The sequence below is a fragment of the Bacteroidota bacterium genome (genome assembly GCA_018266835.1).
Taxonomy (GTDB): domain Bacteria; phylum Bacteroidota; class Ignavibacteria; order Tepidaquicellales; family Tepidaquicellaceae; genus JAFDZO01.
The window spans coordinates 1464861-1580203 of the sequence record JAFDZP010000002.1; the positions used below are offsets into that span (position 1 = coordinate 1464861).

Below are 115343 nucleotides of genomic sequence, written 5' to 3' on the forward strand. Positions count from 1 at the left end.
ACGACCCGTCTTTGTTTACAAAAGCAGGAACACTTAAAGGTTTAAAAAATATTAAGGGCGGAAAAAACCTTGAAGTACTTCCATATGTTTTAGGCTCTCAGTCAAGAGAGATTTCAGATTTTTCCAATGCAAACTCTCCATATAATAACGGCGACCCGAATATTGATTTAGGCTTAAATGTGAAGTATGGTATAACATCTAACCTTACAACTGACCTTGCAATAAATCCTGATTTCAGTCAGGTAGAATCCGACGCAGGAGTTATAAATATAAATTCCAACTTTGCTTTATTCCTTCCTGAAAAAAGACCATTCTTCCTGGAAGGAAATAATATTTTCAGTACACCTTATGACGTAGTTTACACGCGCTCTATAAATTCTCCGTCGCTTGCAGGAAAGATTACAGGTAAAATAGGAAAGGTAGATGTCGGATATATTGCAGCTTATGACCACAAGACTCCGTTTCTTGTTCCGCTTGATGAAAGCAGTTCGGTATTTTCAACAAGAATTCATTCGCTTTCAAATATACTGCGACTTAAACATGACCTCGCTGATGATTCTTACATAGGTATGATTTTCACAGACAGAGAATATAAGGATACCACAGGAAATTTTTTAAAGTATAATGGTTTTAACCGGGTGCTTGGTGTTGACGGCAAACTAAGATTTCTTGATAAGTATGCGTTCGTCTTCCAGCTTCTTCATTTCAATACGCACGAGCTTAATGACAGTAACTTATATTACGATCCCAACCAAAGATTTGATGAAGGAAAATACACGGCTGGATTTGACGGCGAAAGTTTTTCAGGAACCGGCGGGTATCTGTCATTCAGGAGAAGCGCGCGCCACTGGAATTTCGATTTGAATTACGACTTCATTCCTTCCGCCGCAAGAATGGATAATGGATTTTTATCAAACAATAATTACAAAACGCTTTCAAGCTGGCAGGGATATACAATTTATCCTGAAAGCAAATGGCTTGTAAGATTAGAGCCCTCTCTTTTCGGATATGTAAAACATAACTTTGAGGGAAAGCTCCGCGAAGAGTTTGCGCAGGCTCAGCTTTATATTCAGTTTGCGCAACAAATAAATGCAAACCTTAGTATGTTCCTTGTGAACAATGAGCTCGTAAGCGGAGTTTATAACACTGATGCGTTAAGACCTTCTATAAATATGAACATCAACACGATGCCTAAGTTTACATTCGGATTTTATTATACCAGGGGGAAAGCAATTGTCAGATTCCTTGAGCCTTCCTATGTAGGATATACTCAGCAGCTTCAATTGTGGAATACCTTTAAACCGCTTGAACAGTTAAGCTTTATTACGGATTACTCCTATGCAGAACTTGCAAATAATTCCAATCTCAGCGATAAATTATACGCAGGCTATATTTTAAGGAACAGAATGTCGTACCAGTTTTCCAAGCAATTATTTTTAAGACTTATTACTGAATACAATTCGTTCGGCAACAGCTTCAGAGTTGACCCGCTGCTAAGCTACAAGATAAATCCGTTTACAATATTTTATCTCGGCTCAAGTCATAGCATTGAGGATTTACCGGTTGAAAATAATCCATCACGATTTGTTGAAACAGAAAGACAGATTTTTGTTAAGTTCCAGTATTTGTGGCGAATGTAATTTACAAAGCTCAATTATATTGAAACTTTAATTCAGTATTTTTAATTTTAATTTATAAGCGCTACCATTTCAAGAATTAAATCACTTTGGTGAAATAATTTAATCTCACATTCAATTCTTATTCCCTTTCACAGGGAAACTCTATACACTTTTTAAAAAATTTAATTTTTGAAAATTGTTTTCTTTTTGCTTTTTATAAAAGAGAAAACCGTTTTCTATTCTACCATATGCATATTAAATTAAATAATATTTCGTATTCCTATGCGAATAACGAACCCTTGTTTACATATATAAGTTTTGCAGTCTCTTATAATAAAACAGCTTTGATTGGAGACAACGGAACGGGAAAATCCACTCTGCTAAAAATTATCTCTGGAGAAATAATTCCCAATGAAGGCAGCGTTATAAGCGAAGGCAGTATTGTAATGTTACCGCAGGATTTTTCTATTTATAATAACCAAACTGTTGCGGAAGTTCTTTCTATTAAAGAAAAATTATCTTCACTTGAAAATATCTTAGTGGGAAACTCAACCCAATTTGATTATGAAATATTAAACGAGGAATGGGATTTGCCCGAAAGAATAAAAGATATTTTCTGTGAAGCAAAACTTGAAGAAATAAATCTTGAAAGAAGATTTGATACTTTAAGCGGCGGCGAAAAGTCGCGCCTGCTTTTCGCTTCACTTCTGTTAAACAAGCCTGACTTTGCTTTGCTTGATGAACCGACAAATCATTTAGATACTGATTCAAGAAATATATTATACTCACTTATAAAAAATTATAGACGGGGACTGCTTATAGTCAGCCACGACAGAGAGCTTTTAAATCTTATGGATGAAATTAATGAGCTTTCACCGAAGGGAATGAAAACTTACGGAGGAAATTATGATTTCTATAAAGAACAGAAGCAAATTGAGAGAGAAGCAGCGCTGAACACTTTTGAGGCTTTAAATCAGCAGCATAAAAAATCAATAAAGGAAAAAAATGCAGCGCTCGAAAAGCAGGCAAAGAGAGCTGCAGCGGGAAAGAAAAAAATGAAAACCGGCGGCATTCCAAAAATTGCGAAAAATTATCTGCAGGATAATTCAATGAAAACTCTTACGAGGTTAAAAGATTCTCACTCTGAAAAAATTGAAACAATAAACTCCAAGCTCATCGCTGCAAAAGAAAAACTTGAAAACTCAAACTCATTAATGATTGATTTGAATTCATCTGAAATCCCTTCGCAAAAAATGATACTGGAAGTTAAAGATTTGAATTTTAAATTCGGCGATTCTGAAAATTTTCTCTGGAAGGAAAATATAAACTTCTCTATATCGGGCTCTGAAAGATGGAGCATTGCAGGGATAAACGGCTGCGGTAAATCAGTTCTTTTGCAATTAATATTGGGGAAGTTTCATACTTCAGAAGGAGAAATAAAACTCCACTCCAAAAACACAGTATTTCTTGACCAGAATGTAGAAATACTTGATAGCGAACTCTCCGTTTATGAAAATTTAAAAAATTATTCAGATAAATTTTCTGAGGAAAAAATTCCCGAGCACGAACTAAGAATCCGTCTCGCAAGATTTTTGTTCAGAGGTGAAGATGCTTTTAAAAAGGTAAAAGTGTTAAGCGGAGGGGAGAAAATAAGGGCAGGACTTGCATGTATAATGGCGAGCGGAACCATGCCGGAGCTGCTTATTCTTGATGAGCCATCCAATAATCTGGATTTAAAAAGTCTGGAAGAATTAACCGGAACTTTAAATAGTTATAAGGGAGCTTTATTGGTAGTTTCGCATGATAAACGGTTCTTAAACGAGATACAAATTGAGAAACAACTGGTCATTTCGCGAACTGAAAAACACAAACAGATATTTTATTAAAAGTTAGATTTTTAGGGAACTTTATGCGATTTATGCCTTATAAACACTATCTGTAAACAATTGATATTTGTTGTTAAGATTTATAATTTACCTTTAACTTTAAACACAACACATGAAATCTAAATACTTTCTTCGTATTTTCAATTCTCTGATTTGTCTCGCATTACTATCGTTATCTTTCATGGCAGCTAACTGTAATGACATCCTTAATGCATTGGGCTCGGATGATGTTACGGGCTCCTGGCTATTAACTGACCAATCCGGCTCTCAATATGATATCTGCAATAATGAAACTGTGGTTTTTTCTTCGACTACAGCAACGTTGACTTGTCCCAGCTCAACACCTGTAACAAGGTCATATACTACAGCTAATGGAGTTTTAACATACACGGATACAGGTATAAGTTATAACTATAGTGTTTCAAGCTCAACAGGTTCTACTTTGCTGACAATGACTAACAGCAATCTGCACAGGACCCTGCAATACACTAAGCAGGCTGCTGACAATAAAAGCGCAGGTATGCAGCAAAAAAATGACAAACAAAATTTTACAAATTCATCTGAATTAAAATAATATGAAAAAAATTTTACGGGTTCTCCCTATAATAATTCTTTTAGTATCTGTGGGGGTTTTTACAGGGCTGACGGAATTCAGCAAAGAAAGTAAGACTATAGATACTTTTAGCAATCCTGCAAGAACGGGTACTTTAATTGCTAATAACCAAAACCACATAAACTTTAAAACAGTCAGTTTATTCGGGAGCACGGCAAACAGAAACAGTTCAAATGACTTTGCAAAAAAATCGATATCTTTAATGCTCGATAAAAATGTATTACATAGTCTTCTTGCATCAAATGAAAAATCAATTTCATTCATAATTCCTACAGGCGATGCGCTTCCGTTAGAGCTGCAGCTTGTTGAACAGAAAATCTTTTCAGATGGTATTTCATTCTATGAAAAAAACGGTACAGGTGAAAGAAAAGTTGAAGTTTCGACAGGAAAATCTTATTCAGGGATTATAAAAGGAAAAGAACACTCAATTGCCTCGATAAGTATTTTTAATGATTTCGTAATGGGAGTAATCTGCGATGAGACCGGAAATTATGTGCTTGGCTCAGTAAAAGAAAACAACAGCTATACTGATAACTATATCCTTTATAACGATAATGATTTAAAAGTATTAAATAAATTTAAATGCGGAGTAGAAGGTAACGAAGAAAAATATACACGTCATACTTCAAACAATACAACGGGAGAAACTCCATCCAATTTTGACGGAACACGCGCTCCCGCAAGAATTTATTTTGAAGCGGATTACAGAATGTTTTTAGATAACGGTTCAAACTCAACCACTCTTATTAATTTCATACAGGGAATGTTCGCATCTGTACAGACTATTTATAATAATGAACTTATTCCGCTTCAGATTTCCCAGGTAAAATGGTGGATACAATCAGACCCCTATGCTAATATGACTGATATGCAGACCATTCTGACAACATTCGGTTCTAACTCTCGGGATAATTTTTCCGGAAGCCTTGCACAGCTTTTAACAACAAGAGATGTCGGCGGCGGTATTGCATGGATAAATGTTTTATGCCAGCAATATGTCCAGTCAGAGCAGTTCGGCAGGTTTTCTTTTTGCGCAATTGAAAATGATTATAATAATTACCCAACATACTCATGGACAGTAAATGTTGTAGCTCACGAGCTCGGACATAATTTTGGTTCAATGCATACACAGGCATGCGTATGGCCTATTAATTCTTTTGCTTTAGGTGCAATTGATTCATGTTATCAGTCAGAGGGTGGTTGTTATTCAGGTACTCGACCGAATTATAACGGAACTATAATGAGTTATTGCCATCTTAACGGTGCTATAAGGCTGGCATTAGGTTTTGGTCCTTTGCCGGGAGATACCATAAGGTTAGGGTATGCTCTTGCAAGCTGTCTCAACGGCATTGTGAACTCATCTGAACGCCCGGTAACATTCGGATTAAAACAAAATTTTCCTAATCCGTTTAACCCGACTACAACAATAACTTTTTTAGTTCCTGAAGATGCCATTGTATCTTTGAAGGTTTATGATATTTCCGGAAAAGAAGTGGCAGTGCTTGTTAATAATAGCAGCTATGCAACAGGTTTCCACAATGTAAATTTCAATACATCAATTTATAATCTGCCTTCGGGTCCGTATTTCTACAAAATGACAGCATCACCATTAAGCGGCGGGAATACTTTTACTCAGGTAAAGAAAATGGTTTTAATAAAATAATCTCTCTAAAATTATGAAATTTTCAAAATTTTTCTTTGTGTTTTTTATTGCTCTGGCATTTTTAAGCGGCTGCACTTCATCAGGAAGCTCAGATAATCAGATAGAACTGGGTGATTATGCCTTTACAATGTTCGGAACAGGCGGAACAAAGGTTGCGGAAGGTACAATGACAGTAAAAAACATCACAGTGAAAGATGTAAATTTGCCTTCTATAAGCGGCACATATACTGTAGATAAATGGTACGTCGAAGAATTTCCGGGCAAGTCAACAATGGGCGGAGACTTCTCGGGAAATATGGATTATACAAAAGGTAAAATTTTTGTAAATACAAATCCAAGAATTGCAGATGCAAATGTATTTTTTAATGCAAGCATTTACAGTTCATTTTATCAAGGCGAGTGGAACTACTCAACATTCAGAGGTCCCACAGCAAGAGGTGAACTGATAATTAAAAAGAAATAAATACAATTTCTCCCCCTCCTTTATAAGGAGGGGGCAGGGGGAGGTAAAAGTGGATTTGAAATTTTTGTGACTCCTTTGCTTTAACCCCTTCCTATCCCTCCCCTTAATAAGGGGAGGGGAAACGTGTTGTTTTTAGACAGATTCTGACCAACAACACTGCAACTTGAATTCAATTTTATTATTTTTAAATCACTAAATACAAACAAAGAAGTTTATCACTATTATTTATTAATCTAAAAACAAAAATGGAGAACGAGAAAAAAACATGTGACACCTCCAGGAGGGATTTTTTAAAAAAATCTTTTACGGGAGTTATTCTCGGCACTATGGCTGCAAGCTGCATCAATGTAGATAAGCTTCTGGCTGCTGCCGATACTTACGAAGTTGCCTCAGGCGGAGCGCCAAAGACGTTCAGCTTATCCGATTACCCTGATCTCGGAAGCAAAGGCGGCTATGCAATGGTAACAAGTAAAGTCATAGTTATAAACAAAGGCAATAATAAATTTACTGCGCTGGATATGACATGCACTCACAAAAAACAGCAGGTAGAGTTCGATGGTACTAAATTCACTTGTCCCGGACATGGTTCCGAGTTTGACAAGAGCGGAAAAGTTACCGAAGGACCTGCTACAAAAAATCTTAAAAGCTATAAGGTTGATTACAGTGCCGATAACAATTCCATAACGGTAAATATGTAAACTGATTTCGCACCCGAAACGAAGTCACACCTTTGAAAATATCGAATATATTCCTCGTCCCCGTCCTTTTATTTTAATAAATAACTATTACTATATATGAAAAAACCCTTACTTTTTTTCTTCACATCTGTATTACTATGTTCAGTTTTATTTTCACCTCTTAAAAGTTTTTCTTACCCGCGCTTTGCCGCTTACACAGGCGATAAGTGCGGTGACTGCCACGTCAATCCATCGGGGGCTTCGATGAGAACGGAATGGGGCACTAAGTATGGTCAGCAGAATCTTGAAATGGATATGTTCAAGAAGCTCTCCGCTAAAATGGAATTTTCTCCAAAACTGAGCAAAAGCATCTCAGTGGGCGGCGATGTGAGAATTGCTCACAGCGATAATCAGGTAAAGACTTCAACTGCTGCAAATAAATTTCTTGCAATGGAAGGAAACATTTACATCAATGCAAAGCTTAATGAAAAGCTGAGCGTGTTTGTTTCGTCAGGATTGCAAAGCTCTGAAGCTCCTGTTAAGAATGAATTCTACGGTTTGCTTTCAAACATCAGTCCTGCAAAAATTTATTTTCAGGCAGGGAAATTTTCTCCGTCGTTCGGAATAAGAATTCCTGACCACAGAGCATATCAGAGATTATATTTACTCAATACTCCCTACGATGCAGATGCAGGATTGCTGCTTGGTATTTCTCCGGGAGATTTTAATATGAACGTTGCAGTCTTTAACGGACTCAGCATAGATTTCTTCGATACAGATTTAAATAAAATGTTTGTCGCTTCGGCTGATTATACTTTTCACTTTGCCGAAGATCTGGTTCACGTAAATCTTGGAACATCTTTTTATAATAATCCTTTCAGAAAAGCTGACCAGTTTGGCGATATGATGGATGCAAACCAGAAATCGTTTAACGGATTTACAAAGATCGGTTTGTTCGATAGAGTTGCGATACTTGGTGAAGTTGACTTCATTGAAAATCAGGAGACGAATGTTTTCAAGCGTGGTATGTATAATTTCGGAGAGTTAAGCGTTCGCTTAGTAAGAGGCGTAGAGCTCCGCGGTCAGTACGAAATGCGCGACCCGAACAGAGATGTTGTTGATGATGAGATTAGCAGAATAAGCGCCGGCTTTGCATTGTTCCCAATGCCGGGAATGGAAATGGAAGGCATGTACCGCTTCGTAACCGAAACACCATCAGTTGATAACAACGAGTATCAGATGATGTTTCATTTTTATTTTTGATTTTGCCATAATGTTCCTCCCCTTACCAAGGGGAGGTTAGGTGGGGTTTAACGTATAATTTGTTTTCACATTCAACATTAAACCACCCCTAGCCCCTTCTTGGTAAGGAGGGGAACATGATTACTTTAATCTCTCGTTCCGATGCTCCAGCTTCGGAACGCAAATTTCTATGAAACAATTTTGACCTGATCCCGCTATAGCGGGACCAGGTCTTTTTGTTATACATTGAAATGTTTACGTGATTCTTCCCCCTCCTTTATAAGGAGGAGGATAGGGGGAGGTAAAAAGGAAACCAATCATTGAAAACAACAAAACGGGATCCAATCATAAATAATTTGACCTGTCAGGATTAAAAACCTGACAGGTCTTTTTGTTCACTCCAACTCTACAACATAACTCTTATCCGGCAGGACATCGGGATTATTCTCTTCGTGATTCAGCACATGTGTATTCTGCACAACGTTATCCACCTGCCTTACTTCCTTCACCGTGTACTTCCAGTCGGAGGTTCGTGTTAAATAAAAATCTTTTGTAAGCCGCGCGCCTTCGCGTGCAAGCTCGTTGCTGATTTTTGAAATTATTTTTTTTCCGTTTTTCCAAAACTCTATACGGTATTTTTGTTTTTCCATTTTATAAAATATTATTTATCTTTTCACGGAACATAACCAAGAATTAAAGGTATATCCTATATATGAAACTTAAAACTCTCTTCCTTCTCTTAGCAACATTTTTTATCTCAATAAACTTACACGCTCAGGATAATCCCCCTAAGCCTCTTGATATTTCTTTTCTGAATTTGATCGAAGGCACATGGACGGGCCAATCCGACATGATGGGCGCTAAAATGAATGAAGAAGTTGTTTTCCGTATGGATATGAACAAACAATTTCTCATCATAAACCTATCGGCAGTCTCCGATGATAAAGCGCATACTTATACAGGGCTCGGTGTTTACGGATGTGATGCACAGAACAATGTAACTTCATGGTGGTTTGATGACTGGGGAGTCGCAAGTGTATCCACAGGCACAGGAAAAATTGATGCGATGACTTTAACCCTGCAATCTAAAAATGCTACAGGCACAAGCAGCAGAAGTATGGAGCTGACCGGAGGGAAACTTGTAATGAAATGGACGGCTAACTGGAAGGATGCAAACGGAAAAGACCAGACTATGAGCAGTGAAACGACTTATACGAAGAAGCAATAGTTGCCGGATGTCAGTTGCCGGTTCTCAGTAACAGCTTAGATACCGATAACCGACAACTAGCAACTAGCAACTGACAACTGAGAACTACTTATCATAACTTCTGAAATACTCCAGCAATGCGCGGGCTTCATCCTGTGATAAGTTCTGCAAAGGCATCTGCATTCCGTATTTCTGCATCAGGTCTTCGGCAGTTGCATTACTCTTAGTCATTTCTACAGGATTCAAAATCATATTCATTATATATTCAGGTTTTCTTCTCTTCGTTACTCCCTGCATCAGCGGACCCACTTTGCATTGATTCATCATATGGCACATGCTGCACTTTGCATCAAATATTTCTTTGCCATGAGTCACAAGTCTTTCATCAATTGTACTGCTTAGTTTTAATTCTTTCACGGGACCTACGCCGAGCTCCTGCAGTTTGGAATTTCTTACCGTTAAAAATCCTGCAAGTGATATTATCGATACCGCTGCTATTATTATTAATGTTTTTCTGTTCTTCATTTTAATATATATAGTAAAAATTAATTTCTGATTCCGCTTTCTATTTCAATTGCCTTTGGGAAGAGGATGTTGTTTTCAAGGTGAATATGGATTTTCAAATCCTTGTAAAACTCATCCAGCTCGTTGAACGTTACTCTGAATGTAGTGCATGCATTTTCAGGCGGAGTGAAGTTGTTGGTAATCTGTTTCAGTATCTCAATATCTCCGCCTGCTTCTTCGTGCTCTCTTATCAATACGCTTATGGGTGTTTCTACATTTCCGAAAGGAGGAAACGAAACGCTATTGTATGTTTTATCCATGCTTGAAATATATGGAAACAAAACTCTCTCTTCTTTTTCCATGTGAGATAAAAGCTCTTCCCGGATTTTTCCAAACACTTCTTTTAGCTGAGGCAGATAATCAAACCTGTCTCCGTGAGCGTTAACAACTTTATCTATATGCTGTGATATTACAGGGAAAACTCTTCTTAAATAATCGTGATGATTTACTTTTATGTACTCGCATAAAAATGACATCGGCCAGAAATTGAATTTATCGCTTACGTATTCGTTTTCAACCTTGGCAAGTTCATTAGTGATTTCCTCTGCATTCAGTCCTTTTTCAGTGCAGATGTTTGAAAACAATTTCTTTCCTCCGCAGCAGTAATCAAGATTATATTTTTCAAGGACTCTTATTGCCCTGAAGTTGTTCTTTACAATTTCTCCGAGTGATGTTTCAGGTGTGATGTTCATTTTATTTTATTGTTTGGTTTTCTTTAGTTACAATAAAATTAAATGAATCGGATTTGAGAGGCATTGACTTAAGTCAAAGGGAAAACTATAAGCAGGAATAGTTATGAATCTGTCATATCCTGCTAAGCACATTAGATACAATTCTATCACAGCGGGAGCCGAGAAAACTGAACACTTCATTTTCTTTGTAAACATTGATAAGGTTTTTTCTCAGAATTTCTTTTGCCCTGTTCAGCCGTACTTTCACGTTTCCTTCGGTCAGTTTCAGGCATTCACTTGTTTCAGCAATACTCATTTTTTCAATCTCTCTCATTACAAAAACAGTTCTGTATTTCAGAGGAAGATTATCTATAACTTTCTCAAGCGCTTCCTTAAGCTCGTTGTTGGAGGCTTTCTCTTCGGGATTCATATCCTTAGATATCAGCGAGAGCATTCTGCTCTCATCCTCTCCGGCTGAGCTGTATAAATTTGATTTTTTATTTTTAATATTTCTTGCCATGGATTCGTTAATTACTATTCTTGTAAGCCACGTCGGGAATGCCGAGCGATGTTCAAACTTTTGCAGATTTTCGTATGCCTTTATATATGATGCCTGCAATACATCCTGCACTTCGTCATCATCATTAATAAACGACCTGCCTATTCTGAAGAGCCTCTGATTATACCTGCGCATTATAATTTCATAGGCATTCTTATTGCCGCTTAAAATTTCTTTTATCACTTCCTCATCAGTTATATCTGACGCAGCATTTTTTTGTTTAATGTTTTCCACTTTGTTTTTTGGTCCTCGGCTTTCCATTTTAGATAAGCCAGCGCTTAAAAGGTTACAAAAAAAATTCTGTATCCTTTTTGTGACTTCTTTATCTAACGGAGTAATAAGTAAATAAAGAAAATTAAAGAAAATAAAAATGAACAACACAGAGCAAAAACTCAAACCTGTTTACTCACTGCTTAAAGCAGTTTTTATTATTGTTCCTATAGTCGCAGGGCTGGATAAATTCACAAATATTTTAACTAACTGGGAGATGTATCTAAATCCCATGCTTGCCGGCATTCTGCCCTTCAGCGCAAAAATTTTTATGATGATAGTCGGATTAATTGAAATCACTGCGGGATTTATCGTAATGGCAAAGCCAAAAATCGGTTCAGTTATTGTTTCCGCGTGGCTGGTATGCATTGCGCTCTCACTGCTTGCAGGCGGGCATTTCCTTGATGTTGCAGTAAGGGATTTAGTAATGGCAGTAAGTGCGTTTACTTTGTTTAAGCTTACTTCAATATTGGAAAGCAGCGGGAAATAAAAAGAAGATAGTAAGTAGTGAAATCACTCCGCCATCTTCTTCAGCTTCTCTATATTCTTTATAGTAAAAGATTTTCCGGAGACTTCAACAAGATTTTCATCCTGAAGCTTCTTTAATGTGCGGGATAGTGTTTCGGGAATTGTGCCGAGCAGTGATGCCATATCGTAACGGCTGATATCGACTTCAAAACTTTCTTTGCCGGTCTTTTTGTGTTCGGCTAATAGAAATCCTGCAACACGCTTAACAACATCCTTTAAGGTAAGATTTTCAATCTGAAAATTCAGCTGTCTGTTCTTCTTCGCAAGACTGGCAAGCATCTTCAGACATATACTTATATCGTTTTTAAAAAACTGATAGAGGCGTTCGGCGGGTATATAAAGTATTTCGGTGAAATCTTCCATTACCATTGCATTTGCAGGGTATGTGTATTCCCGGGTATCATCAGTAAATTTTTCAAACATCGGAACTTCTGCGAATGAATTAAAAGGATAAATGAGGTGAAGAATTTGCTCGCGTCCCTCTTTTGAGACCTTATAAATTTTCACTGCGCCTTCCAGAACAACATAGGGTCCGCCATACATTTCAGATTCAAAAAAAATTATATCTCCCTTGCCGAATTTTTTTTTGCTGACGAACGATTTTATTTTTTCGAGGTCGTCATCGTTCATTTCTGTGAAAAGAAATATTTTTTTCAGAACAGAGTTATCAACTGATTTACCCATAGCGGAGCTTCATTATTAGGTTGATGGTTGCGAAGATTGTTCCGATACCGTTAGCAAAGACAAGCGGCATATCGGCGATGATGATTCCGTAAACAAGCCAGAGAATGATTCCTACTTCCATCATTACAATCATTGGCAGCGAAAGGTCTTTTGTGTGCTTGGTTTTTATAGCGCGAAGCCCCTGCGGAAGCAGGGCGAACGTTGTAAAAAATGCGGCTACAAAGCCGAGTATGGTTATGAAGGTATGGTCCAAAAGATTATGAAAAATTTATCTGCTGAAAAAATATTTCCCTATTAGTACTAATAAGCAGCAGAGCATTTACTTTTTAATACAGTATTACTAAGTTTGTGAGCTTTTATCTTTTGATAAAGTTGTAGGAATTGCTGCGTTCATTAAAGTAAAAACGCAAAGTTTGATTAAGAAATTCCAATCTTGATAAAACAATATTATAGGGCGAAACTTACGAGGGGGCGTAAGTTTCGCTATAAGTTAAATCAATACTTTATTGATTAAATAATTTCTTATCTGGTCAATTGGAATTCTGATTTGCTCCATAGAATCCCGTTCACGAATCGTAACAGTGTTGTTCTCCAATGATTCAGTATCAACAGTGATACAGAATGGAGTTCCGTTCTCATCCTGCCTTCTGTAGCGTCTTCCGACTGCACCGGATTCATCATAGAACACATTGAAATTCTTTCGTAACTCAGCTGTTATTTTATGAGCAAGCTCAGGCATTCCGTCGCGATTTACCAATGGAAAAATCGCAGCTTTAATCGGAGCCAGTGCCGGATGCAGATGAAGAACAACTCTTGTTTCCGAGCTCGTCGTTCCGTCAGAGTTTTCTTTCTTCAGTTCCTGCTCTTCGTAGGCATCAACAAGAAAAGCCATAAAGCTTCTTGATGCGCCTGCTGAAGTTTCGATTACATATGGAATAAATCTCTCTTTAGTCTGGTCATCGTAGTACTCCATTTTTTTACCGGAGAATTCTGTATGACGCTTGAGGTCGAAGTCAGTTCTGTTGTGAATGCCTTCAATCTCTCCCCAGCCGAACGGGAATTCATATTCAATATCGGCAGCAGCTTTTGCATAGTGAGCAAGTTTATCGGGAGATAAAAATTTCATCTTCTCTTTTTTCAATCCGTACTTTATGAACCAGTTATAACGAAGTTCTTTCCAGTAATCGAACCATTTTTCATCTTCGCCCGGCTTAACAAAGAACTGCATTTCCATTTGTTCAAACTCGCGTGTGCGGAATAAAAAATTCTTTGTATTAATTTCGTTTCTGAAAGCTTTACCGACCTGGGCAATTCCGAAAGGAAGCTTCTGCCTTGCAGATTCTCTAACGTTAAGGAAGTTAAGGTAAATTCCCTGTGCAGTTTCAGGTCTTATATAAATTGCGTTTGAAGATTCTTCCAGAGGACCGATGAAGGTCTTGAACATCATATTAAAATTTCTTGCTTCGGTAAACTTTCCTTCTGCATGGCACTTGCTGGCTTTTCTTCCTTTATATCCTTTGTTGCCGCATTCAACGTCATCAAGCTGGTCAGCGCGGAAGCGTGCTTTGCATTCTTTGCAGTCAACAAGCGGGTCAGTGAAATTTTCAACGTGACCGGAAGCTTCCCATGTTTTTGGGTGCATAAGGATAGAAGCATCGAGACCTTCGACATCTTCGCGAAGAGTCATTTCTTTCCACCATGCTTCTTTAATATTGCGAAGCAGTTCAACGCCAAGCGGACCGTAATCGTAGCAGCCGTTCAGTCCCCCATAAATTTCCGAAGACTGGAAGACAAATCCTTTTCGTTTAGCCAACGAAACAATTTTCTCCATAACATCGTTTTTGGAATTATTAGCCATATGTATTATAAAATTGAGTTAATTTTAAATTTACCAAAAACGTTGTATATTAAATATGTAAAATTTTAATCTAAATTCTAATTTGATACTAATCTGTTAAACCGTTTAAAATTATATTATACAGAAACTAAGCCGCCGGGTGCACTGGTAAATTTCTTTTCGGAGATGGCTAAATTTGAGGTGAAGGAAAAAAAGAAACTGAATTTCCAGCTGCTGCTGGATTCCACATCTTCGCTGCTTATTATTTATAACGGGAAGACAAAAAAGCTCTCGGCAAAAATTGCCGGGTACAGAGATAAGAAGGTGAACCTGAATCTGCCCGAGAACTCTTATATCTTTCTGTTAAAATTTAAACCGGAGGTTTTCTATCTTTTAACTGAAGGAAAAATTGAAAAATACAAAAATAAACTAACCGGGTTTACGGACATAAAATTTTCAGATCCAGAAATTTATGATAATGAAATTATAAAAATTATTACTGATTACTTTGAACAAAGGTCGTTTAATTTTTCTTTAGTAAAAAATTATGTAATAGAAGCCATTGAGTTAATTAATGAAAGTAATGGTTCAGTAAAGACTGAAGAATTAGCAGTGAAGGCAGCGATAAGCGTAAGGCAGTTTCAAAGAGAGTTTAAAAAAGTCACGGGTTTTTCTCCCAAAGAGTTTTCATCCATAGTAAGAATAAACTCGTTAACGAGTGAGCTAATAAAAGAGAATGTTTCGCTAAGAGATATATTTTTTAATTTTGGATTTTATGACCAGGCGCATTTTAATAAGGAGTTTAAAAAAATTACCGGAGCAAATCCTTCCGTGTTCGAATCCCGCCAGAAGCTTATAAAGTATCTGAATTTATTGAAGTGAGGTTGTGAGATTTATGAAATTCAATTGAAGCTTCCGTTATTCACCTAATAATATAATTTCTTATACCTCCCCCTATCCCCCTCCTTATAAAGGAGGGGAAAGAAATGATATCTTGTCGCATTTTTACAATCAATCTTTCCATGCAGTTTATATCTTTGAATAAAAAAAAAGTTAACACAATGAAAGCTCTATTTATTTTTTTAATGTTAAATTTACCATTGATGGCACAAAACAGCGCATTCGATAAGCTGTATGATTTATACAGCAGCAAGAAATTTTTTAAATTCATCTCTCAGTTTAAAGAAACGGAAAACTCTCTCAATAAAAATGAAAAAGATATTTGTAATGTGTTTTATTATGCTCTGAAAAATAAACCGACAGAGTCCGAAAAATATTTTTTACCTGAGCTTATTGCAAATAAAGAAATTCATGATTCAGTTAAAAAAGATTTGTATTCCACAAGTGTTATAAATAATGTATGGCTGGGGAATTATAAAAAATCTGCCGAGTATTCAGAAATTCTTTTGAAAAACTACGCTGCGTATATAAAGCAAAAGGATAGGGAAGATTACGAAAACTCGCTTATAATCTGGAAAGCTTTGGGAAATCTGGGAAAACAGGAGGCCGTGAAAAAATCTGAGACTAATATTAAAATGAAAAAGGATATAGCGGGATTATATAATCTTCCTGTAGTTTATAATAATGATTCAATCGATTTTGTATTCGATACCGGAGCAAATTTTTCCACAATTACAGAAAGCTATGCTTCTAAACTAGATCTGGTAATAACTGAAGCTAAGATAAAAGTCGGTACGATAACTGAGAAAAAAGTTGATGCATCAATTGCATATTCAAAATCATTTTTTATGGGTAACATGGAAATAAAGAATACCGTATTTCTTGTTGTGCCTGATTCAATTTTATCGTTTGCAGGCGGCGCATACAAAATAAACGGAATACTGGGCTTCCCTGTAATGGAAGCCATGGGAGAGATGATACTTACAAGAGACGGTAACTTTAATGTGCCTCTTGATGTACCTGAATCTGATTTAAACAATCTTGTACTGGATTCATTTAATCCCGTTATTGAAGTTGATTACAAAAATAATCCGATGGCATTTACTTTTGATACAGGTGCAAAGAGTACCCTCTTATACTCTCCTTTTTTAAATGATTATGAAAAGGAAGTAACATCACAATATAAACTCGAGGACATAAAATTTTCGGGGGCTGGAGGTGAGACTAAAGTTTCAGGCTACATAATAAAAGATACAGAGCTCTCAGTAGGGAAAAGCAAAACGAGCATACCTAAACTTGATTTACTCTCAGTTCCTGTAAGAGATAAAGAAGAATTTTTTTATGGAAATCTTGGACAGGATTTTATTTCGAAGTTTGACAAAATGGTTCTGAATTTCAAATATATGTCAATTGATTTTCAGTCTCCCAATCCATAACAATTATCTTACTGAAAATGCATTATTCTGAAAGTTGGGTAGTGCATTAAAAATTGGATTTATTATATCAGTAATTTATCTTACAATTCGTTAAGAACTCATCATAAACCCTTACAGGAGGAAACGCTATGAGAAAGCAATTACTTCTCTCCTTTCTAACGATTCTTTGCTTTACTGCTTCGCAGGTATTTGCAAACGGAGTCGGCGTTGTAAACGCTTCAACCGGAATTTATTTAAAACTTACGGGCACAAAAATAAATACTTCCGTTGAAAGCCAGATCTCTACAACTGTAACTACTCAGACTTTTCAAAATTCATTAGGAGCAGATAAAATCGTCTCCTTTGCTTTTCCTTTGCCCGAAGGCGCAAGCGCGACAGGGTTAAGATGGAAAGTAAACGGCACCTGGTATCAGGCGCCCATTGCTCCCCGACCGCAGGATACGACATTGCCCGGCGGAACAATGAATGTAAATCTGAAAGCCTACCTGGGAAATACACCGATGTTTTTTGGAATTCCGCAGCAGGTAAAAAAAGATTCAACTCTACTTGTAGAACTTACTTATGTTCAGATGCTCGCTTATGATTTCGGAAGTGTTTATTACGATTATCCAAATGATTACCATTTAATACAAACCGCAACAATTGAATCACAGGAACTGACATTTAATCTTACATCACCAAGGACGATTGACAGTATAAGACTTGTAAGCACAAATCCTTTAACTCAGCTTTCAAATAATGGCAATAATGCAGTTGTTATCAGCAATCAGTATAACGCTGCTGCAACTGTAAATTATAAAATAAAATATTCGCTGAACTCAAGTCAGCTCGGGCTTTTTAGCTATTCTACGTTAATTCCAAACAGCCAGCTGCCTGATTCACTCGGAGGATTTTTTACTTTCATAGCAGAACCTAATCCGGGAAGTACATCGAGCATAATTAAAAAAGTATTCACACTGATTGTGGATAGGTCCGGTAGCATGAGCGGCACAAAAATTACTCAGGCAGTAAATGCAGCAAAGTTTATTGTTAATAATCTTAATCCCGGAGATAAGTTTAACATAGTAGATTTTGAAACAAATGTTTACAGCTTCAGAAGCCAGCATGTATTATATACTACTCAAACCCGTGACTCTGCTCTCACCTACGTAAATAATATTACTGCAGGTGGAAGCACAAATATATCGGGAGCATTTTCAACGGCAGTTCCGCAATTTGCCGCAGCAAATGACAGCACTGCTAATATTATAATATTTTTTACAGACGGACAGCCTACAGTGGGAATTACAGAAACAACGGCTTTGCTTAACCATGTTCACACCTTAATTACTTCAACCGAAACAAAAATATTCCTTTATTCTTTTGGAATAGGTACCGATGTAAATCAGCAGCTGCTTACATTGATGTCGTCACAAAACAATGGTTACTCTGAATTTTTATTAGACGGTGAACTGGAATCAAGAATCACGAATTTTTATTTAAGAATAAAAAATCCGGTATTATTAAGCCCGACGATAAGCTTTAACTCAGGCGGAATTACAAATGTTTGCCCGAATCCGTTACCGAATTTATACATCGGACAGCAGATGATAGTATCCGGAAGATATACAACAACAGGACCTGTAACGGTAACTCTTTCCGGCAGAGCATTTAATCAGCCGGTATCATATCAGTATACTTTTAACAGAGTTGATACGGCAGCTACAAGATATCAGTTTTTAACGAAGATATGGGCGAAGCAGAAAATTGATTATCTATTGATTCAATATTATGCTTTAACTCCGGGAACGCCGCAGGCACTTGCCATAAAGCAGCAGATAATAAATATAAGTATTGGTTACGGAGTAATAAGTCCGTTTACAAGTTTTGGTAATCCGACACATGTAAACAATGAGAATGAAAATGTAAATATTGCCGGAACTTATAAGCTGCTAGGAAATTATCCGAATCCGTTCAATCCGACGACTACAATTAAATTTATTGTAAACAAAAATATTACGGGAGTTTATTTCGTAAAAATTTATAATCAGATAGGTCAGCTTGTAGACATTATTCAATTTAATGTTAACGGCAAAGGAATTTACGAAACGAAATGGAATGCTGCAAAATTTTCATCAGGAATTTATTACTACAGAGTTGAACTCGAAGGTGAGGCATTAATAGGTAAGATGGTATTAATGAAGTAAGAAGTAAGAAGTAAGATGTAAGAAATAAATTAGTAGTTACCGGAAATGAAAAATGAAAAGCCGTGGGTTTTCCTCTCACGGCTTTTTTGTTTTATTTTTTTATATAAAAATTATTTAATGCAGTACATATAATTTGTAACGCGAACCATAATGCCGGCATTGCCTCCTGCCATATCGCTCCACTGGTCTCCTGCATTTCCAACGAAGTTATAACCCGCGCTCGCAAGTCTCTGGCGGATTGTGCTTTTGTATTCCTGTGCAGTTGAATTTTTAAATTCCTGCGGTCTTAGTATAAGTGAATCAATTTGCGTGTAACCTGATTTTTTCAGATTTCCGTAAGTATGTGTATAATTGAAATCGTTATTATCCCTTCCGGTAATAAAAAATATCTTGTAACCCCTTTCTACGAGAACATTATAAAGCTCCTGAACAGGTTTAACTGCCGGCGAGCTTTCCGTTGTTAATTGCTTATTATAGAGCTCGGAATTCCATATATAACCTGAAGCTCTGAATACATCAAAATTACTTAATGCAGTTTCATCCACATCTATAACAAATACATCATTTGGTTTTGCAGCTGTGTTTTTAAAATGTTCAATAACGGGAGCAATGATTCCCCTAAGTTCGGCATCGTATGCGCCTGAAGTGTAGTAAGATGATACAGCTGCTGAGTCATTCACAAAGAAAAAATTCTGCGAAAATGAGCGGTTTGCGACTAAAAACAGCGCTGCTGCAATAAGTATAATTCTGAATTTCATATGGTGATTTTTAATATAAATGAGATGTTAACAATATTATAAATCCTGCATAATAATGCAGTATTTTAATATATATAGATTTTTAACTTAAAAATCCCCCTAATAATCGGTAAATTACAGAATGTCAAAATCTGTTTCATTACATACGCTTGGATGCAAACTGAACTATAGCGAGACCTCAACAATTGCCAAACAATTTGAGGATAAAGGCTACAAAGTTACCGATTACGGAAATCCTTCCGATATTTTTGTGCTGAATACATGCTCAGTAACAGATAACGCCGATAAAGAATGCAGACAGATAATAAGAAGCGTGATAAGAAATAATCCTGATACTTATGTAATTGTAACAGGATGCTATGCGCAGCTTCAGCCCGGAGAAATTGCAAAGATGGAAGGCGTTGATTTAGTGCTCGGCGCAAATGAGAAGTTCAAGCTGTTTGATTACATGGATAATTTTGAAAAAGAGAATGTATCGTGCATAGACGGAATTGAAAATCACTCTAATGCAAAAGTTATAAGAAAAGAAGTTTATGAATTAGATGAGTTTGTTGAAGCGTTTTCTGCCGATACGGATTCAAGAACGAGAGCGTTCTTAAAAATTCAGGACGGATGTAATTATAAGTGTTCGTTTTGTACTATTCCGATGGCAAGAGGAAAATCACGCAGCCAAGATATTACAAAAGTAATTGAGAATGCTAAAAAGATAATAGATAGCGGATATAAAGAAATAATTCTTACCGGAGTAAATACAGGCGATTACGATTTCCAGTTAAAAGTATCTGAGGAAGAAGTTCTTAAATATAAATTGATAGATGTTTTATATGAACTGGATAAACTTGATATAAGCAGGATAAGAATAAGTTCTATTGAGCCGAATCTGCTGACAGATGAGATATTAGATTTGTATGCATCATCAAATAAATTTTGCAATCATTTTCATATTCCTTTGCAAAGCGGTGACTCAGAAATTCTTAAAGCAATGCGAAGAAGGTATAATGCAGACTTCTATGAAAATTTAATTTATAAGATTAACGATAAAATTAAAGACGTAGGTATAGGTGTGGATGTAATTGTCGGTTTCCCGGGTGAAACAGATGCACATTTTGATAACACTTATAAATTTTTAAATTCACTTCCGATAAGTTACCTGCACGTATTCAGTTATTCAGAGAGAAAAGATACGGTCGCAATTGAACTGCCTGATTCAGTCGATGTCAGAAAAAGAAAGTTCAGAAGCCAGGTATTGAGAAATTTATCCAATAAAAAGAAATTTGATTTTTATTCTAAGTACATAGGGACAGAGCAGGAAGTTTTATTTGAAACAGTTAAAGATGCGGGATGGATAGAAGGATATACAAGAAATTATATACGGGTTAAGACTCCGTTTACAGCAGGAGCAGAAAACTCCATAAGCAAAATAAAATTATTAACACCGGACTCTGTAAAACCGGTTGTATGTGAACTGATATAAAATACACTATGAAAATTTATTTAATAAGACACGGGGAAGCAATAGACCACGAAACGAACTCCGTAAAATCCGATGAATACCGTTTCCTTACGATAAAAGGAAGAATGACAACCCGTAAAGTTGCCAAAAACTTAAAAGAAGAACTCGAAGCTGCAGATAAAATTTTTACAAGTCCGCTTACAAGAGCAGTGCAGACTTCGGAAGTAATTGCTACATCCATTAAATATAAACACGATGTTGAGATTGCGAATGAACTCAAAATAGGCTCTTCGATTTCACAGGTAATCGAACTGATAAGGTTAAACGCAGATCTGAATTCTATTGTACTTGTCGGACATGAGCCAATGATGGGAATGTTGGTTGGCGCTCTTTCAAACAAAAAAGATTTTTATAACTTCAAAAAATCGGGAGTATGCCTCATAGATTTTGATGTTAAGAAGGAGCATGGAGTTTACAAATGGTTTTTGAATCCGAAAACTCTTGAGCATTTAAGCTAAGTTGAACGAAACTCTTCTTGAAATAAAAGGAGTTGAATTCTCCTATGAAAAAGACACAAAATTTTTTGAGAAGATTTCTTTTTCAGTAAGCGAAGGTGATGTACTTGCAATAATAGGAAGGAACGGTTCAGGTAAATCGACATTAGTGAAAATCATTTCGAGAATAATAAATAATTATTCAGGAAGTGTAAGCTACGCAGGCAAAGATATAAAGAACTACGAGCATAAAGAGTTTTCAAGAAATATAAGTTATCTGCCGCAGGTTTTCCCTGCTTATGTTAATGAACTGAAAGTGTATGATTTGTTGCTCTTAGGCAGATATGCTTATATAAAATCTTCGCAGCTCTCTTACAGCAATGAAGACGTAATTGTTGTAAATGAAGCTATGGAAGTGTGTGGAGTAACTCAGTATAAAGAGAAGACACTGAAAACACTTTCCGGCGGGGAGAGGCAGAAGATTCTGTTAACGCTATCACTTGTTCAGCTGGATATAGCGCATGATTTAAAAGGGAAAATTTTAATTGTCGATGAGCCGCTGACGCATCTTGATATAAATTATCAGTATGAGACTTTATCGCTGCTGAGAGATTTGAATATAAAAAAAGGTTTGACAGTAATATTTGTAATCCACGATCTGAATCTTGCGTTAAAATATTCTTCAAAGACGCTGCTGATGAATAAAGGAAAGATGGTTGATTTCGGAGATACGCAAAAAATAATTTCACAGGAGAATATCAATAAAAATTTCTTAGTAAGCTCAGAGCTTGTAAACCATAACAACAACACATTTATACATTATAATGACATATAAAAAAATAATAGTAGAAGATTTAGGATTAACGAAGAAAGTTATTCTTAACCGTCCGGAAAAAAGAAATTCTCTGGACGAAGAAATGATTTCTGAGATAACAAATGTTTTCAATGAACTTTCCGATGACAAAAATACTAAGACAATAATTCTTATGGGAGCGGGCGGTAATTTTTGTTCAGGTCTATTCTTAGATTATCTTCAGAAAATTTCCGAGTTTGATATTCTTCAGAACAAGCAGGACTCACAAAAATTCAAAAACATGCTTCTTGCAATCTACTATTGCAAAAAAACAGTTATTGCAATGGTCGAAGGATATGCTCTTGCCGGTGGATGCGGAATAGCAAGCGTCTGCGATTTTATAGTCGCTTCAGATAAAGCAACATTCGGATATACTGAGGTAAAAATCGGATTTATACCTGCAATCGTAATGATTTTTCTTATGAAGAGAGTAACTGAGACTGTTGCAAAAGATTTACTCTTAACGTCACGCTTCATCAATGGAACCGAAGCAAAAGAATTGGGTTTCAGTAATTATGTAGTGCCTTCTGAAGAGTTAGAGAGCTTTACAATGAAACATTGCGTAGCTTTGAATAAATTACCCATGAGCTCACTTGCTTTGACAAAAGAACTGTTTAAGAACGTTCCTTCAATGAGCTTTGAATCTTCACTTGACTATGCAGTCGACCTGAATGCAATAACACGCATGACGGAAGAATGTAAAAATGGTGTTAGTTCTTTTTTAAATAAAAAATAAAAGTTATAAAATATTATGGCTGAAAAAAAATACAACGAACTGCAATATCTTGATAGAAACGAATCACAATATGGTCCGTCACCAAAATGTTATGAGTATCTGAAACATGCGACAATAGATGACTTGTCATGGTACTCACGTGATTTTGCAAAAGGTGTGAAATCAAGCTTATCAAAAAGGATTGCAAACGATTTTAACATTGATGAAAGACAGGTAATTCTTTCCTATGGAAGTGAAGACCTTCTCAAACAAATCATTCACTACTACCTCGATAGAAAGGAAAAAATATTAATTCCTAAAGAAGCATGGTGGTATTATAAAAAAGTTGCTTATGAAGTCGGCGGATTTAATGTTGAGTACCCTATGTTCATAGGGGAAAAGGATGGACTGAAAACATATATGTACGATGTCGACAGAATGATTGAGATATACACTAGAGAACAGCCAAGAATTGTTTTGATTGCATCTCCAAATAATCCTACAGGTAATAGAATTCCAAAAGAGGAACTAAGAAGATTTCTTGATTCGGCACGCGGCGCAATTGTGATGATTGATGAAGCGTACTGGGGATTCGGCTCCACTGAAAATGATTACGTAAAAGAATTTATTGACGATTTTCCGAATCTTGTAATCTGCAGAACGTTCTCAAAATACTATGCGCTTGCAGGAGCAAGAATAGGATTTGCGTTTGCCGGCAAAAATCTTGAAGAGCTTATAAATTTTTCAGTAAGGTATCTGGGTTATAATAAAATGTCAGAAAAACTTGGAGAAATTGCATTAGATGATATGGAATATTATGAAAGAGTTACGAAAATGATGCAGGAAGATAAAGAGTACTTCTACAAAGAGTTCAACAGCATGGAAGGGTTTACTGCATATAAATCATATGCAAATTTTATGCTGGTAGATATGCCGCATCACATAAGAAAAGACCTGGATAAATATCTGAAGGAAAGAAATATGCTGATAAAGTTTTTAAATGAGGAAGCTTTTAAAACTGAAACCAGAATAACTCTGGGCACTCGCGAGCAGAACTATCATCTGATGGAATGCATAAAAGATTTTTTAAAGGAAAATAATTACAAATGAGATATAAGAATTTTTTAACTTTATTTCTTTTTTTAAGTTTTAGTTTTTATTCTTTACAGGGCTGCAATAAGAAAGATGAAAGCACTGAGTGGAAAGTCAAAGATCCCCGTGAAGAAGTAAACAAACATCCGGAACCGCCGTTTAAAAAAGAAGGCGACCTTACTTTTTTGAAGAAGGACGGAAAAGAATTAAAAAAAATTGATATTGAAGTTGCAGACGATAACACGCAAAGAGCACAGGGTTTGATGTGGAGAAAATCTATGCCTGAAAATGAAGGTATGCTTTTTATTTTTCCGCAGGATGATGACCAGGCTTTCTGGATGAAGAATACAATAATGCCGCTGGATATAATTTTTATCAATAGTAATAAAGAGATTGTAAAAATTTATAAGAACGCAATTCCTTACTCTGAAAAATCGATGCCATCTGAAAAAAAGGCAATGTATGTAGTGGAAACTGTGGCAGGCTTTTGTGATAAAAATGGTATTTCCGAAGGTGATAAAATCACTTTTAACTATCAGTCAGGTCAATAATTTTAAAATCTAATTGGAATACTATTGAAAAGATAAATTACTCTTAAAATAAAAATCATGGGTAAATTTTTCTTTTCAATAGTTTTGTATACATTCATATCTTTTGCTTCAGTTTTCGCTCAAAACAATTCTGAGCAGGAAAGGTTCATCAGCCTTCTTATAAACGATAACGATGAAGCTCTGAATTACATCTCCCCCGACGAAATCCAATATTCGCAGCGTCTCAATACCACTTTTGCAGGAGTGGAAAGCAAATTGCTTCTCAGTTTCTCCTCGTATATTAATCACAAGATAAAAGAAAATATTAAAATAGGTAAAACCTCTTTTAATATTTTAAACACTCCGTTAGAAGACGGGTATTTAAAATCCATACTCAATGTCCCGAGTGAAAACTATTCAGTTACATTTTATTCCAAAGAAAACAAAGCTGTCACACCTTTATCTTACTTTACACATACCTGGAAAAAACAAAGCGGAAAATATTTTGATTTTCTTATTAGCGATGAAAAACTGTTTAATCCTTATTGTATTAACAAACTTGATAACTTTGTAGGCAACACTGCAAAACTCCTGGATTACAGTGAGGAGGATATAAATTTACTTAAAGAGAAGAAAATTCTTTATGTTTTTTGCAGTAACAATGATGAGATTGCTAATTTAACCGGTAGTGTTTCAAGAGGCCGATATCTATCGGAGCTGGATGCGGTGGTCACAACCTATTCATGTCACTTTCATGAAGTAGCTCATCTGCTTTTGAATTACAAAATAAAAGAAAACTCACTTTATCCGGTCCCTTTTTTACAGGAAGGATTTGCAGTTGCAATCGGCGGCAGAGGAGGTCAAAGCGGTAGTGTTTTAAACGATGTAGGTTATTATATCGCTAGATATGATTTTGCAAATTATAAACCTTTATTTAACTCTGAAAATTTTTACAATGAAGACCCGTCCATATCTTATCCGCTTGCAGGAATTTTCTCGAAATATTTATTATCAACTTTGAGTACTGAGGAATTTTTATCTTTTTATAATCAAATTAAAGTTGATACCAATCAAAAAATAATAAAAGATTTCGGTAATTATATTGCGAAGTATAAGGCTTTCAAGGATATATCATTCTTATCACCCAATGATGTCGTTGAAATCTCTGCTGATAGTTCATTTTTTCTTTCGACTAAAACTCCGATTGAGAATTATACCAGCACAAAATTTCGCGAATTATTCAAAGATAAAATTTACAAAGGTGAGAAATATTATTTTGCTATAGATAAGAAGGAAATAAATATTTATAATTTGTATTCAAACGAGCTTATTGCTTCATATGTGAATTCTTTTGCCGATAACCCTGTTGATTATTTTGTAAACGGGAAATATAAATTTTATATTTCTAAAAATTTATTAGATGAAGACCTGAACGATTTGAACTTAAGTTACAGGTAAAATCATGAAAAAGGATATTTTAAAATTAAATAAGTGTGGTATTTATTGTCCTCAGGGTGATTTTTATATTGACCCCTGGAAGCCTGTTGATAATGCTTTAATAACTCACGGTCACTCTGACCACGCCCGATGGGGAATGAAAAAATATTTATGCCAGAAAGATTCCGTTGAGATTTTAAGAACTAGATTAGGAAAAGAGATAAACATTGAGGGAATTGAATACAATAAATCTATTACAATTAACGGAGTAAAAGTATCATTTCATCCTGCGGGACATATACTGGGTTCATCGCAAATAAGAGTTGAATATAACGGAGAAGTTGCAGTGGTTTCAGGTGATTATAAAATCCAGCCTGACTCAACCTGCGCAAATTTTGAATTAGTAAAGTGCAATACATTCGTTACTGAATCAACATTTGCACTGCCTATATACAACTGGGATAACGAAGAAAAGATTTTTGAAGGAATAAATAAATGGTGGCAGAGCAATGCAGATGAAGGTGTTGCAAGTATAATATACGGTTATACTCTCGGGAAATCACAGAGAATATTATCGGTACTCGATACTTCTATTGGTCCGGTTTACACACATGGCGCAGTAGAAAACATTAATGAAATTTACAGGAAGCAGGGAGTGAAGCTTCCGAAAACAACACTTGCAACAAACCTAGATAACAAAACTGACTTTTCTAAATCAATTATAGTTGCTCCTTCTTCAGCTGACGGCACAACATGGCTGAGAAAATTCGGAGATATATCAACCGCCTTTGCTTCGGGCTGGATGCAGGTGCGGGGCAATAAACGCAGAGGAAATTTTGATAAAGGATTTGTAATGTCAGACCATGTTGACTGGTGCGGAGTGCTTGATACAATTAAAGATACAGGTGCAGAAAATATTTGGATAACTCATGGTTATTCGGATATACTTTCACGTTACCTTAATGAGAAGGGATATAACTCAAAAGTTTTAGAAACTTTATTTGACGATTCGGACATATGAAAAATTTTTCTGATTTATTTGAAGAGCTGGATTCATCCACAGGGACTAACGATAAAGTAAATTCATTGGTTAAATTCTTCCAGCATAATCCTGCCGGAGACAGTATTTATGTTGTTAGCTTCTTAATGGGAAGAAAGCCTAAGCAGATTATTAAAACTGCTTTCCTGAAGGAATGGGCGGCAGAGCTTGCAAATATTCCTGAATGGCTGTTCAAAGAATCTTATGACAATGTTGGGGATTTAGGTGAAACAATTTCTTTAATGGTGCCTCAAAAAAAATCAGAGGTAAAAGAAGTTTATCCTTTTACATTAAAAGAATGGATTGAAGAAATTATTTTACCGTTAAAGAAAAAATCTGAAGCGGAGCAGAAAAGAATTGTCCAGAGTATATGGACATATCTTTCGCGCGAAGAAAAGTTTGTATTCAATAAAATAATTACCGGTAGTTTCAGAGTCGGTGTGTCTGCTAAAATTGTAATTAAAGCGTTGGCACAGTTTTCGGGAATAGGAGATGCAGATATTACGCACCGTCTCATGGGTGACTGGAATACAGATGAAAAATTTTTTGAATATTTAATTTCACATGACGTACAGGATACACATCAAAGCAGACCATATCCTTTTTTCTTAGCGTATCAGCTGGATAAATCAATTAAAGAGCTTGGTGAACCTGAAGACTGGTTTGCAGAGTGGAAATGGGACGGAATCAGAGCGCAGATAATTAAAAGAGAGAACGAAGTTTTTATATGGTCACGCGGCGAGGAATTAATCACTGAACGTTTTCCCGAGCTTCAGGCAGAAGTAATGAATTTAGAAAACGGAACAGTGCTTGACGGTGAAATTCTTGCATGGCAGAATGAAAAACCTCTTCCGTTTGGCGAGCTTCAAAAGAGAATCAGCAGAAAAAATCTTACAAAAAAAATTCTTGAAGAGGTTCCTGTAGTTTTTCAGGCATTTGATGTAATTGAATATGAAGCAGTTGATATAAGAAGTACTATCTACACACAAAGAAAAAAACTGCTGAAAAAAATCATTGCTAAGAATTTCAAACGTATGAAATTAGGCGAGAGTATAAAAATTAACTCATGGGAAGATTTAACAAAGCTGAGAGAAGAATCACGCGATAGAAATGTTGAAGGATTTATATTAAAACATAAAGACTCGGAATATTTAACAGGAAGAAGACGCGGCGGTTGGTGGAAATGGAAAGTTGATCCGTATACAATAGACGCAGTGATGATATATGCGCAGAGAGGGCATGGAAGACGCGCAAGTCTTTACACAGATTATACATTTGGTGTTTGGAATGAAGGCAAGCTTATTTCATTTGCTAAGGCATACTCAGGATTAACAGATGAAGAGATAAGAAAGGTTGATGACTTCGTAAGAAAAAATACACTTGAGAAATTTGGTCCCGTAAGAACAGTAAAGCCGGAGTTAGTTTTTGAATTATCGTTTGAAGGAATACAATTATCATCGAGACATAAGTCAGGCATAGCAGTAAGATTTCCTCGAATTACTAAATGGCGGACAGATAAAAAACTGCAGGATGCTGATTCACTAGAAAGTATTAAAGCACTTCTCAAAAAATAATATATGCAGAAAAATACAATAATCGCCATTGGCGCGTTCTTTGGATTTTTAGGTGTAGCTCTGGGGGCTTTCGGAGCGCATATACTTAAAAATTCTTTTACGCCGGAACAATTAGATAATTACAGAACAGGAATTCAATATCAGTTAGTTCATGCAGTTGTATTGGTCAGCCTGGGGTTTTCAGGTATTCAGAAATATTTCAAATCAGCTTACTTTTTTATAGCAGGCACGATATTGTTTTCGTTCTCGCTTTATGTTTACACAATTTTTAATCTGAAGTTTGTTGCAATGTTTGCTCCGTTTGGCGGAGCATCATTTATGATTGGCTGGATACTTTTAATTGTTTACGCACTTAAAAAAGAAAGTTGAGATATTTTATAATCATATTGCTTTTTCTTTTTGCATCGAATTGTTTTTCGCAGACAAAGATAAAATCAATATCCGTTAAGGGGAACGATTTTTTCTCTGAGACCGATATATTATCTATGATGATTTTAAAAAAAGGATCTGAGTACAGCGAAAAACAATTCGGAGAAGATTTGAGAACTATAAGAACAAGATATAAAGCTGAAGGATTTTTACTGGCTAAAATTGATGAAGGCACTAAAATTTTTAATTCGGATTCTTCCACTGTGGAATTGCATGTTGATGTAAAAGAAGGAAATAGAATTGTAGTAGGGCAGTTAATAATAGAAGGAAACGAAAAACTTTCTCAGAAGGAAATTTTTTCTGTGTTTGAGACTAAGGCGGGAGAAGTGTTAAGAGATAATACTCTTAACAATGATATTGTTGAGCTGTTAAGACTCTACGAAAAAAACGGACTTCCGTTTGCAAATGTTGTTATAAAAGATGTTTCATTGTATGGTGAAGGCAAAGATGAAAAATTAAAAGTTGAGCTGGTAATAAGTGAAAATTCGAAAGTCCAGATTGATCAGATAAAAATAAGAGGCAATGATGAAACGAAAGAAAGTGTGATTCTCCGTGAAGTAAAACTGCCGAAGGACAAAACAGTGAATATAGAATTTCTTGCAAATCTCAAACGCAGATTAGAAAGACTGAATATTTTTGAATCAGTTCAGGATCCGAAAATTTATTCGCTGAAGAATAAAAAACAATCGGGACTCTTAATAGAAGTAAAAGAGGGAAACACAAATACGTTTGATGGAATACTTGGCTATGTTCCGCCGGCAACAGATAATGATAAAGGATATTTAACGGGACTTGTAAACGTTTCATTCAGAAATCTTTTCGGTACGGGTAGAAAAATAGAAGCAAAGTATCAGGCTGAGGTCCGCTCAACGCAGGAACTGGCTTTCAATTATTCGGAACCATTCGTGTTTAACTTACCTGTATATGCAACTCTTGGATTTCTGCAGCGGCTTCAGGACACAACTTACACAAGAAGAAAAATTGATTTAAAGGGTGATGTGTTATTCAGTGACTACTTTACTGTGAGCGGGATAGTCGGATATGAGAGAATCATTCCGACTGATTCCAGCAGATATTTTTTTAAAATTGCTGACTCGCAAACCTTTTTAACGGGACTGGAACTGAAGTATGATTCACGTGATAACATATACGCACCAAGCAAAGGTATTTTATATACAACAAATTATACTTACGGTAATAAGCAAGTTTTTAATATAGCTGATTTGGTTGGGCTGGGATATCAGGAAAAATTTATCGTTCAAAAATATTCAATCAATCTGGATTTATATCTTTCATTTCTTAAGAGACAGACATTGCTTTTGCGGGGATTTGCAGGTGAAGTGCGCTCTGATAAACTTGAAGACTCGGATTTTTTCAGAATCGGCGGTAATAAAAATATCAGAGGATACCGCGACGAACAATTTCTTGCATCACGATTAGCATACGGAAATATTGAACCAAGATATTCCGTCTCCCGAAAAAGTTTTGTTTTCGGTTTTTATGACTTCGGATATTATTTTAAGCCTGATGATATTGCAAATAACATTGCTGAGCAGCAGGGATTTTTATTTGGTTACGGTTTCGGAATAAGACTGGAAACGCAGCTTGGTATTATTGGTGTAACTTACGGGTTAGGAAAAGGTGATAGTTTCCTTGACGGAAAAATTAATTTTGGTCTGGTAAACAATTTTTAAAAATAATTTCTAATAAATAATAATTCTCATAGGTTCGCTTACTTTATCTGAACCAAAAATCTTTTCTCCGATCTCACAGTCATAACATTTCCCCTTTATACAATAAAAATTATGAAGGTGTATTAATCCCTGCTCGTCTGCAATAGTTTTAGGTTTGAAATCCAACTGAGCGCTCATTACTCTGGTAATTTCATTTGAGCTGATGCATTTAAGTTTGTCATAGAAGCTGAGTACCTTACCCTGTGTTTCAAATATATCGAATTCAAGAGCATAAAAATAAACGAAGGGAATAATTACGTTTGTAATTATATCATTGATTCTCTCCTTGCCAATATATTTTGTTCCTGATTTAGTTTCTTTTCCGAATACGTAGTGATTTTTCCAGTATTCAGAAATTTCTATATTTAAAAATAAATCAACTAATTTCTGATAAACTTTTTCTTCACTGTTAAAAATTGATACAACTTCTTTCAGAAAATTTTTATAGATAATTGAATGCAGCAAGCCGCTTGCATATGCTAATCTTATAGTTGGAAAATTAGAAGGGCGAAGACGAAAGAAATTCCATTCGGATTTATCCAATATGGTGTGAAAAGTTTTATCTTCAGCTTCATTCCAGATTACTTTTAAAAGTGATATGTATTCGTCTTTGTATCTTAAGTTATACAGAAATCCTGCGGAGCCGAATAACACAGCATCAATGAAAATTTTATCATCAGGTAATTCAGTAAATTCCAGGCTCCTGGCAAGCTTCAGAAATTGTGATTTATTTTTTGAATAGCCGAGCGCTTCACAGATAAATTCAAACAGTATTTTCTCCCAGGTAGATTTTTTATTCCGCGTCTCCTCAAAATCCTCCAGGCGGTTTTTAATGCGAAGAGTTTTATATTGTAATCTTTTATAGCTTAAGTGAGAGATAAATCTCTTCTTAAAGTTCAGATCGACTTCAAAGTTTTTTGGATAACAAGGCAGCTTAAATTTAGGTGAAGGGTTATTTATTATCTCTTTCCAGATTGAATGAATGGACTGCTTTAAAAATTTTGATAGAATTACAGTAGGAATTTCCCGTGCCTTCTTAACTTTAGGAATTACTTTTTTATCGTCATTTTCTTCATCCCAGAACACAACCTGAAGCACGACTTTATTATACTTATTATCACCTTTATGGTTATGTTCTTTCCAGTTTTTGAATGTTTGGTGAATCTCAATATCTCCTGAATACAAAATTCCGTCTATTCTTATCTGCGCGTCTTTAAAATCAGGACCCGCATCTGAATTCTTTTCGCCGTAATCCAATATTTCAAGTGTTTTATTTTCAGTCGTTAATAAAACATCACTATAGTACGATGGCGTTTCCCAGATACGTGAAATAAAACTCTCGTTAATGTTAAGTTTTTTCATTAACTTTTAAAAAGGTTTTTCCTAAATTAACAGTATTATTTTAAATTAAAAATCAAAAATTGAAAAAAGTATTTATGCTGAAAATTAACTTATCACTGCTGACCTTATTGTTTGCGGCTTTTCTCTTTTCTTCATGTTCAAAATCTGCAAATGTAAAACCTGAACAGGCTTATTTAGATGATGCAAAAAAACTTTATGACGAAAAAAAGTTTGATGAGTCAATCGCTGCCTACAGAGAGTTAATAAAAAATTACCCTACATCAGAAAAGAACGCAATCTTTGCATACAATCAGATTGCAGGAATTTATTTCGACGGCTTAAAAGATTATCAGAAAACTGTTGATACATACAGAGAGCTTGCTGAAAAATATCCGAACTCCAAAGAAGCTAAGCAGTCATTATTCATGGTTGCGTTTACTTACGATGAATACATGAAGGATAAGGATAAAGCAAAAGATGCTTATAAAAAATTCCTGGAAAAATATCCGCAGGATACAGATGCCAATGATAAAATGAGTGAGTCTGCAAGAACAATGCTTCAGGTACTGGAATCAGGCAAGACAATTGAAGACATGATAAAAGAGAACGCAGGCAACAACGAGAAAACAACAAAAACTCCTTCAAAGGATACAGTAAAGGTTACAAAAGATACAACCAAAACAAAGAAATAATACAGACGAAATAAATTTATTTTAAAAGGTGGGTATGTTCAATGCTCACCTTTTATTTTTTATGAACTTTTTTGTTTTCACTACGTTTAAAATTTCATGACTCCCGACTTCAAAAAATATCTTGTTCCCTCTGTTGTTGCAAGACTATCCAATATTGAGCTGAAAGCAAAGTCAGTTGTGGAAGGCTTTATGACGGGTCTGCACAAATCGCCTTATCACGGATTCAGCGTTGAGTTTGCAGAGCACCGCCAATACATGCCCGGGGACGATCTGAAATTTCTTGACTGGAAAGTTTATGCAAGAACGGGAAGATATTATATTAAAAGATTTGAAGAAGAGACAAACTTAAAATCGTACATACTTCTTGATATCAGCAAGTCAATGGATTTTTCTTCCAACAAAAGCAAAGATACTTCTGCTGAAAAGAAAGGTATTGCAAAATTGTTCGGGAAGACAAAATCTCCCATAGAAGAATCTAAATCATATCTTACAAAACTTGAGTACGGTTCATATGTTGCCGCTTCGCTTGCTTATCTTATGCTGCTTCAAAGAGATGCTATTTCCCTTACAACGTACGATACGAAAATCCAGAATTATATTTCACCCAGGGCAACTGATTCGAATTTAAAACTCATGCTTCACGCTCTTAACAATATTCAATCAACCGATAAAACGGGAACTGCCCGCTGCCTTAATGAAATTGCCGACAAAGTAAAAAGAAGAGGACTGGTTATTATTATAAGTGACTTATTCGATGACCAGAAAGAAGTGCTGAGCGCCTTAAGACATTTCAAATATACAAAGAACGAAGTAATCGTTTTTCAGATTCTTGACCCTGTTGAGTTAAGCTTCTTATCAGGGAATCCTGTAACACTGAAGGATATGGAAACGCAGGAGGAAATGTTCAGCCAGCCTTTTGTTATCCAAAAGGCTTATCAGGAAGCTGTAAAAGAGTTTACAGATGTCTATAAAACTGAATGCGCTAAAAGCGATATTGATTATATAATGCTCTCTACCGAAAGTACATTCGATAAAGCTCTTATAAATTACCTCTCAAAAAGAATGAAGATGATGTAAAAATTATCTGAATCTGAAATCGTCATAAATCGGAGTTATCAATCTGTAATCTCCGAATCCCGAATCATCTACAAATACAAACTGCCTGTTTATATCATAATAGTCCCAGACTTCGTAAGGCTTAGTCTGATTTTCAAACGGATGTCTGTCTATATTGCTCGGGTTTCCGTAAATGATATATACCATTCCCATATCAGTTCTCCAGCCATCGTTGTAATGAGAATATCTTTCATTGGCAATTCTGATTCTATTATAATATTCAATCATTAATTCATTTCGCGGCGTATTTGGTGACGGGTCTTTCTTTTTCCAGAATTCTATAAACTTCTTTTCCTTTTCGCCGTTTGTTTTTGCGCTCTTTAATTTATCCATTTCTTCAGAGGTTGCAATATATTGAAGCTGGCTTATGGCAACATCGATATCTTTTATAGCTACAGGAAAATCAGTCCAGCGGTTTGTGACGTTTTTAGAAATCAAGATTTTTCCTGATGAATTATCTTTGACTTCCATTTTAAAATCCCCAATCATTATTTTTTCTGAGGAAAGCTTCTCGATAATTTTATTAACGCCGGGGTACAGAGTATATTTATTCGTTTCAAGTGTGATAGGATCATTTTTACTATCGGTGACGAAGTAAGTATAACTTACATCCGTATTAGTTGTTTTTGCGCTGTAAACTTCAAAAAAAACATAAAAATCTTTCAGCACTCCGAGATTGTTATTTACAGATGGTGTAATTTTTTTCTTTCCGCTTGCTTCAATTTCATAGTTTGATACTATCATCATATCACTGGCAAAAATTTCATCGGCAGAGTGGTCAATAACTTTAAAAGGATAAGTTTTAGTAAGTTCCTTTTTCGAATTATTATCTTTAAGAGTAACAACAGCGGAGTAAGTTCCCGGTTTCAATGGAAACGACTGAACAATAAATTTAGAATCATCTTTATATGTTTTTGAATCAGCTGAGGGAATGCTAATGTTTTCATCCCGGGTTTCGTTTATTACTGCCTGATTTAAATCACTCGTTACTTTAATGCTGTATGTCAGGTTTGAAACAAGGTCCTTTGTAGCGGCTGCGCTTTTTTTGAACTGTATGCCGTCGTAAGGAATTTCCAGATAGAAATCCAAACGCGCATTTGCGCTATCCTTATTATTGTAAAAAACTAAAGGGTCTGCGTAAAATAATTCTTTTACACTGGTATAATTGGAAAGGGTTTTATCTTTTAACTGCGCAAAAGAAAAATTATAACTAAGGGTAATTAAAACTATTGCTGCAATAAATAAGGAGGGGTTTCTTCGTGCTCTGGTATTCATGTTGAATACTTTATGTTAATTTAAAATTAAACTATTTCTGCGAATAAATCAAACTCTTCCGAATCGTAGATTTTTACTTCCGAAAAATTCCCGATTTTAATTTTTTCGTCTTTATTTATATAAACTTCCTGGTCAATTTCAGGCGCGTCTTTGTAAGTTCTTCCTATGAAATAATCTTCTTCTTCCCTGTCCACAATTACTTTGTAATTTTTTCCAATGCTGTTCTTATTTGCTTCGAGTGAGTTCTCTCTCTGGGCATCAAGAAGTAACTTCTGTCTTAGTAATTTTTCTTTCATCGGAATTCTGTCAGGAATATCAAATGCAGTTGTTCCTTCTTCATGTGAGTAAGGGAAAACGCCAAGTCTCTCGAACTTAAACTCTTTTATAAAATCCAATAGCTGCTGAAAATCTTTTTCTGTCTCATCGGGATATCCCGTGATGAAAGTTGTTCTTAACGCTATATCAGGAATTTCCGTTCTCAATTTATCAAACAATCCCATTAAAGTCTTGTTCGTAATTCCGCGTCTCATGGATTTCAAAACGTTATCGGAAATATGCTGAACGGGCATATCAAGATACTTACAGATGTTTTCCGTGTTCTTTATGGTATCAATTAAATCAACGGGGAATCTTGAAGGATAGGCATACATAAGACGAATCCATTCTATCCCCTTTACTTTAGACAGTTCATTTAGTACGAGTGTTACATTTCTTTTGTTGTCAGTATCAAACCCCCAGTAAGTTGTGTCCTGTCCTATGATTATAAGCTCCTTAACTCCTTTTGAAGCAAGTGACTGTGCTTCCATCAAAATCTGCTGAAGAGGTTTGGAAACGTGTCTGCCCCGCATTATCGGAATAGCGCAGAATGAGCATGGATTGTTACATCCTTCACTGATTTTCAAGTATGCAAAGTGATTTGGTCCGGTTAAAATTCTCTCACCGAGAAGATTGCTTTTATAATCTACTCCTATTTCATTTAGTATATCTACAACGGTCTGATGTTTATCGGTTGCGCCGAAGTATCTGTCAACTTGCGGAATTTCCTTTTCAAGCTCAATCCCATATCTATCAGAGAGGCATCCTGCAACGTAAACGTTATCAATTTTCTTTTTTGATTTTAAGTCAACTGCTCTGAGGATTGTATCAATCGATTCCTGCTTTGCAGCTTCAATAAAGCCGCATGTGTTTATTAAAACTGTATTGGAATCTCTTTCATCTTCAACGATTTCAATATCGTTTGACTTCAGCTGGCTCATAATAAACTCTGAATCTACTACATTCTTTGAGCATCCCAGCGTTATTATCTTAATTTTGTCTTTTTTAACTTTCAAATAGGTTGATTTATTTCTTTTGAACTAAATTAATCTTTCTATGCGGGTAAATTAATGCAAAAAAGAATAAAAGTTAGTTTTAAAAAATGGATTTTTAGCGGGGTTAAGTTCTGTTAAAACATATAGTGAAACTTACGCCCCCTCGTAAGTTATGTGTTAAATAGCTGATTAATCAGTATGGGAGTTTTTGGTAAAACTAATTACTGCTGATACTTTTAACTTTTAAAAAAGAACTACTACAAAATACAAACTTAAAAACTTTTTTCAAACTGTTTCTTCCCTATTAGCAGGGTTTCCCTATATATACGTTAATTTAAACAAAAGCATTTGAATATTAGTTGTAAAAAGCAAAACTTCCTTAAGCACATTTCATGTTGTCCCCTTTTTCAGGAATCATTCGTTATTAAAGTATAAAACGCCTGACTTGTAACGTCTTTCGTTTTATTTTTAAATTAAAACTTATATTTTAAAACAAATTAATATTATGACAAATTCAATTTTTTCAAAGCAGCTGCAGTTTTTAAAACACGTTGTAAACCTAAACCTAGGTGAAGTTTCACACGAAGACAGCCTTACAACAGCTCCAAACGGAGGCAATTCTGTTAACTGGCTACTTGGACATATGATAGTAGTAAGAGACGGAATGATGAAAGCGCTCGGCCTCGAGCCGGTAGCGAATGAATCATTAATAAACCTTTATCAAAGAGGAACCGACAATGTAACAGCAGAAAACGCAAATAAGCTGGAAAATCTGCTTGAGATGTATAACAGAGGAAGCGATGAAATGATAAAACGTCTTGAAGGCGACGAAGTGACTGATGCCGAAGCGGTTGATACTATGACTGTATTGTTATTCCACGAAGCATATCATGCAGGACAAATTGGCCTGTTCAGAAGAATAATGGGTAAAGATTCCAAAATAAAATAATTGAAAAGAATAAGGAACGATTGAACAATAAATATACTGAGATACTAAGAAAATATTTTCCGGAAGCCTCGCTGCCATACGTATTAAAATGTTTTTCTGATTACACCTTCTCGTTAAAAATTTCACGCACACGTAAAACTAAAATGGGTGACTATACTCACCCATTTAAGGATAAAGGGCACAGAATAACGGTTAATCACGATCTGAACAAGTATGCTTTCCTGATTACGTTCATCCATGAGCTGGCGCACCTGACTGCCTATGAAAAATATAAGAACAGAGTCGCTCCCCATGGAAAAGAATGGAAAGAGGATTTTAAAAATTTAATGAAGCCTGTTTTAAACGAAGAAGTTTTTCCTTCCGATATAATTACGGAGATACATTCCTATTTCAAAAATCCCACTGCATCAAGCTGTACTGATGTAAATCTTTACCGCGCATTAAGGAAGTATGACAACCTGAACGGTTACGAGCTGCTTGAAAATATTCCCGAGCATTCCATCTTCTCTCTTCCCGACGGAAGAACATTTCTTAAAGGAAGGCAGTTAAGAAAAAGATTTTACTGCCGTCTTCTGCCGACAAATAAAAATTATTTCATCAATCCTCTTGCAAAAGTTAAGCTCCTAAGCGAGTCAATTTTTTAAAATCTGCAAAATTAAACACACCTGTTGTAATTTTTTTTCATTATAAAAATTTTGTAAAATATTTTTTATTAAAAAATAAATTTTTCATAGGAGAAATTGTAAATTTTCCTATGAAATTACTTTCAAAAATAAATCTTGACAATAAAGATTATAATATTATATTAGCAGAAGTTTTTTCGCAAGTATTATGCGAAAATAATTTTTTTATAAAATATTTTTTGAGAGTAGCATTATTATATAACGTAAAGAAAGATTCAGAAGAAGCAGTTGAATCGAAATCTCAGAAAGACAGCAAGAAAGACTTCAGCAAGTATCTTAACGAGAACCTCGTAAAGAACTATCCTGAAAGACTTGATGACACTTTCGCCGAATGGGATTCCGAAGAAACTATCGATGCACTGAAAGCTGCCATAGAAACAGTCGGACATGAAGTTACTCTTATCGAAGCCGATGCTGACGCTTATGATAAACTAAAAAATATAAGACCTGAATTTGTATTCAACGTTGCCGAAGGCGAGCTTGGCGTATCACGCGAGTCGCAGTTTCCTGCAATAATGGAAATGCTCGATATACCATTCACAGGCAGCGATTCAATTTCCATAGGCATTTGTCACGATAAATCACGCTGCAAAGAAGTATTATCATACTATAACGTTCCGAACTCATCATTTTTTATCACAGACAACGTAAATGATGTTCCTTCTGACTTAACATATCCTAGATTCGTTAAGCCGCTCCATGAAGGCTCCTCTAAAGGAATTTTCAACTCATCTGTTGCAAATAACATAGAAGAACTTAAAAGCGAAATTACAAGAATAAAGGATTGTTACGACCAGCCTGCACTTGTTGAGGATTTTTTAACAGGAAAAGAGTTTACAGTCGCTTTAATGGGAAATGGCAGCGATGTCCGTGTTCTTCCTATCGTTGAAATAAATCTTGATGCAGTACCAAGTGACTTCAATAAAATTTATTCATACGAAGTGAAATGGTTCTTCGATACAAGAGAGAACCAGTTAGATATATTCAGATGTCCCGCAAATATTTCCGATGAATTATACAAAGCGATTGAAAAAGTCTGCAAAGATGCCTTTAAAGCGTTAAGACTTCGTGACTGGGCAAGAATGGATGTAAGATTGGACAGAAACGGAGTGCCGAACATAATTGAAGTAAATCCTTTACCCGGAATTTTACCTGACCCTGCAGATAACTCATGTTACCCGAAGGCAGCAAGAAACGCAGGAATGGATTACAATGCAATGATAAACGCAGTTTTGAACGAAGCAGTTAAAAGATATTCAAAGGAGCAGAAGTAAATATAAATGAAGATAAGTATAATTTTTAACGATCCGGTTCAATACGCAACAGGAAAGATTTACACAGACGAAGAAGTAGATACAGTTGAAGAAGCAATTGACATGAGTGAATATGGTGTGCTTGACGAAGTTAAGTCAGTACAGCGCGCCTTGGAGCCTACAGGACATCAGACAAAGATAGTTCCCGTTGCTTTAGACGTTCATAAACTGATTGATGAACTAAGAGAAGACAGACCCGATATAATTTTTAATCTGTGCGAATCGCTTGACGGCGACCCTACACAGGAAATGAATGTTGCAGCGCTCTTTGAAATATTAAAAATCCCTTACACAGGGAATACAGCAAATACGCTCGGACTTGCACTGAATAAATCACGCGTAAAAGAAATTTTGCATTACTATGATATTCCGACATCGGCTCATTACTTGTGTTCAGATGTAAGCAAGTTCAGAGAGAACGGCTACGATAAAGTGAAAGATAAATTTCCTTTGATAGTAAAGCCATCGAGAGAAGATGCGAGCATAGGAATTGAGAATAAATCGGTTGTACAGAATGAAAAAGAATTACAGGAAAGAATTCAGCATATTATCACTGAGTACAAACAGCCTGCTTTAATTGAGCAGTTCATCGACGGAAGAGAAATAAATGTGAGTGTAGTCGGCAATGTGAAAAATAACAGCGAAGATGATCTGATTGTATTTCCTATTTCAGAAATTGATTTCAGCGCTTTACCTGCTGATTATCCTAAGATAGTAAGCTATAACAGCAAATGGATGTACAAGACGGTTGAGTTTGCAGGTACAAAGGCAGTATGCCCTGCGCAGAATCTTTCGCCCGAGCTTGAAGCAACAATAAAAGCGACTGCAAAAAAAGTTTATAGAATTATCGGCGCGACGGATTATGCGAGAGTTGATTTCAGAGTAAAAGACGGAGTGCCGTACGTACTTGAGTTAAACCCGAATCCCGATATTGCATCGGATGTAGATGAGGATACAGGCTTCACAAGAAGCGCAAAAGCATACGGATGGACATACGAACAGCTGATACAAAATGTAATTAAGTATTCATGCGAGCGATGGGGAATTAATTATTCTGAGTAACAAGTAGTAAGTAGAAAGTATAATGTAAAATGATACGTGCTTTAATACAAGATGACCGCGAAAAGATAAAAAATATTTTAATTGATACGAATAATTTTTCCGATGATGAAGTAAGTATTGCTCTTGAATTGCTCGATGTTTATCTGAACAACCCTGAGCAAAAAGATTACGAAATATTTGTTGATGAAAACGATGATGATAGAAATGAGCTGAACGGATATGTCTGCATCGGTCCCAGACCGTTAACAGAAGGAACATATGATCTGTACTGGATTGCAGTGAATCCCAAGATTCAGTCCAGAGGCGTAGGCAGCAAACTTGTTCTTTACATTGAAAGTCACATTAAGTCTAATGGCGGCTACCTTGTTTTAATTGAAACATCGGGCAAGCCTTCATACGAGAAAGAAAGAAAGTTTTACGAGAAAAATAATTACAAGAAAGCAGTTGAGCTTGAACATTTCTACAAAAAAAACGACTCGCTTGTAATTTATTCAAAGTACCTCTCATAGTTTAGAGGAAAAAAGTTTTATAAGAAGAATTTTAATCATGATGATGATTAGTTCTTCATTCACGCATAGATCGTGAAGTAAGAAACCAAAAAAGGAGAACAAATGGAACTCTGGCAGCAAATGATAAGACAGAGTGTTCATACACCGGACCAGCTTGTAGAGAAGTTCGGTATAAAAAAAGAAATAGCGGAACGTTTGGATGATTTTTTTCAAGCAAGAATCAATCCTTATTATCTATCACTCATAAGATATCCCGGCGACCCTATATGGCTGCAATGCGTGCCTGATGAAGTGGAGCTGAATGATATTGATGCACCTGAAGATCCTCTCGGTGAAGACGGAATGAGTCCGGTGCCTAATATCACACACAGATATCCTGATAGAGCGTTATTTCTTGTAAATTCTCAGTGCGGTTTATACTGCAGATTCTGTACAAGAAAAAGAAAAGTCGGCGACTCAAGCAAAATTTCCATGAAGGGACTTGAAGCTGCTTTCAAATATCTTGAAGAACATACGGAAATTTCCGACGTAATTTTATCCGGCGGCGATCCTCTTATGCTCACGGATGAAATGCTTGAAAAAATTCTTATTCGTTTACGTACAATAAAACATATTCAGGTTATCCGTCTCGGCTCTAAAATGCCGTGCGTGCTTCCGCACAGAATAACGGAGAAGCTTTGCAATATGCTTAAGAAATATCATCCGATTTATTGTAATACTCACTTCAATCATCCGTGGGAAATCACAGAGGAAAGCAAACGCGCATGCGGAATGCTTGCCGATGCAGGTATTCCTGTTGGTAATCAGTGTGTTTTGATGAAAGGAGTTAACGATGACCCTGAAACAATGCGCCAGCTTATGAAAGGCCTGCTTGCAATGAGAGTCAGACCTTATTATATATACATGGCTGATCTTACAAAAGGAGCGAATCATTTCAGAACACCTATCAGCAAGGGAATTGAAATAATGGATAACCTTCGCGGACATATTTCGGGACTTGCAGTTCCGCACTTTGTAATCGATGCTCCGGGCGGCGGCGGAAAGATTCCGATTCTTCCGAACTACGTTGTCTCACAGGATGAAGATAAAATTGTATTGAGGAATTTCAAATACAACGTTTATGAATATCCCGATGTGAAGGAAGAGAAGGTAAATCCGAAGGTTGAAGAGAATATGAAGACATTAAAGAAGAACATTGCCGAGCGACAGGAAAAGCAGAAACGAACTTACGTAAGAAAAGTAAAACTTCCTGTGCTGAATAATCAGGTGAGCTAATACTATATAATGTAGAGTAATATCAGAAACCCTCTTAGTCGAAAGATTAAGAGGGTTTTTGTTTATTCTCAAAATAATTAATATTTGATAACATTACGAGAAACCGAACTTGGTAAACCTATGATATTGATATCAAACTTTAAGGAAGGTTCAACAAGAGTGCTGGCATTGTGAATACGAAAAGAAAGTTGCCATCCATTATCAAAAGTCATAATAATGGTAGTTTGTGAAGTTGGTTTTCTAGAAATTTCAATAATACGAGTAGGTAATGGTAACCTACTTCCCCATTTTAGTGTATTGTTTAGATTAAAAGAGATTGCAGAGACATCACCATTTTCTTTTATAATTTTATAAAAATCGTATCTGCCCAGAAGATACTTTAATAATCCTCCGGCAACTACAATAGTATGATTATTAAATAATTCTAACATTTCTTCTTGAAAAATTTCTAATATAGGGTCGTAATATATTTGTTTTTTATTTGCGATATTTTTCCACTGTAATCCTTCGCGTTGCTTTAATCTTAATTCATTGAATATAGGAACCACTGTGCTAAAATACTTTTCTGAACAGTTAACGCCAAACCACTCTTTTCCGAAATCTATTTTATCTGATAAACGTGAATGTTTAACAGCATAGTGTCTATTTTTTGCAGATATACCCACATCTTCGTGGGTAATATTATTGTGAATTAAAATATCTCGAACGTCACCGTTTTTTCCTGTCTGATCTGATTGAAGAGATATTGAGCATTGAGTTTCTATGAGACGGTTATCATGAGCTATTAAGAATAGAGATATTTCATCTGCTGCTCTAACTATTTTACTTTGTTCTTGACTAGTACATAACCCAAAAGATAATTCTGCTAATCTTATTTGAGAATTATCGAGAATTGAAGCATTTAGGAATTTAGAAAAGCTTATAGCTATTCCATACTCAAAGGCACGACCACTTGTAACTTGGGATAAGCTCATGCTGCTAAATCTCTGCTTAATACTAAAATTTCGTTGGATTGTTTATGTTTTGACATTCCATAACCCCACTCTAAAGGAATAATAGTATTATCTTTATAATATTCTCTAATTTCGGGACAATCATTATAAGACATAATCCATTTTTCTCTTTTCAGAATTAATTCTGATAATGCCTGGTGATCAAAACTCTTGTGAGTGTTTCCTTTTAATCCATATAAAGCTTGTCCGTTTAAATACGGAGGATCAAGATATAGAAAAGCATCATCATGCTGAGGAATAATTTCTCTATAATCAGCACACTCTGCTACAAAGTTTGAGACTTTAAAGTTTTGTAAACGCTCTATTGCAGATTCAGTAAAGCGAGGGTGCCCGGGAGACATTCCCCCCGAAAGAGTGGTTCCCGAAAATGATGCACGGTTTAATACAAAAAATGCGGCAGCTCTTTCCAAAGGGCTTTCTAACTTTGTGTATATTTTTTGAAGATTATAAAATTTAGGTTTTGACAATGGAAAATATTTACGAACACTTTTAACTAAATTTTCTTTATCATTTAATAAAATTTTCCAAAAATCAATAAGTGGCGAAAAAATGTCGTATCCAAACACTTGCATCTTAGTTGAACATGCTAATTCTATTGAGGCACCACCTAGAAAGGGGGAGCATAATTTAGTTTCATCTTTAGGAATATATGAAAAAATTGTTTTTACTGCTCTATTTTTACCTCCCGGGTAACGGAGAGGAGACCGAGGAAAATTCTTTGGATTTTCAACTAAGTATTTTTCGGTCTCATTAAAAAGGCGGAAGGCTACTTTCTCGCAAGCAGTGCTAACTGGTTGTTTTAATTGCTCAATAGAAAAAGGAATATTAGCGTACATAAAAATTTTTTATAGTGGTCAAAAACATCAAAAAATCTATTAAAATAATCATTTTGGAATAAATTATATTATCACTAAATGATTATTTTAAAATAATAATAATAAATTACTTTTGATATGAAATTGACAAATTCGTTAATTCCTGAAACCTTACCCATCCTCCTGCCGTCCTAATAGGCAAATGACACCAATAGAAATAATATTATTAATAGTAACATTCGGATATCTTTTCATGAGAGGAATCAGAAAATAAGTCATTAATAAGTTCTTTGAAACCTTTAGAAGCTTCTAAAAGTCTTAATAACAAAAGAAAAACATTAAAAAATAATTTAATAACAGTTTTAATAAAATAAGGAGTAATAACATGAACAATGCAGCTGAAGCCTTAATACCAATCTTCGGGATAATTTTCACATTCGGAATACCGGGCATTATAATTTTCTGGTGGCTTTATACCAGACACAGAGAAAGAATGAGATTAATTGAAAAAGGTCTGGCTCCGGAAGAAGTAAAGAGCTATTTTTCAAGCACATCAGTAAGCAAACCAAGAAATGCTTTCAGTGCATTGAAGTGGGGAATACTTATAACCTTTCTGGGACTCGGTATTTTTATCGCAAACTTGCTTGAAGATAAATACAATATGAGCGACGGCATGACAACAGGTTTGGTTTTTGTATTCGGTGGTCTTGGTTTTATACTTTACTATGTACTCGTAAAAAGCAAACTGACCGATAAAAAACAAGGTGAACAATAAAGTAAAAAGAAAATTTTAAATTTAATATCATGCAAAAGTCTATAATATATGTTGTGCTTCTGATTGTCTGCAGTTTTGTATTCTCATCATGCTCTTTGTTTTCTTCAAGATACGAAAAAATAGAAAAAGGTGAGTTCAGCATAAGCGCAATCGGCAAAAAGAAATTTTCACTGAACAATGTTAACGGAAAAGTAAGAGTAGTAAGAACAACTGACCAGTCAACAATAATTGTTAAGTACGAAAAAACTGCTTACGTAAGAAAGAAAGACCTGGGAACTCCTTTAAATGAGATAAAACTTAATCTTGATACAATGTCTGCCGATGTAAAAATTGAAACCGATATTGAAAACGAAAAAAATGTAATTCAGTTCGGAAGCATACGTTCCAACAAAGTTGATTATGAAATTTACATCCCTGACGGTATAGTTTTAAATGTTGATAACACGAATGGCTCGATAGATCTGACAAGACTAAGCAATGAAATAAAGGCAAGTACAGAAAACGGCTCGATAAAAATTGATAATGTAAACGGAAAGATGGAGCTTGAAACAACTAACGGCTCAATAAAAGGAAGCATTGACTCTACACAAGGAATAAGAGCTGAAACGGTGAACGGAAGTATAAAATTAAACTTAAGCTCAAGAGTATCTGCAAAGGTAAACGCTGAAGTAGTGAACGGCTCAGTAAAAATTGAAGGATTGAACTTTAAGAACAGTACTGACAAAAAAGAAAGAAGAACCTTCCAGGGTATACTGGGTAATGGTGATGCAATTATTAAACTTGAAACAACAAACGGCTCAATAAGACTTACAGGAAACGACACAAACACTGAAATATAATTCAACCGGACTCTATAAATGTTTACTTTGCAAAATAATTTAGGTAATTTAGTTTTTAACTCGAGGGTTTTGGCTCTGGTATCAGAGCTGAAACTACCGGGTTTTCTGAATTCTGCCGCTCCGGTAAAATACGCGCAGGTTCAGGAAAGCAAAATTAACCTCTCAATTAACCATTCAATGGAATCCGATTTAGATATTATAAGAAATATTCAAAACGGCGATTCCAACTCTTTTGCAGAATTAGTAAGCAGATATAAAGATAAAGCGTTCTCATTAGCTATAAAGATTTTAAAAAACGAAGATGACGCAGAAGACTGCCTTCAGGATGCTTTCATAAAATTATTCAGATCGATAAAGCAGAATCAGTTTGAAGAGCGTTCAAAGTTCTCTACATATTTTTACAGTATAGTTTACAATACAGCGATTGACCATTATAAGAAACTGAAATCAAAAACTTTGAGTTTAATTTCAATAGATGTAAACGATGATAACTTCAGAGACGGCGATGAGCTTCATGCAGCATACGAATCAAAAATTGATAAAGCGCTTTATGAAGAAGGAATGGGAACCGATACAGCTAAGCAGCTTACTGCTAATGAAGTGCAGAATATAATAAGTATGTTTGTTGATTCGATTCCGCAGCAGTACTCAATTATACTTAACATGTTTTTTATAAATGATATGAGCCACGATGAAATCAGCAAGACGTTGAATCTGCCATTGGGTACAGTGAAAAACAGGATTTTCCGAGCTAAAGAAGCGCTTAAGAAGTTGATTTTAAAGCATTACAAAGAAGAAGAGCTTGAAGGCTATCTGGCTTAGATGTTTTTATTTGATAATAAAATATTTATTTTGAAAGAGATATAAATGGAAAACAAACTCGATAATATTGTTGAAAACTCGATGAGAGAAGCGCTTCTGAAGAAGCCACATGGAGATTTTGCAAAAAATCTTATGCTGAAAATTTCTCTTGAAGAAGAATTTGCAAAGCAGGATGTGAAGACTGAAAAGTTTGCCAAGAAAATTATTTTCGGTATTGCAGGCGCATTTGCTGCAGTTGTAGCATTTGTAATGTATGTTATTTATACAAGTCCTGCCTCAGATGAAAACTCAGGTGAGTTTGCAGAAAGAACTTCATCGTTCTTTGAACTTTACAGCATCAAGGTTTTAAATATATTCGGATTAAATGGATCAAGCTCAATCATTTTAGTCTTATCTGTTGCACTTATTGCCACATTGTTTTTAACCGTTGACAGACTAATCCTGAAGAAAAAATAACTGAGAAAAATTTCATAAATAAAAAAGCCCTTCCGGATAACATCTGAAAGGGCTTTTGTTTTTTGTATGGATGTGTGTTAAAGATTTGTTGTAATCATAATGTAGCTCCAGAAAGCTGCATCATCTCTTGAACCGTTAGCTGTGTTGAAATTCCTCTTCATTAAATCTCCCGGTAAAAATATGCTTCCTCCCCATGTAACCATTACTTCTTTTATGAACTGATATTTTAAGGTGAGATCAAACTCCTGTCCAAAGCCGTTTTCACTGTCAATATTTTTTTTGTTGGACATAAAATTGTGCGCCATCAAAGAAGCGGTCAGCGGAATTTTATCTGCAGCATAGTTAATACTTGCATACATATCATTTAATCCTAAATTTTTTGTATCTCCCGGAATATTTAAAAAATAATCCATGTAACCGTAAAATTTATGATTTGTTGCAAACGGAGTAGCGAACGTATTGTTGTTTGAGAAATTCATAGCATCGTTGCCTGATAAAATATCTGCGCCAACACCTACCTTAACATTTTTGTTTCCATAATTTAATTGCAGAGATAAAAGATAAGCGGATACATCGAGAGTACTTAACTTGCCGAACTGATATGCTCCTTCAAACACTGTTGAAAGCATGTCATAATTTCCTCTGTAATTCATTCCCAAAGTCATTCTTGAAATATCGTTATCAGTTCCGTTAGACTTTTTTCTGTTGATTTCATAATATCCGAATACATCAAAAGTACTTTTCTCACCTGACTTTATATTTGACCACAATCCGTATAACGAAGAGCTCGAATCCTTTCCTGATGGATAAGGATAGTTTGCAGGATTTCCGCTTGCTATATAAGGAACGGAATTCTTTGTGGTAATTGCAAACAAATCCGTTTTGTTCTCTTTGCCGAATCTTACTCTTGCTCCGTCAAATGAACGTCCTACGTAATTCCATCCTAAAGCGCCTATAAATCTCTCCGTTCCGTAACTCATTTCAAATCTTCCCGCCTGAACAGATATCGGAGCCTCAACAAAGTTTTTGAACCATACATATCCCTGATGCAGGTCAATGTTTTTTGAGTTAGCCGTTGTTGTAGCTTCTTCTCCAAATACTCTTGAGTCTTCGACTTCAACATAAAAATTAAATTTATCTGTAATGTACTTTTCTACAAATAATCTGCTTCGCAGACTTGTGAATATAGGCGGATAAGTTGCATTAGAAAAATCTCTTCCGTCAAGTTCTGTTCGTAACTGAATTTGTCCGCCTATTTTCCAGTCTTTATCCTGTGAGTATAAGTTTACTGTTATTAATAAAAGTACTATAGTTATAAATGTTTTTTTCATTGGGGTTAAAAATTAGTTGTCAAAATTATTTTTTGTTTTTCATATCGTAGTTAACGCGGTTGCCTTTATCTTCTGCCGTTTTATCCCATACAGGAATTACATTTGTAAGAAATTCCGCTTTCTCTTTTCTGAGCTTCTCCATATCAAGACCGATGTACTGCTGCGCTTTTTCTTTCGTAGATATATCGGGAATCTGCACAGGGACTTTTACTCCCAGGCTTATTAATAATCCCGTTAGCAGTAATCTTGCTTCTTCTGATTTCTGAACTGATGTTCCCAATATTCTTGCGCATTCAAGGGGTGCGTGGAAACTTCCGCCGTGGCTTGCAGATACAAAATCCCATCTCCATTGAGCATGTCTTATCAAAGTTAAGATCGGTTTCATTTGTTCTTCAGTTGCTCCGTTATCCCATGCAGTCTTTGCTTCTATGTGCGCTTTTACAAGTGACTTTGTTGCTAAGTCAGAGAGCTCCAAAACTTTATCCTGTCTGTCGTAAACATTTTGTCTCAGCTTATCTTCGCTTTCTCTGTGGCAGACCTGACACGAATTTGAAATATTATTCAGCGGACTTTGTATTTTGTGGTCCGTAAACTTTACTCCGCCGTCACTCTTATACGGCATATGGCACTCAGCGCATGAAACACCTCTGTCGTTATGCACACCCATTTTGAATAGTTCAAAATCGGGATGCTGCGCTTTCAATATTGGAGTTTTGCTTAACGAATGAACAAAATCAACATGGTCATTTTCATCGTAGTATTTTTCCATATCTTCAACTGTAAAACCTTTATCCCATGGGAATGTTAAATATTTTTCAGACTTTCCTTTGAAATAATATTCAACGTGGCACTGCGCGCAGACAAGCGAACGCATTTCCTGATGAGTTGAGTTTTTTATATCTTTGCCTTGTCTCTCAAAAGCTTCAATCAATGCGGGACGGGTGATTCTCAGGTTCATTGTCTTCGGGTCGTGACAGTCCTGGCATCCGATTGGATTTACAATTTCAGAACCCATATCTTTCCACTGAGTTTTATAAAACTCACCAGCGCCTTTTTGATTTATTACTCTGGGTACATCCGTACTTTTACAAGCCCAGCAAGTTCCCGGCTGAGGAACATCTGTTCTTAGTGTTTTGCGGATATCTCTTATGGCATAATAATGTCCTCTTGCCTGATTGTAATCACGTGAGAAAGCATATCCTGCCCATAATACAACTAAGTCAGGAAATTTTTGGAGCATATCAATTGTCTTTGAGCCGCCGTGTTTGCTTGCGAATGAAGTATCAAGAGTGGATAGATATGTTTCGTATTCACGGGGATAATTCTCCCCCCACTTTTCGTTATTAGGTTCCCAGTCATTGATAGGTTTTACATTCTGAACTATCTGATTCGATTCCTGTCTCCTTTCGACTATGCTGCTGCCAAGTACGCCGACACCAAAAACCACAACGATAGTCACTACATAAAGCGCCCATCCAACCCAGGGCTTTTCTTTTACCAATTCGGAGATTTTTTTCATAAATTATTTTTAGATTAAAATTATTTGTTATCTGTTTTTATTTATCTGTTTTTATTAAGGGTGATAATTTCGGAACTCTTGCATTCGGGAATGAGCTTAAGCTGCTTACAGTTCCATGCGGAGTCTCTTCGTGGCACTTCCAGCAATACTCATCTTTATAATTATTGTGCAGACTTGTATTACCGACCAAAGATGAATGGCATCTTATACAGTTGCTCTGCACAACATCTTTTCCTGCCTGTTTAATTTTTATAACTTCCTCTTCTAAACGCAGGGTGAAAATAGTTGAGTGGCGTAAGCCGTCTGTTGCCTTGAATAAATATTTATTGAAAACATTGTTGTGAGGAACGTGGCAGTCGTTACAATTTGTAACACGCGCATGTGAGCTGTTCTGCCATGAGGCATATTGCGGAAACATTACGTGACAGTTAACACAGGTTTCGGGATTATCGGATAGATAGGATGCGGCATTACCCACATATAAGATCCAGAAGACAAATGCAGTCAGGATTCCGGAGATAACTATAACGGGGACTTTCCATTTATTGGGAGGGGCCGTTATATCAATAAATCGGTTAAGTTTTTTCTTTAGCATCAGTATAAAATTACAGGAAATATTGCTAAAACGAATTGACTTAAGTCAAAGTTGGAGAAAAAAAACTTACTCTTTAATTTATTACTTAATTTATTCTTTGATAGACATCTTGTTTTGCGAAAAAACTAATTTTCCTGTTTTGAAAACAGGAACGGCATCAGTACCTTTGAATATCGGATTGTATTTACTAAACATATAATTTGTTATAAAATAAGGCAAGGGAATTCCGAAAAGTTCACTGTGAGTTATTTTAAATTCCGGCAACGAATTGCTTTCCGAAATTAACAAAGTAATCTCGTTAAATTTATCACCGTTTTTTATCTCTATTATATTTTGATTGATTTTTACAGTTGGTTGAGCCGTCTTTTTTAAAAGATATGTTTCAAGATTTTCGTTTGTGATTTCCAGCGAAGTTATTTTGTATTCGTTAAGTGAAAGGATTTGAAATTTATCTGAATCCATAAGAGACTGTATATTGTATTCAAGTCCGTTCAGCACAAATTCAAATTTATTAAATGGCATAACTGACGGAAGCGGATTACTATCTGCGGAATTTATATATTGAAATCCCCTGAAAAGTTTGGTGGAAGCTAAACCGGAATCGCAGGATATCTTAAGCGATTTTATTTTTCCGTTCGATAACGAAATAGAATCACCGGATATAATTTTGCAAACAATTTTCTGAGGAGGAATAATGTACTTCCCAAAGAATTTTTCTGCGGACTTTTCTATTTTTTCTTTTAATGAATCTATTGAAATGTCTTCAGCTATTTTCTGACGGATTTTAAATAATAAAATCTGTTCTCCGTTTTTTAAATCAAACTTTTTTATTTCTTCAAAAGTGCGGGCGTATTTGTTTTCAAGTAAACTTCCTGGATTGGTTTGTACTCCGTTACTATCTTTGATTTCTTTTTTTATCTCTATTGTGTAATCGGAAAAAAACGGAAAGCCATCCGCTCCTAAAATATTTATCGGAGCATTAACGAGCTTCGCATAATATCTGAGTGTTGAGGAATTAAAATTTTCCTCCTCTGAAAGCAGTCTCAGGTTAGCTTTTTGTTTACCCCGCGATTTCATATCATCAGAAATAACTTTTATTACCTCTGCATTTTTCCAATTGGTTTTATCGGGAGTGATGTTGGTTACTACCTGAGTATCGATAACAGGCAAAGCGAAATTTATTCCCGGATTAAGAAATGAAAAGAATATAAAATTTAGAACAGCAGCAGCCGTAAATATTTTTACAAATAAATTTCTTTTTTTCGGCTCGTTCTCTCCGTAAAAAAGCATACCTGAAAATAAAATACTTAAGGGGATTAACAGAGCAATTGAAAATCTCGGCAGCTTAAAATTTATGATCGTAATTAAAACATAACTCCCGATGAGCCAGTAAAGCAGAAGTCTTTTTTTCAGAAAAAAACTGTTCTTAAAGAATAGAAAAATACTTACTATAAATAGAATTGTTAAGAGTAATGAAATTTGACCGGGAATGATCTTCAAATAATAAAAAATATTTTCAGTTAAAGATAAGTTTCCGCGCTCTAGTTCATTCAACCTATTCGTTAATATCTGAACAATATTTCTAAGGTACCAGGGGAGACTTACTATTAATGCAATTATAACGGAAAGAAGAAAATTAACAATTATTCTGGATTTTTTCGCAGTAAGTACAAAACACTCTTTCAGATAATAAATAACCGGAACGATTAAAAATAAAATGACCGTCCATTTAGTAAGCATACCAAGTCCGAGCATAACTCCGAACCTTATGCTGCCCGCCCTGCTTGAAAAATCATTTGTTCTTATCAATGAATACACCGCTGCAGCAATCATAGCAGCAAGCGGAAGATCGAGCATGTAATCTCTTGTGTACTCGCTCACAATCGGGAACATGCTGATACAAAAAGCGGCAAATACTCCCGCCTCCTCATTATAAATTCTCTTGCCGATTTGATAAACCGAATAAACCAGCAGAAGGAGGAAAAAAGTCATTTCTAAAAATCCCGCAAAATCATTCTGACCGAAAATTGCGTGAAAAGGAATTGAAGCCCAGTAAACCAAAGGAGGATAATACCAGGAAACATCAAGAAGATTAGTTAATAAATCAGAAAATGTGTTTGAATTGCTTAAAGCTTTGTAAGAATCAAGGCTGTAGGAAAGGTGGTCGGCTGAGTCCCAATAAAGCGGTTTATGTCCCAGATAGTACCAAAATAAGCTGCTTCCGGCTAAAAAAAGCATTAAAAACAGTAAATATCGCCCTGATTTGTTCATTTTTTCAAATTAAAAATATTAATCATTATAAACTACGCAAAGAATTCTTTAGTACTCTACGTTTGTAAATTGAAATTCGTTAATAATAGAAGTAATTTCAATATTTCTTATAGCATATTTTTAATGAGCAATTCCGGACCTTCCGAAAACATTTCGAAGACTAAGAGTGATGATAATATTCTGATTAATAAAGCTCTTGCTGGCGACCAGACTGCCTACGAGAAGCTAATGAAAAAATATTACCAGCTTATTTATAATCTCATCTTCCGCATGATATCGCGTAAAGAAGATGTTGAGGACTTAACTCAGGAAGCATTTATAAAGGCTTTCAACTCACTTCAGAATTTTGACAGGCAGTTTGCATTTTCAACGTGGCTTTTTAAAATTGCAACGAACAATGCAATCGATTATTTAAGGAAGAAAAAATTAAATACGTTTTCTATAGATAGAGAAATTGAATCGGAAGAAAGTGATTTTAAGTTTGAGATTCCCGACGTTGAAAATAAACCTGACAGGGTAATTATAGAAGACGAAAGAAAAAAAATTCTTGATGAAGCGATTGAATCATTGCCGCCTAAGTACAAGGAAGTAATTTTATTAAGACATAAGATGGATAAAGAGTACGAGGAAATTGCAAAAGAATTAAAACTCCCGCTTGGTACAGTAAAAGCCCATATCTTCAGAGGAAGAGAACTCCTCAATAAATTTCTAAAAGATAAAATTAAGAATTATTAATTTTATCTTTTCTCTGCAACATTCCTTTTTATGAATAAGAATAAGAGTAAAAGATAGTATGAGAGAAGAAACTCCGTTAATGCGCCAGTACAGGCAGATAAAGGAAAAGTATCCCGATACTATTCTGCTGTTCCGCATGGGAGATTTTTATGAGACGTTTGAAAAAGATGCAATCACTGCTTCAAAAATTCTTGGCATTACTTTAACAAAGCGTTCAAACGGAAAAGCATCGGAAGTCCCGCTTGCAGGATTTCCGCATCATGCATTGGATAATTATTTGCCTAAGCTTGTAAGAGCAGGACAGAGAGTTGCGGTTTGTGAGCAGCTTGAAGACCCTAAGTATGCAAAGGGAATTGTGAAGAGAGATGTAATAGAAGTCGTTACTCCCGGAGCAAATTTTTCCGAAAAGCTTCTTGACCATAAATCAAATAATTTTCTCGCTGCTATTTATATAAAAGATAATGTATGCGGACTTGCATTCTGCGATATTTCTACAGGAGAATTTGCAACATCTGAAATTTTACTGAAAAATTTATATGAGCAGATTGACAGCATAAATCCATCCGAAATTTTAATTTCAAAAAGAGAAAAAGATAAAGTATTTAAAGCGCTGAATTACGATCCCGATGCTTCTTTCAGTGAAAATCAGAAAAGATGGCTCTTTACAAAAGTAGATGACTGGGTGTTTAACTCGGACTATGCCAATGAAGTTTTGACGAATCATTTCGGGACGGCTTCGCTTAAAGGATTCGGTATTGCCGATATGAAAGAAGGCGTTATTGCTGCCGGATGTATAATGAATTATCTTAATGAAACACAGAAGAACAATCTTCCTCACCTTAAAAAAATATCGAATTACAATTTTACCGATTACATAATTCTTGACCCTTCGACAAAAAGAAATCTTGAAATTACTTCATCAATGAATGAAGGCAGTCGTGAAGGAACGCTGATTTCCATTCTTGATAAGACGCAGACTGCTATGGGCGGAAGGCTGCTGAAGAAGTGGGTATCACGTCCCCTGAAAGTAAGAAATCAGATACAGTCACGACTTGATGCAGTGAATGACTTATGCGAGAATAAAGGTGAGAGGAAAGTTATAATTGAGCAGTTGAAATCAGTTGCAGATTTAGAAAGACTTCTTTCAAAAATTTCCACTGGCAGGGCAGTTGCAAGAGATATACTTCAGTTAAAAATTTCTCTGAAAAATATTTCAGAAGTAAAAAAGAAACTGGAAGGATTTACGAGCGAAGCAATTAAAAGGATAAAAAAAAATATAGTTGATATACCGGAGCTGGTTACGAAAATTGATGCATGTATAAATGATAATTTCATAGCCGGTAATGATTCTTACGGAGTGATTAACAAGGGTTACCATAAAGAGCTTGATGAAATAAAAGATATCTTGACAAACGGCAAGACGTGGATGGAAAACTATCAAAGCCAGGAGCGAAGAAGGACGGGAATAAATTCGCTTAAGGTGGAGTTCAATAAAGTCTTCGGATATTATATAATGATAACGAAGGCGAACATGGATAAAGCTCCCGCTGATTATACACGCAAACAGACTTTAGTAAACGCAGAGAGATACATTACCGAAGAGTTAAAAGAATACGAAGATAAAATTTTAAATGCAGAAGAAAAAATTTCCGGAATTGAGAGCAAAATATTCTTAGAGCTGCGTGATTTTATTTTAAGCTTCTCAGATGATATTCAGAAAAATGCAGTCATCATTGCAACACTTGATGCGCTAATAAGTTTTGCAGAAGTATCTGAGCTTTATTATTATACAAAGCCGGAGATAAATGATTCAGAAGTTCTGGAAATTGTGGACGGCAGACATCCCGTAATTGAAAGACTTCTACCGGCAGGTGAAAAATATATTTCAAATGATACTTTTGTTGATACTACTGAAAACCAGATACTGATTTTAACGGGACCAAACATGAGCGGTAAGTCAAGTTATCTCAGGCAGGTTGGCTTGATTGTTCTTCTGGCGCAGATAGGCTGCTTCGTTCCTGCCAAGTCTGCAAAGATAGGATTAGTAGATAAAATCTTTACTCGTGTCGGCGCATCGGATAATATTGCAAAAGGTGAAAGTACATTCCTTGTTGAAATGCATGAAGCTGCGAACATTACAAATAATGCAACGACGAAGAGTTTAATTCTTTTAGATGAAATCGGAAGAGGGACAAGCACATACGACGGAATATCTATTGCATGGGCAATGACGGAATTTTTTCATGAGAATCCGAATGTTAGAGCGAAGACGTTGTTTGCTACTCACTATCACGAACTTAACTCGCTTGCAGACACATATAAGAGAATAAAAAATTACAGAGTAGAAGTAAAAGAGTATAATGATAAAGTAATCTTTCTGAGAAAAATTACTGAAGGCACTGCAGACCACAGCTACGGAATACAGGTTGCGCAGATGGCAGGACTGCCGGATTCAATCACAAAACGCGCAAAGGAAATACTAAAAATCCTTGAAGATAAAAATTACAGAAGAAGACATAAAGATGATTTGCAGATAAGTCTGTTTGAAATAGACAACAGAACTGAAATTGAAAACGAAGCACTGACTATGCTGGATGAAATTGATATTGATAACCTTACACCGCTGGAAGCACTGAACATTTTAAAAAAACTGAAAGACTTAAAATAAAGTTTTCTAATTAACCCCAGGAATATGGAAAACAATCTCAGGCATCAGATACCCGGAATGCCATCTAAAAACAAAAATAAATCAAAGCGTGGATTTAAGATTGTATTATTCATTATAATTTTTGTCTTAGGATATTTTGCCTCTTACTATTTTATACTCCCATCCGTCTTTCCAAAATCAATTCGAGGAGACTTACAAAACATCAGAGTGTTTCCTTCATCTGACGGTAAATATAAGCTGTGGATACAGAATGACGGCACATTAAGATTTACCAGCAGAACAAATAATATGGGACAAATAAGCCTGAAGACTAAGGGCTGGTTTTGCAGAACATATTCGTATGTGTACGACCCCATATCAAAAGATGTACTGAACGGATTTAAAACTAGCTATGATGAACTTCCACCCGTTGCCGATATCTTCTATGAAAAAGGGAAAATATGGTTAGTCAATTCCTCCTCTGATGGTATTCCGCCGGAAATAAATGTATACAATGCTGAAAATTATCAGCAGGAACTGAACACAAAAACATTCTGTGATAAAAACAAAGAGCTTGCTGCCGGAATTATAAATGTTTCAGTTGATAATCAGAAACCTGTAAGATTCCGGATTTCAACAAAGGACGGCAGAGAGCTTGTATATAATCCTTCGGATGATAAATTTTTTTCCAACACAGTAGAGTTTGAAAAATATTACAAGCAGAACGACAGTACAGCTTCAGGAATTTTTGCTTTAGTTAATGAAGAAAATTCCGATAAAAGAAAAAAGCTATTCTATATAACAGGTCCGAAATATGATCTGTATTTTTCAACATCATGGGCTCAGGAAATAGTAAAGGAAAACATGAGCGCTTTCAAAAGCATGAAGCCAACAGAAATTCTTCCCGGTAAAGTTTTTATCGAGGGAAATGTATTGTTTACAGATGATGAAATTGCTGTTATAATTCACCAGGATAATGTGGGGAAAACATCTAACCGGATACTGACCTGTGTTGATAAGTCAGGAAAAGAATTATGGTCTGTACAGCAAAAAGATTTGTTCGATGAACTGAAAGGAAGAGAAGATGATTCGATGACGGAAATGTCTTTCTTGCGGACTCAGCTAACGGCACAGAGAATGGGTGATACTGTTATTTTAATATACAAACCTGTTGGCGCAATAGGATTTCAACTTGCTGACGGTAAGAAGCTTTGGGAATATGAAGATTAAATTTTCTTTATTTGGTACATAAAAATTAAAAATAAATTTTTAATCTTAACTCAACAAGTATGGATAATGAGTTTAGTTATTCTACGCGCACTACATCTTCTGTTGTACCGACAAAAAAATCAATAAATAAAAAAGTTGGCTGCGGGTGTTCAGTCATTCCGATTATTTTGCTCATTATCCTGGGGTACTTTTTTGCTTACCAGCTTATTTTTCCTTCCTTATTTCCAAAGTCAATACGGGGCGATTTACAAGGGCTTGTAATTTTTCCATCAAAGGAAGGCAAAGATAAGTTATGGATTCAGACTGACGGTTCGTTCAGTTACATAAGCGAAACAAAATCTCCCGGAAGTTATTCAGTAGGGCGTAAAGGATTATTCTGCAAAACCTTTTCGTATGTATATGACCCTTTATCTAAAGATGTATTGAATGGATTTAAAACAGATCTTGACTACTTGCCCGAAACTCCCGATATAATTTATAACGACGGTAAAATTTGGGTTGTGACAAATCGCGGACCTGCATCCATCCATGCTTACAGTTCTGAAAATTACAGTGAAGTTGTAAATAATCAATCGTTCAGTGCCAGAGTGCCAGAGCTTTCAGCAGGAATCGAAAAAATATTTGTAGACAGAAGTCTTCCTGTAAGATATGAAGTAACAGCAAGAGACGGACGAAAAGTTTATTACTGTATAAAAGATGACAAATTTTTTCCTGACTATACTGCTATGAGAAAATACTATGAGAAAGAGGATTCATCTTCATCCTCAATCTTTATGCTTGAGCGTGAGCCAAATGCAGATAAAAGAAAAAAACTTTACTACTTGTGGGGACCGAAAGGGGCTTTGTATTTTTCATCTCCGCGTCCTGAATCTATTATTCAAAATAAAGGAAGGGCGGATGAAAAACTAAACGGCAAGATGCTTTTGCCCGATAAGGCATTTATAGACGGAGAGCTTTTGTATTTTGATGCAGAAATTGCAGTAATAATTCATCAGGATAATATCGGGAAAAACGCAAACAGAATGTTAACGTGTGTAGATAAAACGGGAAAAGAGTTATGGACTGTGGGGCAGGATGTTTTATATGATGACATCAAGGCAACCGAAAAAAATGCTTTCAGCGATATGTTCTTTATGAAAAGTAAATTTGATGTACAGCGCTCAGGCAATACAGTAATGTTCCTTTTTAAACCTGAAGGAGCAATTGCATTTGACCTTAGCTCAGGGAAAAAGTTATGGGAGTTTGATGATTAAAAAATTAATTCTATTTTATATTGTACTGCCATAAGGTGTCTGCGTAATCAATAAGAGGCTGCAGTTCATCTTTCAGTCCCGGTTTTATCTTTATAGCCGTTTTCCAATATTCAATTGCTTTTTCGTATCTTTTTTTCTTGTATTCACAAAGTCCCATATTTATGAGAGCGTTTGTATTGTTCGGTTCTTCTTTAATAACTTTTTTGAAATCATCCAAAGCGTCGTCGTAACTTTCATCGCTCATTAATACTACACCTCTGCCGAAATGGGCTTCCAGATTATCAGGATTATTTTTAACTACATAATCAAAATCTTTAATAGATAGTTCGAACTCATTCATTTTAAAATAAGCATCTGCTCTGTTATTGTAAGCAGCAGCGTATGTCGGGTCTAATTTTATTGCAGCGTTGTAATCACTTACGGCTTTTTCATATTGCTTTCTTGCAAAGTATGCAAGACCTCTGTAGTTGTATGCTTTATGGTCTTTGGGGAACATCTCAAGGAACTTTGAATAAAATTTTATTGCTTCCTCGTTCTTCCCTTCTTCAAAAAGGTTTTTTCCCTGATAGAAAAAATTCAATGCTTCAAGTTTTTTTCTCTCGTTATATGAATCAAGCTTTATCTTGTAAATTTCATTTATCGGGATTGCAAAGTTAAGGTTGCTTCCTTCTTTCATACCCATAGAGCTAATTCCTATCAATTCTCCTTTGCCGTTAAGTACGGCTCCGCCGCTGCTTCCCGGTGAAATGCTTGCTGTAATCTGTATGAAGCTTTGTTTTATTTTTCCGACTTCCGAGCGCGTTCCGCTGATAATACCTTCAGACATTGTATTTTCTAATCCAAGCGGACTTCCGATTGCATAAATTTTCTGTCCGACTTTTATATCTCCGTTAGTTCTTATTTCGGGGTAAGTGCCCTGATCAATTTTTATAATAAGTAAATCGCGTTCGATATCTACACCAACAATGTCATTATATCTTATAGTGTCACCTTTATGCACGATCTGAAGTTTTTCGCATCCTTCAAAGATATGGAAATTGGTAACAATCCATCCTTTCTCGTTTATAATAACTCCGCTGCCCTGAGCTTTCGGAGAGCCTGTGAAGTCATATGAATAAAGTACTACTATTGCGTCCTGATATTTTTCGAAAATTTCTTCGGGTTTTAATTCCTGTGATATGGCATTTGTGAAGAAACTGAAGAGAAACAAACTTAATACAACTAAGGAGGGTTTCATAAACTATATTATTTTACAAAATATATAAAAAAATAATATAAATTTATATAAAAATAGTTATAGTTGAGATTTTTTTCAGAAATTTATGGCGGAGGAGTGGTAATAAAATTTATAAGAGTTACTACATACCGAAATGCAAGGAAATAAAAGAGATTTACAAACGTAAACCTGAATATGAAGTCAGCGGGAAAGCTTTTTAAAAATCTAAAGGTATTAGAATATTTTTCAAGATAAAATTCGTAAAAGGTAGATTTCGGGTCAGTGGAAGTATGGTATTGAATTACAAGAAAGCTGGCGTGAATAATGCTTAAAAGAATAATTGTTACGGGAACAAAAATAATGTAGGAAACACTGACTTTAGGAGGTAAAGTTACTATAAATACGTATGCACCGGCAGCAGTATATGATAAACGTAACCAAATATGTTTAGTAAGCATTCAAAATAAGTTTTTCTTGGCAGGTATCATTTAAATTATAAAACGTAAATCTTAAAATAAAGACTAATTAAACTTCTTTACCTTGCGATAAAGAAGTTTAATCAGCATGAATTTGTAATGCCTTTTAAAAACATCACTAATAACGATCGGGGCAATTAGCTCACCTTTGAGAGAATTTTTCCTAGTAAACAATAGTACAGTTTGTAACAATTTGTACATTCGTATACTTTTATACCGAGGATTCCCAAGAATCTATCCAAGGCTTTACGTGATTTCATTCTCCTGAAGCGCGAGTTTTTTTTGCAGTGGGGACAATTTATATTATTCGCTTTTAAGAACCCCCTTTACTTTTTTTGTTTTACAAAAATATAAAATTCTGAGCATATAAATCAAATAATTTTTATATTAATTTTTCCAAATTTATAACAATTCTTAATTATTACATAAGGTTTTTTTTTAAAATTTAATTGTTTAATTAATATCATCTTTTTTGTCTCACTAAATTCTCCGCTTATAATTTTGTAAAAATATATTCCTGATGGTAAATTCCTTATATCAAAATTAACTTCGTATTTTCCTGAAATTTTTTCTTCATTCACCGGCTCTTTTATTACACTTCCAAGTAAATTATACACAACTATTTTTATCTGTCCGTCCTTCGGAATGCTGTAGTTTATTTTTGTTGCAGGGTTTTGCCGAAGATAAGAATAAAATAATAAAAGTAATTTCCCTATTAGCAGGAATAGGGATGAAAAGCTTTACCGGAAATTATTTTATTCCTATATTATTGGAGCGCGGACACACAGGAAAGTTTAATTGAGTTCTTCACAAAATCCGTCAAAAACCCGTCATTTCAGGTGATAAAAAAAAATGGTGTTGTAAAAACAACACCGGAGTTTCTAAAACCCGACATTTTCCCGACTTTTTGAAAACATATTCTTCATTTAATTTTTATTTAAAAATATTTTGATTAATTTTCCTGTACAAACTATTTAACCAAAACCATAATAATATGAAAAAATTAATTTATCTCTTTTCATTTTTGATGCTGATACCATTTTCAGCGTCAGCTCTAAAAGCACAAAGCCAGGACGACATGAAAAAATGGGCAGACGCCATGACTCCGGGCGAAGTTCAAAAAGGAATGGCAAAAATGACAGGTGACTGGAAGTTCACATCAAAATTCTGGATGGCTCCGGGACAGGAACCAATGGTCAGCGACGGCACAGCACGCTATGATATGCTCCTCGGCGGAAGATACCTTCAATTAAAGGTAAACGGAAATATGATGGGAATGCCTTTTGAAGGAATCGGAATAACAGGTTACAACAACGTATCAAAGATGTATGAAAGCTCATGGATAGATAATTTCGGAACCGGTGTAATGTATATGACAGGAACAGCCGATGATAAAGGAGTAATTACTATGACAGGTTCAATGGTTGACCCGCTTACAGGTAAATCACAAATGGAGAAACAAGTATTAAGACAGGACGGCGATAAATTTATAATGGAAATGTATGATAACAAAGGCGGTACAGAAGTGAAAACAATGGAAATAACTTACTGGAAATAATTTAACATAACTTCAGGGACGTCTTCAGGCGTCCCTAATTTTTATAACTCCGTCCCCGGCTAATCAATCGAAAAATAAACTCATTAACAAAATTCTTTTATCATGAAAAAATCAGTTAATCTTTTTTCGTTTATTGTATTACTTTTTTTATCTGCATCTGTTTTGAAAGCACAGAGCGCAGATGACATGAAAAAATGGGCAGACGCAATGACTCCCGGAGAGCAGCAAAAAGGAATGGCTAAGATGACGGGCGAATGGAAGTTCACTTCAAAATTCTGGATGGCACCGGGGCAAGAACCTGTATCAAATACCGGAACAGCCAGATACGAAATGCTTCTTGGAGGAAGATATCAGAAAGTTACTGCAAGCGCCAGTATGATGGGAATGCCTTATGAAGGTATTGGAATTACGGGCTACAACAATGTTTCAAAATTGTTTGAGAGCTCATGGGTAGATAATTTCAGGACAGGTGTAATGTATATGACCGGAACAATGGATGATAAGGGAATGATAACAATGACGGGCTCAACTGTAGACCCTATAACCGGAAAGATACAAATGGAAAGGCAAACGATACGACCTGATGGAGACAACAAATATATTATGGAGATTTACGATACAAAAGAAGGACAGTCTGAAGTAAAAGTTGAGGAAATTATTTACGAAAGATAAATATTTTTCTTTTAGGAAGAAGGACGTTGAATTTGACCTTCTTTAATTTATACATCTCACATTTTAAAATCACAACTCAGTTTTATTAACTTAAACTTTTTAATTATGAAAAAATTAATTCTTCTTTGTTCGTTACTGGTAATTCTAACATCTTCGGTATCAACACTAAAGGCTCAGGATCAGGAGACAATGAAACGCTGGATGGAATATATGACTCCCGGTGAACAGCATACAGCTATGGCAAAATCGGTCGGTGACTGGAAGTACACGTCAAAAATGTGGATGGACCCTGCACAGCCGCCGACAACAATGGACGGCACAGCAAAGTTTGAAACAGTTTACGGCGGAAGATATTTACAGGCAAAAATTACCGGTACAATGATGGGAATGCCTTTCGAAGGAACATCATTAACCGGTTATAACAATGCTACAAAAAAATATTTCAACACTTGGATTGATAACATGGGAACAGGTGTAATGGTAACTGAAGGTACAAGCGATGCTTCAGGTCTTATTACTTTAACCGGCTCTATGTTTGACCCTACCACAGGGAAGAATTGCACAATGAGAGAAACATGGAAGATGGATAACGCCAATAAAATGACTATGGAAATGTACAGCACACCTGAAGGCGGAACGGAAAAGAAAGATATGGAAATAGTTTACACAAGATAATTTTATAAAAAAGGGGCGTTTTAAAACGCCCCTTTAAAATAAATACTATTCAGATTTATAAATTACTTTATTAGTATCATTTGTTTTGAAGCTGTAAACTCACCGCTTGTAATTTTATAAACATAAATTCCGCTTGAAAGATTTGCTGCATTGAAATTAATATCATAGTTGCCTGCAGCCCTATTCTCATTCACAAGTGAAGCAACTTCTTTTCCGAGTAAATCAAATACAGCAAGCTTTACAAATCCCGGTTTAGGGATTGAGAAATTTATTACCGTGGACGGATTAAAAGGATTCGGATAATTCTGCTTCAATTCAAACCCTGAAACAACAACAGGAGAATTGTTTCCTAAGGAAACAACCGATGGTCTGTTATAAACTCCGTCATGTCTTACATTGTACTGAAAAACCGGAAGTACAATTTTAGAAGCGTTGTAGTTCTTTCCTGTATTCCAAAGATATAAATTTATATTTGCAGTCGCGCCAAAACCCGTTTGTCCCGAGCCGATAATATCAAGAATTCCGTTTCTGTCGATATCGGTTAAACATGGAACATTAAATAATGTTGTTCCTGTTAATGTCAGGGGCCATCCTGTTACTGGTGTGCCGTCACTATTGTAGGCAAGGTACTGACCTAGTCCGCTTCCGGATGTAGTGTTATCGTCAATGATTAATTCCATACTGTTGTCGTTATCAATGTCTCCGATAAGTATCTGGCTGTTGATTGCGTTCAGAGTTCCTATTGGAAATCCTGTAAGCGGGTTGCCGTTTATATCCCAGCAATAAAGTTTATCAATAGGTGTTCCGCTTAGCACCTGGTCACCAACTGCAACATCAAGTACGTTATCACCATTAATAAAACCAACTGCAGGGGGAGTGTAAACCCAGTTGTCCGTTATCTTCGGCCAGCCTGTATAAACACTTCCGTCATTTTTAAGAATGGTTACACAGCCTGTTCCGGTTTGCGACTGCGAACCGAATATAATTTCTCTTTTGCCGTCGTTGTTGACATCGGCAAGAACGGGGGAAGAGTATGAGTTTTTAAAATCACCGGGGAGAACGTATGGAAAGCCTGCGAGTAAATTCCCGTCTTTATCCCATGCATAAAGAGATGTATATGATTCTGAAACAATTTCAGGAACTCCGTCACCTGTAATATCGCCCACTGCTGAGCTGGATGCAGGAACGTGGTTAATAGGTTTTGGCCAACCGGGATAAACGGTTCCGTCTCCTTTATAAACCCAGACTTCACCTGCGCTTGATAATCTTTTGTTAACTATAATTTCCAGCTTGCCATCATTGTCTAAATCTGCAAGGACTGGTGTACGTGAAGAGTAGCCCGGTGAAATAGGGAAGCCTGTTACGGCTGTTCCATTTTTTTTATAAGCATAAATTTTTCCTTGTGAGCTTCCGAATGTAGAAACACATACAATTTCTTCCTGCCCGTCGCCATCGATATCACCAAATGCAGGCGCGCCTTGCAGCGGCTGAGTGCCAACATTAATGGGCCATCCTGTAACATTTGAACCGTCTTTGTTATAAGCATAGATTGTAGTGTTTATGTTTATAACAATTTCGAGGTCGGGGTCAGAATCCATATTGCAAAAAATAGCGCCTTCAAATGTTGTACCTGCATTCACTTTTGGAAATCCCGGAAACGTTGGAAGCGTATCCATGGGAGATGCAACATTGTAAGGAGCGGTGATTTTATTTTTGGGGTTTGATATTCCCATTACATCGGGAATATTTACTTGTGAAAAAACATCTGAGAAGAGAGACGAACAAAATACTAATAGAAGGGGCAGCAATACTTTTTTCATCATGATATGTTTAATTTATAAACAAAAATTCCAAATCTAAAATTAAAAGTAAATGCAGGAATAAATTGTTTTATAAAAGGAAAACCCGTTTCGTTAAACAGACCGAAACGGGTTTGCTATTGGCAGTAATTGGGAGAATATAGAAAGTGTCAGATATTTATCAGCAATGCTTTCTCTGCCGAAAACGGCACGATTACATGTGATGTGAAATTGTGCGAGTTTTTCATAGAGGTTTTATTTTTAAATTTTTTGTTTTCTGCTTTTCCTTGAAAATGAATGTCATTTTCAAATGCAGATAAAATTAGCTCTTTTTTATGCCTTAATACAAAGAAACATTTAAGGCTGTGTGAAAGGAGATTTTTAAAAAACGCTAAATACAGCTTAAAATTGAAGAAAATGTATTGAAATGTGTGACGATATGTATCGTTTTTTTTCGTATTTTCCGCATATAAGGAATGAAAAACACGCGAATAGCAGAGATTTTAAAAACTTTTACAGAAAAAGAACTGAAGGGCTTCGGTGATTTTGTCTCGTCAAAATATTTCAATCAGAGCGATAAAATAGTAAAGCTATTTGAAATCCTTAGCAAGTATTATCCGGATTTTGAAGGCGATGAACTTGAAAAAGAGAAAGTGTTTGTAAAACTCTTCGGAAAGAAAAAATACGAAGACGAAAAAATGCGGACGCTGATTTCAAATTTAATGAAACTCTGCAAAAAATATCTCATTCAGTTAGATATAGAGTCAAATGCAAGCCGGACAAATCTCCACTTACTAAATCAGTTAAAAGACCGCGGACAGAAATCACTTTTTGATTACGAATACAATAAATTGAATTCCGCTCTTGAGCAAAACTGCTATAAAGAGAGGGAATATTTTTTTGTAAAATACTATATGGAGCAGGAGATGTATTACAGTAACCCTACTTCAATAAACGATAATTATCTTCAGCAGCCTTTGATTGAAAAAGTTTCAAACAATTTTGAAATCCTGTTTCTCATTGATGCACTGGAAATAAATTACAACAAGCTTACCAGAAAGAGTAAAGTAAATTACAATCCCGAATTCATTTTTTTAGATGTAATAAAATCAAAAATAGAGAACGGAGATTATTCCGAGATTCCTATTATTCCTCTGAAGTACTACATCTTTATGTGCGTTCAGAATCCCATGCAGGAAGAGTATTATGCACAAGCTGAAAAGATTTTCTATGATAATCTTGAAAGAATTTCTCCCCATGAAAAACCATATATCAATACAGGACTGATAAATTATTGCTGGCTGAGAGTTGGTACAGGAGATGTTAAATACTTTCGCAAGGTATTTGAAATGTATAAAATCGGGCTGGAAGAGGGGATATACTTTTATGAGAATAAATACCTTCTTAACTCTTTATTTAACGGAATAGTAAAGTGCGCATGTTATCTTAAGGAATACAAATGGCTGTTTCAGTTCATACACGAATATAAAAACAAAATTGACCCCGAGCACAGAAAAGAAATTGTGAATGTTGCGTACTCAAAATATTATTTTGAGATAAAAGATTTTGATACTGCGCTTAAACATGTTAATAAAATAAACCCTACCAATTCGCTGCTTAAATTAGAAATAAAAGTGCTTACAATAAAAATTTTATATGAACTGAATTATCTTGAAAGCGTTTACTCATCCATTGATTCTCTGAAGCATTTTTTCCGGAACAACAAATTGCTTCATCCGGGAACAATAGAGCAGGGTTATGCATGTTCAAAAGCATTTAAAAAACTGTGTGACCTGAAAATAAAAAAAGATAAAAAAGAATTAGAGTTTTTCAGAAAATCGATAAACGAATCCAATGAGCTTGGAATGATAAATACCAGATGGATTACGGAAAAAATTGATGAAATATTAAAATAATATGCAGAATACAAGATTAATAGAGCTATTAAGAACATTCAAAGAAAAAGAATTTCTCGGGCTGGAAGATTTTATTTCTTCAAAATACTTCAATAAAAATACTCAGATAATAGAGTTGTTTTCCCATGTAAAAAAGTATTTTCCTTTGTTCGATTCCGAAGAGCTTAGCAAACAAAATCTTTACAATAAAATCTTCGGTAATAAAAAATACAGCGATGAAACAATGCGGACGCTTATTTCGGGACTGATGAAGCTTACAAAAAAATATTTGATTCAGATTGAGCTTGAAAAAAGAAATCCTTATTCCAATTTGTTTCTTCTTGAACAGCTTAGAGTCCGAGACCAGGAAAATCTTTTTGAATATGAGTTCAGCAAAGCAGATAAATTCCTTGAAGAAAATTTATATAGAGAGGGAGAATATTTCTTAGCCAGGTATTTAAGTGACTTCATGAATTTCTACGGGCATCCATCAGGTTTTAAAGATTCAAACTTAGAAAGTAACCTGATATATAAAATCGGCGCTAGCCTTGAGCGATATTTTTTACTCGAAGCAATGGATGTTAATTATCAGATGCTCACAAGAAAAATAAAAATGAATTACCAGCCGAAATATATTTTCCTGGAGCATATAAAAAGCAAAATAGAATCAAATGAATACAACGATGCGCCGCTCCTGCCATTGAAATACTATTCGTTTATGGCAATTGAGAACAGAGATAACGAGGAATATTTTGAAAAGTGTCAGGAATTATATTTTCAAAGCTTTGATAAAATTTCTGAGTTTGAACGCGGTGCTATTCATCTGGCTATGGTAAATTATTGTATGCTTAGTATTTCCGCAGGAAAAGAAAAATATTTTGAAAAATCTGTAGTGTTGTACAAATTTGCGCTTGAGCATAATCTGTATTTTCAGAATAACAAATATTTGCTTCCTTATATGTATCACAATATTGTGAAGAATGCAACGTACATAGGGGATAATAAGTGGGCTTATAACTTTATTTTTGAATACAAAAATAAAGTCCCGCCGGAAGTAAGAAAGGAAGTAGTGAATGTATCATACGCAAAATATTATTTTGAAACAGGGGACCTGGATTCAGCATTAAAACACATTAATAAAATTAATCCACAGAATGCTCAATTAAAGTTTGAAGTGCTTACATTATTTATTAAGATCTTTTATGAACTGGATTATGTTGAAAGTGTCTATTCATCAATCGAGTCCTTAAAGAGATTTGTCAAAACCAATAATTCGCTTGCTCCATCATTTATTACCGGCGGAAAATATTTTTCAACTTACATGCGCAAATTTATGGACCTTAAAGAGAAGTTCAGGAAGAACGATCTGGATTATCTCAGAAAAGAAATCAGTTCTATACAGGATTTCGGTTTAATTAACCGGAAGTGGATTTTACAGAAAATTGACGCCGTTTTAAAGAAAAGATAAATAGTTGAAACTATTGCGGGATTTTTGCTGTACAATATCAGTAAATACCCGGAACCCGAGTATTTTACATAATTTATTCTAAAAAGAAATTTCGATATATTAAATAAAAATCATTATGAGCGACTTACAAACACAACTAAATACGGTTAAAGCAAACGAATCGTGGCTTGAAAAAATCAAACGCTATATTCCAGGTTATGACGGATATGTAAATAAAGATAATGCAAGAGAGCTTGATACGATTGTAAGAAATCAGCTTGCAGCTAATCTTGAAGCAAATAAAACAAGAATAAAAAATGCTGTTTCAAGTCTTTCTAAAAACGGAAGACTTTTTGAAACAAGTGATATAGATAAGATCGATAAAAAGAATGAGAACTGTATTGCTCAGTTTAAATCAGCAGCGCGCGGTTACAGCGGAGCATTTGACGTTGTTAAAATAAAAGAAGATAAGCTGAACAGGATTTACGAATTTGATAACGCGCTTTTAACAGATGTTGAAAACATTAACGCTTTATTTGCTGCTTTAGAAAACAATGCTGCGGCAAATCTTGACGTTTCTCCCGATGTTGCAAAAGTTTCTTCAGCTTTAGATGAGCTGCTAAGGAAATTTCAGGAAAGAGAAAATCTGCTGCACGCTTTTAATTAACATCATTCAAAAAGAAAATTTAAATTTAATTATATGGCACTTTTAGATGTAATACAATTTTTTGATGAAACAGGAAAAACCATGGTTCATCGTGAGCCGCAGGACGGTTCATCTGCAATAAGATTAGGTTCGCAGTTAATTGTTCAGGACTCACAGTCAGCTTTATTTTATCGTGACGGTAAAGTTCTCGATGAATTTACGGCAGGAAGACATACCTTAACGACTGAAAATATTCCGCTGCTTACGAAATTAATAAGCCTTCCGTTCGGCGGAACATCGCCGTTCCAGGCACAGGTGTACTTCCTTTCAATGAAGAAATTCATTGACTTGAAATGGGGTACAAAGTCACCTATAAATTTCAGAGACAGTGAGCTTACCTATGTTCAGCTAAGAGCATCTGGTAAATTCTCCATTAGAATTACAAATCCGAGACAATTCATGCTGGAAATAGTTTCCACACAGGGATTATTTACAACGAATGACATCGAAGATTATTTAAGAGATGCAATCGTTTCAAGACTGAACAGCGTACTTGGTAAAAATCTCAAAACGGTGTTTGAGCTCGGACAATATTTTGCGCAGATTGAATCGGGAGTGAAAGCTGAAGTTGCTGACTTCTTCAATGCTATGGGTATAGAGCTTACCGATTTAATTATCGTTGGTATTGTGCCACCGGATGAAGTACAGGAAAAAATCAATGAGAGAAGTTCAATGGGTGCGCTTGGAAATCTTGACCAGTATATGAAATTCAAAACTGCTACAGCAATTGAAAAGGCTGCAGAGAATGAAGGCGGCGGCGGAACGGCAGGACTTGGAGTCGGACTTGGCGCTGGAATGCAGATGGCAAATATGATGGGACAAAGTATGAATCAAAACAATAATCAGAACCAGCAGAACAACCAGCAAAATCAGCAGCAGGCAAAAATGTCTGTTGATGAAATAATGAGCGCGATAGAAAAATTAGGAAAGATGAGAGATGCAAAGCTTATAACGGATGAGGAGTTTGATACAAAGAAAAAAGAACTTTTAGCAAAAATGTAAAACATGGCTCAACAAGTTTTAGATAAAGTTCGTTGTCCTCAATGTGGCGCGGATAACGATCTGCCCGTTGACGAGAAATTTCTTGAGTGTGCTTACTGCGGTTCGGCTATTTACGTTGATAAACGCAAAGTCGTAACGCACTTTGTTGTAGCATGCAATTTCAATAAGCAGGATGCAGAAGGTAACTTACGAAGATGGATGGCAGGCAATTTTCATGTAAAGGATTTAGATAAGCTGGCTCAGATATCACAGGTGAATTTCTATTATTTCCCTATGTGGTATTTTAAATCTAAAGATACTTCATCCGAAAAAATTTATCTTCAGCCTGCAACATCTACGTCCATATCTGAAATTAAAAAAATCAATATTCCTGCAGGAAGCCTGAAGGTATTTAAAGAAAAAGAATTCAATGCTTCTGAATTCATTGTTCCCGATGTAATGTACGATGCTGCGCAAAGCTGGCTGCAGCAGTCAGGTGTGAATCTTGATACGATAGCAGAGTCTGACTTAGTCCACATTCCATTTTATCAATTCTATTATACATATAAAGGACAGCAGTACACTGCATTAGTTGAAGCATCTTCAGGTAAAGTATATGCAAATGTCTGGCCGACAAAATCAGAAGCGCCGTTCAGAGTAATGTTCGGTGTTGGTATATTTGTTTTTCTGGTAATGAGTCTGATATCTTTCGCAATTGGTTTTATGATTGAGAAAAAAGCGGCAGTAGCACTGGTCTCGGGAGAAATGATAAAATTTCCTTTGTATATAGTTGCAGCAGTTCCGCTTATAGTAATTGCATATTTCATAGCTAAAAAAGTTTAATTAGAGATTTAATGGATACAACGGTAACAGCTCCTGTAAAAAAAGAGAAAGTTATAAAGGGCATAACATGTCCTGCATGTAATGGCGAGCTTGATTTAAAAGAGGGCATAAAAACATTCAACTGTAAATACTGCGGAACACTTCTTGCCGTAAAAGGAGAGAGCGGCGCCGCAAAATATTATGTACCGAAGACCATAAAAAAAGAAGATGCTATAGGCAGGACTTTCAACTGGCTGGATAAAGGTATTTCAAAAGCTAAAGGCCTGAAGGCAAGCTCAAAGATTGATGAGGCGTTCTTAACTTATATTCCTTACTGGAGAGTCAGAGCCGATGTAGTCGGCTGGGTGTTCGGTCAGGAAAGAAGGACAAGAACGGTTAACAACAGAACTGAAACATATTACGTTGACGTAGAGAAAAAAATTCAGCAGTCGTTTGATAGAACATTTCCTGCATGCGATGTTGCAGAGCTTGGAGTTAAGCAGGTAAATCTCACAGGGGATGAACTGCTTCCCGTTGATGTTGAAAGCCTTCAGCAGGACGGAATGATGTTCAATATCGTTTCCTCAGAAAAAGAAATTTATGACTATGCAAAAGATAATTTTGCCTCGATGGCAAGAGCTTCTGCAAATGTTGACAGAGTTTCATTCGAGCATTATGATTTAGTAAGAGATGATTTGAATGTTGTTTATTATCCTTTATGGGTAGTGCGTTATGTTTTTCAGAACAGAACATACCAGGTTATTGTTGACGGTCAGGATGGAACAATCTGCTACGGTAAAGCCCCGGGTAATAATTTATTCCGAGCCGTTATGGGAATTCTTGGAGTCGGCGCAGGCATGTACCTGGCAACTTTATTTGGTGCATTTGCCATAGGAGAAAGCTCAGGGAAAGGCGCACTCGTTGCGTACATAGTAGCTCTTGTTGCAGGAATATTTTTAATTAAATGGGGATACAAAAAATTCAGATACGGCGGCGAGATAGAAGAAGGAACAGGAATAATCGAAGAGAAGGCAGTGACTCCGGTGAAGACACAGTCCAGCCAGGGATTTGATATAGCTAAAGATGTCGTAACTTCAGTTGCAATTGGAAGCGTAATGGATGCTGTGTTCAGACAGATGCGAAGATAAATTTTAAACTCCAAAATTTTAACAATGTCAGATTTTAAATTAGTTGCCATAAAATGTAAATCATGTGATAGCGGACTTGTTGTCTCGCTTAACGATAATATAACTTATTGTCAGAGCTGTGGAAGCGGATGGGAAATTATTGACGGTGAGCTTCATCCGATTGAAATAAATTTTGCTGCCGCAGCAATGCGCGGAGACGGCGAGCTTGTTTACAAACCATTCTGGCTGGTGACAGCTAACATAAATATTCTGGAGCGGGAATCATCCGGAGGATTTTTCTCTAATCTCTTCGGCGGCTCTAAAGAGCAAACTTCCGGCACAATAAAATTTTATATTCCCGCTTTTACATGCGAGCTTGAAAAAATGAAAAATCTTGCGCTTGCATTTACAAGCTCAAATCCCGTTGCATCACCTCAGAAATTTAATACCAGACTTGTAGGCTTCAACTACGGTAAAGAAGATGCAAAAAAACTTGCTGAATTTTTATTGATAACAATTGAAGCAGAGAAATCCGATACAATAAAAACTTTCCGCTACGATATGAATTTTGAAAAGCTTGAGATACTGGGTATTCCATTCTACCGCCTTCCTAATAACAAAATGAAAGATGCGTTAATGGGAATAGAAATTTAATCAATGATTATCTTTTTATTTTTCTTAACCATTTCATCTTAAAACTCAGGTTTTACTACTAAGCACGTCCGTATTTTCAAAGAACTAAATTATTGTAAAAACTTATATCGAAAATTACGCCCCCTCGTAAGTTTTGGCTTAACCTGTTGATTTATCAGAAATGCGTTTGTAAGATTTTTCACTTCCCCTCTTCCTGAAATTCATTTCTTCCTTATCGGTCAATTTTTCTTTTTCGTATGTTCTGTAAGGGAGCGGCTGAGGCGGATTTGCCTTTAGCTGCTTCACTTCACTCTCCGGCAAAGCGTTTGTATTTGCGCCTTCAAGATATGCATCTTCCCTGTCCAGTCCTTTATGAAACATTTTTCTGATGCTTGAGTATCCCCACTCCGATGTGCTTAAAATATATTCATCATCTTTCTTTTTACTCTGTGTATATTTTTTCTGCGGTGCTGTGCCGTTTTGCGGAAAAGTCGCGAGATACCACTTAGTAGTTTCCTTATCGTTGCAGATTATTGCATCAAATATATTGAGCTGGGCGTAATCATAAATGCGCGATTTTTCCTGCTCAAGCATTTCCAATATGTCACAGTTCTCCGGCTTATGAATGAATTGCGAGACGGCTGCGCGCGTTACACGCAGGTCATCTGCAACCCGCTGAATTATTCCGAACGAAAAAGGAACTCTGGATATGACTTCTTTTCTTGTGAGTTTCATATAGTGATGTAATTTTAAGATTTCAAAAAATTACAAAATAATAATAACAGTTTTTTAAAAACATACGGGTGAACCTATTAGCACTAATAGGGAAGAAAAGAAAAAAAGCGCTTGACAGAAAACTTTAAACTTATGGATTAATTAGATGCGTATAGGGATTTGCAAAGTCATAATTAAAATTATCAAGTCTTCTCCAGAATTGAGTGCGGTTTATTTTGCATTCAATTTCATTGCTGTGGAGCTTTAAAGTTTTTTTATAATTGTAGGGGTCGGCAATTTCCAATTCTGCTCTTATTTTAGTTTCAAAATCACCTTCAAATATAGGGAATATGTATTGCTGAGCGTTATTTTTTGAGAGCATTATCGGAACGTAATCAAAATCAATAAAAAAATTAAACTGTCCTTCAATATATTTCCACTCTTCTTTTTCATTCAGTGCCTGAAGACGGATATTTATAAATTCCGTTATACCAACCTTAACAACGGTATCATAGGTATTTATTATGTACATTTCAAATGCTTTAAATCGATTAGAAAGCAGAACAGCATCTTTATCATTTACAAACAATGTTATCCCCTTTTGCTTAATTTTACTTTTATTAAAATCTATTGTTCTTTTTCCTTTAACACGGCTTGGTTCATAGTTCATCTCTTTTATGTAATCAATATTTATTACAGATTCTTCCGGAAATAATTTTGATTTGTAAATAAGCCTGCGGGATTTATTAAAACAATAATAATAAGATGAATCGAATGCTGATAATGTCCCGTTTTTGTTGATTATAAAACGGAACACGTTTGTAACAGTATCTTTCTTTTGAAGGTCATTCCCTATAAAAATTGAAACAACCGGAGTTTTGTAGTAAAAATTTCCCGATTCTTTAAAGAATAATATTCTTCTTTTTAAATTCCAGTTTCCGTATTCCTCCAGCGAGTAAATTTCTTTTTCCTGATAAGGAATAAGCTCATTACCTTTAGTATCATATAATGCGTATAAAGAATTTTTTTGAAGTATAATATAATTTTTATCGTTGTTTTCAGTTTTTATAAGATCGTAGGCATTTGTATCTATAATCCTTTCCCCCATATCATTCATTAAAACACTTTTTTTCCAACCTGTATAATTCACAAGAAAAGTATTTTCTGTTAAAGGTTGTATATAAAAGATTTGTTTATCTATGTAAATTTTTTTATTTCCGTTTAAAATAATTGCTGATGAATCATCTTTATAATTTCTGTTTATTATAACTGCGGCAGTATCATTCAGCAAAGTAAATGTATAATCGTTGCTGTAATTCTTAAAATCAAAATCAAAAATTTTAAGTTCTCCGGTCTTGCTTACGTAACCTTTTTTTTCGGTACCTGCAGAATCGCCGTATAGAGTTACCCTTACTCTGCCATTGCTTACGGAAGCATATTTATATTTCTCAGGGGTAACAATAAAATTAAATTCAGAATTGATAACAGATACTTCGTACTCAGGTCCGTTTTTAATATTACCTGAAGGGATAATTTTGTAAACAGATGCAACTCCGTTTTCAAATTCGCCTATCTCGGAAAAAACAGTATCGATTATAAATTCTCCTTTTGAATTTATAATTCCGCTGTGCTTGTAATATGTTTTAACAATTGCTGCTGAATCAGTAATGAATTTTACTGATGAGTAATTAGGAAAAAAAATTTCTTTTCCGTCTGCGAATAAAAAACCTGCGGTGCTGTCTTTATAAATAAGCGCAGTACCGTTTCTAAAGCTTTCTGCATAGTCATATTTAGGCTGAACAACGTATACGCCCTTTGTATTTATAAAGCCGTACTTGCCGGAAATTCTTGCTGCTGCGGGACCATCATAAAAATCATATGCGTTTGCAAATACAGGCTTGATAGCAACTTTTCCCGTTGTATCAATATATCCGACTTTGCCTTCAGAAAAAATTCTTATTAATGAGTTACCATATGCAATATCTTCTGGCGATTGCAAAATTGATTGCGCTGAGGAAATTAAGGGAAGAGAAAAAATAAGGATAAAAATGAGGAGAAGAAATGCGAGAGAGAACTTTGATTTCTTCATGATAATATTATAAGTTACTTAATTAAAATATACAAATACTTTTGGAATAAGTAAAGAGTTATTGTTTATAAAAATCCTTGTGGATTAAATCTTTGTGTTTGTTCTCACGTATAAATAATAAACGGCTGACACAATTTTAGCAGTAAATAAAAACAGGCGATGTTAGTTTTTATTAAATCAGTTCACACATTTATATGGCTTGTAATGACCTGCGCAAACTTTCTTGCGTTTTACTTTGCTTATATAGGAATGTTTGATATGTGGTTCTGGATTCCATGCCTGCTGATAGTCTCTGAAATATTTATTATTCTTTTTAATAACTGGAGATGCCCTATAACACCTATAGCGGAGAAATATACAACTGACAGAAAAAGTAATTTTGATATTTACCTTCCCGAATGGCTTGCAAAAAATAACGTGAAAATATTTTCAGTGATAATTGTAGTGGAGATATTGATTGTGAGTGTGAAAGGAGTTTTTAAGTAGTTAACCATCCCCTCCTTATTAAAGAGGGGAAAGTAATTTGCAAAAAGAATTTTACGGACAACTGACAACGAATAACAAATAACGACCAACTATTTCCCCATCATCTTTTCATTAAACTCATTGCTTTTGCCTCTGGGAATTGTGAGTGAGTTCCAGTTATCCTTTGCAAGAAATCTTGCCAGGTAAACTATCTGACCTATGTGATATCCGTAATGATATATCTGTCTGTTGATTGCCTGAATTACAGTGTGCGGCTCTTTTCTTATCATAACGACTTTTGATAAATCGTTTTCAGTGAGAGAGTTGAGCGCGTTGAAAAGACATTCCCATCCTTTTTCCCATCTTTCCTTTATGTCGTCTGTATCTGTATAAAAAATTCTTTCGAATTCAGAATCTCTGTGACGCCATTCTTTTTCACCGTCCGTTGTAAGGAAGTCAGTCCAGCGTGAAAGCATATTACCGGAAAGGTGTTTTATAATTGTGGCAATGCTGTTTGATTGCTCGTTAGGCTCAAAGAAAAAATCTTCATCTTTTATCTGCGCCATTGCTTTATCGCCGGCTTTTTTTATATCGTGAAAGTTCTTTATTGCATTGGTAAGATAGTCAAGCCCGATTGACATTTGTTCCATATTCAAAAATTCTATATTCCAAAAATTATTTTGGAAAGTTACTTAAGAAATGAAATAAAATGAATATAAAAAATAAATCCGGACAGTTGCCGCACCGCCCGGATTTTTAGGAGAGTTAACCAACAACAAATGATTTATTACTTCATGAGTATCATTTTTTTTACATCGGTAAATCCGTTCACGTTCATCCTGTAAAAATATGTTCCTCCCGGCAAGCCTGTAGCATTAAAACCTATCAGATAGCTTCCGGCAGTTTTATACTCGTTTACAATATTCAAAACTTCCTTTCCAAGTACATCATACAAAACAATATTTACAAATCCTTCTTCAGCAACATTGTATTTTATGTTTGTTGACGGATTGAAAGGATTTGGAAAATTTTGTGCCAGTTCATAACTTTTAATTACTGTATTGTTAGGGGTTGTATTTACTAATGTACCTGAACATCCTGCGGCAACCCAGATGTTGATAGGACCGTTTTCAGGATACAGTGCAAAGCAGCTGTCATTATCTGCAAACCTGTAACCTGCACGAGGACCAACGGTTTCCGAGGTTGCATCAATTGCATTCATCTTTGATAAGTGAGTTGTTACTCCTTGTGAATTTACTGTGACATAATGAATGTTATCAATGGCGCTGCTTGTTTCGAAAGTGAAGTAGTGCATGTTTGAATTTCTTCTTCCCATTATATCGGGCGGGTAATTCGGGTCTGTGCCGCTTCCCCAGAGTGTACTTTCACCTGCAAGCACTGCAAAGTTTCCGAAGTTCAATGTTCTGAAATACTTAACATTCCAGTTTGAAGAAGTGAGCTGCCTGAATACACAAATTACACTTCCGTTAGTATTTCCATTGGAAGATAATCTTGCATGTGATTTCGGATCAGTGGTGTTAGAGCCGTATTGATAGTGTCCCTGAGTTGGTGGTGTACCGTTTATATCGGATTTTGCAAAAAATATTCTGTTGCTATCAGGAACTCCGCTGAACGATACTACAAGGGAATCGCTGGTGCCGTTTCTTATATAGGCAATATCAGAGTAAAGTGTTCTGTAATAATTTGCAGGGGCTACTGCGCATTGCCACCAGTAATTTCCTGACATGTAGGAAACTGCCGGCGCTGTTGCAGCGTAAGGATTTGTTATTCTTGCGAATCTTTGTGTGTTAACTCTTATGCTGGTAGCACTTACTGAATCATAAGAACAGACCAGATATAAATAAGCGTTGCTAGGATAATTTGCGTTGTCGGAAGTGATTCTTATATTATAGTATCTTCGTGTGGCTTCAACATCCGGCCATGAGAGAACAAAAAATGCTCCTGCGAATGTAGGTGCCTGCAATACTATACCGCCTGTTAAATATGTGCTTGTTGTTGAAGATCTGTATCCGTAAACAGTCCAGATATATTTTTGTCCGGTGGTATTTTCAATGATTTCCATATCAAGATCTTCATAGGAGATCTTGTCTGTTCCGCCCAGTGAGGCATATGCATATCCTGTCCACGATAATCCGCCGTCAGTAGAGTAAGTCCAGCGTAAAGAATCAGGACTGCTGGCATTTGCGGAATATACGTAGCATACCCATATCTTACCTGCTGTAGTTCCTCTTTCTTCAACGGCAATTGCCATAGCTTTAAGAGTTACTGCGGGGTTATTGAGTATTCTTGTATTTCCGATTAAGTCTATTTGCGGATGTGTGTTTTCAGGTGCCGGAGATATTGTACCTCCAATGTAGCTATCTTCAGAGAACTTATCGCCTCTTTCAAGTGCGAGTCTGCGTTCAAGTTCAGATAGTTGATTTCTGTTGGCAGAGTTATCCGCTGCTTTCAGATTTTTGATTTGCTCAATCAGATTTATTTCAGTCTGACTTTTTTCTTTGACTGCCCGTAAGCCCGTAATATCGTTGTAGCTGGTTGTATTATTGCCCTGGTAAATTTGTAGAGCAGTGTTGTTGGGAGTGAGCTCTTGTGAGAAAATAGAAGTTGTATTCATCAGTGCAAACATCATCAGGATAAAGAGAAAAAACAAAGTACACGTTTTCATTTTAACCTCCTTTAATTTTTTAATGTGTTTTTATGTGAAGAGTTTTGCCTCCTTTTAAATTTTATTATGAATCGATTATCAAAAATTTAGCGGTACTAAATATTATTTATAAGTCAAATAATACTGACTTAACCGTTTTTACCTATGAAAAATAAAAATTTGAAAACAACATTAACACAAATTAAAAATTTTATTCTTGAATAAAAAAAATTAATGTTATAACTTGCCGTTCACTTCCTGATAAAATTTCAACAGTTTACTTTTCAATTCATCAGTTGGTTAAATAGTTTATAAGGGATAAAGTTTTCACTGCAAAATTATTTGCAAATTAACCTGTAAAATAATAACGATTGTAAAAACAGGGCTTTGCAAACTATTTTAGTATAATGTAAATCATAAATAAAAGTCAATAGTGATATTTTTTAAAACTGTTTGCATTTCAAAAAGAGTTCTATTAATTTTGAATTCATAACCCTAATTTCGATGCGTTATTTTACTCCCCCAAAGAAAAATTTATTATTAATTATTGCTCCGGTTATAAATAGTTAATACTAAATTTTTCTTAATTACTTTTTTTTAATTTTTTTAATCTTCCCTGCATGAAAATAAAAAGACTTCTTGTCGATAAAGGCAGAACGGCCTTTGAAATGATAGAATTCGAAAAGAGAACTTCTGTTATCCGAAACCCGGATGGTTCGATCGTATTTGAGATGAATGATATTATGGTACCGAAACAATGGTCGCAGGTTGCGACCGATATTCTTGCGCAGAAATATTTCCGCAAGGCAGGTGTTCCCAAACATTTAAAGAAGGTTGAAGAGAAAGGTGTTCCCGGGTGGCTTTGGCGCTCTGAACCCGACGAAGAAAAATTAAACTTAATTGTTGACGAAGAAAAATATACCTCAGAGACAGACTCACGCGAAGTTTTTCACAGACTTGCAGGATGCTGGACTTACTGGGGATGGAAACATAAATATTTCAATAACGAAGACGATGCAGTAAATTTTTATCAGGACCTATGCTATATGCTTGCAATGCAGATGGCAGCTCCGAACTCACCGCAATGGTTCAACACCGGCCTTAACTGGGCATACGGCATTGCCGGACCTTCACAAGGTCACTACTATGTAGATGCTGAAACAGGGAAGCTTACAACATCTACCGATGCTTATACTCACCCGCAGCCTCATGCATGCTTTATTCAATCCGTCAGCGATGATTTAGTGAATGAAGGCGGCATTATGGACCTTTGGGTTCGTGAAGCAAGATTATTCAAATACGGTTCAGGCACAGGCTCGAACTTCTCTAACTTAAGAGGTTCAGGCGAAAAATTATCCGGCGGCGGACGCTCATCGGGCTTAATGTCATTTTTAAAAATCGGTGACAGAAGCGCAGGCGCAATTAAATCCGGCGGAACAACACGCAGAGCTGCTAAGATGGTTACACTTGATTTAGACCATCCCGATATCGAAGAATATGTAAACTGGAAAGTTGTTGAAGAAGAAAAAGTTGCTTCACTTGCAGCAGGTTCAAAATTACTGAACATTCATCTTAATAAAATTATTAAGTCCTGCAATACAGTACATCCTGAAAACGACGGCTACGACAGAAAAACAAATAAAGCTCTTGCTCAGGCAATTAACGAAGCAAGAAAAGCTTTCATACCGGAAAATTATATTGAGAGAGTAATTCAGTTAGCAAAGCTCGGTTACAAAGAATTAGAAATTCCTGTTTACGATTTAGACTGGAACTCAGAAGCATACTCAACAGTCTCAGGACAAAATTCAAACAACAGTGTAAGAGCAACGAACGAGTTTATGGAATCGGTTCTTGATGACAAGGACTGGAATTTATACTGGAGAACTGAGCAAAGAAAAGCAAAGAAAGAAAACAGAGACCCTAAGCCTTGCAAGACAATGAAGGCAAGAGATTTATGGGGACAAATAGCTTACTCAGCATGGGCAAGCGCTGACCCGGGAATACAATTCCATACAACTATTAACGAATGGCATACATCACCTGCAGGCGGCGAGATAAAAGCATCTAATCCATGCTCTGAATATATGTTCCTTGATGATACTGCTTGTAACCTTGCTTCATTGAACTTAATGAAGTTCTACGATTACGATAAACAGAAATTCGATATAAATAAATACAGACATGCTGCTAGAATCTGGACGGTTGTATTGGAAATCAGTGTATTGATGGCTCAGTTCCCGAGCAAAGAAATTGCAACTTTATCATACGATTACAGAACACTTGGTTTAGGATATGCAAACCTTGGCGCATTATTAATGGTGCAGGGAATTCCTTACGATTCACCCGAATCACTTGCAATCACTGGAGCGCTTACAGCAATTCTTCATATGACTGCTTACTCTACTTCTGCTGAAATGGCAAAGGAGCTTGGAGCTTTTGCAAGATACAATGATAACGCAGAAAATATGCTCCGCGTAATAAGAAATCACAGAAGAGCAGCATACAACGTTTCATCAGAAGAATATGAAGGACTTTCAATCACTCCTCACGGAATAAATAAAAAATATTGCCCTGAAGATCTGTTAAATGCAGCAAGAGAAGATGCTGATAAAGCATTGGAGCTTGGCGAAAAACACGGCTACAGAAATGCTCAGGTAACAGTTATCGCTCCTACAGGTACAATCGGTCTTTTAATGGATTGCGATACAACAGGAGTTGAACCCGATTTTGCACTGGTGAAATTCAAAAAACTAGCAGGCGGCGGATATTTTAAAATTATAAATGAATCCGTTCCTCCGGCATTAAAGAAATTAGGTTATACTTCACATGAAATTGATGAGATAATAAAATATACAAAAGGACACGGCTCGTTAATCGGCTGTCCTCATTTAAATGCGCAGTCATTAACAGATAAAGGATTCACAAAGGAAATTATTGCAATGTTGGAAAAATCGTTGCCAACGGTATTCGATATAAATTTTGCATTCAATAAATGGAGCTTAAGCGTTGCATTCTGTAAGAACGTTCTTGGCTTCTCTGAAGAGCAGCTTGAAGATCCGAACTTCAACATTTTAAAAGAATTAGGATTTACAAAAGAACAGGTAGAAGAAGCAAACGATTACATCTGCGGTACGATGACAGTTGAAGGCGCTCCTCACTTAAAAGAAGAGCACTATCCTATTTTTGACTGCGCTAACAAATGCGGCAAAAAAGGAAAGAGATATATAAAGACTGATGCTCACATAAAAATTATGGCAGCAGCACAGCCGTTTATCTCCGGAGCAATTTCAAAGACAATCAATCTTCCTAACGAAGCAACGATTGAAGATATGAAGAATGCATACATGCTTTCATGGAAGTCATGCTTAAAAGCAAATGCATTATACAGAGACGGTTCTAAATTATCTCAGCCGCTGAATTCAGTAACAGATGATGATTCTGCATCAACAACTGACGACGTTACAGAAAATGTAGCAACGTTCACAAAGAACAATGACATTGTTAAAGTTGCAGAGAGAATTATTCACAGATACATTGCAAAGAGAAGAAAGTTACCGTTCAGAAGAAAAGGTTATACACAGAAAGCGAAGATCGGAAATCACTCTGTCTATTTAAGAACAGGGGAATACGAAAACGGACAGCTTGGCGAGATCTTTATCGATATGCATAAAGAAGGCGCGGCCTTCAGAAGCTTAATGAACTGCTTTGCTATAGCTATTTCACTCGGACTTCAGCACGGAGTTCCGCTTGATGAATTTGTAGATGCATTTGTATATACAAGATTCGAACCAAACGGAATTGTAATGGGAAATCCGAACATCAAAATGTCTACATCTATAATTGATTACATCTTCCGTGAGCTTGCAGTAACATATCTCGGCAGAAATGATTTATCTCACATACAACACGATGATGATTATAAAACTTCACCAATCGATGCGCTATCCAAATTAGAAAGCGAAGAAGATTTTGATGAAGAGGAAATTTACTCTGAAAGAATTATAGAAGAGAAGCATAAACCGCTTGATGCAGTTCCAACTTCATCAATTTCGATAAAGCCGGCTCCTGTTCAGGCAGCTGTAATAGATGCAGTTGCATCTAACGGTAAGGCAGTTGCAGGAAAAGCGAACATTGAAAAGATTAAGGAAGCAAAACTTAAAGGTTATACAGGCGATATCTGCCAGTCATGCGGAAGCGTTACAATGGTCCGCAACGGAACATGTTTAAAATGCGTGACCTGCGGCGAGACAAGCGGCTGCTCATAATAACAGAATAAATATTTCGGAACTACAAAAATCCCGCTGACGAAAGGAGCGGGATTTTTTATTTGTACACATCTTTATATGCCCTTAATTATATACCTTAAATTATTATAGCCTTAGGTCTTTTTTTTATTTAATATTTAATTTATATTTATATATGGATGGAACAGCATTAAATAAAGTTGTAGAAGATTTTAAATCTCTTAATTCTGAAGAAAAGGAATATGCATTAGAATTATTGCAAAATCAGGTTAATGAAGATTTTAGGAAAAAATTTCTTAAAAAAGCTAAAGTTATTGACAAGAAATATTCTGAAGGTAAGTTAAAGCATGGCTCAGCGCAAGACTTATTAAATGATTTGGAATCATGATAGAAATATTTTGGGATAATCATTTTAAGAAAGCTTATAAAAAAAGAACCCAAAATACACCTTACCTAAAAAGAAAACTCGCTATAGCAATTTTGAAATTTGAAAAAAATCCATTTGAAAAATCTCTAAATACTCATAAGCTTTCCGGCTCAATGAGTGAATATTGGTCTTTTAAAGTTGATTATAATTGTAGAATAATATTTAAATTTATAGATGAATCGAAAGTGATATTTTATGATGTCGGTACACATGATCAGGTCTACTAAAAATTCTCATCTTATGGGAATATCTATATAAGAATTCTTCCTAACTTTGTATAATTAAAAAACAAATAAAATAACAAACATATGGCTGAAGATAATAGCATGAAATTGCGCTCTCTTGAAATCGCAATGGAGCAAATCGAAAAAGATCACGGTAAAGGCGCTGTGATGAAACTCGGCGATAAACCGATTGCAAAGCTTGAAGCTATTTCTACCGGTTCAATTTCGCTCGACTCTGCATTAGGAATCGGCGGAGTACCAAGAGGAAGAATTATTGAGATTTACGGACCTGAATCTTCAGGTAAAACCACAGTTTGTCTTCACATCATTGCTGAGGCAATGAGAAACGGCGGACTTGCTGCATTCATCGATACAGAACATGCTCTCGATACAGGTTATGCGCAGAAACTTGGAGTTGATGTCGGAAACCTTTTAATATCTCAGCCGGAATACGGCGAGCAGGCATTGGAAATCTGTGAAACACTTGTAAGAAGTAATGCATTGGATGTGATTGTAGTTGACTCAGTTGCAGCACTTACACCAAGAGCTGAAATTGAAGGCGAGATGGGTGATGCAGTTATGGGTATGCAGGCAAGACTGATGTCACAGGCATTGAGAAAATTAACAGCGGCTGTTTCAAAATCAAATGTAGTTCTGATTTTTACAAATCAGCTCAGAGATAAAATCGGAGTTATGTTCGGAAGTCCCGAAACAACTACCGGAGGTAAAGCGCTTAAGTTCTACGCATCTATCAGAATGGATATCAGAAGAATTGCTGCTATCAAAGACGGTACTGATGTAGTCGGTAACAGAACGAAAGTGAAAATTGTAAAGAATAAAGTTGCTCCGCCGTTCAAAGAAGTTGAATTCGATATCATGTACAACGAAGGAATTTCCAAGATGGGTGACTTAGTTGACTTCGCAGTGAACAAAGAAATTATCAAAAAAGGCGGCGCATGGTTTACATACGGCGAAATGAGAATGCAGGGTAAAGAAGGCGTGAAGAAAGCATTGATGGAAGACAGAGAAACATTGAAGAAATTATATGCTGAGGTAAAATTAGCTGCAGGAATAACTGATAACGCTTCTAACGGAGTGCCGGAATCAAACGGCTCTGCCAAGAAAGCTAAAGATGAAAACAAAGAAGAAGTAAAAGAGAAAGCCAAGAAGTAAATTCAAAGAAGTAATTTAACATAAATTTCAATATTAAATTTTTTAAAGAGACCGTTAGTTCGCTGAATTAACGGTCTTTTTTTTGTAGTTTAGTAAGCATGGAAATCACAAAAATTGAGCAGCAGTTAAAAAACACAGCGCGGTATAATATTTATATCGACGGTGAGTTTGTATTAGGAGTTTATGATGACACACTTCTGAAATACCAGCTTAGAAAAGGTGATGAAATCACCGCTGAAAAACTTGCTGAGCTAAGAGCTTACGATGAATACAATTACGGGAAAAGTATAGCGTATAAATTTCTATCATACAAACCCCGAAGCATAAAAGAAGTAAAGAATAAGCTCACCTATAAAAAAATTTCCAAGGAGTCCGTTGAAAAGATAATAGAGCATTTGAAAAAGTATCAGTTCCTGAATGATGAATCGTATGCTAAGATGTACCTTGAGCAGAAGACTAATTCAAAAGGAATGGGAAAGAGCATGGTTACTTTTAAAATGATTGATAAAGGCATCGATAAAGAAATGATTGCCAAAGTTATTGAAGAAAACTATCCCGAAGATAAACAGATTGAAGCCGGAAAAAAGCTTCTAGAAAAATATCTCAAGAAAAAACAGAAAATTGAAGATAAGAACGAGCTGAAAAGGAAGTGCTCCCAGTACCTGTTTTCAAGAGGATTCAGCTATTCTGTGATCGGGAAAATACTGGAAATTCCTGAAAGCAATTAAAAAACTTCATTTTATTGAAAAATCCGCTATAAAAGACGTTGAATAAGTTATCCAAAATGGGTATATTACAGATTACGGAGCGTAGCGTAGCCCGGTATCGCGCCAGTTTTGGGAACTGGAGGCCGCAGGTTCGAATCCTGCCGTTCCGACACAAATTATGAACAAATTTAAAAAAGTCCTTGGATTATCCTTCAGGGACTTTTTTTTTAGCATTTTCAAATGTATAAAATAATAATACGACCAATATTATTTTTATTTGACTCTGAAAAAGTTCATAACTTTACTTTAAGCTTTGTATCGAAGTTTACATTTTTACATCCGCTCTTTAAAATATTTTCCGGAAGCAATAAAACTGAACCGGTAAATATAAACGGACTTGTTTTCATAAACCGATTGGGACTTGCTGCGGGATTTGATAAGAACGCAGTAGCATTACGATTCTGGAATGCGCTCGGACTTTCTCATGCAGAAATCGGTACAGTTACTCCGCTTCCGCAGAGCGGAAGCGAGAAGCTAAGACTCTTCAGGCTCAAAAAAGATTTTGGTATTATAAATCGCATGGGCTTTAACAACAAAGGAGCCGATGAAATAAGAAAGAACATACTTGCTTCGAAGAAATATCTTTCAAAAGATTTTATCGTAGGAGTAAATATAGGGAAGAATAAAAACACTCCAAACGAAGAAGCCGTGAATGATTATATTACGTGTTTCAAAAAAATGTATGGCGTTGCTGATTACTTTACGATTAACATCTCTTCTCCCAATACAAAAGGACTACGAGAACTGCAGGAAGAAGAGAGTCTGAAAGATCTGCTTACTAAAATTAAAAATCTGAACAAGTCACTTTCCGAATTTAAAGATGAAAAAAACATCTTTGTAAAAATTGCTCCCGATATAAATGATGAACAGATAAGAATTATTTATAACACAGTCAGTGAAGCCGGTATCACAGGTATCATATTAACGAACACTACGATTACAAGAAACAATCTCAAAGAAAAAATCAACGAAGCAGGCGGACTAAGCGGCAAGCCGCTTAAAAAAATGGCAGATGAAGTTTTACAAAAATTTCATAAATTAAATACTGATAACAAACTTATTCTAGTCGGAGTCGGCGGCGTGTTTACTAAAGATCATTATGATAAAAAAATAAGTAACGGTGCATCATTGGTGCAGATCTATACGGGAATGATTTACGAAGGTCCCGGTATTGTCAAAAAACTATTAAATTAAAATGAATTCTCCCGTAACGTTTACATTACTCTTTGCAAATATTGCTATATCTCTGTGGGCATTTTACAGCAACCCTATTTACTTCGAAAGATTTTCAGAATGGCCTTACCAGATAATTCACGAAAAAAGATATTACCAGGTTCTTACTTCTGCGTTCCTGCACGCTAACTTCATGCATTTATTTTTTAATATGCTGGCGCTCTTTTCGTTTGGAGTTTTTCTGGAAACGGTTTTCAGAAACAGCTTCGGTGAAATTTACGGCAGTCTATACTTCTTTATTATTTATTTCGTCAGCTTATTCCTGGGTTCACTGCTTACAGTTGTCTTCAATTATAAAAATCCTATGTATGTTGCAGTCGGCGCATCAGGCGCTGTATCGGGAGTGGTATTTGCTTACGTAATTCTTTTCCCTATGAATACTATCGGAGTCTTCTTCGTCCCCATGCCTGCATTTATTTTTGCTTTCATTTACATCGGAGCATCCATCTGGGGTATGAAAAGCAAGTTCGGAAACATAGGACATGAAGCTCACTTAGGCGGAGCAATTGGCGGGGTGATATCCACCATTATCCTCATTCCCGATGCACCAAGAATTTTTCTTGCAAACTTCGGAATTCAGATTTAAACTTTTTAAATTATCTTAGAAAGTTTTTCCTGTACTAATTTTTCTCCCATAGAAAAATCAATTTCTTCAATCGTAGTTTTTCCTTCGCTCAGTTTATCTAATATTTCCTGCTGAGTATTTCCTCTGTTCAGTGCTGTTGAATACGGAAATCTGTAGAACGTAACCATTGAATATTTAGGAACAAAAGTTTCCGGAAATCTTTTAAACAACTCTGCTTCAATTTTTTTATTCAGCAAAAATCTTTTATCTGCAACCTTATCTCTCATCTCGATAAAATTTTCAAGCGCTAAATCAGCTATGGCATCGGTGTTTACTTTTCTTAAGTTATAATATTCAGGATATACTTTATTCCAGTCATCTCCGTATTTCTCAATACATTCATTCAGCACAGTGCAGTCTTCGAATGCAGCGTTCATTCCCTGCCCGAAGAACGGAACGATTGCATGGCAGGCGTCTCCCAGCAAAGCGACTTTATCTTTGTAATACCAGGGACCGCAACGGACCGTCATTAAATTCCCTGTGGGATTTGCAAAGAAACTCTCTTCAAGATTTTCAACCAATGAAATTGAATCAGGGAAATACTTTTTAAAGAATGTTAAAACTTTCTCTTTTGTGTTTAAATTGTTCAGTCCTTCTTCTCCGTCAAATGGATGAAACAAAGTGCATGTAAAACTTCCGTCAAGATTCGGCAGAGCAATTAACATAAACGTTCCTCTTGGCCAGATGTGCAGCGCATTCTTCTCCATCTGAAAAGAACCGTTTGCTCCGGGAGGAATGTTTAACTCCTTATAGCCGTGCAGAAGATACTCCTGTGAAAAATCAAATCGCGGCAGCTTAAGCATATCTATTCTCAATGCAGAGGCAGAGCCGTCTGTTCCAATTATAGTATCAGATGTGACGAAATAGTTTTCATTGGTTAAATCATTAGTGAAATGACATTCACCTGATTCAAAATTCATTCCCGTACATCTCTGATTAAAATGGATTTTTATATTTGAATACTGTTCGGCTAAATCCATCAGCTTCATGTTCAAGGTCGAACGTGAAACAGAGTTTATATATTCGCTGTCATCTTTTCCGTATCGCTGAAACATAAGCTCGCCTTCAACCGGATGCATCATCCTTCCGTACATAGGGATTGCTATTTTTTTTATCTCGTCATACAATCCGATTTCTTTAAGCGCATGAATTCCTCTTGTTGATAAAGCAAGATTTATCGAGCGGCCGCGTTCAACGGGACCCTTGCGCATATCCGAACGTCTTTCGTATACGTTAACTTCAAATCCTTTTTTTGCAAGATAGACTGCAAGCAGTGAGCCGGCAAGTCCAGCGCCGACAAGTGTAATTTTATTTCCCAATTTTTTTTAATTGTTTAAATGAAAATTATAGAAATTAATTCATAAGAACTATTCAATCAATTTTCGGTTATCAAATAAATTTTTTAATTAGTCGGGTTTTAGTCGAATTCTTATTCAATTACAAATTTCAAATTACGAGTTACGAATTGCTGCATTGTTACAAAAAGTAATATTCCACTTTCACGATTTCGCAGTTTGAAAAAAAATCGAATGTCAAAATCCCGATATTGTTTTTTCAATACCGGTAAATTTTATTTTTAAATTTTGTCGGAAAAAAGTCGGATTTTTGAATACCCGATATTGTTTTTTCATCACCGCAAATTTTTATTTTTGAAATTAGTCGGATTTTGGTCGGGTTTTCAAAAATCAATATTGTTTTAACAATACCGCTGATTTTATTTTTCTTAAATTGATGAGTTTTTGATGAATTATTATGTAAAGTTGAAAACTGAATTTATCACTTTAACAAAAACGGTTAATAAAAACAGCAGTACTAAAATAATAGAATAAATCTTAAGTTCAAACGAAATGTTACCTATTAGTAGGGAGGAAAAATTTATTTTGGTATGAGAATTGTCCTGAATAAAAAACGGCTGTAAAGTTTCCTCCACAGCCGTCTGAAATCATTTTTATATTTTATTGTATATTATTTCTTCTTGGCCTTAAATACTCCGTTCGGCTGATTGAATTGTATCTCAGCAGCCTTGCCGTCACTCATATTAAATGTAACTGAGTATCCTTTCAGATCTTTTATATCAAAGTTATTATCACCGGAAGGGACTAAATCATACTCAGGCTGTCCCGGAATAAACAATTTTAAAACATTATTCTTAACACTTACTTTTGCAACTGCGCCCTGCAAATCATAGTCGCCTGTATATTTTTCATAAGCGTACGAGTTATCTTTAAACTCAGGGACTTTTTTGAACTCAATATCTTTTACACCCTGCTCAAGCTGAGCATAAACTTTGGAGACTTTGCCTTTCTCATCGATTGTAAAGTTCACAAGCATTGGCGGCATATCTTCACTTGTTGATTTAAAATAATCGTAATGATAATGCGCTAATGGAATTTTAAAAGTATGATAATCTATCAACAAATTATCATTCTTCAATTCAATTTTCATTGTGCCGTATGCTTCATTTTCAAAACTTCCAACGTAATCAACTAAGGGATGTGAAGGCGTTGTGTTCTCAACCTGATTCGGATCTTTTTGCTCTTCGGGTTTTTGTGTACCCTCATCATTTTTTTGCATTCCGAGCAATCTGCCGTTCCAGTCAATCGGGTCAAGCTCAAGCATTCTATCTATAATAGAGTTTCTTACAACGCTGGGCAGTACAGTGTTATCCATGTTTGTAAGTATTACAATACCGAGCGAGTCAGTTGGCATTAAGCAAACGTTCGCGGAGAAACCGTCAATGTTTCCGCCGTGCTCTAATCTTAAATGGTCCCTGTATTGATTTATTCCCCAGCCAAGTCCGTAGCTTCCGTAAAAAAGTTCTTTGCTTGGAGTACCCGGAGTAACAATTTGCGGTGAGTGCGCAGTGATAACCATTTCTTCATCAACAATTTTTTTGCCGTTAAATTTTCCGTAGTTAAGATGCATAATTACCCAGTTAGCCATATCTTTTGCATTTGAGTTTATGCATCCGGCAGGACCGACTGATTGTATATCTCTGAAGTCAATAAGTTTTACTTTATCTTTTTCTTCTCTGTATGGTTTCGCAAAATCGGTAGTGGCTCTTGAATCGAAAGTAGAAAAATTAGTGTTATTCATTTCAAGAGGAATAAGAATGTTCTGCTTTGTAAAATTTTCCCATGTATCTTTTGAAATTGCTTCCACTAAAATTCCTGCAGTCATGTACATAAGGTTCTGATACTGAAATTTTTCTCTGAATCCTGCTGAGGGTTCAAGAAATCTGAGTCGGTTAAACAATTCCATGCGGGATAAATCCGAACCGTACCACATTAAGTCGTGTCTCGGTAATCCTGAACGGTGTGTCATTAAATCTCTCGCAGTCATATGCTGTGTAACATACTCATCGTACATTTTGAATGTCGGCATGTAGTTGATGACGGGCTTATCTAGATTAAGCTCGCCCTTTCCGACCAATATACAGTTATCAATAGCAGTGAATGCTTTTGTGCATGAACCGATTGAGAACAATGTATTTTCAGTAACGGGAAGTTTGCCCTCAACATCTCGGTAGCCGTAGCCCTTTGCTAAAACAACTTTTCCGTTTTTTACAATTGAGATGCCAACGCCCGGAACTTTCCAGTCTTTGAGAAACTGATTTATTAAAGTATCTAAATCTTTTAATTTTTCTTCATTGGTTTTTCCCTGCGAAAAAGCAAAAGATGCAGTTAATAAAAAGATTAACAGAAGAAGGTTAAATTTCTTAAATATTTTCATGAGGGTTAATTTGTAATTATTCATTGATAATGTTATAGACGATAAAAATGTATGCAGGGTTTCAGATTTTACAGCTTTAGTTTTCGCAGATTCGGGAATTTCAAAGCGACTAAAACGACTACAATTAATGTCATGCATCCTCCAAAAATAACTGAAGGAACTGTGCCCAGTAACTTTGCTGCAAAGCCTGATTCAAACGCACCGATTTCATTAGATGAACCGATGAAAATGCTATCGACTGACGAAACTCTTCCTTTCATATTTTCAGGAGTTTCAAGCTGCATTATTAATGCGCGGATTACAACACTGACCTGGTCAAACGCTCCGCTCATAGCAAGCGCGAATATTGATAAATAAAAATTTGTTGAGAGCCCGAACGTAAGCATGCACAACCCAAATCCAAAAACTGTAACGAGTAAATTTCTTCCTGCATTGTGAGTTAAAGGTCTTCGTGCCATTATGAGTCCCATTACAACTGCGCCGAATGCAGGAGCAGCTCTTAATGCACCAAGTCCCTGTGGTCCGATTTTTAAAATTTCTGCAGCGAATACGGGCAGCAATGCAACTGCTCCGCCGAATAAAACTGCAAATAAGTCTAATGTAATAGCGCTGAGTATAAATTTATTTTGAAATACAAATCTTACTCCGGCAAAAATACTTTCTTTAAGTGATTCGGCAATATCGTAAACTGGTAACGGTTTCTTTTTTATAAGAAGAACAAAAATTATAGATACGGTTGTAAGAATTACATCTGTTGAATATGAAGCGACGACTCCGAAGAAACCGTAAATAAGTCCGCCAAGTGCCGGACCTGCAACTGCGCCGATCTGCCAGTTTGTTGAGCTCCATGAAACTGCTTTAGGGTAAAGCTGTCTTGGGATAATCTGCGCAAGGAATGCAAAGTTTGCGGGGCTTATAAATCCTCTGCCAAGTCCGCTTAAAAATATTACTCCGTAAATTAAATAAAGTTTATTATTAACTAATGCAGGTGAAATATTTGCGGAAATAATTAACAAAGCAACGGAGCATATAAGCATAACGAGTGATGCGAAGAGAACGATTTTTTTTCTGTCGTTTCTATCGGCAACGTGACCTGCATATAAAGAAACTGAGAGCGATGGAATTGCCTCTGCGAGTCCGATAAGTCCCAGTGAAAACGGGTCTTTTGTGATTTCGTAAATCTGCCATCCGACTATAACTGCCTGCATTTGTGTTGCAAGCATCATGCTTAAGCGGGCGAGAAGATAAAATCTGAACTCGGAAATTTTAAGAGGAGAATCCAAATAATTCTATAACATTTCTTTATATAAAAATTAAAATATATAAGATATATTAGATATTCTATTTATAAAAAATATTGATGAAAATAGAAATAGTACCATATAATCCTGAGTGGAAAATAAAGTTTGAAGAAGAGAAAAAAATTCTTTCTGAGCTGCTGAAGGAATTTAATCCTGAGATAGAGCATATCGGAAGCACGGCCATTGAGGGACTCGGCGCAAAGCCGATAGTGGATATACAAATCGGTATGAGAAAGTATGAGGACCTGGATGCTATAGTTGATAAAATGATTGCAGCAGGATATGTTTATTATAAGAAGTATGAAGATGTACTTCCCGGGAGAAGATATTTTGTGAAAGCTGCAAATCCAAATAACGACACATTGCCAAAAATTTTATATACTTATGATGATATATTTGACCGCAAAGAGCATCCGCATCTGTTTCATATTCATTCAGTAGAACTGGATAGTGACTGGTGGCGAAGGCACATAGCGTTCAGAGATTATTTAAGAAATAATGACAACGCAAGAGATGAATATTATAAACTGAAAGTTGATTTGGCTAGAAAAGAATGGGAGGATAAAAATGATTACACTGACGCGAAAACAGATTTTGTAAAATCAATTGAAAAACTGGCAGGGATACATGAGTGAAAGAATAAATATTCTTTTTCTATGGAAGCCGGAAGATACTCTTTGGAATTATTTGAAAGATGGTTTGAAGGATTTTCCAATTATAGAGTTTTTCATTGTTGATAAGGAAATACAACCTGAAATCGAAAAAGAATATTATGTTAAATCTGACATTATAATCGGCTGGAGACCGAATGAAGAATATATCAGAGAAGCGAAAAATTTAAAGCTGTTTATAAATCCCGGTGCAGGAGTTAAACACCTGATGAAGCTTTTCAAGGAATTAAATTCAGAAAGAAAAATCACACTTGTAAACGGACACGGTAATTCTTATTTCACTGCGCAGCATGGAGTTGCGCTGCTTCTCTCTTTAATGAATAAAATTGTCCCGCATCATAACTGGATGAAAGTAGGAAGATGGAGACTGGGAGATGATGAGGCTAAAACAATCCCTTTAAGAGACAGGAGGATTGGTTTACTCGGCTACGGAGCAATTAATAAAAAAATACATAAGTTTCTTTCGGGATTTGATGTTGAGTTCCATGTTTTGAAACGTTCATGGAATGAAAACAATGAGACAGGTAATCTGAAAAAATATTTACCGGAACATCTGCATGAATTTCTTACTGCAGTTGATATTCTGATAATAGCATTACCTGATACAGATAAAACAAATAATCTTATAGATACTAAAGAATTAGAATTATTCGGAAAAAATAAGAATGCTGTACTTGTAAACATTGCAAGAGGAGCAATTATAAATGAAGAGGCTCTTTATAATGCGTTAAAAAATAATGTTATTGTCGGAGCAGCAATGGATGTATGGTATAATTACAGTCCCGAAGCTATTGATGATAAAAAATATCCGTATGACTCGGAAAAATTTCCGTTCCATGAACTTGAAAATGTAATCCTCTCTCCCCACCGCGCAGCGTCACCTCACGATGACTTAAAAAGATGGGATGAAGTGATTGAAAACATATCTCGTTTTGCAAAAGGTGAACAAAAATTTTTAAACACTGTTGATATAGAGAAAGGATATTAATAAAAGAAATTGAGCAAGCTAAAAGTTTTTTATACCGATAAATACAGAGTGCCATTGCCGGAGGGACATAGATTCCCGATGACGAAATACCGCCTCACACGTGAATATCTCCTAAAAAATAATATCCTCAAAGAATCCGAATTACTCGAACCTAATATTGCAACGCAGGAAGATATTTTATTATGCCATTCGGAAGATTATTATGAATCATTCAGAACAGGTTCTATCGATGAGAAGGCAATAAGAAAGCTCGGACTTCCATGGAGTTATGATTTATTCCTCCGCTCACTTTCATCAGTCGGAGGCTCACTGTCATCGGCAAAGTCCGCTTTAGAAAATGGCGTTGCAGGCAATTTATCCGGTGGAACTCATCATGCATTCAGAGAGCATGGTGAGGGCTACTGCGTCTTCAATGACTTTGCAATCGTCAGCACTTACCTTCAAAAAAACAATCTTGCGAACAAAATTGCAATCGTTGATTTAGATGTTCACCAGGGAAATGGGACGTCATCAATTCTAAAAGACAATAAAAATGTTTTTATACTTGATATGCACGGCGAGAAGAATTATCCCTATGAAAAAATTCCTTCCACGCTTGATGTAAGATTACCTGATAACACAAATGACGAACAATACTTATCCGTTCTTGAAAACAAGCTTGAAATAGTTTTTGATTTTGAACCTGATATAGTTTTGTTTCTTGCGGGAGTTGACCCTCTTAAAGAAGATGCGCTCGGCAGACTTGCATTAACAAAAGAAGGATTGCGTGAAAGAGACTACATGGTATTAAATGAATGTAAAAAAAGAAAGATTCCCGTTTCAATCGCGCTCGGCGGCGGATATGCAAAGCCGATTGAGTTGACTGTTGAATGTTATGCGCAGACTTACGAAGTGGTGAAAGAAGTTTTTAGTTTTTAATAAACTTAATCGACTCCTCTATTACATTATCAAAAGCTTTTGTAGTTCCATCGAACGGATGCACAACTCCAAATGTATGCCCTGTCTTCTCAATTAATTTATATTGAGTCTTTTCTTTATTGCTGACAGAGTGAAGAGTTTCGGCATTGGAGTAATCTACGGATAAATCCTGCTCTCCGTGAAGAATTAAAACCGGCACATCTACTCTCTTCATTGCTTCCTGAATATCTAGTCTTTCTTTATTATTTTCCAGGTCTTCAAGCAGAGATATATCCATTCTCATTATTTGTCCCGTGCGCGAGTTTGGTTCCTCTATATATCCTTTTTCCTTCCACTCTTTTTTCTTTCTTTCTGTGTATCTGTCATAATGTGAAACGGCTGCAAGTGTAATTAATTTTTTAACGCGTTTATCCTGCGAAGTTTTAAGAATAACACAGCCGCCTCCGCGGGAATGCCCTATAAGTGTTAGAGTTCCGAAATCATAATTGTATTTATCTCTGTTATCATCAAAATAATCTATAACCGCTCCAAGGTCATCAAGCTCCCGTGAAAATGTATTCTTTGCAAATAATTCCAGACGTGTAAAGTGTACAAGTTCATCTTCTTTTTCACCGACACCATTATAGGAAAAATTAAAGCTTACTACAAAAAATCCTGCTTCGGCAAGTTTATCAGTCATGTATGGAAATCCGCCCCAGTCTTTAAATCCTTTAAAGCCGTGAACAAAAATTACGAGTGGTAAATCCTTTTTACTCTCGTCATATCTTATATCTGTTACAAGATTATCACCGTACTCATTTTGTATATTAAAACTATTTTTAGTTATCATTAAAGTAAAATGTAAAATTAATTTAAACTTGGATCTTCGGGGAAGCTTGCCATCACTGCATATTTTTTCCCGAGCTTCTTCATCACATCAGCCCACATTGAATCAGGATTTTCAGTAAAGACAATTTCTTCATTCGCATCGGCAACTACCCATGAGTTTTCCTTCTGCTCAAATCCCAGCTGCCCTTCATCCCATCCGCAGTAGCCGACAAGAAAAATAAAATCCTCTGCTTTAATTGCGCTTACACTCATTAAAGTTTTCAGTTCTTCAAAGCTTCCGCCCCAGTAAATACCAGCGGCGATTTCTATACTGTTTTCAATCGGTTTACCTCTGTGAATGAACTGTAACGTATTCGGCTGCACGGGTCCGCCGAAGTAAACGGGGGCATCGAAGTCAGGGAAATCAACTACAACATCGTTCAAAGATAATTCTGTTTTTTTATTTATAATAAACCCAACGGTTCCTTCTGCATTGTGTTCGCAGAGCAAAACAACAGAACGTTTGAAGTTGGGGTCCTGCATGAATGGTTCGGCGAGAAGAAGTTTTCCTTTAGCGGGTTGGTGAATCATATTTTAATCTTTTTATCGTTTTTTAATCAACTTTTATAAAATATAAAATCATAAGTTAATAGGCAAAGAAGAAAAATATTATATTTATTAGATTTTATCTCTCTCCCAGATTGATTATTTTACAACTTCAAATTTAATAATCACATCAAAACTCAGAAAGGTTAATCATGTCTGGAAACACACCAATAACAGTTGCATATGGAGACGGAATCGGACCGGAAATTATGCAGGCAACACTTGATATTATCATTGCCGCAGGCGCAAAGCTTGATATAGAAGTTATCGAAATCGGAGAGAAAGTTTACCTTGCAGGAAATGCAACAGGTATTGAGCAAAGCTCATGGGACTCTTTAAGAAGAACAAAAGTTTTTCTTAAAGCTCCAATCACCACTCCGCAGGGCGGCGGATATAAAAGTTTAAACGTAGCAACAAGAAAAACTCTCGGTCTTTATGCAAATATAAGACCATGTGTAAGCTACCATCCTTACGTTTCTACAAAGCATCCTGTGATGGATGTTGTTATCGTGAGAGAGAATGAAGAAGACCTTTACGCAGGTATTGAGCACAGACAGACTAACGATGTTTATCAGTGTTTGAAATTAATTTCACGTCCCGGCTGCGAAAAAATTATCAGATATGCTTTTGAGTATGCCAAAGCAAACAACAGAAAAAAAGTTACATGCTTCATGAAGGATAACATCATGAAAATGACTGACGGATTATTCCATAAAGTGTTTGATGAGATTGCTGCAGAGTATCCTGATATCATAAATGAAAACTGGATTATCGATATCGGCGCTGCAAAGATGGCAACATCACCTGAAGATTTTGATGTTATAGTTATGGAAAATTTATACGGCGATATTTTATCTGACGTTGCTGCTCAGATGACAGGTTCGGTAGGTCTTGCAGGCTCTGCAAATATCGGCGATAACTTTGCAATGTTCGAAGCTATTCACGGCTCAGCTCCGAGAAGAGCAGGACAAAACCTTGCAAATCCAACAGGTCTTCTTTTAGGCGCAGTACTTATGCTAAATCATATAGGACAGTCAGACGTTGCAACTAACGTTCACAATGCATGGCTTAAAACAATGGAAGACGGCGTTCATACCTATGATATTTTTAAAGAAGGAATCAGCAAGGAGAAAGTCGGCACGAAAGAATTTGCGCAGGCAGTTATTTCAAGAGTCGGGCAGAAGCCTTCTATTTTGAAAGCTGTTAACTATAATAACATCGATAGAAAAGATATAGTATCAAAAAAATATGTTGCGAAGAAACAAAGGAAAGATTTAGTCGGCGTCGATGTATTCTTTGACTGGACTGCAGGCAAGGCAGATGACCTTGGCGCAATGCTGAGCAAAATTACTGCAGGCGGATTAAAGCTACAGATAATAAGCAACAGAGGTGTAACCGTTTGGCCGAATGCATCAGGCGATATTTTCTGTTCGGACCACTGGAGAGGAAGATATTTCTCTGAGAATAAAGGAGAGATAATTAAAAACTCCGATATCATTGCATTGCTTGATAAACTTCACGAAGGCGGATTTGATTTCATTAAAACTGAAAATCTGTACAACTTCGACGGAGAAGCAGGTTATTCTTCTTAATAGGATTTTAAAAATATTTATATATAAAATAAAAGGCGTTCAAATTTTTTGAACGCCTTTTCTATTGTTAAAATTGAATGTATGATTTGTTAGTGTTCTCTTATCTCCAAGAAATCTACAAGCTTCAATAATGATTTTTTGGTCTCAGTTTCTTTGAAGATGCAGATAGCTTCTTTTGCCTTCAGGGAATATTCTTTAATTTTATTCTGTGTGTATTCCATTCCGCCAAATTCATAAACAAAGTCATGTACGATATCAAATTTCTTTTTTGAATCACTCTTTATCAGCTTCATTATCTCCGCTGATTTTTTCTTAGGAGCGTTGTTCAATGAAATTATCAAAGGCAGAGTAAATTTCTTTTCTTTTAAATCATTACCGACTGATTTACCCAGTAGTTTTTTCCTTCCTGCGTAATCTAAATAATCGTCCTGTAACTGGAATGCTATTCCGAGATTTTCGCCAAACACTCCAAGTCTTTCAACATGCTCTTCATTTGAGGTAGCGCTTAGCGCTCCCATTTTACAGCATGACTTTAATAATGATGCCGTCTTATCTTTAATAACTTTGAAGTAAGTTTCTTCCGTTGCATCGAAGTTGCGCGCTTTTTGAATTTGAAGCAGCTCGCCTTCGCTCATGCTTTTTACGGCTTCAGAAGTGTATTGTAAAAAAGTGTGCTCTTTCGCTTCGACTGCTATCAATAATCCGCTTGAAAGCAGATAATCACCTATCAGAACGGCTGCTTTATTTTTCCATACGGCATTTATCGATGCAATGCCTCTTCTTGTTTTTGCTTCATCAACAACGTCGTCGTGTATCAAAGTTGCAGTGTGAAGAAGCTCAACGAGATTTGCTGCAACGTATGTACGTTCGTTTACATTTCCGACAAGCTTTGCTGAAAGAATCACAAGTATAGGTCTTATCTTCTTACCTTTTTGCTTAAGAAGATACTTTGTGATTAAATCAATTAATGCTACATTGGATTTTAAAACTTTAGAGAATTGTTCCTGAAAATACTCAAGCTCTTCGGTTATCGGTATTGATATGTCTTTTAAATTCATGCTTACTCTGTATTGATATCCTTCTAATACAGAAAAATTATTTTAGTTTATAATAAAAATTTCTTACGGTTCTATATCTGCAGGCTTATCTTCAAGTAAAAGTGTTTCCTTCTTTCTTTTCTTCTGTGCAAATACGCAGATGAAAATACTTATCTCATATAATAAAAATAATGGAATACCCAGCAACAATTGATTCGTTACATCGGGCGTAGGAGTTATTATTCCCGCCACTAAAAGTATAGCTACGATTGCATGCTTTCTGTACTTGCGCATAAACTGTGGTGTAAGTATTCCTATGCGAGCAAGAAAGAACGAAACCATCGGCAGCTCAAAAACACAGCCTGCCGTTAAAAGAACTGAGAAAACGAAGTCATAATATTCATCGGCGGCAATATTATTTTTAATTATCGTCGAGCCGAACTGCGCAAAAAATCCTAATGATGTGGGAAGCATTACAAAGTATGCGAATGCAATCCCGGTAAGAAAACAAATTGAAGAAAATATTACTATGGATGAAACGTATTTTTTTTCATTGGGCTTTAAAGCGGGCTCAATGAATTTCCAAATCTGATATAATAAATTCGGAATGCTTAATATTACTCCGCAGGTAATAATCACTTCCATGTACAGACTGAACTGGCCGTAAGGCTTTAAGTTCTGAAGCGAGAGCGGAGGATTGGTTAATGTTGACGGTCGCAGCAAAATGCTGTTCATTATCCAATCTATAAAAAAAGCGGCTATTGCGCCGCCCGCAACAATTCCTATAACACTCTTTACAATTCTCCATCTGAGCTCCTCAAGGTGATCGAGGAAACTCATTCCACTTTCAACTTCGCCATTTTCTTCCGGCTCGTGTATATTATTATCTTCGCTCAAACCACTTTAGATTTTTTATTCTTCGTTTAGCTTTTGTACAATGGGAATTTTGCTGTCAGCTCTTTTACAGCTTCGGCAACTTCTTTCTTTACGTTCTCATCTTTGTGATTTGAGATCACTTTGTTAATCATATCTGCAATCTGTTCCATCTCGGCTTCTTTCATTCCGCGTGTTGTAAGCGCAGGGCTTCCTAATCTTATACCGCTTGTAATTAACGGTGACTTGTCATCGTTAGGCACAGCATTTTTATTACATGTAATTCCTATTTCATCAAGAGCATTCTCTGCAGCTTTACCTGAAAGATTTTTATTTCTTAAATCAATCAGCATAAGATGATTATCTGTTCCGCCTGAAATAACTTTAAAATCGTATGATATTAATTTGTTTGCCAATGCTTGTGCATTTTTAATAACCTGTTTGCAATATTCTAAGAATGAATCCTGTAAGTCTTCTTTAAATGCAACTGCTTTTGCTGCGATAACATGCATAAGCGGCCCGCCCTGTACGCCGGGCATAACCATTGAATCAATAAGCTCGCTCATCATTTTCGTTCTGCCTGATTTAGGAGCAACAAGTCCGAAAGGATTTTCATAATCTTTTCCCATCAGAATTATTCCGCCTCTTGGTCCTCTTAAAGTTTTGTGAGTTGTTGAAGCAACTACGTGGCAGTGAGGAAGCGGGTCGTTCAGTAATTTTTTTGCTATAAGTCCTGCAGGGTGTGCGATATCTGCGAAGAGAAATGCGCCGATCTTATCAGCTATCTCTCTGAATTTTTTGTAATCTATATTTCTTGAGTAAGCTGATGCACCTACTGTAATCATCTTTGGTTTTTCTTTTATAGCCTTTGCCTCAACATCGTTGTAATCAATGTAACCATTTTCATCTAAGCCGTAGCTTGTGAAATTATAAAGCTGACCTGAAAAGTTTACAGGAGAGCCGTGTGTTAAGTGTCCGCCCTGTGATAAATTCATTCCCATCACTTTGTCACCGGGTTTAAGGTGAACAAAGTACACAGCCATATTTGCCTGTGAGCCTGAGTGCGGCTGAACGTTTACATACTCTGCGCCGAATAGCTGCTTTGCTCTGTCTCTTGCAAGGTCTTCTGCCATATCTACGAATTCACATCCGCCGTAATATCTTTTTCCCGGATAACCTTCAGCATATTTGTTCGTCATAACGGAACCCTGAGCTTCCATTACAGCTTTTGAAACAAAGTTTTCAGAGGCAATCATTTCCAGCTTCTCTGATTGTCTGTTTGTTTCCTTTTCTATTGTAGAATAAATTTCAGGATCCTGAGATTGAAGAGATGAATTCATAGATTTTAAAAATTATAGATTAAAAAAATATAGATAACAAAATTATGTAATACAAAAATTTATTTTCCTGTGAGATTTGTAATTTCTTCCACTCTTCTTTCATGTCTTCCGCCTTCGAATTCCGTGGTGAGAAAAATATTCAAAGCTCTTTCAACTAAATCAAAAGGCAGCACATCCTGCCCGAATGTTACTACGTTTGCATTATTATGTTTTCTTCCCATCTCAGCCGTTTTTTCGGAGCAGATATTAACTGCTCTTATGCCTTTAACTTTGTTGGCAGTAATGTTTACACCTATACCACTTCCGCATACAAGAACTCCGAAATCAGTTTCTTTGGAGGCGACTGATTCACCGACTTTAACACTATACAGCGGGTAATCAACGCTATCCTCTGAGTTTGTGCCGAAATCTATGACTTCATGTCCCTGCTTTGTAAGCAGCTCTTTTATTCTTTCCTTATATATAAAACCTCTGTGGTCTGCGCCGACTGAAATTTTCATAGTGTTAAAATTTATTGTTATTATCTGTCTTCATCTTTAGGTCTAACAAACCAAAGCTCACCAAAGTTTATTCCTGCTGTTAATCTTATCATGTCATCTTTTATTAATCCGTTTTCAATTTTTCCTCTGGTGGAAACACTCACTGCAAAATCGAGCGAATTGTATTTGCTGATTGGCACACCAAGTCCTGCTGTTAATCCTATTCTGTTTATTGATTCACCGTTAACTGTATAATATGACTTTTCATAGAAGCCGCCAAGCCTGTATGAAAGCTTATCCCATGAGTTATCGGAATTTTCAATAGGCTGAATTTCTAACCCTGCTCCGACTCTCATTGCTGACTGATAATTCGGCTGAACAACTCCGTTTGAAGTAAAGCTGCTCCAGTCCTGCATCATGAAATCAGATGAAAGCAAATATCTGTTGCCTACTTTTTTTGTAATACCGAAACCTATTCTTGCTGGAATTTTTATATCGCCTTTGCTGACTGTTACCGTATCAGTTGAAATGCTTGATGTAACAATTCCGTCTAACTTAGCTGTAAGTGTAAGTGGTGATTCATATAAAAATCCTATTGTGAAGTCGTTAGACTTCTTTAATTTAAGAAGTTTTTCCAGGTCAATAATTGCGCCGCCCTTGAAATATGAACCTGTGTAATCGTATTCGCTTTGAATTCTTGTTGGTGTAAATCCTGAAGATGAAGTGAACTCAATTAATTTCAAATCTTTTATATCTCCGAATGCATAATTATAATCTGCGCCTAAGCTGATGCTCTTTGCAAGAGTGTAACTCATTCCTATATTTATTCTGGAAATTCCGCCTCTGCCGGCATAGGTTTGTTTCACTGTTTCTCCCAATGAAACTGAGTTGTTTATAATTTTATAATTGATGTTTGAATAAGGATTAAATCCTAATGCAAGTGACCATCCCTGTTCCTGACTTAGCGGCACACCGATATTTAAACCGAATGCATTTCCGTTGGAAGAACTCACGGTTCTTGTTCCGTCAGATGATTTTAAAAAATTATAATTGAACAGCATGGAGAAACTTGTGTAAGGAAGCTTTGATAAAGCTGCAGAGTTCATGTTATTGATGTAATTTCCTGTGAGAGAAATTCCCTGTATTCCCATACCTGTTGTTCTTATTGCAGTGCTGTAGTTAAGGTCGCCTATTCCGAATATTGTGTAAGGCGAGCCTGCCGGAAAATCATCTTGCGCAAATAAACTTGATGCGAACATCAGAGGGAAAACTACTATTAAAATTATTCTTTTTAGCATTTTAAACTTTTATGTGACGACTTTTATTGTCTCAATTTTACTGTCTTAACAGCTATCTTATTTACTGTCTTAAGGAATATCTTATTCTTATCCTCGGACGTTTGGAAACGTCGGGATTATCCGAATTATAAAATACAAAATTATCCAGATTAGCTATTTCAGAAGGGCATCTCATTGAAAGTCCGTAGTTAGGGCTTACGTTTGAGTTCCATCGTTGTACTATCTGATTTATTCTTCCTGTATATGTTATTGAATCCAATCGAGTAAGAACAAACGATTCATTATTCGTTGCCTTAGTTGAGCTGTCTGTTACCATATCAACTTTAATCTGATTGCTGGTTCCTGATGTAATGTATGACATTCCTGTGTTAAGAGTAACCTGCAGGTATGCTTCGTTAATGATTGCATTAGTTGGGAGATTCGGGAAACTGAACTTCAGAATATTCCTGAAAGCAATTCCGTTCTGAACCATGAAGTACTGTGATGCCGGTAATACACTTTCCGGAGCAGTACTCAAAGAGACAGAACTTGGATATACAAAATCAATTGTATCGGTAGAGGTAGTTGTCTGAACAACAACGGTTATCACCGGTCTTAATGATACGTCAGTATTTTCCGAGTAGAATCCTTTTATAGTTGTTGATGCAGTTGTCGGTACGAATGCCAGACCGTAATTTTTAGTTGCATAGCTTGAATCTGCGGCATAGTAAAGCCAGTCCTTCATCGTCTGGTTATCCAGTGTAATGTAGATAGCAGATGTATCTGTCGGATTGCCAGAGTAGCTTCCAATTGAAGTTGTTCCGATATCTGAAGATGAAACCGAATCGTTTGTGATTGAAAGTAAATTCAATGCTCTGTTCACTTTGTAAATATTGAAAGCAACTGTACCTGTTGTATCTTTGAATGCATATTTAGAATATCTTAATCTCATCTTTGCAGAAAGCACCGTTGCGCCTGCATAGTTGCTGTTTACACCTGCAAACTGTATGAGAGTTTTAGATGTATAAAGATTTCCTCCTGAAGCATAATTTCCGATAAGCATATTTCCTGAGCCGTTATCATTGGTATAATAGCGGAAATTTGTATTAGTGATGAGTGTAGTATCCAGAATTATTGAACCTGCTGTATCGTTTGGATTTATAAAGTTAAGTCCAAGGTCGTTCGGATTATTTTCGCATCCGGCCAGAAACAAAAACATCAGTAAGGGTAAGGTAGTAGCTGTGTATATTATCTTTTTTAACAATGTCATTCAGAGCAATTAGTTAGATAAATTTTTAATGTGATTTGCTGCATCAAGTAAATCTTTGGCAATGAAGTCGATTTGCAGATTTTCATCGAGGCATTTTTGTAAATGCTCCGCTCCATAGCCCGTTAGAACAAGTATTTTTTTTAAGCCTGCGTTTTGCGCAGTCTTCATATCTGTGTAGGTATCGCCAATAAAAAAAGAACTATTCAAATCTATTGAATGTTCTTTCCGCGCCTTGAGGAGCATCCCTATGCGGGGCTTTCTCAAATCGCTTTCAATCTTGTATTTCTCTATGGTGCCTTCAGTGTGGAAAGGCGAATAATAAATATCATCAATCAGTTTTGTTTTTTTGTTTGTAATGCCGAGCAATTCTTCGTGAATTAATTTTAGATCTTCTTCTGTAAAAAATCCCCTGGCTACTCCTGATTGATTTGTAATTATTATATTTAAAAAGCCGAGCTCTTTTAAGATCTCTAGCGCTTCTGTTGTGTATGAATATACTTTTAAATCTTCAACTCTTTTAAGGTAATCTACTTCTTCGTTTATCGTACCGTCTCTATCGAGAAAAACTGCCTTGTTCATATTTTCAGTATTATACTATGAAAAGTTAAATACGTTCCTTATTCAGTGTCAAGTTTCAAATTACGAGTTACAAGTGAAATAGTATTTGAAATTTGACACTTGTAACTTGAAACTGTTATTAGACCAGCGCTTTATACAACGCTGTATATTTCTTTGCAGAAACTTTCCATGAGAAATCCAGAGCCATGCCGTTCCTTAAAATCTTATTCCATTTATCTTTATCTTCGTAAATCTTCAGAGCAGTTTTTATAATTTCTAAAAACTCTTTACTGCTGTATTTGTTGAATAAAAATCCGTTACCGCCGGGTTTTTTGTAATCAACAATTGTATCTGCAAGTCCGCCGGTATTTCTTACAATCGGAACTGTACCATATCTTAAGCTGTACATCTGGTTCAGTCCGCAAGGCTCATACTTTGAAGGCATCAGGAACATATCAGCACCTGCTTCAATTTTATGAGCAAGCACTTCATCAAAACCGATTACTACTGCAAGCTTATCTTTGTATTTTTTCTCAACTGATTTTAAGAACTTCTGATACTTTTCATCACCTTGTCCGAGAATAATCATGTGGACTTTTTCTTTCATCAGAGCAGGAAGAATTTCTTCAATTAAATCGAAACCTTTCTGGTCAACTAATCTTGATATAACTCCGATTAACGGAGTCTCTTCATCGTACTCAATTTTGAACTGTGAAAGTAGCTCGCGCTTGTTTTCCCACTTCAAAGGAATTTCCTGTGAGGTATATCTGTATTCAATTTGTTTATCAACTTCGGGATTCCAAACGGAGTAATCTATTCCGTTTAAAATACCTGATAAGTCTTTTTTTCTTTTATCTAAAATATCTTCAAATCCGCATGAATATTCTTTATCTGTTCTTATTTCCTCTGCATATTTTTCACTTACTGTTGTTATTTTATCTGCATAAGCCAGAGCTGCCTTCATAAAGCTGAACTTACCGTGATGGTTAGCAGCCTCAAAAACTTCGGGCGGAAGGCCGGTTTTATCGAATGAAGCCTTCGGGAAATTTCCCTGATAAGCCAGATTGTGTATTGTGAAAACTGTCTTAATGTCTCTTATGTACGGATGGTCTTTATAAACTGTTTTGATAAAAGCAGGGATAAGTCCTGTCTGCCAGTCGTTACAGTGTATTACATCGGGTTTCCACTGGAGAATTTCGAGAATTTCCAGAACGGCTTTGCAGAAGAACAAATAACGTTCATCGTTATTTGTAAAATCCTGCTTTGTTTTTATGTTCTGGTATATGCCTTTATTCTTGAAAAAATCGAGGTTCTCAAGAAGATATATCTGAGCTTTTGTGTTTTTACCGTGGATAAAGGACGATTTTATGCTGAACTTCGATTCAGTATTGTTCATCTTCATGGTCAAATCTTTCAATCTCTTGATCTCATGAATCTGCAGTCTTCTTTCATCCAGCTGTCCGTACTTAGGGCTAACAATTCTTACTTCGTTTCCTAAGGAATTAAGCGCTTGTGGTAAGGAATTTGAAACATCAGCGAGACCTCCCGTTTTAGAGTACGGAAAAACTTCACTGGTCACAAAAAGTACATTATAGCCTTTTGCCATTAAAGAATAGTTTTTTTAGAAATTACTCTCTTTTTTTATGATTTTCAATGAAGAAAGGGGTATTATAATTTCAAATTTCAGATGTTAAATTTCAAATGTTCAGAGTTAATTTAAATGAATTATGTTATGGTAGTACATTTGAAATCTGAAATTTTAAATTTGAAATTCTATAATCATTTCATTCTGTTTTTTTTGCTGTATATTTTATACTTTAACATCAATCAATCCCATTATTATGAAACAAAGTATAACAACAAAAATATTAATTGTAATACCGGTATTTTTTCTTTTATTTATTTCAAATTCCTATGCGCAATGGAGCGCAGATCCAAATGTAAATCTGCCGGTTTGCGTACAAACCGGAGAACAAGTTTTACCCAAAATTGCGGCGCTGCCCGATGGCGGATGTTATATCTCATGGTTTGATAGCAGAAGCGGAAGCTATGCTGTCTATGTTCAAAGATATAATGCTGCCGGTGTAGCGCAATTTGCAGCTAACGGTTTGCTTGTAAGTAATAACCCGCAGAGCACATCGCTGGTAGATTACGATATGATTGCCGATGACAGCAGCAACTGTATCGTAGCTTTTACCGATACAAGAGCGGGTGGACAAATAATTCCTTACATCTATAAAATTTCTCCGGCAGGAACGATGTTATGGGGGGCAAATGGAATTTCTCTTAACAGCCAGACAACTGTATATCAGGCAAATCCTAAATTAGCAAAGTGTACAGATAACAGTATCTGGGTAACATGGATTTATACATCAACACCCAGAGTTGCAAAGTATCAGAGAATTTCTCCCGGAGGTGTAAAACAATTTGCCGCTGACGGACTCTCAATTTCAGGAACAGGAAGTGAAACTATAGATTTTCCTGCAGCTATAGGCTCAGATAACGGAAGCGTTATTATGATGTTCATAGGATATACAGGAAGTTTTATTTCTCCTTCAAATTATAAAATTTATACACAGAAGTTTTCTTCAACAGGAACTTCAGTCTGGCATCCTACCTATGATACAGTTTATGCATTAGGTGCAGGTTCGGGATTCAATCCTCCTTTTATTTACTCAGATGGAAACAACGGAGCACTGTATAGCTGGAATGATGCAAGAAGCGGAGGCGGAGCAACTTCATATGTACAAAGATTCAACTCAGCAGGTACAAGACTTTTTCCATTAAACGGAAGCGCAGGCAACACTACACCAGGAATGGTAAGAAATACTCAGCAGGCATGTTTTAATACTACAACAGGGGAAACGTTTTTATTCTGGAAGGAAGCAAACAGCGGACAGACACAATTTTCATTGGTAGGGCAAAGATTTAATGCGGCAGGGGACAGACAATGGACTGATGCAGGGCTTACAATAATTCCTATGGGACCCGGTTCTTTTTCAACATTAACAACTCAGGCAGTTGATACCAATGCAGTCCTGTACATCAATGATGCAGTATTCGGCGGAACTGATAACACCATTAAAGTGGCTAAGTTTAACAGAAACGGCACAATAGCTTGGAACGGCGGCGTACTTAAAACAATTAGTCCAACAACAGGCGCAAAATCCAGAATAGATGCAAGAATAACTGTAAATAAAATGAGTATAGTTGTATGGTCAGATTCAAGAAACGGCGCACCTGATATCTATGCACAGAATGTGAACAACAACGGAACACTAGGCGGACCGTCAGGCGTTAACCAGATTTCTTCCGAAATTCCGAACGCATTCGGATTAAAACAAAATTATCCTAATCCGTTCAACCCAACAACCAATATTGTTTACAGTTTAAAAACAAATTCAGTAGTGATGCTGAAGGTTTTCAATATGCTCGGTAAAGAAGTTGCTGCAATAGGTTTAGGTAATCAAAATGCCGGCAGCTACTCTTATACACTTGATGCAGGGAAATTAAATTTATCAAGCGGAATTTATTATTACACAATACAGGCAGGTGAGTTTAAGGATACAAAGAAAATGATGTTAGTGAAGTAAAATAAGGTTTCAAAATTTAACACTACTTTTATCATGCTCGGCACCCCTCCGTTTCAGGGAGGGGGCATTGATAAAAAGAAAATTACAGACACCATATGTTCCCCTCCTTACCAAGGAGGGGCTAGGGGTGGTTTAACGAAGAATATGAATTCTGTTATACATTAAACCCCCCTCTAATACCCCCTTGTTAAGGGGGAGAACCTTACTTGAATATCCTGACAATGCTATTACAGATTCACCCTGATAATCCCGATGAAAGAAAAATAAAACAAGTCGTGGAGTGCCTGAAAAACGGCGGAGTAATAATTTATCCTACAGATACGGTTTACGGAATTGGCTGCGATATTTATAATACCAAAGCAGTTGAAAAAATATGCAGGATAAAAAATTTAAATATAAAAAAGACAGATTTTTCAATAGTGTGTTATGATTTAAGCAATCTCTCACACTTTGTGATGCCGATAGACACTTCTGTTTACAGAATGCTGAAAAAAAATCTTCCGGGACCGTTTACATTCATTATGAATGCAAACAATACCGTACCGAAACTTTTTCAGAGCAAGAAAAAAACTGTCGGGATAAGAATTCCCGATAATAATATCTGCAGAACTATTGTTCAGGAACTCGGCAATCCGATTATGACTTCTTCTATCACAGAAGAAAATGATTTTAAAGATTACCCTAATGACCCTGAATTAATTTATGAGAAGTACGGGAACCTCGTTGATATAGTAATTGACGGAGGAACAGGAGGAAAAACTCCTTCCACAATTGTTGACTGCACAGATGATGATGTAACTGTAATAAGAGAGGGCAAAGGAGTACTCTCTTAATTTATTAATACCCTAACCAAAGTATGAAAAAATATTTATTGTTTTTAGTTTTATCTTCGTTAACGATTTTTTACGGATGCTCAAACCGCGCATCTTACAACATTACTCTTTCGCCGCAAACGAATGAAGTAAGAGGGCTTGATTCTGTTATTATTAATGCACACATAACTAAAGATGCTTATCCGTTCATTCCTTCAAATGCATATGCAAGAAGCACCTGCGGAGAGATGTTTAAAATTACACCTGATTACAACAGCGCAGCGGATATACAATTTTATTTCAAAGGAAATTATGTTGATGAAAATTGTTTATCCGATATAACAGTAATAATTGCCAACGATACAAACGTACAGGGACATACGCAGGTAAAAGTTCTTCCTCCTGTTATAGGCGGATACGTGAATACGCTTGATACCAACAGACCACAAGTGAAAATCACTCCCGATGTAATCGACTTAAAAAATAAATATTTCAAGTGGCAGTATCAGATTGATCTGGTAAGTTATTTTATATCGAATCATATTACAAAGATAGAAATTACTTCACCTGCGCAGTTTACAAATCTTAGAGTGATAAATACTTCGTTCGGAATCAAAGTGAAAATTGTTTCTGAAGACGGAAACAAAAAATGGATTATCACTCCTGAAAATCCTGACGTGAAAAATTTGAACAAAGTATTGCTTGAAGCGGAAAGTAACGGTACATCAGGCGGAAGAGTATTATTCAAAGTTTTTGATAAGGACGGAAACTCAACTGAAGATCTGCAGGTAACGGGTCCTAACTTCGGCTCTAAATAAATTTTAGTTTTATAAATGGAAACTCAAACAGAATTTGACAAGCTGTGGGATTACAATAAACCCGCAGAGACTGAAAAGAAATTCAGGGAAGTTCTCTCGCAGACGAAAAAAGAAGATAACGTAGAATATTATCTTCAGCTCCTTACACAGATTGCAAGAACTCTTGGACTTCAGATGAAGTTTGAGGAAGCCCATGCAGTTTTAGATGACGTTGAAAAGCAGCTGAAGCCCGAAATGATTACAGCACGCATTAGATATAATCTTGAAAGAGGCAGAGCATTTAATTCCTTTGGAAATAAAGATAAAGCGATTCATTATTTCCTTGATGCGTATCATCTGGCTATGGAAAACAATGCCGACTTCTACACAATAGATGCTGCGCATATGCTTGGCATTGCTGAAAGCCACGATGCTGCGCTTAACTGGAATGAAATTGCAATAGAGCTTATAGAAAAAACTACCAATGAAAGAGCAAAAGGATGGCTCGGTTCATTGCTGAATAATACAGGCTGGACATATTTTGATAAAGGTGATTACGAAACTGCAATGGAGTATTTCAGAAAAAATGTTGTGTATCATACTGAAAGAAATCATCCGGTACAGTTAAGAATAGCTAAATGGTGCGTTGCAAGAACTCTCCGCGCGCAAAATAAAATCGATGAAGCATTAAAAATGCAGAATGAAATTAAGGAGTATATGGAAAGCACAGGCGATACCGGTGACGGATATGTGTACGAAGAACTTGGCGAGTTGTATCTTTTAAAAGAAGACAAAGAAAATTCTAAAACGAATTTTAAAATTGCATACGAAAAATTATCACAGGATAAATGGCTGGCAGCAAATGAAAAAGAAAGATTGGAAAGAATGAAGAAGTTAAGCGAGTAAAAAATTTGTGCCGGAGCAGTAACTCCGGCACTAATAAAAATTTATTTTATATCTTTAAATTTTACATCCATTACATCGTAATCTTCCCATCCGCGGTAATCGAAGTGCCACCATTCAGTCGGCAGACCTTTAAATCCATACTTAATCATCACATCTTCTAAAATTTTTCTGTTCTTTATTTGTTCGTCCGTCAACTTCATATAATCTCTATGAGCTTTCTCGGTAAAGTCATCGTATTCAGTCGGCATTGAAAGTTCTTTCCCGTTTTTATCTACAAGAGTTAAATCAACTGCCATACCTCTGTTATGGCGTGAACCTTTCTTTGGGTCAGCCACGTATCTTTCATCCGGCATTATTTCCCAGAATATTCTTTGCACTGAGAGTGGTCTGTAAGCATCATAGACTTTTAATCCGAGTCCCATTGTTTTCAGCTCTTTCTGAACTGAATCAAGACTGTAAGCAGCGTCATCCACTAAAAATGCACGTGCTTCAGGATATACAACTTTCCCTGTAAAATTATTTTTTGTTGCGTAGCGGATATCAAGAAGTATGTGCGGATTCATTTTATTAAGCTCAATAAATACAAGCTGATTTTTGGTGAGGACTAATTCTGATGTATCGCTCTGCGCGTAAGTAAATCCGGCTAAAAACAATATAAATACAATCAGTAATCTCTTTTTGCAGTTCATGAATGTTAAATAAGATTTAAAGTTATATATCCTGTAAGTATTAACCAGTAATACTGAATAACAACATACACGGCATATAAAAATAAAGTAGCCGCTATTGAAGGAATAATTTTGTTTGTGTAAAAATACCTGACTGCAAAAAACAGATAGATAAACGGAAGAACAAAAAGAATAAAATAATATGTGAAGTCACCCAATTTATCGGCAACACTTTCCAGCAAAGAAAGTATAAGACAGGCAGTAAAAAAATGAAGTGAAAATACCAGATGCTCTGCAATCACTCTTTTTTGTTTGAAAAAAATCAGAGAAAGAATAATAGTAAAAACAACGACAACAATTAAAAAATAAAACGGGATTTTGCTGAAGTAGACAGAATTGAACTTTTCAATAAAAGCTTCTTTGCCCATATTTTTTTCAACCGAAATCTTCTCTACTTTAGCCTGGAAAAAACTTAATTCCTCCAGCGGGAAACTATAATCATTCTTTGCAATGTACTGGCCAAGAAAAACGACAACAACACATGTAAACACAAAAAGCTTTAACGGCTTTACATAGCTTGCAATTCTTCCTTTTACGTATTCGGCGGATAAAAATCCCGGTCTGAACAATAAATATCTGAGCGTTCTGAAAACATTCGAATCAAACTTAAAAAAATCCTCGAAGAAATTGAAAATAAATTTGCTGATAGTTAGATCGTGAAGGGTGAACTTCTTCTGTCCGCAGTTTGAGCAGAATTTTCCGATTAGCGCTGCTCCGCAATTAGTACAGTTTGCCAAGCTTTCTATCGCTCCCTGTAATATGTTATGAAATCGGTTGAGAAAAGATTTGTAACACCTGCAGTCCGCAGCATAGTTACAATCTGCCCTCTGTGAAAAGTCGAGTGGTTCATGCAGTGCATAATTATTTCATAAAGCTTATTGGTAAATCCCTGTCCTGCAATGTTGTGATAAAGAATGTCTGCATCAAAATCTTTTTCGTTTTTTTCATTAACTAAATTGATCATATCGAGTGATGCCTTGTGAAACAAACCTACTGCCTCTTTAAAATTCCCATTAAAATTTTTTACAGGCCATTCGATTTTTGAACTGTCGCTTACTCTTAAAAACCATATCCATTCTGCTCCCCAGATATGGTATACAGTTTCCTTTATAGTTCTAAAACTTGAATCGATATCTTTTTCGAGTACTGAGTCATCCAGCGTGAGCAATAAATCACAGATTTTTTTGTTTGCCCAGTAATTGTAGTTTACATAGTCAGTTAAAATAGTTTTCATTATTTATGTAAATTTAATTCCAGTAATTTTTCATTATTTCATTTACCCAGTCAGGCTGCTTTACTTCTCCTTGGGGTAAAAAATCTTTAAAGACGGGTTTTATATCTATCACGGGAGTTCCGTTTATTGCATCAAGTCCTTTAACAAATAAAGTTTTATCTTTTACTTCAAGCAATTGGACGGTAGTTAATCCTAACTTGTTCGGTCTGTTCTTGGCTCTTTGTGAAAATATACCAACCTCAGGCAAGTGTTTTAAATTACGCGGATGCCTCGCTCCGGAAATTATTTTGGCGTCATCCACTTTATCGAAATAATATATTACTTCAAGATGCGAGAACTCTTCTATTCCTTTGATTGAATCTATTTCTATTTCATCGTTTAACTCAATCCTGCTTACAACTTCTCCCCAGTTATCGTCTTCAATTTCTGTTCTTTCGTTGAATATTTTTCCTATGGGATTTAGAATTATCTCCGCGCTCATTTATAAAGAATTTATAATGGTCTTCCCGGCAATTTTACAAAAAATGATGCTCCTTTGCCGTGCTCGCTCTCAACCCAGACTTTGCCGTTATTCACATTTACCAATTTTTTTACAAGTGATAATCCTAATCCCGTACTTTCTTCTCCGCCGGTAGGCCGCGCGCTAAGCTTTGCAAATTTCTCAAATATTTTCTCCTTGTCCTTCATTGTTAATCCGGGACCTTCATCTTTTATTTCAGTTAATATGTATCCTTCTTTAAATGTATTTATTATGTAAACGTTTTTATCTCTCGGTGAGTATTTTATTGCGTTTGAAATCAAATTAGAGAATACCGAGTTAAGCGAGTTCCTGTCTCCCATCAGTGAAAAATCATTTTCAGAATTAAAATGAATTTTTATATTTTTATCTTCTGCTCTCATCTTGTAATCTTCTATCACTGAACTTATTATCGGAACAATGTTCAGCTGCTCGGGATGTACTTCAAGTTTACCGGATTCAACTTCATTAATTCTTAATAACAGCTTTAATATTTTTAAAACTTTTGTAGCTGACTGGTTTATAGAGGCTACGTACTCAAGCAGTTCTTCTTTATCTGTAGTATCTTTTTCGGCCAGGATTAAATCCGTTATTCCGTAAATGGCAGAGAGCGGGTCTCGTAAATCATGCGAGATAATACTTATATAATGGTCCTTCTCTTCATTAAGCGAATCCAGCTTCTGAATCATCTGTTCAAGCTCAACATTCTTTTCTCTCGCAGCTTCGTATTCTTTTCTATTTTTTTCAGATTCGTACTGTGCTATTAAACCTTTGCTCTTTAGATGCGAATCTGTATTGAACAGCTCTCTTTCAAGGTCGTGAAAACTTTTGTAGTATCGTAATGCTTCTTCAAAATGAGATGTTGCTTCATTTAGTTCGGCAAGATGGAAAAGAGCAGACATTTTCATGTCTTTGATTTTTATCTCAGTAGTTAACTCTATTGCCTGCTGTAAATATGCTTCTGCAACCGAATAATTTTTTAAATTAAGATGTGATACTCCGAGATTCAGATATGATGTAGCTTCTGTTTTTCTATCGCCTATAGATTTTGTGATTTCAAGACACTCAAGAAATTTTTCGATTGCCTTATCTTCTTTCTTAAGAAAAGAAAAGATCGTTCCAATATTGTTAAGTACATTTGCTTCGTCATCTTTTTTGTGAGTCATCTTTATCAGGTTCATAGACTCGTTAAAATAATCCAGTGCCTTGCCATAGTTTCCGAGTTCTTTATAATTCATCCCTATGTTGTTCAGCACATTTGCTTCATCTGTTAACGAATTATCCCTGTCGATAAATTTTAAACTCTTAAAAAGATATTCGTTGGATTTTTTATTTTCACCGAGCGTACTGTACATAAGCCCGATATTGTTCAGTGTGTTGGCAACAGTTTTTCTATCGCCAAACTCCTCTTTCAACCCCAAACTTCTTAAGTAATACTCAAGAGCCTTGGGGTAATTGTTGAGAAGTTTATAAACAATTCCGATATTATTCAGAGTAAGAGCTTCTGAAAGTTTATCGGGTAAATCTTTTTTTATATTTAAAGATTTGAAATAAAACTCAAGGCAGGTCTGATAATTGCTGAGGGACTGGTTTATATTTCCAATCCAGTGATATATTTCGGCTTCGTATTTTTTATTCTGAAAAGCTAATGCGGGTGACAAAGCTTCATAAAATTTCTGCATAGCAAGGTCATACTCAGATAATGCGTAGAGGCTCTCCCCCATAAGCATCAGAGA

Annotated in this window: 108 protein-coding genes and 1 tRNA gene (2 of these 109 cut by a window edge); 66 read left to right on the top strand and 43 right to left on the bottom strand. The window is 35.9% G+C overall.

What is annotated here, in order from left to right; genetic code table 11:
- The 7 genes from JST55_08170 to JST55_08200 all read left to right on the top strand — a co-directional run.
- A protein-coding gene (locus JST55_08170) for a carbohydrate binding family 9 domain-containing protein (GenBank protein MBS1493471.1) crosses the window boundary here: on the top strand, window positions 1-1640 show its 3' portion. 793 nt of this gene lie to the left of the window's left edge; the window shows 1640 of its 2433 coding nt (coding positions 794-2433); its start codon lies beyond the left edge, outside the window; the stop codon is at window positions 1638-1640.
- Between the two features lie 227 nt (window positions 1641-1867).
- A complete protein-coding gene (locus JST55_08175) occupies window positions 1868-3505 on the top strand; it encodes an ABC-F family ATP-binding cassette domain-containing protein (GenBank protein MBS1493472.1) in 1638 nt (545 codons plus the stop codon).
- A 112-nt stretch (window positions 3506-3617) separates the two neighbouring features.
- Entirely contained in the window at window positions 3618-4079 is a 462-nt protein-coding gene (locus JST55_08180; protein MBS1493473.1) for a hypothetical protein, read from the top strand.
- Between the two features lies 1 nt (window position 4080).
- The gene (locus tag JST55_08185) at window positions 4081-5781 is read left to right on the top strand and encodes a zinc-dependent metalloprotease (protein ID MBS1493474.1); all 1701 of its coding nucleotides are present in this window, start codon (window positions 4081-4083) and stop codon (window positions 5779-5781) included.
- Between the two features lie 13 nt (window positions 5782-5794).
- Window positions 5795-6244, top strand: a complete 450-nt coding sequence (locus JST55_08190) for a hypothetical protein (GenBank protein ID MBS1493475.1) — start codon at window positions 5795-5797, stop codon at window positions 6242-6244.
- Window positions 6245-6489: 245 nt separating this feature from the next.
- The gene (locus JST55_08195; protein ID MBS1493476.1) at window positions 6490-6942 is read left to right on the top strand and encodes a Rieske 2Fe-2S domain-containing protein; all 453 of its coding nucleotides are present in this window, start codon (window positions 6490-6492) and stop codon (window positions 6940-6942) included.
- Between the two features lie 96 nt (window positions 6943-7038).
- Window positions 7039-8184, top strand: coding sequence for a hypothetical protein (locus JST55_08200; protein MBS1493477.1), 1146 nt, complete (start codon window positions 7039-7041; stop codon window positions 8182-8184).
- Between the two features lie 374 nt (window positions 8185-8558).
- On the opposite strand, the gene JST55_08205 is transcribed toward JST55_08200, so the two are convergent.
- Window positions 8559-8813 (bottom strand): hypothetical protein, encoded by a 255-nt coding sequence (locus tag JST55_08205; GenBank protein ID MBS1493478.1) that lies wholly within the window; start codon window positions 8811-8813, stop codon window positions 8559-8561.
- Window positions 8814-8875: 62 nt separating this feature from the next.
- On the opposite strand from JST55_08205, the gene JST55_08210 reads away from it, so the two are divergent.
- The gene (locus JST55_08210; protein ID MBS1493479.1) at window positions 8876-9391 is read left to right on the top strand and encodes a hypothetical protein; all 516 of its coding nucleotides are present in this window, start codon (window positions 8876-8878) and stop codon (window positions 9389-9391) included.
- Window positions 9392-9475: 84 nt separating this feature from the next.
- On the opposite strand, the gene JST55_08215 is transcribed toward JST55_08210, so the two are convergent.
- From JST55_08215 to JST55_08225, 3 genes are all read right to left on the bottom strand, one after another.
- The gene (locus JST55_08215) at window positions 9476-9895 is read right to left on the bottom strand and encodes a cytochrome c (protein ID MBS1493480.1); all 420 of its coding nucleotides are present in this window, start codon (window positions 9893-9895) and stop codon (window positions 9476-9478) included.
- A gap of 20 nt (window positions 9896-9915) precedes the next feature.
- Window positions 9916-10626, bottom strand: coding sequence for an iron-sulfur cluster repair di-iron protein (ric, locus tag JST55_08220; protein MBS1493481.1), 711 nt, complete (start codon window positions 10624-10626; stop codon window positions 9916-9918).
- A 112-nt stretch (window positions 10627-10738) separates the two neighbouring features.
- Entirely contained in the window at window positions 10739-11398 is a 660-nt protein-coding gene (locus JST55_08225; protein MBS1493482.1) for an RNA polymerase sigma factor, read from the bottom strand.
- Between the two features lie 136 nt (window positions 11399-11534).
- Between JST55_08225 and JST55_08230 the strand changes: the two genes are divergently transcribed.
- The gene (locus JST55_08230; GenBank protein MBS1493483.1) at window positions 11535-11924 is read left to right on the top strand and encodes a hypothetical protein; all 390 of its coding nucleotides are present in this window, start codon (window positions 11535-11537) and stop codon (window positions 11922-11924) included.
- Window positions 11925-11947: 23 nt separating this feature from the next.
- Here the strand turns inward: JST55_08230 and JST55_08235 are convergent, their stop codons facing one another.
- The 3 genes from JST55_08235 to JST55_08245 form a co-directional block, all read right to left on the bottom strand.
- On the bottom strand, window positions 11948-12646 hold the full coding sequence (locus JST55_08235; GenBank protein ID MBS1493484.1) for a Crp/Fnr family transcriptional regulator: 699 nt from the start codon (window positions 12644-12646) through the stop codon (window positions 11948-11950).
- Window positions 12639-12899, bottom strand: coding sequence for a SemiSWEET transporter (locus tag JST55_08240; GenBank protein ID MBS1493485.1), 261 nt, complete (start codon window positions 12897-12899; stop codon window positions 12639-12641). Before JST55_08240 ends, JST55_08235 begins: the two co-directional genes overlap by 8 nt.
- A gap of 237 nt (window positions 12900-13136) precedes the next feature.
- Window positions 13137-14504, bottom strand: coding sequence for a glycine--tRNA ligase (locus JST55_08245; protein MBS1493486.1), 1368 nt, complete (start codon window positions 14502-14504; stop codon window positions 13137-13139).
- 165 nt (window positions 14505-14669) lie between these two features.
- On the opposite strand from JST55_08245, the gene JST55_08250 reads away from it, so the two are divergent.
- From JST55_08250 to JST55_08260, 3 genes are all read left to right on the top strand, one after another.
- A complete protein-coding gene (locus JST55_08250) occupies window positions 14670-15365 on the top strand; it encodes an AraC family transcriptional regulator (GenBank protein ID MBS1493487.1) in 696 nt (231 codons plus the stop codon).
- 179 nt (window positions 15366-15544) lie between these two features.
- Window positions 15545-16819, top strand: coding sequence for an aspartyl protease family protein (locus JST55_08255; protein MBS1493488.1), 1275 nt, complete (start codon window positions 15545-15547; stop codon window positions 16817-16819).
- Between the two features lie 128 nt (window positions 16820-16947).
- On the top strand, window positions 16948-19005 hold the full coding sequence (locus JST55_08260) for a VWA domain-containing protein (protein ID MBS1493489.1): 2058 nt from the start codon (window positions 16948-16950) through the stop codon (window positions 19003-19005).
- A gap of 110 nt (window positions 19006-19115) precedes the next feature.
- Here the strand turns inward: JST55_08260 and JST55_08265 are convergent, their stop codons facing one another.
- Window positions 19116-19763, bottom strand: coding sequence for a hypothetical protein (locus tag JST55_08265; GenBank protein ID MBS1493490.1), 648 nt, complete (start codon window positions 19761-19763; stop codon window positions 19116-19118).
- A 121-nt stretch (window positions 19764-19884) separates the two neighbouring features.
- On the opposite strand from JST55_08265, the gene mtaB reads away from it, so the two are divergent.
- From mtaB to JST55_08320, 11 genes are read left to right on the top strand one after another with little or no spacing between them, the layout of a single operon-like run.
- Entirely contained in the window at window positions 19885-21237 is a 1353-nt protein-coding gene (mtaB, locus tag JST55_08270) for a tRNA (N(6)-L-threonylcarbamoyladenosine(37)-C(2))-methylthiotransferase MtaB (protein MBS1493491.1), read from the top strand.
- Between the two features lie 8 nt (window positions 21238-21245).
- Window positions 21246-21734, top strand: a complete 489-nt coding sequence (gene sixA, locus JST55_08275; GenBank protein ID MBS1493492.1) for a phosphohistidine phosphatase SixA — start codon at window positions 21246-21248, stop codon at window positions 21732-21734.
- 1 nt (window position 21735) lies between these two features.
- Window positions 21736-22545, top strand: coding sequence for an ABC transporter ATP-binding protein (locus JST55_08280; GenBank protein ID MBS1493493.1), 810 nt, complete (start codon window positions 21736-21738; stop codon window positions 22543-22545).
- On the top strand, window positions 22535-23299 hold the full coding sequence (locus JST55_08285; GenBank protein ID MBS1493494.1) for an enoyl-CoA hydratase/isomerase family protein: 765 nt from the start codon (window positions 22535-22537) through the stop codon (window positions 23297-23299). The genes JST55_08280 and JST55_08285 overlap by 11 nt, the downstream gene beginning before the upstream one ends.
- A gap of 15 nt (window positions 23300-23314) precedes the next feature.
- Window positions 23315-24388 carry a histidinol-phosphate aminotransferase family protein gene (locus JST55_08290; protein ID MBS1493495.1) on the top strand — a complete coding sequence of 358 codons (1074 nt, stop codon included), beginning with the start codon at window positions 23315-23317 and terminating at the stop codon, window positions 24386-24388.
- A complete protein-coding gene (locus tag JST55_08295) occupies window positions 24385-24921 on the top strand; it encodes a DUF192 domain-containing protein (GenBank protein ID MBS1493496.1) in 537 nt (178 codons plus the stop codon). The genes JST55_08290 and JST55_08295 overlap by 4 nt, the downstream gene beginning before the upstream one ends.
- 57 nt (window positions 24922-24978) lie before the next feature.
- The gene (locus tag JST55_08300) at window positions 24979-26358 is read left to right on the top strand and encodes a hypothetical protein (protein MBS1493497.1); all 1380 of its coding nucleotides are present in this window, start codon (window positions 24979-24981) and stop codon (window positions 26356-26358) included.
- A 4-nt stretch (window positions 26359-26362) separates the two neighbouring features.
- Entirely contained in the window at window positions 26363-27358 is a 996-nt protein-coding gene (locus JST55_08305) for a ligase-associated DNA damage response exonuclease (protein ID MBS1493498.1), read from the top strand.
- Window positions 27355-28950 carry an ATP-dependent DNA ligase gene (locus tag JST55_08310; GenBank protein ID MBS1493499.1) on the top strand — a complete coding sequence of 532 codons (1596 nt, stop codon included), beginning with the start codon at window positions 27355-27357 and terminating at the stop codon, window positions 28948-28950. The genes JST55_08305 and JST55_08310 overlap by 4 nt, the downstream gene beginning before the upstream one ends.
- A 3-nt stretch (window positions 28951-28953) precedes the next feature.
- A complete protein-coding gene (locus JST55_08315; protein ID MBS1493500.1) occupies window positions 28954-29319 on the top strand; it encodes a DUF423 domain-containing protein in 366 nt (121 codons plus the stop codon).
- 17 nt (window positions 29320-29336) lie between these two features.
- Entirely contained in the window at window positions 29337-31073 is a 1737-nt protein-coding gene (locus JST55_08320; protein ID MBS1493501.1) for a BamA/TamA family outer membrane protein, read from the top strand.
- A gap of 9 nt (window positions 31074-31082) precedes the next feature.
- Here the strand turns inward: JST55_08320 and JST55_08325 are convergent, their stop codons facing one another.
- Window positions 31083-32474 (bottom strand): DUF2851 family protein, encoded by a 1392-nt coding sequence (locus JST55_08325; protein ID MBS1493502.1) that lies wholly within the window; start codon window positions 32472-32474, stop codon window positions 31083-31085.
- A gap of 59 nt (window positions 32475-32533) precedes the next feature.
- Between JST55_08325 and JST55_08330 the strand changes: the two genes are divergently transcribed.
- Entirely contained in the window at window positions 32534-33145 is a 612-nt protein-coding gene (locus JST55_08330; GenBank protein MBS1493503.1) for a tetratricopeptide repeat protein, read from the top strand.
- Between the two features lie 96 nt (window positions 33146-33241).
- Window positions 33242-34222, top strand: coding sequence for a DUF58 domain-containing protein (locus JST55_08335; GenBank protein ID MBS1493504.1), 981 nt, complete (start codon window positions 33242-33244; stop codon window positions 34220-34222).
- A gap of 3 nt (window positions 34223-34225) precedes the next feature.
- On the opposite strand, the gene JST55_08340 is transcribed toward JST55_08335, so the two are convergent.
- Together JST55_08340 and rimO are read right to left on the bottom strand one after the other, a co-directional pair.
- Window positions 34226-35536 carry a GWxTD domain-containing protein gene (locus tag JST55_08340; GenBank protein MBS1493505.1) on the bottom strand — a complete coding sequence of 437 codons (1311 nt, stop codon included), beginning with the start codon at window positions 35534-35536 and terminating at the stop codon, window positions 34226-34228.
- 26 nt (window positions 35537-35562) lie between these two features.
- The gene (gene rimO, locus JST55_08345) at window positions 35563-36867 is read right to left on the bottom strand and encodes a 30S ribosomal protein S12 methylthiotransferase RimO (GenBank protein MBS1493506.1); all 1305 of its coding nucleotides are present in this window, start codon (window positions 36865-36867) and stop codon (window positions 35563-35565) included.
- A gap of 484 nt (window positions 36868-37351) precedes the next feature.
- On the opposite strand from rimO, the gene JST55_08350 reads away from it, so the two are divergent.
- From JST55_08350 to JST55_08375, 6 genes are all read left to right on the top strand, one after another.
- A complete protein-coding gene (locus JST55_08350) occupies window positions 37352-37795 on the top strand; it encodes a DinB family protein (GenBank protein ID MBS1493507.1) in 444 nt (147 codons plus the stop codon).
- A gap of 143 nt (window positions 37796-37938) precedes the next feature.
- Window positions 37939-38439, top strand: coding sequence for a SprT-like domain-containing protein (locus JST55_08355; GenBank protein ID MBS1493508.1), 501 nt, complete (start codon window positions 37939-37941; stop codon window positions 38437-38439).
- Between the two features lie 110 nt (window positions 38440-38549).
- Complete coding sequence (locus JST55_08360) at window positions 38550-39752, top strand: ATP-grasp domain-containing protein (GenBank protein ID MBS1493509.1); 1203 nt, start codon at window positions 38550-38552, stop codon at window positions 39750-39752.
- 6 nt (window positions 39753-39758) lie between these two features.
- Window positions 39759-40853, top strand: a complete 1095-nt coding sequence (locus JST55_08365) for an ATP-grasp domain-containing protein (protein MBS1493510.1) — start codon at window positions 39759-39761, stop codon at window positions 40851-40853.
- 29 nt (window positions 40854-40882) lie between these two features.
- A complete protein-coding gene (locus JST55_08370) occupies window positions 40883-41362 on the top strand; it encodes a GNAT family N-acetyltransferase (GenBank protein MBS1493511.1) in 480 nt (159 codons plus the stop codon).
- Between the two features lie 102 nt (window positions 41363-41464).
- Entirely contained in the window at window positions 41465-42637 is a 1173-nt protein-coding gene (locus tag JST55_08375) for a KamA family radical SAM protein (protein MBS1493512.1), read from the top strand.
- Between the two features lie 77 nt (window positions 42638-42714).
- On the opposite strand, the gene JST55_08380 is transcribed toward JST55_08375, so the two are convergent.
- Together JST55_08380 and JST55_08385 are read right to left on the bottom strand one after the other, a co-directional pair.
- Window positions 42715-43611 carry a HaeIII family restriction endonuclease gene (locus tag JST55_08380; protein MBS1493513.1) on the bottom strand — a complete coding sequence of 299 codons (897 nt, stop codon included), beginning with the start codon at window positions 43609-43611 and terminating at the stop codon, window positions 42715-42717.
- Complete coding sequence (locus JST55_08385) at window positions 43608-44486, bottom strand: DNA adenine methylase (GenBank protein MBS1493514.1); 879 nt, start codon at window positions 44484-44486, stop codon at window positions 43608-43610. The genes JST55_08380 and JST55_08385 overlap by 4 nt, the downstream gene beginning before the upstream one ends.
- 364 nt (window positions 44487-44850) lie before the next feature.
- On the opposite strand from JST55_08385, the gene JST55_08390 reads away from it, so the two are divergent.
- The 4 genes from JST55_08390 to JST55_08405 all read left to right on the top strand — a co-directional run bounded on the left by JST55_08390 (window position 44851) and on the right by JST55_08405 (window position 47357).
- Window positions 44851-45240, top strand: coding sequence for a hypothetical protein (locus tag JST55_08390; protein ID MBS1493515.1), 390 nt, complete (start codon window positions 44851-44853; stop codon window positions 45238-45240).
- Between the two features lie 29 nt (window positions 45241-45269).
- Window positions 45270-46079: a hypothetical protein gene (locus JST55_08395; GenBank protein ID MBS1493516.1), complete on the top strand. Its 810-nt coding sequence runs from the start codon at window positions 45270-45272 to the stop codon at window positions 46077-46079.
- Between the two features lie 69 nt (window positions 46080-46148).
- Window positions 46149-46901 (top strand): sigma-70 family RNA polymerase sigma factor, encoded by a 753-nt coding sequence (locus JST55_08400; protein MBS1493517.1) that lies wholly within the window; start codon window positions 46149-46151, stop codon window positions 46899-46901.
- 45 nt (window positions 46902-46946) lie between these two features.
- Window positions 46947-47357, top strand: coding sequence for a hypothetical protein (locus tag JST55_08405; protein ID MBS1493518.1), 411 nt, complete (start codon window positions 46947-46949; stop codon window positions 47355-47357).
- Between the two features lie 77 nt (window positions 47358-47434).
- On the opposite strand, the gene JST55_08410 is transcribed toward JST55_08405, so the two are convergent.
- From JST55_08410 to JST55_08425, 4 genes are all read right to left on the bottom strand, one after another.
- Complete coding sequence (locus JST55_08410) at window positions 47435-48688, bottom strand: alginate export family protein (protein ID MBS1493519.1); 1254 nt, start codon at window positions 48686-48688, stop codon at window positions 47435-47437.
- A gap of 25 nt (window positions 48689-48713) precedes the next feature.
- Window positions 48714-50207, bottom strand: a complete 1494-nt coding sequence (gene nrfA / locus JST55_08415; GenBank protein ID MBS1493520.1) for an ammonia-forming cytochrome c nitrite reductase — start codon at window positions 50205-50207, stop codon at window positions 48714-48716.
- 37 nt (window positions 50208-50244) lie between these two features.
- Window positions 50245-50802 (bottom strand): cytochrome c nitrite reductase small subunit, encoded by a 558-nt coding sequence (gene nrfH, locus JST55_08420; protein MBS1493521.1) that lies wholly within the window; start codon window positions 50800-50802, stop codon window positions 50245-50247.
- Window positions 50803-50892: 90 nt separating this feature from the next.
- Window positions 50893-53073 (bottom strand): glycosyltransferase family 39 protein, encoded by a 2181-nt coding sequence (locus JST55_08425; protein ID MBS1493522.1) that lies wholly within the window; start codon window positions 53071-53073, stop codon window positions 50893-50895.
- A gap of 123 nt (window positions 53074-53196) precedes the next feature.
- Here JST55_08425 and JST55_08430 point away from each other — a divergent pair, with 123 nt between their 5' ends.
- The 4 genes from JST55_08430 to JST55_08445 all read left to right on the top strand — a co-directional run bounded on the left by JST55_08430 (window position 53197) and on the right by JST55_08445 (window position 58938).
- Window positions 53197-53808 carry a sigma-70 family RNA polymerase sigma factor gene (locus JST55_08430; protein ID MBS1493523.1) on the top strand — a complete coding sequence of 204 codons (612 nt, stop codon included), beginning with the start codon at window positions 53197-53199 and terminating at the stop codon, window positions 53806-53808.
- Window positions 53809-53887: 79 nt separating this feature from the next.
- Window positions 53888-56476 (top strand): DNA mismatch repair protein MutS, encoded by a 2589-nt coding sequence (gene mutS / locus JST55_08435; GenBank protein MBS1493524.1) that lies wholly within the window; start codon window positions 53888-53890, stop codon window positions 56474-56476.
- A gap of 24 nt (window positions 56477-56500) precedes the next feature.
- On the top strand, window positions 56501-57685 hold the full coding sequence (locus tag JST55_08440) for a hypothetical protein (GenBank protein MBS1493525.1): 1185 nt from the start codon (window positions 56501-56503) through the stop codon (window positions 57683-57685).
- Window positions 57686-57744: 59 nt separating this feature from the next.
- Window positions 57745-58938: a hypothetical protein gene (locus JST55_08445; GenBank protein MBS1493526.1), complete on the top strand. Its 1194-nt coding sequence runs from the start codon at window positions 57745-57747 to the stop codon at window positions 58936-58938.
- A gap of 10 nt (window positions 58939-58948) precedes the next feature.
- On the opposite strand, the gene JST55_08450 is transcribed toward JST55_08445, so the two are convergent.
- The 3 genes from JST55_08450 to JST55_08460 all read right to left on the bottom strand — a co-directional run bounded on the left by JST55_08450 (window position 58949) and on the right by JST55_08460 (window position 61352).
- Window positions 58949-60175, bottom strand: a complete 1227-nt coding sequence (locus tag JST55_08450; protein MBS1493527.1) for a tetratricopeptide repeat protein — start codon at window positions 60173-60175, stop codon at window positions 58949-58951.
- An 83-nt stretch (window positions 60176-60258) separates the two neighbouring features.
- Complete coding sequence (locus tag JST55_08455) at window positions 60259-60612, bottom strand: hypothetical protein (protein ID MBS1493528.1); 354 nt, start codon at window positions 60610-60612, stop codon at window positions 60259-60261.
- A gap of 389 nt (window positions 60613-61001) precedes the next feature.
- A complete protein-coding gene (locus tag JST55_08460) occupies window positions 61002-61352 on the bottom strand; it encodes a T9SS type A sorting domain-containing protein (protein ID MBS1493529.1) in 351 nt (116 codons plus the stop codon).
- Between the two features lie 272 nt (window positions 61353-61624).
- On the opposite strand from JST55_08460, the gene JST55_08465 reads away from it, so the two are divergent.
- From JST55_08465 to JST55_08475, 3 genes are all read left to right on the top strand, one after another.
- Window positions 61625-62188, top strand: a complete 564-nt coding sequence (locus tag JST55_08465; GenBank protein MBS1493530.1) for a DUF1579 domain-containing protein — start codon at window positions 61625-61627, stop codon at window positions 62186-62188.
- Between the two features lie 102 nt (window positions 62189-62290).
- A complete protein-coding gene (locus tag JST55_08470) occupies window positions 62291-62860 on the top strand; it encodes a DUF1579 domain-containing protein (GenBank protein ID MBS1493531.1) in 570 nt (189 codons plus the stop codon).
- A 105-nt stretch (window positions 62861-62965) separates the two neighbouring features.
- A complete protein-coding gene (locus JST55_08475; GenBank protein ID MBS1493532.1) occupies window positions 62966-63535 on the top strand; it encodes a DUF1579 domain-containing protein in 570 nt (189 codons plus the stop codon).
- Window positions 63536-63597: 62 nt separating this feature from the next.
- On the opposite strand, the gene JST55_08480 is transcribed toward JST55_08475, so the two are convergent.
- Window positions 63598-65343, bottom strand: a complete 1746-nt coding sequence (locus JST55_08480; protein ID MBS1493533.1) for a T9SS type A sorting domain-containing protein — start codon at window positions 65341-65343, stop codon at window positions 63598-63600.
- 467 nt (window positions 65344-65810) lie between these two features.
- Between JST55_08480 and JST55_08485 the strand changes: the two genes are divergently transcribed.
- The 7 genes from JST55_08485 (at window position 65811) to JST55_08515 (ending at window position 72966) form a co-directional block, all read left to right on the top strand.
- Entirely contained in the window at window positions 65811-67250 is a 1440-nt protein-coding gene (locus JST55_08485) for a hypothetical protein (protein MBS1493534.1), read from the top strand.
- Between the two features lies 1 nt (window position 67251).
- Window positions 67252-68697: a hypothetical protein gene (locus JST55_08490; protein MBS1493535.1), complete on the top strand. Its 1446-nt coding sequence runs from the start codon at window positions 67252-67254 to the stop codon at window positions 68695-68697.
- A 115-nt stretch (window positions 68698-68812) separates the two neighbouring features.
- Window positions 68813-69343 carry a hypothetical protein gene (locus JST55_08495; protein MBS1493536.1) on the top strand — a complete coding sequence of 177 codons (531 nt, stop codon included), beginning with the start codon at window positions 68813-68815 and terminating at the stop codon, window positions 69341-69343.
- Between the two features lie 33 nt (window positions 69344-69376).
- A complete protein-coding gene (locus JST55_08500; protein MBS1493537.1) occupies window positions 69377-70384 on the top strand; it encodes an SPFH domain-containing protein in 1008 nt (335 codons plus the stop codon).
- Between the two features lie 3 nt (window positions 70385-70387).
- Window positions 70388-71206 carry a zinc ribbon domain-containing protein gene (locus JST55_08505; GenBank protein MBS1493538.1) on the top strand — a complete coding sequence of 273 codons (819 nt, stop codon included), beginning with the start codon at window positions 70388-70390 and terminating at the stop codon, window positions 71204-71206.
- 11 nt (window positions 71207-71217) lie between these two features.
- Window positions 71218-72333, top strand: coding sequence for a hypothetical protein (locus tag JST55_08510; GenBank protein ID MBS1493539.1), 1116 nt, complete (start codon window positions 71218-71220; stop codon window positions 72331-72333).
- A 24-nt stretch (window positions 72334-72357) separates the two neighbouring features.
- A complete protein-coding gene (locus tag JST55_08515) occupies window positions 72358-72966 on the top strand; it encodes a hypothetical protein (protein ID MBS1493540.1) in 609 nt (202 codons plus the stop codon).
- Window positions 72967-73104: 138 nt separating this feature from the next.
- Here JST55_08515 and JST55_08520 read toward each other — a convergent pair whose 3' ends face one another.
- The gene (locus JST55_08520; protein MBS1493541.1) at window positions 73105-73680 is read right to left on the bottom strand and encodes a hypothetical protein; all 576 of its coding nucleotides are present in this window, start codon (window positions 73678-73680) and stop codon (window positions 73105-73107) included.
- Between the two features lie 130 nt (window positions 73681-73810).
- A complete protein-coding gene (locus tag JST55_08525; GenBank protein ID MBS1493542.1) occupies window positions 73811-75658 on the bottom strand; it encodes a WG repeat-containing protein in 1848 nt (615 codons plus the stop codon).
- A 249-nt stretch (window positions 75659-75907) separates the two neighbouring features.
- Between JST55_08525 and JST55_08530 the strand changes: the two genes are divergently transcribed.
- Complete coding sequence (locus tag JST55_08530) at window positions 75908-76234, top strand: hypothetical protein (GenBank protein MBS1493543.1); 327 nt, start codon at window positions 75908-75910, stop codon at window positions 76232-76234.
- Window positions 76235-76323: 89 nt separating this feature from the next.
- On the opposite strand, the gene JST55_08535 is transcribed toward JST55_08530, so the two are convergent.
- Window positions 76324-76854, bottom strand: coding sequence for a DUF1572 family protein (locus JST55_08535; GenBank protein MBS1493544.1), 531 nt, complete (start codon window positions 76852-76854; stop codon window positions 76324-76326).
- A gap of 146 nt (window positions 76855-77000) precedes the next feature.
- A complete protein-coding gene (locus tag JST55_08540; protein MBS1493545.1) occupies window positions 77001-78899 on the bottom strand; it encodes a T9SS type A sorting domain-containing protein in 1899 nt (632 codons plus the stop codon).
- 599 nt (window positions 78900-79498) lie between these two features.
- Here JST55_08540 and JST55_08545 point away from each other — a divergent pair.
- The 8 genes from JST55_08545 (at window position 79499) to JST55_08580 (ending at window position 87532) form a co-directional block, all read left to right on the top strand.
- A complete protein-coding gene (locus tag JST55_08545; protein ID MBS1493546.1) occupies window positions 79499-83143 on the top strand; it encodes a vitamin B12-dependent ribonucleotide reductase in 3645 nt (1214 codons plus the stop codon).
- Window positions 83144-83297: 154 nt separating this feature from the next.
- Window positions 83298-83510, top strand: coding sequence for a hypothetical protein (locus tag JST55_08550; GenBank protein ID MBS1493547.1), 213 nt, complete (start codon window positions 83298-83300; stop codon window positions 83508-83510).
- Complete coding sequence (locus JST55_08555; GenBank protein MBS1493548.1) at window positions 83507-83776, top strand: type II toxin-antitoxin system mRNA interferase toxin, RelE/StbE family; 270 nt, start codon at window positions 83507-83509, stop codon at window positions 83774-83776. Before JST55_08550 ends, JST55_08555 begins: the two co-directional genes overlap by 4 nt.
- Before the next feature lie 81 nt (window positions 83777-83857).
- On the top strand, window positions 83858-84946 hold the full coding sequence (gene recA, locus JST55_08560; protein MBS1493549.1) for a recombinase RecA: 1089 nt from the start codon (window positions 83858-83860) through the stop codon (window positions 84944-84946).
- Between the two features lie 98 nt (window positions 84947-85044).
- Complete coding sequence (locus JST55_08565) at window positions 85045-85674, top strand: RecX family transcriptional regulator (protein MBS1493550.1); 630 nt, start codon at window positions 85045-85047, stop codon at window positions 85672-85674.
- A 75-nt stretch (window positions 85675-85749) separates the two neighbouring features.
- A tRNA-Pro gene (locus tag JST55_08570) sits at window positions 85750-85823 on the top strand.
- A gap of 70 nt (window positions 85824-85893) precedes the next feature.
- Window positions 85894-86907, top strand: a complete 1014-nt coding sequence (locus tag JST55_08575) for a quinone-dependent dihydroorotate dehydrogenase (GenBank protein MBS1493551.1) — start codon at window positions 85894-85896, stop codon at window positions 86905-86907.
- A gap of 1 nt (window position 86908) precedes the next feature.
- Window positions 86909-87532, top strand: coding sequence for a rhomboid family intramembrane serine protease (locus JST55_08580; protein MBS1493552.1), 624 nt, complete (start codon window positions 86909-86911; stop codon window positions 87530-87532).
- 5 nt (window positions 87533-87537) lie between these two features.
- Here JST55_08580 and JST55_08585 read toward each other — a convergent pair whose 3' ends face one another.
- The 3 genes from JST55_08585 to JST55_08595 form a co-directional block, all read right to left on the bottom strand.
- Window positions 87538-88890, bottom strand: a complete 1353-nt coding sequence (locus JST55_08585; protein MBS1493553.1) for an FAD-dependent monooxygenase — start codon at window positions 88888-88890, stop codon at window positions 87538-87540.
- A 646-nt stretch (window positions 88891-89536) separates the two neighbouring features.
- Window positions 89537-91303 (bottom strand): serine hydrolase, encoded by a 1767-nt coding sequence (locus JST55_08590; GenBank protein MBS1493554.1) that lies wholly within the window; start codon window positions 91301-91303, stop codon window positions 89537-89539.
- Between the two features lie 68 nt (window positions 91304-91371).
- Window positions 91372-92568, bottom strand: a complete 1197-nt coding sequence (locus tag JST55_08595) for an MFS transporter (protein MBS1493555.1) — start codon at window positions 92566-92568, stop codon at window positions 91372-91374.
- A 95-nt stretch (window positions 92569-92663) separates the two neighbouring features.
- Between JST55_08595 and JST55_08600 the strand changes: the two genes are divergently transcribed.
- From JST55_08600 to JST55_08610, 3 genes are read left to right on the top strand one after another with little or no spacing between them, the layout of a single operon-like run.
- On the top strand, window positions 92664-93239 hold the full coding sequence (locus JST55_08600; protein MBS1493556.1) for a GrpB family protein: 576 nt from the start codon (window positions 92664-92666) through the stop codon (window positions 93237-93239).
- Window positions 93211-94263, top strand: coding sequence for a hypothetical protein (locus tag JST55_08605; protein MBS1493557.1), 1053 nt, complete (start codon window positions 93211-93213; stop codon window positions 94261-94263). Before JST55_08600 ends, JST55_08605 begins: the two co-directional genes overlap by 29 nt.
- A 9-nt stretch (window positions 94264-94272) precedes the next feature.
- Window positions 94273-95181, top strand: a complete 909-nt coding sequence (locus tag JST55_08610; protein MBS1493558.1) for a histone deacetylase — start codon at window positions 94273-94275, stop codon at window positions 95179-95181.
- On the opposite strand, the gene JST55_08615 is transcribed toward JST55_08610, so the two are convergent.
- A complete protein-coding gene (locus JST55_08615; protein ID MBS1493559.1) occupies window positions 95171-96010 on the bottom strand; it encodes an alpha/beta fold hydrolase in 840 nt (279 codons plus the stop codon). The genes JST55_08610 and JST55_08615 overlap by 11 nt on opposite strands.
- 17 nt (window positions 96011-96027) lie before the next feature.
- Window positions 96028-96579, bottom strand: a complete 552-nt coding sequence (locus tag JST55_08620; protein MBS1493560.1) for a YqgE/AlgH family protein — start codon at window positions 96577-96579, stop codon at window positions 96028-96030.
- Between the two features lie 167 nt (window positions 96580-96746).
- Between JST55_08620 and JST55_08625 the strand changes: the two genes are divergently transcribed.
- Complete coding sequence (locus tag JST55_08625) at window positions 96747-98186, top strand: NADP-dependent isocitrate dehydrogenase (protein MBS1493561.1); 1440 nt, start codon at window positions 96747-96749, stop codon at window positions 98184-98186.
- Between the two features lie 89 nt (window positions 98187-98275).
- Here the strand turns inward: JST55_08625 and JST55_08630 are convergent, their stop codons facing one another.
- The 8 genes from JST55_08630 to glgA form a co-directional block, all read right to left on the bottom strand.
- Window positions 98276-99244, bottom strand: coding sequence for a polyprenyl synthetase family protein (locus JST55_08630; GenBank protein MBS1493562.1), 969 nt, complete (start codon window positions 99242-99244; stop codon window positions 98276-98278).
- A gap of 63 nt (window positions 99245-99307) precedes the next feature.
- Window positions 99308-100063: a twin-arginine translocase subunit TatC gene (tatC, locus tag JST55_08635; protein MBS1493563.1), complete on the bottom strand. Its 756-nt coding sequence runs from the start codon at window positions 100061-100063 to the stop codon at window positions 99308-99310.
- A gap of 83 nt (window positions 100064-100146) precedes the next feature.
- The gene (locus JST55_08640) at window positions 100147-101436 is read right to left on the bottom strand and encodes a serine hydroxymethyltransferase (protein MBS1493564.1); all 1290 of its coding nucleotides are present in this window, start codon (window positions 101434-101436) and stop codon (window positions 100147-100149) included.
- A gap of 59 nt (window positions 101437-101495) precedes the next feature.
- Entirely contained in the window at window positions 101496-101936 is a 441-nt protein-coding gene (gene rpiB, locus JST55_08645; protein ID MBS1493565.1) for a ribose 5-phosphate isomerase B, read from the bottom strand.
- Between the two features lie 20 nt (window positions 101937-101956).
- A complete protein-coding gene (locus JST55_08650) occupies window positions 101957-103213 on the bottom strand; it encodes an autotransporter outer membrane beta-barrel domain-containing protein (GenBank protein ID MBS1493566.1) in 1257 nt (418 codons plus the stop codon).
- Window positions 103214-103274: 61 nt separating this feature from the next.
- Window positions 103275-104462, bottom strand: coding sequence for a DNRLRE domain-containing protein (locus JST55_08655; GenBank protein MBS1493567.1), 1188 nt, complete (start codon window positions 104460-104462; stop codon window positions 103275-103277).
- Window positions 104463-104471: 9 nt separating this feature from the next.
- Window positions 104472-105041, bottom strand: coding sequence for an HAD family hydrolase (locus JST55_08660; GenBank protein MBS1493568.1), 570 nt, complete (start codon window positions 105039-105041; stop codon window positions 104472-104474).
- Window positions 105042-105159: 118 nt separating this feature from the next.
- Entirely contained in the window at window positions 105160-106626 is a 1467-nt protein-coding gene (gene glgA / locus JST55_08665; GenBank protein ID MBS1493569.1) for a glycogen synthase GlgA, read from the bottom strand.
- Window positions 106627-106861: 235 nt separating this feature from the next.
- On the opposite strand from glgA, the gene JST55_08670 reads away from it, so the two are divergent.
- The 4 genes from JST55_08670 to JST55_08685 all read left to right on the top strand — a co-directional run bounded on the left by JST55_08670 (window position 106862) and on the right by JST55_08685 (window position 111128).
- Complete coding sequence (locus JST55_08670; GenBank protein ID MBS1493570.1) at window positions 106862-108613, top strand: T9SS type A sorting domain-containing protein; 1752 nt, start codon at window positions 106862-106864, stop codon at window positions 108611-108613.
- Window positions 108614-108834: 221 nt separating this feature from the next.
- On the top strand, window positions 108835-109446 hold the full coding sequence (locus tag JST55_08675; protein MBS1493571.1) for a threonylcarbamoyl-AMP synthase: 612 nt from the start codon (window positions 108835-108837) through the stop codon (window positions 109444-109446).
- Window positions 109447-109469: 23 nt separating this feature from the next.
- Window positions 109470-110243 (top strand): hypothetical protein, encoded by a 774-nt coding sequence (locus JST55_08680; GenBank protein MBS1493572.1) that lies wholly within the window; start codon window positions 109470-109472, stop codon window positions 110241-110243.
- Window positions 110244-110258: 15 nt separating this feature from the next.
- Window positions 110259-111128, top strand: a complete 870-nt coding sequence (locus tag JST55_08685) for a hypothetical protein (GenBank protein ID MBS1493573.1) — start codon at window positions 110259-110261, stop codon at window positions 111126-111128.
- A 41-nt stretch (window positions 111129-111169) separates the two neighbouring features.
- Here the strand turns inward: JST55_08685 and ddpX are convergent, their stop codons facing one another.
- The 5 genes in view from ddpX to JST55_08710 are tightly spaced (at most 13 nt apart) and all read right to left on the bottom strand, a layout consistent with a single transcriptional unit that may run on beyond the window.
- Window positions 111170-111817: a D-alanyl-D-alanine dipeptidase gene (gene ddpX, locus JST55_08690; GenBank protein ID MBS1493574.1), complete on the bottom strand. Its 648-nt coding sequence runs from the start codon at window positions 111815-111817 to the stop codon at window positions 111170-111172.
- Window positions 111818-111822: 5 nt separating this feature from the next.
- The gene (locus JST55_08695) at window positions 111823-112593 is read right to left on the bottom strand and encodes a DUF3667 domain-containing protein (protein ID MBS1493575.1); all 771 of its coding nucleotides are present in this window, start codon (window positions 112591-112593) and stop codon (window positions 111823-111825) included.
- 5 nt (window positions 112594-112598) lie between these two features.
- On the bottom strand, window positions 112599-113090 hold the full coding sequence (locus JST55_08700; GenBank protein MBS1493576.1) for a hypothetical protein: 492 nt from the start codon (window positions 113088-113090) through the stop codon (window positions 112599-112601).
- Between the two features lie 13 nt (window positions 113091-113103).
- Window positions 113104-113571, bottom strand: a complete 468-nt coding sequence (tsaA, locus tag JST55_08705) for a tRNA (N6-threonylcarbamoyladenosine(37)-N6)-methyltransferase TrmO (GenBank protein MBS1493577.1) — start codon at window positions 113569-113571, stop codon at window positions 113104-113106.
- An 11-nt stretch (window positions 113572-113582) separates the two neighbouring features.
- On the bottom strand, window positions 113583-115343 hold the 3' portion of the coding sequence (locus JST55_08710) for a tetratricopeptide repeat protein (protein MBS1493578.1). Its footprint extends 168 nt past the window's final position; the window shows 1761 of its 1929 coding nt (coding positions 169-1929); the start codon falls outside the window, past its right edge; its stop codon occupies window positions 113583-113585.

Bases quoted from the DNA above. Each gene is read 5' to 3' on its own strand.
- tatC (MBS1493563.1), bottom strand. From the start codon at position 100,063: ATGAGTTTCCTCGATCACCTTGAGGAGCTCAGATGGAGAATTGTAAAG.
- JST55_08450 (MBS1493527.1), bottom strand. From the start codon at position 60,175: ATGAAACCCTCCTTAGTTGTATTAAGTTTGTTTCTCTTCAGTTTCTTC.
- JST55_08550 (MBS1493547.1), top strand. From the start codon at position 83,298: ATGGATGGAACAGCATTAAATAAAGTTGTAGAAGATTTTAAATCTCTT.
- JST55_08260 (MBS1493489.1), top strand. From the start codon at position 16,948: ATGAGAAAGCAATTACTTCTCTCCTTTCTAACGATTCTTTGCTTTACT.
- JST55_08540 (MBS1493545.1), bottom strand. From the start codon at position 78,899: ATGAAAACGTGTACTTTGTTTTTTCTCTTTATCCTGATGATGTTTGCA.
- JST55_08445 (MBS1493526.1), top strand. From the start codon at position 57,745: ATGGATAATGAGTTTAGTTATTCTACGCGCACTACATCTTCTGTTGTA.
- JST55_08500 (MBS1493537.1), top strand. From the start codon at position 69,377: ATGGCACTTTTAGATGTAATACAATTTTTTGATGAAACAGGAAAAACC.
- JST55_08685 (MBS1493573.1), top strand. From the start codon at position 110,259: ATGGAAACTCAAACAGAATTTGACAAGCTGTGGGATTACAATAAACCC.
- JST55_08505 (MBS1493538.1), top strand. From the start codon at position 70,388: ATGGCTCAACAAGTTTTAGATAAAGTTCGTTGTCCTCAATGTGGCGCG.
- rpiB (MBS1493565.1), bottom strand. From the start codon at position 101,936: ATGAAAATTTCAGTCGGCGCAGACCACAGAGGTTTTATATATAAGGAA.
- JST55_08390 (MBS1493515.1), top strand. From the start codon at position 44,851: ATGAACAATGCAGCTGAAGCCTTAATACCAATCTTCGGGATAATTTTC.
- JST55_08175 (MBS1493472.1), top strand. From the start codon at position 1,868: ATGCATATTAAATTAAATAATATTTCGTATTCCTATGCGAATAACGAA.
- JST55_08405 (MBS1493518.1), top strand. From the start codon at position 46,947: ATGGAAAACAAACTCGATAATATTGTTGAAAACTCGATGAGAGAAGCG.
- JST55_08340 (MBS1493505.1), bottom strand. From the start codon at position 35,536: ATGAATACCAGAGCACGAAGAAACCCCTCCTTATTTATTGCAGCAATA.
- JST55_08285 (MBS1493494.1), top strand. From the start codon at position 22,535: ATGACATATAAAAAAATAATAGTAGAAGATTTAGGATTAACGAAGAAA.
- JST55_08495 (MBS1493536.1), top strand. From the start codon at position 68,813: ATGAGCGACTTACAAACACAACTAAATACGGTTAAAGCAAACGAATCG.
- JST55_08305 (MBS1493498.1), top strand. From the start codon at position 26,363: ATGAAAAAGGATATTTTAAAATTAAATAAGTGTGGTATTTATTGTCCT.
- JST55_08675 (MBS1493571.1), top strand. From the start codon at position 108,835: ATGCTATTACAGATTCACCCTGATAATCCCGATGAAAGAAAAATAAAA.
- ddpX (MBS1493574.1), bottom strand. From the start codon at position 111,817: ATGAACTGCAAAAAGAGATTACTGATTGTATTTATATTGTTTTTAGCC.
- JST55_08295 (MBS1493496.1), top strand. From the start codon at position 24,385: ATGAGATATAAGAATTTTTTAACTTTATTTCTTTTTTTAAGTTTTAGT.
- JST55_08360 (MBS1493509.1), top strand. From the start codon at position 38,550: ATGAAATTACTTTCAAAAATAAATCTTGACAATAAAGATTATAATATT.
- JST55_08530 (MBS1493543.1), top strand. From the start codon at position 75,908: ATGTTAGTTTTTATTAAATCAGTTCACACATTTATATGGCTTGTAATG.
- JST55_08520 (MBS1493541.1), bottom strand. From the start codon at position 73,680: ATGAAACTCACAAGAAAAGAAGTCATATCCAGAGTTCCTTTTTCGTTC.
- JST55_08510 (MBS1493539.1), top strand. From the start codon at position 71,218: ATGGATACAACGGTAACAGCTCCTGTAAAAAAAGAGAAAGTTATAAAG.
- JST55_08440 (MBS1493525.1), top strand. From the start codon at position 56,501: ATGGAAAACAATCTCAGGCATCAGATACCCGGAATGCCATCTAAAAAC.
- JST55_08215 (MBS1493480.1), bottom strand. From the start codon at position 9,895: ATGAAGAACAGAAAAACATTAATAATAATAGCAGCGGTATCGATAATA.
- JST55_08250 (MBS1493487.1), top strand. From the start codon at position 14,670: ATGGCTAAATTTGAGGTGAAGGAAAAAAAGAAACTGAATTTCCAGCTG.
- JST55_08335 (MBS1493504.1), top strand. From the start codon at position 33,242: ATGACTCCCGACTTCAAAAAATATCTTGTTCCCTCTGTTGTTGCAAGA.
- sixA (MBS1493492.1), top strand. From the start codon at position 21,246: ATGAAAATTTATTTAATAAGACACGGGGAAGCAATAGACCACGAAACG.
- JST55_08190 (MBS1493475.1), top strand. From the start codon at position 5,795: ATGAAATTTTCAAAATTTTTCTTTGTGTTTTTTATTGCTCTGGCATTT.
- JST55_08470 (MBS1493531.1), top strand. From the start codon at position 62,291: ATGAAAAAATCAGTTAATCTTTTTTCGTTTATTGTATTACTTTTTTTA.
- JST55_08465 (MBS1493530.1), top strand. From the start codon at position 61,625: ATGAAAAAATTAATTTATCTCTTTTCATTTTTGATGCTGATACCATTT.
- JST55_08205 (MBS1493478.1), bottom strand. From the start codon at position 8,813: ATGGAAAAACAAAAATACCGTATAGAGTTTTGGAAAAACGGAAAAAAA.
- JST55_08230 (MBS1493483.1), top strand. From the start codon at position 11,535: ATGAACAACACAGAGCAAAAACTCAAACCTGTTTACTCACTGCTTAAA.
- JST55_08515 (MBS1493540.1), top strand. From the start codon at position 72,358: ATGTCAGATTTTAAATTAGTTGCCATAAAATGTAAATCATGTGATAGC.
- JST55_08600 (MBS1493556.1), top strand. From the start codon at position 92,664: ATGAAAATAGAAATAGTACCATATAATCCTGAGTGGAAAATAAAGTTT.
- JST55_08615 (MBS1493559.1), bottom strand. From the start codon at position 96,010: ATGATAACTAAAAATAGTTTTAATATACAAAATGAGTACGGTGATAAT.
- JST55_08590 (MBS1493554.1), bottom strand. From the start codon at position 91,303: ATGAAAATATTTAAGAAATTTAACCTTCTTCTGTTAATCTTTTTATTA.
- mutS (MBS1493524.1), top strand. From the start codon at position 53,888: ATGCGCCAGTACAGGCAGATAAAGGAAAAGTATCCCGATACTATTCTG.
- JST55_08355 (MBS1493508.1), top strand. From the start codon at position 37,939: ATGGGTGACTATACTCACCCATTTAAGGATAAAGGGCACAGAATAACG.
- JST55_08365 (MBS1493510.1), top strand. From the start codon at position 39,759: ATGAAGATAAGTATAATTTTTAACGATCCGGTTCAATACGCAACAGGA.
- JST55_08625 (MBS1493561.1), top strand. From the start codon at position 96,747: ATGTCTGGAAACACACCAATAACAGTTGCATATGGAGACGGAATCGGA.
- JST55_08620 (MBS1493560.1), bottom strand. From the start codon at position 96,579: ATGATTCACCAACCCGCTAAAGGAAAACTTCTTCTCGCCGAACCATTC.
- JST55_08310 (MBS1493499.1), top strand. From the start codon at position 27,355: ATGAAAAATTTTTCTGATTTATTTGAAGAGCTGGATTCATCCACAGGG.
- JST55_08185 (MBS1493474.1), top strand. From the start codon at position 4,081: ATGAAAAAAATTTTACGGGTTCTCCCTATAATAATTCTTTTAGTATCT.
- JST55_08655 (MBS1493567.1), bottom strand. From the start codon at position 104,462: ATGACATTGTTAAAAAAGATAATATACACAGCTACTACCTTACCCTTA.
- JST55_08315 (MBS1493500.1), top strand. From the start codon at position 28,954: ATGCAGAAAAATACAATAATCGCCATTGGCGCGTTCTTTGGATTTTTA.
- JST55_08660 (MBS1493568.1), bottom strand. From the start codon at position 105,041: ATGAACAAGGCAGTTTTTCTCGATAGAGACGGTACGATAAACGAAGAA.
- recA (MBS1493549.1), top strand. From the start codon at position 83,858: ATGGCTGAAGATAATAGCATGAAATTGCGCTCTCTTGAAATCGCAATG.
- JST55_08670 (MBS1493570.1), top strand. From the start codon at position 106,862: ATGAAACAAAGTATAACAACAAAAATATTAATTGTAATACCGGTATTT.
- JST55_08300 (MBS1493497.1), top strand. From the start codon at position 24,979: ATGGGTAAATTTTTCTTTTCAATAGTTTTGTATACATTCATATCTTTT.
- JST55_08545 (MBS1493546.1), top strand. From the start codon at position 79,499: ATGAAAATAAAAAGACTTCTTGTCGATAAAGGCAGAACGGCCTTTGAA.
- JST55_08410 (MBS1493519.1), bottom strand. From the start codon at position 48,688: ATGAAAAAAACATTTATAACTATAGTACTTTTATTAATAACAGTAAAC.
- JST55_08680 (MBS1493572.1), top strand. From the start codon at position 109,470: ATGAAAAAATATTTATTGTTTTTAGTTTTATCTTCGTTAACGATTTTT.
- JST55_08395 (MBS1493516.1), top strand. From the start codon at position 45,270: ATGCAAAAGTCTATAATATATGTTGTGCTTCTGATTGTCTGCAGTTTT.
- tsaA (MBS1493577.1), bottom strand. From the start codon at position 113,571: ATGAGCGCGGAGATAATTCTAAATCCCATAGGAAAAATATTCAACGAA.
- JST55_08630 (MBS1493562.1), bottom strand. From the start codon at position 99,244: ATGAATTTAAAAGACATATCAATACCGATAACCGAAGAGCTTGAGTAT.
- JST55_08180 (MBS1493473.1), top strand. From the start codon at position 3,618: ATGAAATCTAAATACTTTCTTCGTATTTTCAATTCTCTGATTTGTCTC.
- JST55_08290 (MBS1493495.1), top strand. From the start codon at position 23,315: ATGGCTGAAAAAAAATACAACGAACTGCAATATCTTGATAGAAACGAA.
- JST55_08565 (MBS1493550.1), top strand. From the start codon at position 85,045: ATGGAAATCACAAAAATTGAGCAGCAGTTAAAAAACACAGCGCGGTAT.
- JST55_08195 (MBS1493476.1), top strand. From the start codon at position 6,490: ATGGAGAACGAGAAAAAAACATGTGACACCTCCAGGAGGGATTTTTTA.
- nrfA (MBS1493520.1), bottom strand. From the start codon at position 50,207: ATGAAAAAAATCTCCGAATTGGTAAAAGAAAAGCCCTGGGTTGGATGG.
- JST55_08255 (MBS1493488.1), top strand. From the start codon at position 15,545: ATGAAAGCTCTATTTATTTTTTTAATGTTAAATTTACCATTGATGGCA.
- JST55_08265 (MBS1493490.1), bottom strand. From the start codon at position 19,763: ATGAAATTCAGAATTATACTTATTGCAGCAGCGCTGTTTTTAGTCGCA.
- JST55_08375 (MBS1493512.1), top strand. From the start codon at position 41,465: ATGGAACTCTGGCAGCAAATGATAAGACAGAGTGTTCATACACCGGAC.
- mtaB (MBS1493491.1), top strand. From the start codon at position 19,885: ATGTCAAAATCTGTTTCATTACATACGCTTGGATGCAAACTGAACTAT.
- JST55_08555 (MBS1493548.1), top strand. From the start codon at position 83,507: ATGATAGAAATATTTTGGGATAATCATTTTAAGAAAGCTTATAAAAAA.
- JST55_08575 (MBS1493551.1), top strand. From the start codon at position 85,894: ATGTATAAAATAATAATACGACCAATATTATTTTTATTTGACTCTGAA.
- JST55_08640 (MBS1493564.1), bottom strand. From the start codon at position 101,436: ATGAATTCATCTCTTCAATCTCAGGATCCTGAAATTTATTCTACAATA.
- JST55_08485 (MBS1493534.1), top strand. From the start codon at position 65,811: ATGAAAAACACGCGAATAGCAGAGATTTTAAAAACTTTTACAGAAAAA.
- JST55_08490 (MBS1493535.1), top strand. From the start codon at position 67,252: ATGCAGAATACAAGATTAATAGAGCTATTAAGAACATTCAAAGAAAAA.
- JST55_08700 (MBS1493576.1), bottom strand. From the start codon at position 113,090: ATGAAAACTATTTTAACTGACTATGTAAACTACAATTACTGGGCAAAC.
- JST55_08245 (MBS1493486.1), bottom strand. From the start codon at position 14,504: ATGGCTAATAATTCCAAAAACGATGTTATGGAGAAAATTGTTTCGTTG.
- JST55_08210 (MBS1493479.1), top strand. From the start codon at position 8,876: ATGAAACTTAAAACTCTCTTCCTTCTCTTAGCAACATTTTTTATCTCA.
- JST55_08430 (MBS1493523.1), top strand. From the start codon at position 53,197: ATGAGCAATTCCGGACCTTCCGAAAACATTTCGAAGACTAAGAGTGAT.
- nrfH (MBS1493521.1), bottom strand. From the start codon at position 50,802: ATGCTAAAGAAAAAACTTAACCGATTTATTGATATAACGGCCCCTCCC.
- ric (MBS1493481.1), bottom strand. From the start codon at position 10,626: ATGAACATCACACCTGAAACATCACTCGGAGAAATTGTAAAGAACAAC.
- JST55_08350 (MBS1493507.1), top strand. From the start codon at position 37,352: ATGACAAATTCAATTTTTTCAAAGCAGCTGCAGTTTTTAAAACACGTT.
- JST55_08380 (MBS1493513.1), bottom strand. From the start codon at position 43,611: ATGAGCTTATCCCAAGTTACAAGTGGTCGTGCCTTTGAGTATGGAATA.
- JST55_08385 (MBS1493514.1), bottom strand. From the start codon at position 44,486: ATGTACGCTAATATTCCTTTTTCTATTGAGCAATTAAAACAACCAGTT.
- JST55_08325 (MBS1493502.1), bottom strand. From the start codon at position 32,474: ATGAAAAAACTTAACATTAACGAGAGTTTTATTTCACGTATCTGGGAA.
- JST55_08535 (MBS1493544.1), bottom strand. From the start codon at position 76,854: ATGTCAATCGGGCTTGACTATCTTACCAATGCAATAAAGAACTTTCAC.
- JST55_08650 (MBS1493566.1), bottom strand. From the start codon at position 103,213: ATGCTAAAAAGAATAATTTTAATAGTAGTTTTCCCTCTGATGTTCGCA.
- JST55_08475 (MBS1493532.1), top strand. From the start codon at position 62,966: ATGAAAAAATTAATTCTTCTTTGTTCGTTACTGGTAATTCTAACATCT.
- JST55_08425 (MBS1493522.1), bottom strand. From the start codon at position 53,073: ATGAACAAATCAGGGCGATATTTACTGTTTTTAATGCTTTTTTTAGCC.
- glgA (MBS1493569.1), bottom strand. From the start codon at position 106,626: ATGGCAAAAGGCTATAATGTACTTTTTGTGACCAGTGAAGTTTTTCCG.
- JST55_08455 (MBS1493528.1), bottom strand. From the start codon at position 60,612: ATGCTTACTAAACATATTTGGTTACGTTTATCATATACTGCTGCCGGT.
- JST55_08370 (MBS1493511.1), top strand. From the start codon at position 40,883: ATGATACGTGCTTTAATACAAGATGACCGCGAAAAGATAAAAAATATT.
- JST55_08235 (MBS1493484.1), bottom strand. From the start codon at position 12,646: ATGGGTAAATCAGTTGATAACTCTGTTCTGAAAAAAATATTTCTTTTC.
- JST55_08200 (MBS1493477.1), top strand. From the start codon at position 7,039: ATGAAAAAACCCTTACTTTTTTTCTTCACATCTGTATTACTATGTTCA.
- JST55_08580 (MBS1493552.1), top strand. From the start codon at position 86,909: ATGAATTCTCCCGTAACGTTTACATTACTCTTTGCAAATATTGCTATA.